98 protein-coding genes and 1 pseudogene (2 of these 99 running past the window's edge) are annotated in these 115,343 nt (G+C 70.8%); 38 read left to right on the top strand and 61 right to left on the bottom strand.

What is annotated here, in order from left to right:
* The 17 genes from dxs to PV734_RS18505 form a co-directional block, all read right to left on the bottom strand.
* Positions 1 to 1,714: the 5' portion of a 1-deoxy-D-xylulose-5-phosphate synthase gene (gene dxs / locus PV734_RS18580; protein WP_319290365.1), read on the bottom strand. Its footprint begins 209 nt before the window's first position; only the first 1,714 of its 1,923 coding nucleotides appear in the window; the start codon lies at positions 1,712 to 1,714; the stop codon falls past the left edge of the window.
* 42 nt (positions 1,715 to 1,756) lie between these two features.
* Positions 1,757 to 2,914: a flavodoxin-dependent (E)-4-hydroxy-3-methylbut-2-enyl-diphosphate synthase gene (ispG, locus tag PV734_RS18575; protein ID WP_319290363.1), complete on the bottom strand. Its 1,158-nt coding sequence runs from the start codon at positions 2,912 to 2,914 to the stop codon at positions 1,757 to 1,759.
* A 4-nt stretch (positions 2,915 to 2,918) separates the two neighbouring features.
* Complete coding sequence (gene hpnH, locus PV734_RS18570; protein WP_319290361.1) at positions 2,919 to 3,941, bottom strand: adenosyl-hopene transferase HpnH; 1,023 nt, start codon at positions 3,939 to 3,941, stop codon at positions 2,919 to 2,921.
* Between the two features lie 5 nt (positions 3,942 to 3,946).
* A complete protein-coding gene (locus PV734_RS18565; RefSeq protein ID WP_319290359.1) occupies positions 3,947 to 4,582 on the bottom strand; it encodes a 1-hydroxy-2-methyl-2-butenyl 4-diphosphate reductase in 636 nt (211 codons plus the stop codon).
* Positions 4,582 to 6,594 (bottom strand): squalene--hopene cyclase, encoded by a 2,013-nt coding sequence (shc, locus tag PV734_RS18560; RefSeq protein WP_319091199.1) that lies wholly within the window; start codon positions 6,592 to 6,594, stop codon positions 4,582 to 4,584. The genes PV734_RS18565 and shc overlap by 1 nt, the downstream gene beginning before the upstream one ends.
* 114 nt (positions 6,595 to 6,708) lie before the next feature.
* A complete protein-coding gene (locus PV734_RS18555; RefSeq protein WP_319091200.1) occupies positions 6,709 to 7,776 on the bottom strand; it encodes a polyprenyl synthetase family protein in 1,068 nt (355 codons plus the stop codon).
* 62 nt (positions 7,777 to 7,838) lie between these two features.
* Positions 7,839 to 9,257: a hydroxysqualene dehydroxylase HpnE gene (gene hpnE / locus PV734_RS18550; RefSeq protein WP_319290357.1), complete on the bottom strand. Its 1,419-nt coding sequence runs from the start codon at positions 9,255 to 9,257 to the stop codon at positions 7,839 to 7,841.
* Positions 9,254 to 9,394: a DUF6380 family protein gene (locus PV734_RS45825; RefSeq protein ID WP_415924224.1), complete on the bottom strand. Its 141-nt coding sequence runs from the start codon at positions 9,392 to 9,394 to the stop codon at positions 9,254 to 9,256. Before PV734_RS45825 ends, hpnE begins: the two co-directional genes overlap by 4 nt.
* On the bottom strand, positions 9,394 to 10,344 hold the full coding sequence (hpnD, locus tag PV734_RS18545) for a presqualene diphosphate synthase HpnD (RefSeq protein ID WP_319091202.1): 951 nt from the start codon (positions 10,342 to 10,344) through the stop codon (positions 9,394 to 9,396). The genes PV734_RS45825 and hpnD overlap by 1 nt, the downstream gene beginning before the upstream one ends.
* A complete protein-coding gene (gene hpnC, locus PV734_RS18540) occupies positions 10,341 to 11,243 on the bottom strand; it encodes a squalene synthase HpnC (RefSeq protein ID WP_319290355.1) in 903 nt (300 codons plus the stop codon). The genes hpnD and hpnC overlap by 4 nt, the downstream gene beginning before the upstream one ends.
* A 380-nt stretch (positions 11,244 to 11,623) precedes the next feature.
* Entirely contained in the window at positions 11,624 to 12,403 is a 780-nt protein-coding gene (locus tag PV734_RS18535) for an ABC transporter ATP-binding protein (protein WP_319091204.1), read from the bottom strand.
* The gene (locus tag PV734_RS18530) at positions 12,396 to 13,325 is read right to left on the bottom strand and encodes an ABC transporter permease (protein WP_319091205.1); all 930 of its coding nucleotides are present in this window, start codon (positions 13,323 to 13,325) and stop codon (positions 12,396 to 12,398) included. The genes PV734_RS18535 and PV734_RS18530 overlap by 8 nt, the downstream gene beginning before the upstream one ends.
* Before the next feature lie 100 nt (positions 13,326 to 13,425).
* Positions 13,426 to 14,298 (bottom strand): glycosyltransferase family 2 protein, encoded by an 873-nt coding sequence (locus PV734_RS18525; protein WP_415924228.1) that lies wholly within the window; start codon positions 14,296 to 14,298, stop codon positions 13,426 to 13,428.
* An 8-nt stretch (positions 14,299 to 14,306) separates the two neighbouring features.
* Complete coding sequence (locus PV734_RS18520; RefSeq protein ID WP_319290354.1) at positions 14,307 to 15,089, bottom strand: CDP-alcohol phosphatidyltransferase family protein; 783 nt, start codon at positions 15,087 to 15,089, stop codon at positions 14,307 to 14,309.
* Entirely contained in the window at positions 15,067 to 16,128 is a 1,062-nt protein-coding gene (locus tag PV734_RS18515; protein ID WP_319091209.1) for an iron-containing alcohol dehydrogenase family protein, read from the bottom strand. Before PV734_RS18515 ends, PV734_RS18520 begins: the two co-directional genes overlap by 23 nt.
* Positions 16,116 to 16,868: a phosphocholine cytidylyltransferase family protein gene (locus PV734_RS18510; protein ID WP_319290352.1), complete on the bottom strand. Its 753-nt coding sequence runs from the start codon at positions 16,866 to 16,868 to the stop codon at positions 16,116 to 16,118. The genes PV734_RS18515 and PV734_RS18510 overlap by 13 nt, the downstream gene beginning before the upstream one ends.
* Positions 16,865 to 18,706, bottom strand: coding sequence for a DUF5941 domain-containing protein (locus PV734_RS18505; protein ID WP_319091212.1), 1,842 nt, complete (start codon positions 18,704 to 18,706; stop codon positions 16,865 to 16,867). Before PV734_RS18505 ends, PV734_RS18510 begins: the two co-directional genes overlap by 4 nt.
* Before the next feature lie 433 nt (positions 18,707 to 19,139).
* On the opposite strand from PV734_RS18505, the gene PV734_RS18500 reads away from it, so the two are divergent.
* Both PV734_RS18500 and idi read left to right on the top strand, forming a co-directional pair.
* On the top strand, positions 19,140 to 20,078 hold the full coding sequence (locus PV734_RS18500) for a cation diffusion facilitator family transporter (RefSeq protein ID WP_319091213.1): 939 nt from the start codon (positions 19,140 to 19,142) through the stop codon (positions 20,076 to 20,078).
* A 234-nt stretch (positions 20,079 to 20,312) separates the two neighbouring features.
* A complete protein-coding gene (gene idi, locus PV734_RS18495) occupies positions 20,313 to 20,909 on the top strand; it encodes an isopentenyl-diphosphate Delta-isomerase (protein ID WP_319091214.1) in 597 nt (198 codons plus the stop codon).
* A gap of 196 nt (positions 20,910 to 21,105) precedes the next feature.
* On the opposite strand, the gene PV734_RS18490 is transcribed toward idi, so the two are convergent.
* On the bottom strand, positions 21,106 to 21,621 hold the full coding sequence (locus PV734_RS18490) for an ATP-binding protein (protein WP_319091337.1): 516 nt from the start codon (positions 21,619 to 21,621) through the stop codon (positions 21,106 to 21,108).
* 243 nt (positions 21,622 to 21,864) lie between these two features.
* Here PV734_RS18490 and PV734_RS18485 point away from each other — a divergent pair, with 243 nt between their 5' ends.
* A complete protein-coding gene (locus tag PV734_RS18485; RefSeq protein ID WP_319290351.1) occupies positions 21,865 to 22,635 on the top strand; it encodes an enoyl-CoA hydratase/isomerase family protein in 771 nt (256 codons plus the stop codon).
* On the opposite strand, the gene PV734_RS18480 is transcribed toward PV734_RS18485, so the two are convergent.
* Entirely contained in the window at positions 22,616 to 23,257 is a 642-nt protein-coding gene (locus PV734_RS18480; RefSeq protein ID WP_319091216.1) for a DJ-1/PfpI family protein, read from the bottom strand. The genes PV734_RS18485 and PV734_RS18480 overlap by 20 nt on opposite strands.
* A 10-nt stretch (positions 23,258 to 23,267) precedes the next feature.
* Entirely contained in the window at positions 23,268 to 24,248 is a 981-nt protein-coding gene (locus tag PV734_RS18475; protein WP_319290350.1) for a GlxA family transcriptional regulator, read from the bottom strand.
* A gap of 204 nt (positions 24,249 to 24,452) precedes the next feature.
* Between PV734_RS18475 and PV734_RS18470 the strand changes: the two genes are divergently transcribed.
* Positions 24,453 to 26,825, top strand: a complete 2,373-nt coding sequence (locus PV734_RS18470) for a Tex family protein (protein ID WP_319290348.1) — start codon at positions 24,453 to 24,455, stop codon at positions 26,823 to 26,825.
* 112 nt (positions 26,826 to 26,937) lie between these two features.
* Here PV734_RS18470 and PV734_RS18465 read toward each other — a convergent pair whose 3' ends face one another.
* Both PV734_RS18465 and PV734_RS18460 read right to left on the bottom strand, forming a co-directional pair.
* Positions 26,938 to 28,581 (bottom strand): ABC-F family ATP-binding cassette domain-containing protein, encoded by a 1,644-nt coding sequence (locus PV734_RS18465; RefSeq protein WP_319290347.1) that lies wholly within the window; start codon positions 28,579 to 28,581, stop codon positions 26,938 to 26,940.
* 48 nt (positions 28,582 to 28,629) lie between these two features.
* Entirely contained in the window at positions 28,630 to 29,682 is a 1,053-nt protein-coding gene (locus PV734_RS18460) for an oxidoreductase (protein ID WP_319091220.1), read from the bottom strand.
* A 90-nt stretch (positions 29,683 to 29,772) separates the two neighbouring features.
* Here PV734_RS18460 and PV734_RS18455 point away from each other — a divergent pair, with 90 nt between their 5' ends.
* The gene (locus PV734_RS18455; RefSeq protein WP_319290528.1) at positions 29,773 to 30,693 is read left to right on the top strand and encodes an FAD-dependent oxidoreductase; all 921 of its coding nucleotides are present in this window, start codon (positions 29,773 to 29,775) and stop codon (positions 30,691 to 30,693) included.
* Between the two features lie 137 nt (positions 30,694 to 30,830).
* Here the strand turns inward: PV734_RS18455 and PV734_RS18450 are convergent, their stop codons facing one another.
* Positions 30,831 to 32,792, bottom strand: a complete 1,962-nt coding sequence (locus PV734_RS18450) for a Xaa-Pro dipeptidyl-peptidase (RefSeq protein WP_319091221.1) — start codon at positions 32,790 to 32,792, stop codon at positions 30,831 to 30,833.
* Positions 32,793 to 33,032: 240 nt separating this feature from the next.
* Between PV734_RS18450 and PV734_RS18445 the strand changes: the two genes are divergently transcribed.
* Positions 33,033 to 34,505 (top strand): M1 family metallopeptidase, encoded by a 1,473-nt coding sequence (locus PV734_RS18445; RefSeq protein ID WP_319091222.1) that lies wholly within the window; start codon positions 33,033 to 33,035, stop codon positions 34,503 to 34,505.
* 171 nt (positions 34,506 to 34,676) lie between these two features.
* Here PV734_RS18445 and PV734_RS18440 read toward each other — a convergent pair whose 3' ends face one another.
* The 3 genes from PV734_RS18440 to PV734_RS18430 form a co-directional block, all read right to left on the bottom strand.
* Entirely contained in the window at positions 34,677 to 36,860 is a 2,184-nt protein-coding gene (locus tag PV734_RS18440) for a 3-hydroxyacyl-CoA dehydrogenase NAD-binding domain-containing protein (RefSeq protein WP_319091223.1), read from the bottom strand.
* Positions 36,861 to 36,963: 103 nt separating this feature from the next.
* The gene (locus PV734_RS18435; protein ID WP_319091224.1) at positions 36,964 to 38,178 is read right to left on the bottom strand and encodes an acetyl-CoA C-acetyltransferase; all 1,215 of its coding nucleotides are present in this window, start codon (positions 38,176 to 38,178) and stop codon (positions 36,964 to 36,966) included.
* 47 nt (positions 38,179 to 38,225) lie between these two features.
* Complete coding sequence (locus PV734_RS18430; protein ID WP_319290346.1) at positions 38,226 to 39,362, bottom strand: CaiB/BaiF CoA-transferase family protein; 1,137 nt, start codon at positions 39,360 to 39,362, stop codon at positions 38,226 to 38,228.
* A 378-nt stretch (positions 39,363 to 39,740) separates the two neighbouring features.
* On the opposite strand from PV734_RS18430, the gene PV734_RS18425 reads away from it, so the two are divergent.
* Entirely contained in the window at positions 39,741 to 40,928 is a 1,188-nt protein-coding gene (locus tag PV734_RS18425; RefSeq protein ID WP_319091226.1) for a saccharopine dehydrogenase family protein, read from the top strand.
* A gap of 28 nt (positions 40,929 to 40,956) precedes the next feature.
* Here PV734_RS18425 and mmpA read toward each other — a convergent pair whose 3' ends face one another.
* From mmpA to PV734_RS18405, 4 genes are all read right to left on the bottom strand, one after another.
* Positions 40,957 to 41,103 (bottom strand): morphogenic membrane protein MmpA, encoded by a 147-nt coding sequence (mmpA, locus tag PV734_RS18420; protein WP_319091227.1) that lies wholly within the window; start codon positions 41,101 to 41,103, stop codon positions 40,957 to 40,959.
* Positions 41,104 to 41,172: 69 nt separating this feature from the next.
* Positions 41,173 to 41,901 (bottom strand): endonuclease V, encoded by a 729-nt coding sequence (locus PV734_RS18415; protein WP_319091228.1) that lies wholly within the window; start codon positions 41,899 to 41,901, stop codon positions 41,173 to 41,175.
* A 57-nt stretch (positions 41,902 to 41,958) separates the two neighbouring features.
* On the bottom strand, positions 41,959 to 42,285 hold the full coding sequence (locus PV734_RS18410; RefSeq protein WP_319290345.1) for a plasmid stabilization protein: 327 nt from the start codon (positions 42,283 to 42,285) through the stop codon (positions 41,959 to 41,961).
* 65 nt (positions 42,286 to 42,350) lie between these two features.
* The gene (locus PV734_RS18405) at positions 42,351 to 43,430 is read right to left on the bottom strand and encodes an oxidoreductase (RefSeq protein WP_319290526.1); all 1,080 of its coding nucleotides are present in this window, start codon (positions 43,428 to 43,430) and stop codon (positions 42,351 to 42,353) included.
* A gap of 201 nt (positions 43,431 to 43,631) precedes the next feature.
* On the opposite strand from PV734_RS18405, the gene PV734_RS18400 reads away from it, so the two are divergent.
* From PV734_RS18400 to PV734_RS18385, 4 genes are all read left to right on the top strand, one after another.
* The gene (locus PV734_RS18400) at positions 43,632 to 44,048 is read left to right on the top strand and encodes an SsgA family sporulation/cell division regulator (protein WP_319091230.1); all 417 of its coding nucleotides are present in this window, start codon (positions 43,632 to 43,634) and stop codon (positions 44,046 to 44,048) included.
* Between the two features lie 305 nt (positions 44,049 to 44,353).
* Positions 44,354 to 45,970 carry an ABC-F family ATP-binding cassette domain-containing protein gene (locus PV734_RS18395; protein WP_319091231.1) on the top strand — a complete coding sequence of 539 codons (1,617 nt, stop codon included), beginning with the start codon at positions 44,354 to 44,356 and terminating at the stop codon, positions 45,968 to 45,970.
* A gap of 106 nt (positions 45,971 to 46,076) precedes the next feature.
* Positions 46,077 to 46,853 carry a dimethylargininase gene (gene ddaH / locus PV734_RS18390; RefSeq protein WP_319290344.1) on the top strand — a complete coding sequence of 259 codons (777 nt, stop codon included), beginning with the start codon at positions 46,077 to 46,079 and terminating at the stop codon, positions 46,851 to 46,853.
* Positions 46,854 to 47,063: 210 nt separating this feature from the next.
* On the top strand, positions 47,064 to 48,041 hold the full coding sequence (locus PV734_RS18385) for an acyl-ACP desaturase (RefSeq protein ID WP_319290343.1): 978 nt from the start codon (positions 47,064 to 47,066) through the stop codon (positions 48,039 to 48,041).
* A 124-nt stretch (positions 48,042 to 48,165) separates the two neighbouring features.
* On the opposite strand, the gene PV734_RS18380 is transcribed toward PV734_RS18385, so the two are convergent.
* Positions 48,166 to 48,420, bottom strand: a complete 255-nt coding sequence (locus PV734_RS18380; protein WP_319091234.1) for a WhiB family transcriptional regulator — start codon at positions 48,418 to 48,420, stop codon at positions 48,166 to 48,168.
* A 331-nt stretch (positions 48,421 to 48,751) separates the two neighbouring features.
* On the opposite strand from PV734_RS18380, the gene PV734_RS18375 reads away from it, so the two are divergent.
* On the top strand, positions 48,752 to 49,543 hold the full coding sequence (locus tag PV734_RS18375; RefSeq protein WP_319091340.1) for a VOC family protein: 792 nt from the start codon (positions 48,752 to 48,754) through the stop codon (positions 49,541 to 49,543).
* Positions 49,544 to 49,727: 184 nt separating this feature from the next.
* On the opposite strand, the gene PV734_RS18370 is transcribed toward PV734_RS18375, so the two are convergent.
* The 3 genes from PV734_RS18370 to PV734_RS18360 all read right to left on the bottom strand — a co-directional run bounded on the left by PV734_RS18370 (position 49,728) and on the right by PV734_RS18360 (position 52,214).
* Positions 49,728 to 50,762: a LacI family DNA-binding transcriptional regulator gene (locus PV734_RS18370; RefSeq protein ID WP_319290342.1), complete on the bottom strand. Its 1,035-nt coding sequence runs from the start codon at positions 50,760 to 50,762 to the stop codon at positions 49,728 to 49,730.
* 77 nt (positions 50,763 to 50,839) lie between these two features.
* Positions 50,840 to 51,823: a multicopper oxidase domain-containing protein gene (locus tag PV734_RS18365; RefSeq protein ID WP_319290341.1), complete on the bottom strand. Its 984-nt coding sequence runs from the start codon at positions 51,821 to 51,823 to the stop codon at positions 50,840 to 50,842.
* Positions 51,824 to 52,034: 211 nt separating this feature from the next.
* Positions 52,035 to 52,214 carry a hypothetical protein gene (locus PV734_RS18360; protein WP_319091237.1) on the bottom strand — a complete coding sequence of 60 codons (180 nt, stop codon included), beginning with the start codon at positions 52,212 to 52,214 and terminating at the stop codon, positions 52,035 to 52,037.
* On the opposite strand from PV734_RS18360, the gene PV734_RS18355 reads away from it, so the two are divergent.
* Both PV734_RS18355 and PV734_RS18350 read left to right on the top strand, forming a co-directional pair.
* The gene (locus tag PV734_RS18355) at positions 52,204 to 54,549 is read left to right on the top strand and encodes a ThuA domain-containing protein (RefSeq protein WP_319290339.1); all 2,346 of its coding nucleotides are present in this window, start codon (positions 52,204 to 52,206) and stop codon (positions 54,547 to 54,549) included. The genes PV734_RS18360 and PV734_RS18355 overlap by 11 nt on opposite strands.
* A 47-nt stretch (positions 54,550 to 54,596) precedes the next feature.
* Entirely contained in the window at positions 54,597 to 56,759 is a 2,163-nt protein-coding gene (locus PV734_RS18350) for an OmpL47-type beta-barrel domain-containing protein (protein ID WP_319290524.1), read from the top strand.
* A gap of 79 nt (positions 56,760 to 56,838) precedes the next feature.
* Here the strand turns inward: PV734_RS18350 and ligD are convergent, their stop codons facing one another.
* Positions 56,839 to 57,849 carry a non-homologous end-joining DNA ligase gene (ligD, locus tag PV734_RS18345; RefSeq protein WP_319091239.1) on the bottom strand — a complete coding sequence of 337 codons (1,011 nt, stop codon included), beginning with the start codon at positions 57,847 to 57,849 and terminating at the stop codon, positions 56,839 to 56,841.
* A 74-nt stretch (positions 57,850 to 57,923) separates the two neighbouring features.
* Between ligD and PV734_RS18340 the strand changes: the two genes are divergently transcribed.
* Together PV734_RS18340 and PV734_RS18335 are read left to right on the top strand one after the other, a co-directional pair.
* Positions 57,924 to 58,994: an ATP-dependent DNA ligase gene (locus PV734_RS18340; protein WP_319091240.1), complete on the top strand. Its 1,071-nt coding sequence runs from the start codon at positions 57,924 to 57,926 to the stop codon at positions 58,992 to 58,994.
* A gap of 142 nt (positions 58,995 to 59,136) precedes the next feature.
* Positions 59,137 to 60,135, top strand: a complete 999-nt coding sequence (locus PV734_RS18335; protein ID WP_319290337.1) for a DUF3048 domain-containing protein — start codon at positions 59,137 to 59,139, stop codon at positions 60,133 to 60,135.
* 191 nt (positions 60,136 to 60,326) lie between these two features.
* Here the strand turns inward: PV734_RS18335 and PV734_RS18330 are convergent, their stop codons facing one another.
* Positions 60,327 to 61,112, bottom strand: a complete 786-nt coding sequence (locus PV734_RS18330) for an IclR family transcriptional regulator (RefSeq protein WP_319091242.1) — start codon at positions 61,110 to 61,112, stop codon at positions 60,327 to 60,329.
* A gap of 111 nt (positions 61,113 to 61,223) precedes the next feature.
* Complete coding sequence (locus PV734_RS18325; protein WP_319091243.1) at positions 61,224 to 61,697, bottom strand: MarR family winged helix-turn-helix transcriptional regulator; 474 nt, start codon at positions 61,695 to 61,697, stop codon at positions 61,224 to 61,226.
* Positions 61,698 to 61,949: 252 nt separating this feature from the next.
* On the opposite strand from PV734_RS18325, the gene PV734_RS18320 reads away from it, so the two are divergent.
* From PV734_RS18320 to pcaD, 7 genes are read left to right on the top strand one after another with little or no spacing between them, the layout of a single operon-like run.
* Positions 61,950 to 62,705 carry a CoA transferase subunit A gene (locus PV734_RS18320; protein WP_319091244.1) on the top strand — a complete coding sequence of 252 codons (756 nt, stop codon included), beginning with the start codon at positions 61,950 to 61,952 and terminating at the stop codon, positions 62,703 to 62,705.
* Positions 62,705 to 63,352: a CoA transferase subunit B gene (locus PV734_RS18315; RefSeq protein ID WP_319091246.1), complete on the top strand. Its 648-nt coding sequence runs from the start codon at positions 62,705 to 62,707 to the stop codon at positions 63,350 to 63,352. Before PV734_RS18320 ends, PV734_RS18315 begins: the two co-directional genes overlap by 1 nt.
* Positions 63,353 to 63,357: 5 nt before the next feature.
* Positions 63,358 to 64,560 carry a thiolase family protein gene (locus PV734_RS18310; RefSeq protein ID WP_319290522.1) on the top strand — a complete coding sequence of 401 codons (1,203 nt, stop codon included), beginning with the start codon at positions 63,358 to 63,360 and terminating at the stop codon, positions 64,558 to 64,560.
* A gap of 9 nt (positions 64,561 to 64,569) precedes the next feature.
* Positions 64,570 to 65,343: a protocatechuate 3,4-dioxygenase subunit beta gene (pcaH, locus tag PV734_RS18305; protein ID WP_319091247.1), complete on the top strand. Its 774-nt coding sequence runs from the start codon at positions 64,570 to 64,572 to the stop codon at positions 65,341 to 65,343.
* Positions 65,343 to 65,924, top strand: coding sequence for a protocatechuate 3,4-dioxygenase subunit alpha (gene pcaG / locus PV734_RS18300; protein WP_319091248.1), 582 nt, complete (start codon positions 65,343 to 65,345; stop codon positions 65,922 to 65,924). The genes pcaH and pcaG overlap by 1 nt, the downstream gene beginning before the upstream one ends.
* Positions 65,921 to 67,276, top strand: coding sequence for a 3-carboxy-cis,cis-muconate cycloisomerase (gene pcaB, locus PV734_RS18295; protein WP_319290336.1), 1,356 nt, complete (start codon positions 65,921 to 65,923; stop codon positions 67,274 to 67,276). Before pcaG ends, pcaB begins: the two co-directional genes overlap by 4 nt.
* Entirely contained in the window at positions 67,273 to 68,400 is a 1,128-nt protein-coding gene (pcaD, locus tag PV734_RS18290) for a 3-oxoadipate enol-lactonase (RefSeq protein ID WP_319091250.1), read from the top strand. Before pcaB ends, pcaD begins: the two co-directional genes overlap by 4 nt.
* 40 nt (positions 68,401 to 68,440) lie before the next feature.
* On the opposite strand, the pseudogene PV734_RS18285 reads toward pcaD, so the two are convergent.
* Positions 68,441 to 71,122, bottom strand: a pseudogene (locus PV734_RS18285) (ATP-binding protein).
* 411 nt (positions 71,123 to 71,533) lie between these two features.
* Between PV734_RS18285 and PV734_RS18280 the strand changes: the two are divergent.
* Entirely contained in the window at positions 71,534 to 72,532 is a 999-nt protein-coding gene (locus PV734_RS18280) for a DUF2510 domain-containing protein (protein WP_319091252.1), read from the top strand.
* Between the two features lie 189 nt (positions 72,533 to 72,721).
* On the opposite strand, the gene PV734_RS18275 is transcribed toward PV734_RS18280, so the two are convergent.
* Entirely contained in the window at positions 72,722 to 73,333 is a 612-nt protein-coding gene (locus PV734_RS18275) for a TetR/AcrR family transcriptional regulator (RefSeq protein WP_319091253.1), read from the bottom strand.
* A gap of 262 nt (positions 73,334 to 73,595) precedes the next feature.
* Between PV734_RS18275 and PV734_RS18270 the strand changes: the two genes are divergently transcribed.
* Both PV734_RS18270 and PV734_RS18265 read left to right on the top strand, forming a co-directional pair.
* Entirely contained in the window at positions 73,596 to 74,393 is a 798-nt protein-coding gene (locus PV734_RS18270; protein ID WP_319290334.1) for a phosphatase PAP2 family protein, read from the top strand.
* Positions 74,390 to 75,433, top strand: coding sequence for a hypothetical protein (locus PV734_RS18265; protein ID WP_319290332.1), 1,044 nt, complete (start codon positions 74,390 to 74,392; stop codon positions 75,431 to 75,433). The genes PV734_RS18270 and PV734_RS18265 overlap by 4 nt, the downstream gene beginning before the upstream one ends.
* An 84-nt stretch (positions 75,434 to 75,517) precedes the next feature.
* On the opposite strand, the gene PV734_RS18260 is transcribed toward PV734_RS18265, so the two are convergent.
* From PV734_RS18260 to PV734_RS18235, 6 genes are all read right to left on the bottom strand, one after another.
* Positions 75,518 to 76,390, bottom strand: a complete 873-nt coding sequence (locus tag PV734_RS18260; RefSeq protein ID WP_319290330.1) for a phospholipid scramblase-related protein — start codon at positions 76,388 to 76,390, stop codon at positions 75,518 to 75,520.
* 74 nt (positions 76,391 to 76,464) lie between these two features.
* The gene (locus tag PV734_RS18255) at positions 76,465 to 78,519 is read right to left on the bottom strand and encodes a phosphocholine-specific phospholipase C (protein ID WP_319290328.1); all 2,055 of its coding nucleotides are present in this window, start codon (positions 78,517 to 78,519) and stop codon (positions 76,465 to 76,467) included.
* Between the two features lie 305 nt (positions 78,520 to 78,824).
* Positions 78,825 to 79,961 carry a C40 family peptidase gene (locus PV734_RS18250; protein ID WP_319091258.1) on the bottom strand — a complete coding sequence of 379 codons (1,137 nt, stop codon included), beginning with the start codon at positions 79,959 to 79,961 and terminating at the stop codon, positions 78,825 to 78,827.
* Positions 79,962 to 80,062: 101 nt separating this feature from the next.
* The gene (locus PV734_RS18245; RefSeq protein WP_319091259.1) at positions 80,063 to 80,599 is read right to left on the bottom strand and encodes an RNA polymerase sigma factor; all 537 of its coding nucleotides are present in this window, start codon (positions 80,597 to 80,599) and stop codon (positions 80,063 to 80,065) included.
* 72 nt (positions 80,600 to 80,671) lie between these two features.
* Positions 80,672 to 81,337 carry a M15 family metallopeptidase gene (locus PV734_RS18240; RefSeq protein ID WP_319091260.1) on the bottom strand — a complete coding sequence of 222 codons (666 nt, stop codon included), beginning with the start codon at positions 81,335 to 81,337 and terminating at the stop codon, positions 80,672 to 80,674.
* A 105-nt stretch (positions 81,338 to 81,442) separates the two neighbouring features.
* Positions 81,443 to 84,541: an AfsR/SARP family transcriptional regulator gene (locus tag PV734_RS18235; protein WP_319290326.1), complete on the bottom strand. Its 3,099-nt coding sequence runs from the start codon at positions 84,539 to 84,541 to the stop codon at positions 81,443 to 81,445.
* Positions 84,542 to 84,930: 389 nt separating this feature from the next.
* Between PV734_RS18235 and PV734_RS18230 the strand changes: the two genes are divergently transcribed.
* Both PV734_RS18230 and PV734_RS18225 read left to right on the top strand, forming a co-directional pair.
* Positions 84,931 to 85,851, top strand: coding sequence for a hypothetical protein (locus PV734_RS18230; protein WP_319290324.1), 921 nt, complete (start codon positions 84,931 to 84,933; stop codon positions 85,849 to 85,851).
* A 104-nt stretch (positions 85,852 to 85,955) separates the two neighbouring features.
* Positions 85,956 to 86,414, top strand: a complete 459-nt coding sequence (locus tag PV734_RS18225) for a hypothetical protein (RefSeq protein WP_319091263.1) — start codon at positions 85,956 to 85,958, stop codon at positions 86,412 to 86,414.
* 143 nt (positions 86,415 to 86,557) lie between these two features.
* On the opposite strand, the gene PV734_RS18220 is transcribed toward PV734_RS18225, so the two are convergent.
* Together PV734_RS18220 and PV734_RS18215 are read right to left on the bottom strand one after the other, a co-directional pair.
* Positions 86,558 to 86,950 (bottom strand): hypothetical protein, encoded by a 393-nt coding sequence (locus PV734_RS18220; protein WP_319091264.1) that lies wholly within the window; start codon positions 86,948 to 86,950, stop codon positions 86,558 to 86,560.
* 363 nt (positions 86,951 to 87,313) lie between these two features.
* Positions 87,314 to 87,571, bottom strand: coding sequence for a hypothetical protein (locus PV734_RS18215; protein ID WP_319290322.1), 258 nt, complete (start codon positions 87,569 to 87,571; stop codon positions 87,314 to 87,316).
* A gap of 308 nt (positions 87,572 to 87,879) precedes the next feature.
* On the opposite strand from PV734_RS18215, the gene PV734_RS18210 reads away from it, so the two are divergent.
* From PV734_RS18210 to PV734_RS18185, 6 genes are all read left to right on the top strand, one after another.
* Positions 87,880 to 88,221, top strand: a complete 342-nt coding sequence (locus PV734_RS18210; RefSeq protein WP_319290321.1) for a carboxymuconolactone decarboxylase family protein — start codon at positions 87,880 to 87,882, stop codon at positions 88,219 to 88,221.
* 190 nt (positions 88,222 to 88,411) lie between these two features.
* Positions 88,412 to 89,428 carry a zinc-dependent alcohol dehydrogenase family protein gene (locus PV734_RS18205; RefSeq protein ID WP_319091267.1) on the top strand — a complete coding sequence of 339 codons (1,017 nt, stop codon included), beginning with the start codon at positions 88,412 to 88,414 and terminating at the stop codon, positions 89,426 to 89,428.
* A 166-nt stretch (positions 89,429 to 89,594) separates the two neighbouring features.
* Entirely contained in the window at positions 89,595 to 91,181 is a 1,587-nt protein-coding gene (locus PV734_RS18200; RefSeq protein WP_319091268.1) for a Na+/H+ antiporter, read from the top strand.
* A 57-nt stretch (positions 91,182 to 91,238) separates the two neighbouring features.
* Positions 91,239 to 92,192 carry an amidohydrolase family protein gene (locus tag PV734_RS18195; protein WP_319290319.1) on the top strand — a complete coding sequence of 318 codons (954 nt, stop codon included), beginning with the start codon at positions 91,239 to 91,241 and terminating at the stop codon, positions 92,190 to 92,192.
* Between the two features lie 32 nt (positions 92,193 to 92,224).
* Positions 92,225 to 93,211 (top strand): aldo/keto reductase, encoded by a 987-nt coding sequence (locus PV734_RS18190; protein WP_319290317.1) that lies wholly within the window; start codon positions 92,225 to 92,227, stop codon positions 93,209 to 93,211.
* A gap of 83 nt (positions 93,212 to 93,294) precedes the next feature.
* Positions 93,295 to 94,239, top strand: a complete 945-nt coding sequence (locus PV734_RS18185; protein ID WP_319290315.1) for an amidohydrolase family protein — start codon at positions 93,295 to 93,297, stop codon at positions 94,237 to 94,239.
* Positions 94,240 to 94,272: 33 nt separating this feature from the next.
* On the opposite strand, the gene PV734_RS18180 is transcribed toward PV734_RS18185, so the two are convergent.
* From PV734_RS18180 to PV734_RS18165, 4 genes are all read right to left on the bottom strand, one after another.
* On the bottom strand, positions 94,273 to 95,403 hold the full coding sequence (locus tag PV734_RS18180; RefSeq protein WP_319290313.1) for a HAMP domain-containing sensor histidine kinase: 1,131 nt from the start codon (positions 95,401 to 95,403) through the stop codon (positions 94,273 to 94,275).
* Between the two features lie 26 nt (positions 95,404 to 95,429).
* The gene (locus tag PV734_RS18175) at positions 95,430 to 96,134 is read right to left on the bottom strand and encodes a response regulator transcription factor (protein WP_319091273.1); all 705 of its coding nucleotides are present in this window, start codon (positions 96,132 to 96,134) and stop codon (positions 95,430 to 95,432) included.
* Positions 96,135 to 96,513: 379 nt separating this feature from the next.
* Positions 96,514 to 97,698, bottom strand: coding sequence for an amidohydrolase family protein (locus PV734_RS18170; RefSeq protein WP_319290311.1), 1,185 nt, complete (start codon positions 97,696 to 97,698; stop codon positions 96,514 to 96,516).
* A 613-nt stretch (positions 97,699 to 98,311) separates the two neighbouring features.
* A complete protein-coding gene (locus PV734_RS18165) occupies positions 98,312 to 98,911 on the bottom strand; it encodes a TetR/AcrR family transcriptional regulator (RefSeq protein ID WP_319290309.1) in 600 nt (199 codons plus the stop codon).
* Between the two features lie 142 nt (positions 98,912 to 99,053).
* On the opposite strand from PV734_RS18165, the gene PV734_RS18160 reads away from it, so the two are divergent.
* Together PV734_RS18160 and PV734_RS18155 are read left to right on the top strand one after the other, a co-directional pair.
* Entirely contained in the window at positions 99,054 to 99,848 is a 795-nt protein-coding gene (locus tag PV734_RS18160) for an alpha/beta fold hydrolase (protein ID WP_319091276.1), read from the top strand.
* Positions 99,849 to 99,939: 91 nt separating this feature from the next.
* Positions 99,940 to 100,311, top strand: a complete 372-nt coding sequence (locus PV734_RS18155) for an antibiotic biosynthesis monooxygenase family protein (protein WP_319091277.1) — start codon at positions 99,940 to 99,942, stop codon at positions 100,309 to 100,311.
* Between the two features lie 279 nt (positions 100,312 to 100,590).
* Here the strand turns inward: PV734_RS18155 and PV734_RS18150 are convergent, their stop codons facing one another.
* The 6 genes from PV734_RS18150 to PV734_RS18125 are packed head-to-tail and all read right to left on the bottom strand — an operon-like array spanning position 100,591 to position 108,503.
* Positions 100,591 to 102,252: a (2,3-dihydroxybenzoyl)adenylate synthase gene (locus tag PV734_RS18150; RefSeq protein ID WP_319290307.1), complete on the bottom strand. Its 1,662-nt coding sequence runs from the start codon at positions 102,250 to 102,252 to the stop codon at positions 100,591 to 100,593.
* On the bottom strand, positions 102,242 to 104,299 hold the full coding sequence (locus tag PV734_RS18145; RefSeq protein WP_319091279.1) for an acetate--CoA ligase family protein: 2,058 nt from the start codon (positions 104,297 to 104,299) through the stop codon (positions 102,242 to 102,244). Before PV734_RS18145 ends, PV734_RS18150 begins: the two co-directional genes overlap by 11 nt.
* The gene (locus PV734_RS18140) at positions 104,296 to 105,849 is read right to left on the bottom strand and encodes an FAD-dependent monooxygenase (protein ID WP_319290305.1); all 1,554 of its coding nucleotides are present in this window, start codon (positions 105,847 to 105,849) and stop codon (positions 104,296 to 104,298) included. Before PV734_RS18140 ends, PV734_RS18145 begins: the two co-directional genes overlap by 4 nt.
* Positions 105,850 to 105,865: 16 nt before the next feature.
* A complete protein-coding gene (locus PV734_RS18135) occupies positions 105,866 to 106,591 on the bottom strand; it encodes a maleylpyruvate isomerase family mycothiol-dependent enzyme (RefSeq protein ID WP_319290303.1) in 726 nt (241 codons plus the stop codon).
* Positions 106,588 to 107,418: a fumarylacetoacetate hydrolase family protein gene (locus tag PV734_RS18130; protein ID WP_319290302.1), complete on the bottom strand. Its 831-nt coding sequence runs from the start codon at positions 107,416 to 107,418 to the stop codon at positions 106,588 to 106,590. The genes PV734_RS18135 and PV734_RS18130 overlap by 4 nt, the downstream gene beginning before the upstream one ends.
* Positions 107,415 to 108,503: a cupin domain-containing protein gene (locus PV734_RS18125; RefSeq protein ID WP_415924227.1), complete on the bottom strand. Its 1,089-nt coding sequence runs from the start codon at positions 108,501 to 108,503 to the stop codon at positions 107,415 to 107,417. Before PV734_RS18125 ends, PV734_RS18130 begins: the two co-directional genes overlap by 4 nt.
* Before the next feature lie 104 nt (positions 108,504 to 108,607).
* Between PV734_RS18125 and PV734_RS18120 the strand changes: the two genes are divergently transcribed.
* Positions 108,608 to 109,381, top strand: coding sequence for an IclR family transcriptional regulator (locus PV734_RS18120; RefSeq protein ID WP_319290300.1), 774 nt, complete (start codon positions 108,608 to 108,610; stop codon positions 109,379 to 109,381).
* 134 nt (positions 109,382 to 109,515) lie between these two features.
* Here the strand turns inward: PV734_RS18120 and PV734_RS18115 are convergent, their stop codons facing one another.
* Complete coding sequence (locus PV734_RS18115; protein ID WP_319290298.1) at positions 109,516 to 110,721, bottom strand: amidohydrolase family protein; 1,206 nt, start codon at positions 110,719 to 110,721, stop codon at positions 109,516 to 109,518.
* A gap of 505 nt (positions 110,722 to 111,226) precedes the next feature.
* Between PV734_RS18115 and PV734_RS18110 the strand changes: the two genes are divergently transcribed.
* Positions 111,227 to 112,291, top strand: coding sequence for a quinone oxidoreductase family protein (locus PV734_RS18110; RefSeq protein ID WP_319290295.1), 1,065 nt, complete (start codon positions 111,227 to 111,229; stop codon positions 112,289 to 112,291).
* Between the two features lie 436 nt (positions 112,292 to 112,727).
* Here the strand turns inward: PV734_RS18110 and PV734_RS18105 are convergent, their stop codons facing one another.
* From PV734_RS18105 to PV734_RS18095, 3 genes are all read right to left on the bottom strand, one after another.
* A complete protein-coding gene (locus PV734_RS18105; protein ID WP_319290293.1) occupies positions 112,728 to 113,831 on the bottom strand; it encodes an alcohol dehydrogenase catalytic domain-containing protein in 1,104 nt (367 codons plus the stop codon).
* The gene (locus PV734_RS18100; RefSeq protein ID WP_319091288.1) at positions 113,831 to 114,820 is read right to left on the bottom strand and encodes a hypothetical protein; all 990 of its coding nucleotides are present in this window, start codon (positions 114,818 to 114,820) and stop codon (positions 113,831 to 113,833) included. Before PV734_RS18100 ends, PV734_RS18105 begins: the two co-directional genes overlap by 1 nt.
* 92 nt (positions 114,821 to 114,912) lie before the next feature.
* Positions 114,913 to 115,343: the 3' portion of a hypothetical protein gene (locus PV734_RS18095; protein ID WP_319091289.1), read on the bottom strand. 313 nt of this gene lie beyond the right edge of the window; the window shows 431 of its 744 coding nt (coding positions 314–744); the start codon falls outside the window, past its right edge; its stop codon occupies positions 114,913 to 114,915.

Below are 115,343 nucleotides of genomic sequence, written 5' to 3'. Positions count from 1 at the left end.
GCGCCACGGCTGCCCCGACCCCCGACGCACGGCTGTTGTCCTCGACGACGGCCACCATGCGGTGCTCGGCGGCCAGGCCCGGCAGTGCGGGGTCGACGGGCTTGACCCAACGCGGGTCCACGACCGTGCAGTTGATGCCGCGCGCCGCCAGAAGGCCGGCGGTCTGCAAGCACACCGGGGCCATCACCCCGACGGCCACCAGCAGCACGTCGGCGGCCTTCTCGGACCGGTGCAGCACATGCATGCCGCCCACATGGCCGACAGCCTCCATCGCCGGGCCCACCGACTCCTTGGGGAAACGGATCAACGTGGGGGCGTCGTCGACTGCCACCGCCTCCCGCAGCTGGGCGCGGAGCTGGTCGGCGTCGCGCGGTGCGGCGATTCTCAGGCCGGGCACGACCTGGAGGATGGACAGATCCCACATACCGTTGTGCGACGCCCCGTCGACTCCCGTGACGCCGGCACGGTCGAGCACGAACGTCACCCCGCACCGATGCAGTGCGACGTCCATCAGCAACTGGTCGAAGGCCCGGTTGAGGAAAGTGGCGTACACGGCGACGACCGGATGCAGACCGCCCGTCGCCAGTCCCGCGGCCGAGACGGCCGCGTGCTGCTCGGCGATCCCGACGTCCCACACCCGGTCCGGGAACCGCTCGGCGAACCTGCCCAGGCCCACGGGATGCAGCATGGCCGCCGTGATCGCGACGACGTCGTCCCGTTCCTCCCCGATCTTCACCATCTCGTCGCCGAACACCGAGGTCCAGGAGGGGCCGTTGGCGGGCGCGAGCGGCTCGCAGGTGAGCGGGTCCATCACTCCCACGGTGTGGAAATGGTCCTCCTCGTGCTCGCGCGCGGGCTCGTAACCGCGCCCCTTCTCCGTCAGACAGTGCACGAGCACGGGCCCGTGGAACCGCTTCGCGCGCCGCAGCGCGGACTCCACAGCCCCGATGTCGTGGCCGTCGATCGGGCCGACGTACTTCAGCCCCAGGTCCTCGAACATGCCCTGCGGGTTGAACGCGTCCTTGAACCCCTTCTTCGCGCCGTGCAGCGACTCGTAGAGGGTGTTGCCGATGACCGGTGTACGCAGCAGTACGTCCTTGCCCCAGGCCAGCACCTGCTCGTAGCTGTCCGTCGTGCGCAGGGTCGCGAGATGGTTGGCGAGGCCGCCGATGGTGGGCGAGTAGGAGCGTTCGTTGTCGTTGACGACGATGATCAGGGGTCGGTCCTTGGCCGCCGCGATGTTGTTGAGCGCCTCCCAGGCCATGCCGCCGGTGAGCGCTCCGTCACCGATGACCGCGACGACATGTCCCTTCTCGCCCTGCACCTGGCGGGCCTTGGCGAGCCCGTCGGCCCAGCCCAGCGCGGTGGACGCGTGGCTGTTCTCGATGACGTCGTGCTCGGACTCCGCACGCGAGGGATAGCCGGACAGTCCGCCCTTGCCGCGCAGCTTCGAGAAGTCCTGACGCCCTGTCAGGAGTTTGTGGACGTAGCTCTGATGCCCGGTGTCCCACAGGATGCGGTCGACCGGTGACTCGAAGACCCGATGGAGCGCGACGGTGAGTTCGACCACTCCCAGGTTGGGCCCGAGATGGCCGCCCGTCCTGGCCACCGCGTGCACCAGGAACTCCCGTATCTCGTCGGACAGTTCACCGAGTTCCGCCTCGGACAGCGCCTTCAGGTCGCGTGGTCCCCGGATGTTCTCCAGAATCGTCACGCTCGGGCCCCCTCTTCTTCCGTACTCGTCGACCCGTACTGTTCAGCTCACGGTGACCGCCGGTTCCCCCGACGCGACGCCGTCCTGCTCCATCTGTTCGGCGATCTTCATCGCCTCTTCGATCAGGGTCTCCACGATCTTCGACTCGGGCACGGTCTTGATGACCTCGCCCTTCACGAAGATCTGCCCCTTGCCGTTGCCGGAGGCGACCCCGAGGTCGGCCTCCCTCGCCTCACCCGGACCGTTGACGACGCAGCCCATGACCGCGACGCGCAACGGCACCTCCATGCCCTCCAACCCGGCCGTGACCTGGTCGGCGAGCTTGTAGACGTCGACCTGGGCCCGCCCGCAGGACGGACAGGACACGATCTCCAGCCGCCGTTGCCGCAGGTTCAGCGACTCCAGGATCTGGATGCCGACCTTGACCTCCTCGGCGGGCGGCGCGGACAGCGAGACCCGGATGGTGTCCCCGATGCCCTCGCTGAGCAACGCCCCGAAGGCGACAGCGGACTTGATGGTCCCCTGGAAGGCGGGGCCGGCCTCGGTGACGCCCAGGTGCAGCGGGTAGTCGCACCGTTCGGCGAGCAGCCGGTAGGCGTTGACCATGATCACCGGGTCGTTGTGCTTGACGGAGATCTTGATGTCCCGGAAGTCGTGCTCCTCGAAGAGCGACGCCTCCCACAACGCCGACTCCACGAGCGCCTCGGGCGTCGCCTTCCCGTACTTCTGGAGCAGCCTCCGGTCCAGCGAACCGGCGTTGACCCCGATCCGGATCGGCGTGCCGTGATCCCTGGCCGCCCGCGCGATCTCCCTCACCTTGTCGTCGAACTGCTTGATGTTGCCGGGATTGACGCGAACGGCCGCGCAGCCGGCCTCGATCGCGGCGAACACGTACTTCGGCTGGAAGTGGATGTCGGCGATCACCGGGATCTGCGACTTGCGCGCGATGGTCGCCAACGCGTCCGCGTCGTCCTGCGTGGGGCAGGCGACGCGGACGATCTGGCAGCCGGACGCGGTGAGTTCGGCGATCTGCTGAAGGGTGGCGCCGATGTCCGACGTACGCGTCGTCGTCATCGACTGCACCGACACCGGGGCTCCGCCCCCGACCGCCACCGGACCGACCTCGATGCGCCGGGAGACCCGGCGCTCGGCGATCGGACGGACCGGTACCTCGGGAACGCCCAAGGAGACGGCGGTCATGGCGTCACTCCCTGTTTCCGGCGACGGTCTCGCGCATGGCGCGCAGGGACTCCTTGAGGGACCCCATGGTGGCCATGACGGCCGTCGGCTCGTAGCCGCAGTGCGCCATGCAGTTGGCACACCGGTCGTCCTTGCCGCGGCCGTAGGAGTCCCAGTCGGTCTTCTCGATGAGGTCCTTGTACGTCGTCACGTACCCGTCGCTCATCAGATAGCAGGGTTTCTGCCAGCCGAACAGCGAGTAGTTCGGGATCGCCCACGCCGTGCACGGGAAGTCGACCTTGCCCTCCAGGAAGTCCAGGAAGAGCGGGGAGTGGTTGAGCCTCCAGCGCCGCCGGTTGCCCCCGCCGAAAGCTTTCTTGAACAGCTCGCGGGTCTGCTCGACACCGAGGAAGTGCTCCTGGTCGGGCGCCTTCTCGTAGGCGTAGGCGGGCGAGATCATCATCTCGTCGACCTGGAGGTCGTCGTTGAGGAAGTTGAGCACCTCGATGATGGTCTGGGGGGTGTCGGTGTTGAAGAAGGTCGAGTTGGTGGTGACCCGGAAACCGCGCCTCTTGGCCTCCTTGATGGCGGCCACGGCCTCGTCGAACACACCCTCCTTCGCCACGGACTCGTCGTGCCGCTCACGCAGGCCGTCGATGTGCACGGCGAACGCGAAGTACGGCGAGGGCGTGAACTTGTCCATCTTCTTGCGCAGCAGCATGGCGTTGGTGCAGAGGAAGACGTACTTCTTCTTCGCCACCAACTGCCGCACGATCTCGTCGATATGAGGGTGCATCAGGGGCTCGCCACCCGCGATGGACACCATCGGGGCCCCTGATTCGAGCACCGCCCCGACGGCCTGGGCGACCGGCATGCGCTGCTTGAGCACTCCGGCCGGGTGCTGGATCTTGCCGCAGCCCTCGCACTTGAGGTTGCAGGCGTAGAGCGGCTCGAGTTCGACGATCAGCGGGAACTTGTCCCGCTTGCGGACTTTCTGTTCAGCCAGATACGTAGCGATCTTGATGGTCTGGCGGAGCGGCATGGCCATCTGACTCACCTCCTGGGGAGCAGCAAGGAACGGTGCCATTCGACAAAAGCGGGAAGGACCGAACGAAGGACGCGGAAGGCCGATATTCCACCGCGAAGTGTGCCGATCCGGACGAGTTCATGTTCTGGAGCGTCCACGACCACCCGTACGGCCGCAACGGGGCGCACGCCCATGCGTACGGCGCTGTGGAGCGTGGCCGCCGACTCCATGTCGACCGCGATCGCGCCGGTCGCGAGCAGCTGTGACCGTTCGTGACCGCGCACGACGTGATCGGAGCCGGTGAGCGGGCCGGTGTGCACCGTCCGCCCGGGTACGGCGCGCACCAGTTCCTTGACGAGCAGTTCGGTGCCGACACAGGGCGTGGCGCCGCCCGGACCCCGGGTCTCCTCGGCGACCACCAGGTCACCGGGGTGCATACCGGGGGCGAGTCCCGCGCAGAATCCGGTGGCCAGCACGACGGCGTCGCGCAGCGCCGGGTCGGCGAGGGCGCGGGTGACGGCCGCGGAGGCCGCCTCGGGACCCATTCCCGTACGCAGCACGGTGACGGCCGCGTCGCCGCGCCCGCCCCGGCGCAGGGCGAACCGTTCGATGCCGAGCGCGCAGGCGATCAGCAGCGGGGTCGGCTCGGACTGACTGTCCATCAGCCCCCCTTGGTGTCGGCGAACCTGGCGTCGGCGAAGGGTTCTCCGTGGACGTATCGGCCGAGTGCGGTGAGCGGGAAGACCAGGCGGTAGAGGTGGTAGTTGATGGAGAAGTCCCAGGGGAAGCCGGTGCCGGTGAAGTACGGCTCGTCCCAGGAGCCGTCCGGCAGCTGGGTCGCGGCCAGCCACTCGACACCTCGCTCGACGGCCTTCGAGTCGTGCTCCCCCGCTGCCAGCAGGGCTAGCAGGGCCCAGGCCGTCTGGGACGGGGTCGAGGCGCCCCGGCCGCTCCAGCCCGCACTGTCCTGGTAGGAGCGCAGGTCCTCGCCCCAGCCGCCGTCGTCGTTCTGGACCTTCTCCAGCCAGCCCACCGCGCGCCGGATCGCCGGGTGCGCGGCCGACAGACCTGCGGCGGTCAGCGCGGGCACCACCGAGCCGGTGCCGTAGACGTAGTTGACGCCCCAGCGCCCGAACCACGCGCCGCCCGGCTCCTGTTCGGCGAGCAGCCACTCGATGCCGCGCCGGGTGCGCGGGTCGTGGGACATGCCCTCGACGGCGAGCATCTCCACGACATGCGCGGTGACGTCGGCGGACGGCGGGTCGATGACCTCACCGAAGTCGCAGAACGGCAGCTTGTTGGGGAGCGTGCTGGTGTTGTCGACGTCGAAGGCGCCCCAGGCGCCGTTCTTCGACTGCATACCGAGGTTCCAGCGCACCCCGCGTCCGATGGCCTTCTCGACCCGCTCCGGATCGTGGTGCCGGACCCGGCGCAGGGCCAGGACGACCTCGGCGGTGTCGTCGATGTCGGGGTAGTTGTCGTTGTGGAACTCGAACGCCCAGCCGCCCGGCGGCAGTTCGGGCCTGCGCACGGACCAGTCTCCGGGCCGCACCACCTGCTCGCCCAGCATCCAGTCGGCCGCCTTGACCAGTTGGGGGTGGTCGGCGGGCAGGCCCGCGTCGGCGAGGGCGATGACGGCGAGGCAGGTGTCCCACACCGGCGACTGGCAGGCCTCGATCATCCGGGCGCCGTCCTCACGCCATACCGTGAAGCGGTCCAGGGACTCCAACCCCGCCCGCATGACCGGGTGTTCGAGGTCGTAGCCGAGCAGGTGCAGGGCGATCACCGAGTAGACGGCGGGCGGCTGGATGCCTCCCCAGCAGCCGTCGTTCTCCTGGCGCTCGATGATCCAGCGGGCCGCGGCGTTCATGGCCGCCTTGCGCAGTCGGCGCACCGCGACCTTGCGGTAGCCGTGCAGAACCTTGTCGAGCCGCTGGAACGCGCCGTCCCAACTGGCCAGCGGGGCAAGGGACCTGCCCGGGTTCGGCAGGTCGGGGTCGGTGTGCAGTTCGTCCAGCGGGAAGGGCGCCGGGCGGACCGGGCGCTTCGCGCTGACGATGGTGAGCGGCACGATGGTCTGCCGGGCCCAGCAACCGAAGTCGTAGATGTTGAGCGGCATCCACTTCGGGAAGTAGATGAGTTCCGGCGGGAGTTCGGGGAGGTCGTCCCACTTCCACCAGCCGAACAGGGCCAGCCAGATCCGGGTGAAGACCCGGGCGGCGGCGATGCCACCCCGGTCGCGGATCCAGGCGGACGCTCTCGCCATGTGCGGCGCCTCGGGTGCGTCCCCGGCCAGCCGCAGGGCGACGTACGCCTCGACGGTGGCGGAGAGGTCGGCGGGTCCGCCGTGGAAGGTGGCCCAGGTGCCGTCTTCGCGCTGCTCGCCGCGGATGAACAACGCGGCCGCCTGGGTGGTCTGTTCGTCGCGGATGCCCAGGAACTGACGGAGCAGCAGGTCCTCGGCGTCCATCGAGACGTTGGTCTCCAGGTCGCCCTTCCACCAGCCCTGGGCGTCCTGCCGCGCGAGCAGGGAATCCGTGGCGCGCCTCATGGCACGCTCGGCGGCATCCTGAACCCCTGCCGCCACTGGGGTGTCGGTGTCGGTGTCGGTGTCGCTGGCCGAGGCAGCGCGAGGCGGGAGTGCCCCGGTGCTTCCGTCGGTCGTCGCTGTCATGGCTTCCCCTTCGTGCAGTGGCATGTCTCTGCTGATTGGGTCCGCCGTCGGCCGGTGCGCCACTGAACGCGACGCCGGCCGGCGACTACGCGAGGCTTATTCGACCGATAGTGATCATCTCTTTCGTACGACGACGAAGTCGGCGAGCGCCGTGAACTGCGCGCGCACCCGGTCGGGCATGTCGATGGTGCTCAGTGCGTCGACGGCGATGGTGTGCTGTCGGCGCGCCTCCTCGGCGGTCCACTCCCGGCCGCCCGCCTGCTCGATCAGGGCGGCGCGGGCGGCGAACTCCTCCTCGGAGAAGGTCTCGAAGTCGCTGCTCTTCGCGTCGGCGGCGAGGAGTTCACCGAGCCGCTCGGCGGCCGGGCCGCTCGCCGCGAGGGCGGCGACGACGGGCAGGGACTTCTTGCGCTGACGCAGATCGCTCCACGTCTGCTTGCCGGTGGCCTCCGGGTCGCCCCAGATGCCGAGAAGGTCGTCGACGGCCTGGAAGGCAAGGCCGAGGTGGTAGCCGTACTTCTCCAGGGTGTCCGCGGTGCGCTCGTCCGCGCCGCCGAGGACCGCGCCGATGGAGCTGGCGCAGGCGAGCAGGGCACCGGTCTTGTTGCCCTCCATCTCCAGGCACTCCTCGACGCTCACGCGGTCGCGGTGTTCGTAGGAGATGTCCTGCGCCTGGCCGTCGATGAGAGCGCGGGTCGCGGTGGTCAGCCGGCGGGTGGCGCGGCCGGCCTCGGCGGTGCCGAGTTCCAGGAGGATCTCGTTGGCGAGCGCGAACAGGGCGTCGCCGACCAGGATGGCCTGGGCGGGACCGTGCACCTTCCAGACGGTGTCGCGGTGGCGGCGCTGTTCGTCGCCGTCCATCAGGTCGTCGTGCAGCAGCGAGAAGTTGTGCACGAGTTCGACGGCGACCGCGCCGGGGATGCCGACCTCGGGTCCGGCGCCGGTGACCTCGGCGGACAGCACGGCGAGCGCGGGACGTACTGCCTTGCCGCCGTCGCCGTCGGCGGGCCTGCCCTGGGCGTCGATCCAGCCGAAGTGGTAGGCGGAGACGGTGTCCATGGGTGCCGCGAGACGGTTGATCGCCGCCCGCAGTACCGGGGTGGCCAGGGTCCGGCCGCGCTCCAGAAGCACGGTCACATCCACGGCGTCGGCGGCTTTCGGGGCCGGGGGCACAGTGGGCACAGTCTCTCCTCTTGTTGCGGTGCTGGTCGTGCGGGGACCTGCCGTGTGCCGATGGTCGAGCATCAGGCCGCCTCCTCGACGTCGAAGAGATGGTGGCGGGGCCGGCCCAGGGCACTCAGCGCGGCACCTGCCGCACCGACTCCGCTGCGGACCGCACTCTCCATGGTCGCGGGCCACCCGGTGGCGGTCCACGAGCCGGCCAGGTAGAGGCCGGGGGCGTTGGTGCGGGCGCCGGGCCGCAGCCGACCGACGCCTGGGGTGGGGGCGAACGTCGCTGTCCGCTCCCGGGTGACGAAGAAGTCCCGTACTCCGGCGCCTCGCGCGCGGGGCAACAGCCGCTCCAGCTCCGGCAGATACCGCTCGCGCAGTGCCGCCACGGGCTCGTCGATCTCGTCGTGCACGGCCGACTGCGACAGCGCCAGATACTGGCCCTCGCCACCGAGCCCGGACGCCTCGGTCCGGTCGAAGACCCACTGCACCGGGCTGCCGAGCGCCGCGACGAACGGCGTGTTCAGCACTTTCCGGTCGTACACCACATGCACGTTGAGGATGGGCGCGGTGCCGATCTCCAGCAGCCGTTCGGGGGCGTCCAGCGCGCCCTCAGGCAGCAGATCGTGGGCCTCGCGCTGGGCCACGGCGAGCACGACGGCGTCCACGTCGAGGGTCTCGCCGGGAACCGATACGGTCCAGCGGCCGTTCTCGTTGTGTCGGACGGAGGTGACGCGTGTACGGACTTCGGTACGCACGCCCGCGGAGTCGAGCGCCTTGCGGGCCAGAGTGTCGTGCAGTTCGCCCAGCGGGACACGCGCCCAGCCGATGTCGGCCGCGCCCGGGTCGGACAGCAGACCGGTCTTGAACACCATCGCGGCGAGCCCCAGGGACGAGTCCCCGGCCACCGCGTTGAGGGTGGCGACCCCCACCAGGTCCCACAGTGCCTCGACGGCACGCTCGGACTGACCGTGCGCGGCCAGCCAGCTGCCGAAGTTCTGCGCGTCCAGCGCGGGGTCGGCGAGGTCCAGCGCCTTGAGCGCGAGCGCGGCGCGTCCCACTGAGGCGCGCTCGGCGAGCGAGAGATGCGGATAGGTGGCCAGGCTGCGCCCGAGATGCAGGGGCACGGGCAGCGCGTCGCGCCGGAGTCTGCCCAGGCGCCGTCCGGCCGGCTTCGCCACGTCGACGACGGGTACGTCGAGACGGGCCTGCACCGGAGCGAGCTCCGCGCCGTCGATGCGGTCGAGGAACCAGCGGTAGGCGGTGCAGCAACGCAGGTACACGTGCTGGCCGTTGTCGACGGTCAGTCCGTCGCGCTGGAAGGAGAAGGCGAGGCCGCCGAGGCGAGGCCGGCCTTCGAGCAGCGTGACTCGGACACCGGCGTCGGCGAGCGAGAGCGCCGCGGTGATGCCGGCCAGCCCGCCGCCGACCACCACGGCGCTCTTCTCACCGCGGTGTCCCGGACGTTCTCCGGGCTGCGTACCCTCGCTCATCGCGTGCTCCCCCCTGCGCACCCGTCGCGCCGGACGAACGCCGCGCGGCAGGCCGTTGAAGTCAGGGACGCCGTCCTTGACCGGAGGGTTGCGCGCCGTTTCGTCGCGGGCGCGTCGCCTTGCACCGAAGCGTCCATCAGGCCCGCCTCCTGACGGTCCGCCGGGAGACGTGCCGGGCGTCCAGGCCGGACAGGCCGCGCACCGCGACGTACGCCTTCTCGCGTCCGGGCAGGGAGACCCGGCCGCGCAGCACGGCCTCCGGCTCGCGCTCGATGCGGTCGAGGAGCCGTCGGTAGATACCGGCCATGGCGGCGACGCAGGCGCCGCTGCGCCGGTCGAGCATGGGCAGCAGGCGGTAGCCCTCGGCGAACAGGGTGCGGGCGCGCCGTACCTCGAAGTGGACGAGGCCCGCGAAGTCGGAGCCCTCCGGCGGGTTCGGACCGTTGAACCCGGCCGAGCAGCCGAACTTGGCGAGGTCGTCGGCGGGCAGATAGGTGCGCCCGCTGTCGGCGTCCTCGCGGATGTCCCGCAGGATGTTGGTGAGCTGGAGGGCGAGCCCCAGCGTGTCGGCGTACTCGAAGGCGCGTTCCGAACCGCGCGCGCCCCGTTCCGTGCCGAACACACCCAGGGACAGCCGCCCGATGGCCCCGGCCACACAGCGGCAGTAGACCTTCAGGTCGTCCCAGGTCTCGTACGTCTCGCCGTGGACGTCCATCACGACGCCGTCGATGAGTTCGTCGAGGCCGCCCAGCGGGATCGGGAACTGTGTCCCCGCGTGGCTGAGGGCGACCGCGACCGGGTCTGTGTCGTCCTCGTCGACCCCGCCCTCGCGCACCCGGGCGAGCAGTGCTCTGGTGTCCTCCAGCCGGGCGGCCTTGACCTCGGGGGCCAGCGGGCCGTCACCGATGTCGTCGACGCGGCGCGAGAACGCGTACAGGGCCGACATCGCGCGCCGCTTCGACGTCGGCAACAGTCTGATGCCGTACGCGAAGTTGCGGGCCTGCTGCCCGGTGATGGACTCGCAGTAGCTGTAGGCGGCGAGTACCGGTGCGGACACGTGTGGTTCCGACTCCACGCTCCGGATCACCCCTCTCCTCGCAGGGTTGTGCCCACCTCGCGCAGCAGCTGGATCCTGCCGGGCTTGGGCGGGCCGGGAAGTACGTCGTATTCGGCGGCGGCGATCGCCTGGATCGCCGCCTTTCCCCCCGCCACGAAACCCGCGAGCAGCAACTTCAGCCTGCCGTGGACGCTACCCACGAGGGGGGTGCCTTCATTCAGCAGGCGGCGCGCGCGTTCCGCTTCGTATGCGATCAGCGCGCGCACCGATGCTCCCGCGGTGGGGGCTGCGAGGTCCGTCTCCTGGACATGGAAGCGCTTCATGTCCTGGGCGGGCAGATAGATCCGGTCGCGGCCGAGGTCCTCGGCGACGTCCTGGAGATGCTCGACGATCTGGAGGGCGGTGCACACGGCGTCGGAGTGACGGATCCGCTCGGGCGTCGCGGTGCCGGTGACGGCGAGGACGAGGCGGCCGACGGGATTGGCGGACAGCTCGCAGTACGAGAGGAGGTCCTCGTACGTCTCGTACCGCTTGACCAGCTGGTCCTGGCGGTTGGCGGCGATCAGGCCGAGGAACGGCTCGGGGGTGAGCGAACGGGATCGGACGGTCGGCCGCAGCCGGCGCAGCAGGGGGTGGCGCGGGGTCCCGTCGAAGACCCTGCGCAGGTCGGCCTCGAACGCGTCGAGGAGGACGAGCCGGTCATCGGCCTCCGCGGGGGCGACGCCCAGCAGGCGGGCGTCGGCGCCGCCCGGAGCCAGGTCGCCGTCACCGATGTCGTCGACCAGGCGGGCGAAGCCGTAGACGGCCATGAGGTCGGTGCGCCAGGCCCGGGGCAGGAAGAACGGTGCCACGGGGAAGTTCTCGTGCGCGGCCTTGTCGAGTGTGCCGCGCGCCGGATCGTCGGTCCGCGTGGGGCCGGTTGCCGTCACCGTTCGCTGCCCGGGGCGGGGACGGCGCACGCTGTGGGGAGCTGGGGAGTTTCCGTAGCCATCGCCGTCACATCTCCCGTTCTACACTGCGGACCCAATGGGCACTATTTCGGACACGCCGCCCAGCCGTCCACGCGGCGGTCGATGTCGGGTGTCGCGTGTTATCGCCCCACTTGCCGCGATTCAGCACTGGTACAGCTTACGTTGTACAACGCGCCATGGTCCGTCGGGGTGTCCCGCGCATCACAAGAACGCACCGATTGGCGTCAAGATTCCTAGGACGCCCCGGAGTTGACGTTTCCTTTGCAGACGCGGGGCCCCGCCGGAACAGTTCCGGCGGGGCCCCGACTCGCCCGGCGACACGCCGGTGTACCGCCCGGCTACTTGCCGGTGAACTTCTCGTACTCCTTGAGGACCTCGTCCGTGGGCCCGTCCATACGCAGTTCGCCGCGTTCCAGCCACAGGACTCGGTCGCAGGTGTCACGGATGGACTTGTTGTTGTGACTGACGAGGAACACCGTGCCGGCGTGCTTGCGCAGCTCGCGGATCCGGTCCTCTGAGCGTTTCTGGAAGGACCGGTCGCCGGTGGCCAGGGCCTCGTCGATCATCAGTACGTCATGGTCCTTGGCGGCGGCGATGGAGAACCGCAGCCGCGCCGCCATACCGGAGGAGTAGGTGCGCATCGGCAGGGTGATGAAGTCGCCCTTCTCGTTGATGCCGGAGAAGTCGACGATCTGCTGGTAGCGCTCCTTGATCTCCTCGCGGGACATACCCATCGCGAGGCCGCCCAATATGACGTTCCGTTCGCCCGTGAGGTCGTTCATCAGGGCGGCGTTGACGCCGAGGAGGGAGGGCTGCCCGTCCGTGTACACATGGCCGCTCTCGGCGGGGAGCAGACCGGCGATGGCGCGCAGCAGGGTCGACTTGCCGGAGCCGTTGGAGCCGATCAGACCGACGGCCTCACCCCGGTAGGAGACGAACGAGACGCCCCGTACGGCGTGCACCTTGCGCACGCCCGGCGAGTCGCCTCGCTTGATGATGCGGCTGAGGGCCGAGGTGGCGCTGCCCTTGCCCGTCTTGGCGCCGTTGACGCGGTAGACGATGTGGAGCTCGTCCGCGATGACAGTGGGGATCTTGTCCCCGGGAATCGGGTCAGCCACGGCCGTACCTCTCCTCCGACTGCCAGAAGTACACGAATCCGCCGGCGGCGAAGAGCGCGGCCCAGGCGCCGGCGACCGCCCAGACGTGCGGCGGGAGGTTCTCCGGGCCGTAGCCGTCGATGAGCGCGAAGCGCATCAGGTCCATGTAGATGGCGGCCGGGTTCCACTGGAGGGCGTCGGCGACCCACTTGGGTTTGTCGGCGAGCATGACCGGGATGGAGAACATCACGCCGGACGCGTACATCCACGTCCGCATCACGAACGGCATCAGCTGGGCGAGGTCGGGAGTCGCCGAGCCCCACCGGGCCATGATCAGCGCGAGGCCGGTGTTGAACAGGAACTGGAGTGCCAGCGCCGGGACGATCAGCAGCCAGGACGCCTTGGGGTAGCTGCCGAAGCCGATCGACACCACGAACAGGACGAGCATCGAGAAGAGCAGCTGCTGGAGCTGCTGCAGCGCGAAGGAGACCGGCAGGGCGGCGCGCGGGAAGTGCAGGGCGCGCACCAGACCGAGGTTCCCGGAGATCGCGCGGACGCCCGCCATCACCGAGCTCTGCGTGAAGGTGAACACGAAGACGCCCGTGACGAGGAAGGGGATGTACACCTCGCGGGGCATGCCTCGGTCGGCTTTGAGGATCACGCCGAAGATGAAGAAGTACACGGCCGCGTTCAGCAGCGGTGTGGCCACCTGCCACAGCTGGCCGAGTTTCGCCTGGCTGTACTGGGCGGTCAGTTTCGCCTGCGAGAAGGCCAGGATGAAGTGACGCCGTCCCCAGAGCTGGCGGACGTACTCGACGAGTCGGGGGCGGGCGCCGCTCACGGCGAGCCCGTACTTCGCGGCGAGTTCGGCCGCGGAGAGGCCGTCGTCGGGTGACGGTCGGTCGCTCACCGCGACACCGCCGTCATGCGTTGTCTCACTCACAAATGGAAACTTTCGTCTTCAATATGCGCAGCTGAACGGGGCAGAGCGCGGGCCGGGTCCATGGATCCGGCCGGCCCGCGGGGCTCTCATGGAGAGCTTGTCAGATCACTGGGGGGCGGCCCAGTCGGGTCAGCCGCCACACCGTACGCCACCGGATGGGCCGGCGGGGTCCGCACGGGGTGGTCAGCCCCTCCTTGAACCCGCCCCACCAGGCTCTGAGCGCCGGGCGGGAGGGTCGGCGGAGAAGTGTGAGGAGCAGCCAGTCCCCCAGGTAGACCGGCACCAGGGGGGCGGGGAGGTTACGGCGGGCCAGCCAGACGCGGTTGCGGGCGACCATGCGGTGGTAGACCGCGTGCCGCGAGGGCGCGGTCGCCGGGTGGTAGAGCAGCATGTCGGCCCGGTAGTCGATCATCCAGCCCGCGTCGAGGGCCCGCCAGGCGAGGTCGGTCTCCTCGTGGGCGTAGAAGAACTCCTCGGGGAGGATGCCCACTTGGGCGAAGACCTTCGTACGGACGGCGTTGGCGCCGCCGAGGAAGCTGGTGACGCGGGAGCTGCGCATCGGGTCCGTGGTTCCCGGGCGGGGCACGTGGCGGCGCTGGGTGAGGCCGGTGTCGGGGTCGGCGATGCGGAAGCTGATGATGCCCAGGCGGGGGTCGGCGGTGAAGGCGAGGCGGCACAGTTCGGCGGTGTCCTGGTGGCCGAGGAGGCCGTCGTCGTCCAGGAACATCAGGATGTCGACGTCGCGGCCGGCCGGTCCGAACGCCTCGATGCCGACGTTGCGTCCGCCGGGGATGCCGAGGTTCTCGGGCAGCTCGATGCTCCGTACGCCCTCGGGGAGGTTCGGGACGGGCGAGCCGTTGCCGACCACGACGATCTGGACCGGGTCGCCCTCCTGTTTGGCGATCGAGTCGACGAGGGCGCGCAGTTCGTCGGGGCGGTTGCCCATGGTGATGATCACCGCGCCGACTCTCATCCCGGTACTCACCGCAACCTGCTCGACGCGAGGATGGACACGAGGTGCAGCAGGGTCTGCAGGATGGCGATCCCGGCCAGTACGGCGATACCGAGCCGGGTCCAGAACAGGTCGCCGCCGATGAGGTCGAGGACCGCCACGAAGAGGATGAACAGGCTCGCCTCGATGCCACCGATCAGCCGGTGGAACCTGAGCGCGGCGGCGGCCTTGCGGGCCAGGGCGAGCCCCTCGGAGCGCGGCACCGCCAGCTCGTCCTTGGCGGCGGACAGGCCGCTGCGGGACCGTGCCACGTCCACCAGGTCGGTCTCCGCCTTGATCAGGATCGCGCCGAGGGCCGCCAGGGTGCCCAGGAACGCCCACAGCCACTCGGGGCTCCCGGAGCCGTCCCACAGGTCGGCGCCGCGCAGCCCGAAGCCGATCAGCAGGGCCGCCTCGGACAGGTAGTGGCCGATGCGGTCGAGGTACACGCCGGTGATCGAGGTCTGGTTCCGCCAGCGGGCGATCTCCCCGTCGACGCAGTCGAGGAGCAGGTACAGCTGCATCAGCAGGGCTGCCAGGAGCGCCCCGGTGAGGCCGGGCACCAGGAGCGCCACGCCCGCCAGGGCGCCCGCGACGACCATCAGGTACGTGAGCTGGTTGGGCGTGATCCTGGTGTCGACCACGTAACGGTCGACCCGCAGGGACACCTCGCGCATGTAGAGGCGTCCCGCCCAGTGCTCGCCGCTGCGCCGGTCCTTCACCCCTTCGGGGTGGACGACGGGGCGTAGTTCAGCTACCGATGGCCTTGACATAGTCCGCGTACGTGTCCTTGATCTGGTCGTTCGTGAGGTCGAGGTGTTCCAGGATCGTGTAGCGACCGGGTCTGGTCTGCGGGGCGTACTCGACGACCCGTACGAACTCGTCCGTGGTGAAGCCGATCTCCTCCGGCAGCACCGGCAGCCCGTGCCGGCGCAGCACCTCGGCCATGTACGCGGCCTCCTCGTGCGCGCCCCGCAGATACATGGCGAAGGCGGCGCCGAGGCCGCACTGTTCGCCGTGGCTGGCGGCGCGTCTGGGGTACAGCAGGTCGAAGGCGTGGTTGATCTCGTGACAGGCGCCGGAGGACGGGCGGGAGTCGCCCGACACCGACATGGCGATACCGGTGAGGACGAGGGCCTCGGCCAGCACCTGGAGGAACGCGTTGTCGCCGACCCCGCCGGGATGGCGCAGGACCGCTTCCCCGGCCTGGCGGGCCATCGCGGCGGCGAGCCCGTCGATCTTCTCGCCGTTGACCTGGCAGGCCAGTTCCCAGTCGGCGACGGCGGAGATGTTCGACATGGCGTCGCCGATGCCGGAGCGCACGAACCGTGCCGGGGCCTCGCGGATCACATCGAGGTCGATGACGACGGCGATCGGGTTGGGTACGCCGTACGAGCCGCGTCCCGCGTCGTTGTCGAGGGTGGCGACCGGGGAGCAGAGGCCGTCGTGCGCGAGGTTGGTGGCGACCGCGACGAGGGGCAGCCCGACGCGGGCGGCGGCGAACTTGGCGCAGTCGATGATCCGGCCGCCGCCGAGGCCGACCACGGCGTCGTAGTGGCCGGACTTGATGGCGTCGCCGAGTTTGACCGCGTCGTCGATGGTGCCGCCGGCGACCTCGTACCAGCTCGCGCCGGGCAGCGCCGGGGCCAGCCGCTCGCGCAGCCTCGCGCCGGAACCGGAGCTGATCGCGACGGCGATCTTCCCGGAGTGCGAGATCCGCTGGTCGAACAGTACGTCCGCCAGGTGGTCCAGGGCCCCTCGGCGGATGTCGACGACGACCGGCGAGGGGATCAGCCTCGTCAGTACCGGCACGCGATCTCCCGTCCTCGGGCGAGATCGTCGTGGTTGTCTATCTCGACCCACGGGACCTCGCCGATGGGTGCCACGTCGATGCGGAAACCACGGTCGACCAGTTCCTGGTAGCCGTGCTCGTAGAACTGCTGGGGGTCGGTCTCCCACACGGTCTTCAGGGCGTCGGCCAGGTCGGCCGCGGCGGCGCCCTCGATGAGGGTGACACCGATGTACTCGCCGGTGGCCTCGGCCGGGTCCATCAGCTTGGTGATCTTCCGCACGCCGCTCTCCGGGTCCACGATCACCTTCATCTCCTCGTCGGCGAGATCCTTCACCGTGTCGAGGGCCAGGATGATGCGCTTCCCGTCGCCGCGCGCGGCGAGCAGCGTCCGCTCGACGGAGACGGGGTGCACGGTGTCGCCGTTGGCGAGGATGACCCCGTCGGCGAGGGCGTCCCGGCCGCACCAGAGGGAGTAGGCGTTGTTCCACTCCTCGGCGCGGTCGTTGTCGATGAGTGTGAGCTTCACCCCGTACTTCTTCTCCAGGGCCGTCTGCCGCTCGTACACGGCTTCCTTGCGGTAGCCGACGATGATCGCGGCCTCGGTGAGGCCGATCTCGGCGAAGTTGGCGAGGGTGAGGTCGAGGACGGTGGGGCCGTCCTCGTCGCCCGTGGGGCCGACCGGCACGAGAGCCTTGGGCAGGCTGTCGGTGTAGGGGCGCAGACGCCGTCCGGCGCCGGCCGCCAGCACGAGGCCGATCATGCGGGTACTCCTTCGTCGTGTACGGCGGGGGCGCCGTCCTGGTGGGCGGTCACCCAGTAGCGGATGCTCTCGACGAGCACCAGCAGGGCCACGGCCACGGCCAGGACCGTGAGCGCGACCACGAACTGCGAGGCGGTGAGCAGCGCGGCCAGTACGACGACCACCAGTGTCCGGCCCTCGTGCCCTCCGCTCGCCCGTACCAGCCAGTGCGGGGGCGCTCCGGCGTCGCCACGGATGCGGTACACCGTGTCGTAGTGATGGTAGGCGACGGCGGCCACGAGGCCGAAAGCTGCGGGAAGTGCTCCGTTTACCTCCGCTTTGCCCGCGAGAAGGAGGACTGTGCCGTATTCGGCGGCCCGGAAGAGCGGGGGGACGAGCCAGTCGAGGGCGCCCTTGAGAGGCCCCAGGACGGCGACGCCCGACGCGACGACGTAACCGAGGCAGAAGGCCACGGTCTGCCATCCGGCGCCCCACAGGGTGGCCGAGCACAGCACGAGGCCCGCTCCGGCCAGGGCCAGCACGGCCGGGGCGGACGCCGGGGTGCCGCGTGCGGTACGGGCCAGCAGCTCGGCGAGCGGCCCGCTGTCGGCCAGGGCCGCCAGTGCTCGCGTCGCCCGTTCGGTCCGCTGGGCCTTTCGGGTGAGTGAGCGCAGTACGCGGCCCACCGTCGTGTAGGTCGCCGCGAACCCGGAGCCGACGAGCAGCACGGTGAACGTGGTCCGGGGGGTGGTCAGGGCCGTGAGGACGGCGATCAGGGCCCAGCGCTCGCCGATCGGCAGGACGATCATCCGTCGCGCCCAGACCGTCCAGCCGACGCCGTCGAGGCGGTCGGAGAGGGCGGCCGTCGGGCTGGTGTTCGCTGTCGCGGCCGTGTCTCCCGCGGTGGCCTCGTTGAAGGCGAAGTCGACGACATGGCGACAGGTCTGCAGGACCATCGCGCCCAGGGCCGGCGCCCATACGTCGTCGCCGCCGCGTGCCGCCCCGAGTGCGAGGCCCGCGTAGAAGGCGTACTCCTTGGCGCGGTCGAAGGTGGCGTCCAGCCAGGCACCGAGCGTCGAGTACTGGAGGGAGTAGCGGGCGAGCTGGCCGTCCACGCAGTCCAGGACGAAGGAGAACAGGAGGAGCACGCCCGCCGTGACATAGCCGCCGCGGGTGCCGGTGGCCGCGCAGCCGGCCGCGATCAGCGCGGTGAGCAGCGATGCGGTGGTGACCTGGTTCGGGGTGAGGTTCCGGCGGGCGCACCAGCGTGCCAGATAGCGGGAGTACGGGCTGACGCAGAAGGTGGTGAAGAAGCCGTCCCGGGACTTCACGGCCGACTTCAGGCGTACGTCCTCGTCGTCGACGGCGGCGACGGCCCGCTGTGCCTCGTCGCGGGCCTCGGCGCCGACGGGGACGGTGGCGGTCAGGCTGCCCAGACCGGGGCGGTGGACTCCGGGGCCGTCCGCGTCCAGAGCGAGGGCGATGCGGTCGGCGAGGCCGTCCGCGGCGACGGCGGAGCCGGCCGTGCCGGGGTTCGTCGGGGCGTCGCCGCTCGCGGAGATCTCCCGGGCCAGTTCCCGGGTCAGTGCGGCGCGGCCGGCGCCGGGCTGTGCCGTCAGGGCGCCCGGTACGGCGGCGAGCGGGAAGCGCGGGTCGGTGAGGCCGAGGCGCAGCGCGTGGAGGTGGCCGACGAAGCGGGCGTCCACCAGGGCCACCCGTTCGTCACAGGATGACTCGGCGAGGAGGGTCTCGGTGTCGGCGACGTCGGTCGCGCTCCGCACGTCGAAGCCCAGGGACCGCAGATCGTCCTCGATCGACGATCCGGGAACCGGCTGACCCGTGAGGATGGCGGTCGGCAACCGAACTCACTCCCTGGACACCGACGCGTGCACGCCGGTCCTGTACATGATGGTGGGGGAACCCTGACCCACGGTGGCCGGGCAGCATGTCGGCAGAGGCTATCGGATGGGGCCACGCCTGTGCTCACCGGCTGTTCGAGGTCCGATTCCGTCGGCCCGGCGGCCACCGCGACCCGGTCATCATGGGCGACCCCACCCGCCTCGCACAAACCGTCGCCCCGGCCGGGGCCCCGCACGGGCCCCGGTCCGCCCGTCGGGGCGACGGGCGTCACCCGGTGAGCGACCACCTTGTCCGCGCCTCTTGACCTGCTTTTCGTTTCCGCAGGTCAGGGCACATGACAACGGTGTTCAGTGCCGCGTTGCCACATACCCCCCACCCGTAGTTCACTGATCCCGGGACGGGGCTCGGCACGAACACCAGGAGGCGGCTTCCATGGGGGCTGGGCACGATCACGGACACGCGCACGGCGCGCCGAGCACGGGTACGGCGGCAGCGGCGTACCGCGGGCGGCTGCGCTTCGCGCTGGCCATCACGCTCACCGTCATGGTCGTCGAGATCGTCGGCGGGCTCGTCGCCGACTCGCTCGCGCTCATCGCGGACGCGGCCCACATGGCGACGGACGCGCTGGGCCTCGGCATGGCGCTCCTCGCGATCCACTTCGCGAACCGTCCGCCGAGCGGCAACCGCACCTTCGGGTACGCCCGTGCCGAGATCCTCGCCGCGCTCGCCAACTGTCTGCTGCTGCTCGGCGTCGGTGGATACGTCCTGTACGAGGCGATCCAGCGGTTCGTCACACCCGCGGAGACCGAGGGCGGGGTGACCGTCGTCTTCGGTCTGATCGGCCTGGTGGCGAACATGATCTCGCTGGCGATGCTGATGCGTGGCCAGAAGGAGAGCCTGAACGTGCGGGGCGCCTTCCTGGAGGTCGCCGCGGACGCGCTGGGCTCGGTGGCGGTGCTGATCTCGGCGGCGGTCATCATGGCGACGGGCTGGCAGCGGGCCGACCCCATCGCCTCGGTCGTCATCGGTGTGATGATCGTCCCGCGCACCTGGAAACTGCTGCGCGAGACCCTGAACGTGCTCCTGGAGGCGGCTCCCAGGGACGTCGACATGGCGGACGTACGGGCCCACATACTGGCGCTTCCGGGGGTGGAGGACGTACACGATCTGCACGCCTGGACGATCACCTCGGGGATGCCGGTGCTGTCGGCGCACGTGGTCGTCAGTTCGGAGGTACTGAGCGGGATCGGGCACGAGAAGATGCTGCACGAGCTCCAGGGCTGTCTGGGCGACCACTTCGACGTGGAGCACTGCACCTTCCAGCTGGAGCCGGGCGGGCACGCCGAGCACGAGTCGAAACTCTGCCTCTGAGCCCGTTGGGCGTGCGCCGTCGACGGAACGCAGCCGTCCGGCGCGCGCCCGCGTCTCCTTCTTCAAGCCCCCTCGCGGGCGGTTCCCGGACCGGGCGACAGGGCACGATGGACTATCACGTCACCGTCGGGCCACTTTCGCGCCGGACATGCGGGGGGGGGGCGCCGCGAAGTGCCGGGAGTGCCGGATCAGTACGGCAGACTTGGGGCTCGAAGACCGAGGCGAAGGATGGGTATGCCGATCACACCTGCCACCGCGACGCACAACAGTTCGTCGAACGGCACAGCAGAAGCGATCTTGCTCGAACTGGTCGACGAGAACGGCACGACGATCGGCACCGCCGAGAAGCTCTCCGCCCACCAGCCACCAGGCCGACTGCACCGGGCGTTCTCCGTCTTCCTCTTCGACGAGCAGGGTCGACTGCTCCTCCAGCAGCGCGCGCTGGGCAAGTACCACTCCCCCGGCGTCTGGTCCAACACCTGCTGCGGCCACCCCTACCCGGGTGAGGCGCCCTTCGCGGCGGCGGCCCGGCGGACGTACGAGGAGCTGGGCGTCTCTCCGTCGCTGCTCGCCGAGGCGGGCACGGTCCGCTACAACCACCCCGACCCGGAGTCGGGCCTGGTGGAGCAGGAGTACAACCATCTCTTCGTCGGGATGGCGCAGTCGGCCCTCGCGCCGGACCCGGAGGAGGTCGGGGACACGGCCTACGTCACTCCGGCCGAGCTGGCGGAGCGGCATGAGAAGGACCCGTTCTCGGCCTGGTTCATGACCGTGCTGGACGCGGCGCGCCCGGCGGTCCGGGAGCTGACGGGTCCGTCGGCCGGCTGGTGAGGGCCGCGGCTAGGCCCTGTCCGGCCGATCAAGTCGCAGGAAGGCAGCAGCTCCAGTCTGATCTCGGTGAGCGGGGTGTGGTGCGTGCGGCTGCAAGGCGGAGGAGGGCGTCGACGCGGAGCGTCGGCAACCGACGACAACGCGGCAGACGTGCGTGCCACACCCCGCGTCTGCGACATGATCGGCCGGACAGGGCCTAAGGCCGCACCTGTACGGGGGTGAGCGGCAGGGCCGCCCAGACGACCTTGCCGCCGCTCGCCGTGTGCTCGATGTCGCAGACCCCGCCCGCCTCCCTGGTGATCTCACGGACCAGAAGCAGTCCGCGACCGCCGGTCCGGCCGTGGTCGGCCTCCAGGGCGCTGGGGCGGTAGGGGTGGTTGTCCTCCACCGACACCCGGACCCACTCGGCGCCGACGGCGACCTCGACGGCGAGGGTCGGGGAGAGGAGCGCCGCGTGCCGGACGGCGTTCGTCGCCAGTTCGGAGACGATCAGCAGCAGCCCCTGCACCACGTCCGGTGCGGCCGGCACTCCCTGCCGGTACAGCAGGTCCCGGACGGCGTGCCGCGCCTGCGGGACGGAGGCGTCGACGGCTGGTGCGGTGAACCTCCAGACCCCTTCGTAGGGAAGCGGGTCCGGGGGTCTCCGCTCCGCCTCCGTCGGCCCACCGTCGTCCGCTGGGCGTGAGCCGGACTCGCGCCCATGGTCATCCATCGTTCGGTCGCCGCCCTCGCGCTCGATTGTCACCACGGGACGAGTGTTGGTAACGAAGGGTCGCCACCGGAGAACTGAACAGAAGTCAGCACGTATCGAACGCTTCCGCCCGATCCAGTACGCCATGAGCCCACATGCGACCGGACCTGCTCACCCCCTGTCGGCTTCGTGAACTATTCGGGTTGTACGGGTTTACTCCCGACACCGTCGGGGCGCCCTGATCCGGCGGATACCATCCGGCCCATGGAGCCGCAGCTGACCCACAGTGCCGCCGATGGGATCGCCACCGTCGTCATCCGACACCCGGCCAAGCGCAACGCCATGACGGCCGGCATGTGGAGCGCGCTGCCGCCGCTGCTCGCCGGTCTGGCCGCCGACCCGGACGTCCGCGTCCTGGTGCTCACGGGAGCGGACGGGACGTTCTGCGCGGGCGCCGACATCTCGACACTCCAGGGTTCGCCGGAGGAGGCGCAGCGGCTGGCCGTACGGGCGGAGGACGCCCTCGCGGCCTTCCCGAAGCCGGTCCTCGCGGCGATCCGAGGGCACTGTGTGGGCGGCGGCGCGCAGCTCGCGGCGGCCTGCGATCTGCGGTTCGCGGAGGAGGGCGCGCTGTTCGGGGTGACGCCGGCGAAGCTGGGGCTCGTCTACCCGGCGTCGTCCACCCGGCGGTTGGTGGCCCTGGTGGGTCCGGCGACCGCCAAGTACCTGCTGTTCTCGGGCGAGTTGATCAACTCGGAGCGCGCGTTGCGCACCGGGTTCGTCGACGAGGTGCTGCCCACGGGTGAACTCGACAAGCGGGTCACGGAGTTCGCCCGCGTCCTCACCTCGCGCTCGTGGCTCACCCAGGCTTCGGCGAAGGAGTTCACGGACGGACGCACCGACCGGGACGCGTACTGGGCCGAGCAGGCGCGGGAGAGCGGCGAGGCCGCGGAGGGGGTCGCCGCGTTCCTGGAGCGCCGCCCCCCGGACTTCTCCTGGACGGGGCCGAAGTCGCCTACTCCCACGCCACGGTGAACCGACTGCGGGACCGGAGCAGTTCGACCACGTGTGCGGGTGCCTTGTGCGGGGCGCCGGAGTCGTAGGGCGGCCGCGGGTCGTACTCCGTCCACAGCTGTACAGCCTGCGCCTGCTCGTCGCCCGCGATCCGGCCGGTCAGGGTGAGCGCCATGTCGATGCCGGAGGAGACCCCGGCGGAGGTGACGTACTTGCCGTCCGTCACGACCCGCTCGCCCGTGGGTTCGGCGCCGTACTTCGGGAGCTCGCCCAGGGCCAGCCAGTGCGAGGTCGCGCGGCGGCCGGTGAGCAGCCCGGCGCCGGCCAGGAGCAGTGAGCCGGTGCACACGGAGGTCGTCCAGGCGGTGGTGGCGTCGGCCGTGCGCAGCCAGCCGAGCAGGGCCTCGTTCTCCATCTGCGCGGACTGGCCCGGCCCACCGGGGACGACCACGATGTCGGGGTGCGGCACGTCGGCCAGGGTGCGGTCGGCGGTGAGCGCGAGGGTGCCGCTGTCGTTGCGGACGGGGCCGGTCTCCTCGGCGACGAAGACGGTCTCCGCGCCCGGGAGCCGACTGAGGATCTCGTACGGGCCGACGGCGTCCAGGGCGGTGAAGCGGTCGAAGAGCAGCAGGGCGATCTGCATGGACTGCCTTTCAGCGGGTGGTGGGTTCGGTTCGGTGAGTGGGTGCGGGGTCGAAACGGCGGCGGTACTCCGCCGGGGCCGTGCCGAGGCTTCTGACGAAGGCGCGGCGCATGGCCTCCGGGGTGCCGTAGCCGCTGGCGCGCGAGATTCCCTCGATGCCGTCTGAGGTGTCCTCCAGGAGGCGGCGGGCGTGTTCGAGGCGGACCCGGTCGACGTACCGGCCCGGGGTCGTGCCGGTCTCCGTGCGGAAGGCGCGGGCGAAGTGGCGGGGTGAGAGACGGGCGCGGGCGGCGAGGGACTCGACGCTCAGATCGTCGTCCGGGTGTTCGGTGATCCAGTGCTGGACCTCGCGCAGTGGCTCACGCCGGGCGGTCTGCGCGGAGAGCTGGGCGCTGAACTGTGCCTGGTTTCCCGGTCGGCGCAGGAAGACGACCAGATGGCGGGCCACGGCGAGCGCGGTGTCACGGCCGAGGTCCTCCTCCACCAGTGCGAGGGTGAGGTCGATCCCCGCGGTGATTCCGGCGGACGTCACCACCCGGCCGTCGCGTACGTAGATGGGCTCCGGGTCGACCTCGACGGCCGGGTGGTCGCGGGCGAGCCGGTCGCAGTACGCCCAGTGGGTGGTCGCGCGAAGGCCGTCCAGGAGACCGGCGGTGGCGAGCAGGATCGCTCCCGTGCAGACGGACACCAGCCGTTCGGGGCGCGGCCCGTGCGCCCGCAGCCAGTCCACCAGGCGCGGATCGGCGGCGCGGGCGCCCGGGCCGCCCGGGACCAGGAGGGTGTGCGGTGCGGGTACGTCGGCGAGCACGCCGTCCGGTACGAGGGTGAGACCGCTGGAGGTGCGTACCGGCTCACCGGTCAACGACGCCGTACGGATCCGGTAGCTGCCGGGGTGCCGGGTGGAGGCCTGTGCCAGCACCTCGACGGGGCCGGTGACGTCAAGGCTCTGGACGCCGTCGAAGAGGACGACAAGGACGGTTCGCTGCGCCATGCCCCGATTCTGGGCGGGCGCCTCGATGGCCGCAATGACGATTTTCCCACCTTTCCTGCCATCAGCGGTGCGCGGCGACCCCATGACCGGCGTCTCGTGGTCCGCCGCGGTCTCCTGCGTGCCGGATGGCGCCCTGGGCCCCGGTTGTCGGTGCCACCTGCCACAATTGCCGCGCAACCTCAGTGGAGAAGGCGGTACGGGATCGTGACGACACCCGGGTCCATCGAAGTAGGGTCCATCGAAGGCAGGATCGCCGAGGAACTCGGCGTACGGGAGCGGCAGGTGAGGGCCGCCGTCGAGTTGCTCGACGGGGGTTCGACCGTGCCCTTCATCGCCCGCTACCGCAAGGAAGCGACAGAGATGCTCGACGATGCGCAGCTGCGCACGTTGGAGGAGCGGCTGCGCTATCTGCGGGAGTTGGAGGAGCGGCGGGCCGCGATCCTCGAATCGGTGCGCGAGCAGGACAAGCTGACGCCCGAGGTCGAGGCGCAGATCCGCGGGGCCGAGACGAAGGCGCGCCTGGAGGACATCTACCTGCCGTTCAAGCCGAAGCGGCGGACGAAGGCACAGATCGCACGCGAGGCCGGACTGGAACCGCTGGCCGAGGGGCTGCTCGGAGACCCGTCCGTCGACCCGCTCGCCGCGGCGGCGGCCTTCGTCGACGCCGACAAGGGCGTCGCCGATCCGCAGGCCGCGCTGGACGGCGCGCGCTCGATCCTCACCGAGCGGTTCTCCGAGGACGCCGACCTGATCGGCGAGGTGCGTGAACGCATGTGGGTGCGCGGGCGGCTGGCCGCCAAGGTGAAGGAGGGCAAGGAGGAGGCGGGCGCCAAGTTCGCCGACTACTTCGACTTCGCCGAGCCCTTCACCGCCCTGCCCTCGCACCGCATCCTCGCGATGCTGCGCGGCGAGAAGGAGGACGTCCTCGACCTCGTCCTGGAGCCGGAGGAGCCGACGGAGGGCCCTTCCTCCTACGAGGGGATCATCGCCCACCGTTTCGGGATCGCCGAGCGCGGCCGTCCCGGCGACAAGTGGCTCAAGGACACGGTGCGTTGGGCCTGGCGGACGCGGATCCTCGTACACCTCGGCATCGATGTGCGCCTTCGGCTGCGTACGGTCGCCGAGGACGAGGCGGTCAACGTGTTCGCGGCGAACCTTCGCGACCTGCTGCTCGCCGCCCCGGCCGGCACCCGCGCGACGCTGGGCCTGGACCCCGGTTTCCGCACGGGCGTCAAGGTGGCCGTGGTGGACGCGACGGGCAAGGCCGTCGCCACGGACGTGATCTATCCGCACGTACCGGCGAACAAGTGGGACGAGGCACTGGCCAAACTGGCCCGGCTCGCCAAGGAGCACTCGGTCGACCTGATCGCCATCGGCAACGGTACGGCGTCCCGCGAGACGGACAAACTCGCGGGTGAACTCATCGCCAAGCACCCGGAGTTGAAACTCACCAAAGTGATGGTGTCCGAGGCGGGCGCGTCGGTGTACTCGGCGTCGGCGTTCGCCTCGCAGGAGCTGCCCGGCATGGATGTGTCGCTGCGCGGGGCGGTGTCGATCGCCCGGCGGCTGCAGGACCCGCTGGCCGAGCTGGTGAAGATCGACCCGAAGTCGATCGGGGTCGGCCAGTACCAGCACGACCTGTCCGAGGTGAAGCTGTCACGGTCGCTGGACGCGGTGGTCGAGGACTGTGTGAACGGTGTCGGTGTCGACGTCAACACCGCTTCCACGCCGCTGCTCTCGCGGGTCTCCGGCATCTCCTCCGGGCTCGCGGAGAACATCGTGGCGCACCGTGACGCGAACGGGCCGTTCACCTCGCGGTCCCAGCTGAAGAGTGTCGCGCGGCTCGGGCCGAAGGCGTACGAGCAGTGTGCGGGATTCCTGCGGATCCGGGGCGGGGACGATCCGCTGGACGCGTCCAGTGTGCACCCGGAGGCGTATCCGGTGGTGCGGCGGATGGTGAAGTCCGCGGGGAACCAGGTGGCGTCGCTGGTCGGGAACACGGCGGTGCTGCGGTCGCTGCGGCCCGACGACTTCGTCGACGAGAAGTTCGGTCTGCCGACGGTGACGGACATTCTGCGCGAGCTGGAGAAGCCCGGGCGCGACCCGCGGCCCGCGTTCGCGACGGCCACGTTCAAGGAGGGCGTCGAGAAGATCGGCGACCTGGTCTCCGGGATGGTGCTGGAGGGTGTGGTCACGAACGTGGCGGCGTTCGGGGCGTTCGTGGATGTCGGCGTCCACCAGGACGGGCTGGTGCATGTGTCCGCGATGTCGAAGACGTTCGTCAAGGACCCGCACGACGTGGTGAAGTCCGGTGACATCGTCAAGGTGAAGGTGCTCGACGTCGACATTCCCCGGAAGCGGATCTCACTGACACTGCGCCTGGACGACGAGGCGGTGCCCTCCGGGGAGGCGCAGCAGGGGCGGCCTTCGCGCGGAGGGCGGCCGCCTCAGCCTCGGCAGCAGCGGCAGGGGCAAGCTGGTGGAGGGGCCCGGCCGCAGCAGACGCCCGCGCCGGGGAACAGTGCGATGGCTGACGCGTTGCGGAAGGCTGGGTTGGTCGATCCCAAGCGGCGGTGAGTACTGGCGCCGGGGGCCGGTGGGGGCTGGGCGGGTTGGACGGGCGCGCAGCGCCCTCCAGGAGCGCGGGGAACTGCGCGACCAGCCCCCACCGGGCCCGCGGCCAGGCTCCCTACGCGAGTTCCGTCACCTTGCCCGCCGCCACCTCGAAGCGGCGGGTCACCTGTACCGCGTTCAGCATCCTGCGGTCGTGGGTCACCAGGAGCAGCGTGCCCTCGTACGAATCGAGGGCCTGTTCCAGTTGTTCGATGGCCGGGAGGTCGAGGTGGTTGGTCGGTTCGTCCAGGACCAGGAGGTTCACACCCCGGCCCTGGAGCAGCGCCAGGGCTGACCGGGTGCGTTCGCCCGGGGACAGCGTCGCCGCCGGGCGCAGGACGTGCTCCGCCTTCAGGCCGAACTTGGCCAGCAGCGTGCGCACGTCCGCCGGTTCCGTGTCGGGGACCGCCTCGCAGAACGCGTCCAGCAGCGACTCGGAGCCGAGGAAGAGCCTGCGGGCCTGGTCCACCTCGCCGACCACCACCCCCGAGCCGAGCGTGGCGTGGCCCGCGTCCAGCGGGACCCGGCCCAGCAGCGCGGCCAGGAACGTCGACTTCCCGGCGCCGTTCGCGCCCGTGACCGCGATGCGGTCCGCCCAGTCGATCTGTACGGTCACCGGGCCGAGCGTGAAGCCCGCGCGGCGCACCTCCGCGTCCCGGAGGGTCGCGACCACCGAGCCGGATCGCGGCGCCGCCGCGATCTCCATCCGGAGTTCCCACTCCTTGCGGGGCTCCTCGACCACATCGAGGCGTTCGATCATGCGCTGCGTCTGGCGGGCCTTCGCCGCCTGCTTCTCACTGGCCTCGCTGCGGAACTTGCGGCCGATCTTGTCGTTGTCGTTGTTCGCCTTGCGCCGGGCGTTCTTGACGCCCTTGTCCATCCAGCCGCGCTGCATCTGAGCCCGGTCCTGGAGCGCGGAGCGTTTGTCGGCGTACTCCTCGAAGTCGTCGCGGGCGTGCCTGCGGGCGACGTCACGCTCCTCCAGGTAGGCCTCGTAGCCACCGCCGTACAGCTTGATCTGCTGCTGGACGAGGTCGAGCTCGAGGACCTTGGTGACCGTGCGGGTGAGGAACTCGCGGTCGTGGCTGACGACGAGCGTGCCGGCGCGCAGGCCCTTGACGAAGCGCTCCAGACGTTCGAGGCCGTCGAGGTCCAGGTCGTTCGTCGGCTCGTCGAGGAGGAAGACGTCGTAGCGGGAGAGGAGGAGGGAGGCGAGGCCCGCCCTCGCCGCCTGGCCGCCCGACAGGGACGTCATGGGCTGGTCCAGGTCCACGGTCAGGGCCAGTGAACCGGCGACCTCCTCAGCCCGCTCGTCCAGGTCGGCGCCGCCGAGGTCGAGCCAGCGTTCCAGGCTCACCGAGTACGCGTCGTCCGCACCCGGCGCTCCGTCCACCAGCGCCTGGGTCGCCTCGTCCATCACCCGCTGGGCCTCGGCCACGCCCGTGCGGCGGGCGAGGAAGTCGCGGACGGTCTCGCCGTCCCGGCGCTCCGGCTCCTGTGGCAGATGGCCGACGCTCGCGGTCGGCGGGGAGAGGCGCAGTTCGCCCTGCTCGGGCGGCAGCAACCCGGCCAGCATCCTGAGGAGGGTGGACTTGCCCGCTCCGTTGGCACCGACGAGCCCGATCACGTCTCCGGGCGCGACGACGAGGTCGAGCCCGGCGAAGAGCGAGCGGTCGCCGTGGCCGGCGGCGAGGTTCTTGGCGACGAGGGTGGCAGTCATCAGAACGCCGATCCTAGCTGCCGCCCGCGGTGCCCCGCGTCCGGGATTTCACCGGGCCATCGGCTCCACCAGCACGGTTCCCGACGTGCGCGCCACGATGAACGACTCCCCCTTCACCGCCCTCGCCTCCAGCGGGATGCGGTGCCGGCCGGGTTCGAGGATGCCGTCGAAGACCTCCAGTGTGTGGGTGCGGTACAGACGGTCCAGCCGGTACGCGGTGAGGTGGACGCGGCAGGTGGAGGTGACCTCTATGCCCGCCTCGCCGTCGGCGGCGACCAGGCGGGTGAGACGGCGCCGCACCGGCGGGCTGCGGTCCAGGGCGTGTTCGATCTGGGCGACGAGGAGCGGGACGATCGGGGCGAGACCGTCGACGTACGCCACTTCGACGCCTGCGCGTTCGAAGGAACGGCGTACGGCGGCGCGTTCCTCCTCGTCGATCGCGCGGCCGAAGGCGACGGCGCCGTAGCCGCGCAGTTCGTCGGCGGGGACGTCCGTGGCGTCCCGGGTGATGTCCGCGCCGATACCGATGGTGCGCAGCGCGGCGGCGAGCTTGGCGAGGACGGCGACCCTGGCACCGATCAGCAGGACCCGCCGGCGGGCCGGTCCTGAGTCGACGGAGCCCACCGCCTCGGCTGCCTCCGCGGTGTCGAGGAGAGCACGGAGCGTGTCCCGGTATCCGGCGCCCGGGAAGCGGAAGGGCCCGATGCCGTGGTAGCCGTTGAGCTCCAGGTCGGCGTGGGTGTCCGTCTGCCAGGCGAAGTCGCGCCACACGTAGTCGTCGCCGTCCCTCTCGATGGCCGCCGTCACGGCGCCGCACGCCAGGTCGGCGCACTCGGGACAGCCGTAGATGACGTACCGGCCGCCCGCCAGGGGTGCGTCGGACTCCAGGAGCAGGCCGCGGACCTGCGCGGTGAAGATCGCGGGCGGGACGTCGGAGGCGAGCGGGGAGACCGCGTCGAGGTCGGAGAGGTGGTGGAGGAGGGGGCGCCCGTCGACGATGAAGTCGAGGAAGTCCCGGTGGACCTGGTAGTCACCGTTGGCCAGGACTCCACCGGCACGTATCGCCGGTGCCAGGCCGAAGGTCGCGTACTCGGCAGACATGCTGTGAGTATCCCCAGACTGGGACCGATCTGAGCACGGCATGACATATTCCGCTACGGTCCCCGCGTGGAGACGCGACTGAGTGGTGAAGTGATCGTGGTCGGCGGCGGGGTCATCGGCCTCACGACGGCGGTGGTGCTGGCCGAGCGCGGCAGGCGGGTCCGGGTCTGGACGCGGGAGTCCGCCGAGCTGACGACCTCGGCGGTTGCGGGCGCGCTGTGGTGGCCGTACCGGATCGAGCCGGAGGCGTCGGCCGGGGAATGGGCGCTCGCGTCGCTGTCCGTGTACGAGGAGTTGGCGAAGCGGCCCGGTGCGACGGGCGTACGCATGGTCGAGGGTGTACAGACCGGGCTGCGGTTGGACGAGCTGGGGCCGTGGGCGGCCCGGGTACCGGAGTTGCGGGAGACGGATGAAGGACTTCGGGCGCGGCTGCCGTTGATCGACATGCCGGTCCATCTGGGGTGGCTGCGGGAGCGGTTCCTCGCGGCGGGCGGCGTGGTGGAGGAACGGTCCGTCACGGATCTCGCCGAGGTCGCGGCGGCCGACGGGGTGGACGTCGTCGTGAACTGCACCGGGCTCGGTGCGCGCGATCTCGTACCCGATCCGGCGGTGCGTCCCGTGCGGGGGCAGTTGGTCGTCGTGGAGAACCCCGGGATCACCACGTGGTTCACGGCGGCGGGGCACGCCGACGCGAAGACCACGTACTTCTTTCCGCAGCCGGGTGGCCTGATCCTGGGCGGCACGGCCGAGGAGGACGAGTGGTCGCTCGTGCCCGATCCGGCGGTGGCGGAGGAGATCGTGCGGCGGTGTGCGGAGGTCCGGCCGGAGATCGCCGGAGCACGGGTCATCGGCCACCGCGTCGGGCTGCGGCCGACCCGTGACGCGGTGCGTCTGGAGCGTGAACCTCTGGCTGACGGGCGGGTGTTGGTGCACAACTACGGGCACGGTGGGGCAGGGGTCACGGTGGCGTGGGGGTGCGCGTCGGAGGTTGCGAGGCTTGTCCAGGAGTGAGGGGGTGATGGGCGTGCGTGGTTCGGTGCGCGCCCGATGGGGGCTGGTCGCGCAGTTCCCCGCGCCCCGGTCGGGGGGCGCTGCGCGCCGCCCCGACCTCACTGTCGGCTCAGGTCTGCCCTGCGGTCAGGGCGCTTTCATTCGGCTCCCGGGATGCGGTGGGCGGTCCGTGGGGCTTTGACGCCGTTGCGGAGGGAAGGGAGCGGGGTGGCCGCGACGGCGCCCGCCGTGGCCCGCGCGAACGCGCCCGCGCCGCCGACGAGGGGGACTCCGGCTGTCGTACGGGACAGGTCGAGGGTCAGGGTGGGGTGGTCGAGCGGCGGGTCGATGAGGCCCTGGTCCGTGCCCGCGACGATCAGGGCGAGGCGGTGGCCCGCCGGGATCACGTGGTCGGTCGCGTGCAGGTCGAGGGTGATCGTGTAGGGCCTGCCCGGGACGAGCGGGGCGCTGTGGGTGGCCGAGGCGTGATTGCCCAGGTCGGCCCAGCCCCGGCTGAAGATCGTGTAGTCGACAGGTGTCGTCTTCGCCTGCGTCGAGCGGAAGCAGGAGCTGTCGCCGGTGGTGCTCGGGCCCCAGCAGGTGCGGTCGGTGAGCGTGGTGATGCCCTCCGCGCCGTCGGCGTAGTCCCGGATGGTGTCGGGGCCGAGGTCGACGAGGACGGCGGTCAGATGCGCCGTCTCGGCGGTCGAGGTCGCCCTCACGGTCACCGTGGAGGAGCCGGACACGCGCAGGTCCTTGGTCAGCGGCCTGGTGACGAAGCCGGCCTTCCCGGACGTCGGGCTGTCGATCTGCGCGGCCCACTCGGTCTCGCTCAGGTACGGGTCGTCGGCGAACGTCGCGGTGCCGGACTGCTTACGAAGGCCCAGGGTGCCGACGCCGGGCTGTGCGCCGGTGCCGGGGCGCAGGCTCACGGTGCGCGTGGAGCGGGGCGGCCAGGTGGCCGAGGTGACCCACTGGTCGGGGTGGCGTTCGATGTCGGCCACGGGCTCGTCGTCGATGCCGTTGTCGTAGCCGAGGAGTTCGTGGTCGAACCAGCGGTGCAGGGCGTCGACCCAGGTGGCGCGGCGGAAGTCGAAGGGGTCGACATGGCCGGTCTGGGAAAGCCAGATCTTGCGCTCGACGCCGTGCTTCGCGAGCGCGTCCCACCACTGGCCGAAGTGCTTCGGGCGGACGTTGAGGTCCTGCTGCCCGTGGACGACGAAGACGCTGGCCCTGACCTTCCGGGCGTCCTTCGCGTAGTCGCGCTCGGTCCAGAAGGAGGTCCAGTCGCCGGTGCGAGGGGCTCCGTCGACGATCTTCCGCTGTACGGCGGCGCACTTGGCGCGGGCGGCGGGGCTCTCGACGTAGTCGGACAGCCATTCGGGGCCGGAGTCGTAGAGAGGGGCGCCCTTCGCGAAGTAGTAGTCGTACCAGGAGGAGATGGCGCTGATCGGGACGATCGTCTTCAGGCCCTTGACCCCGGTGGCGGCGACACCGTTGGCGATCGTGCCGTCGTAGCTCTTGCCGATCATGCCGGTCCGGCCGTTGGTCCAGGTCGCCTTGGCACGGTCGGTGCCGGTGCGGCTCGTGAAGCCCTTGGCGCGGCCGTTCAGCCAGTCGACGACGGCCTTCGCGGACTGGACGTCGGAGCGTCCGCCGACATCCACGCAGCCGTCGGAACGGTTGGTTCCGGCCAGGTCGACACCGACGAAGGCGTAGCCGCGGGGCACGAAGTAGTTGTCGTAGAACAGCGGCATCTGGACAACGTTGCCGCCCGCGTCGTACGTCTTGCGCTGGCTCTCGTTGCCGCGTCCGCAGCAGGAGTAGTAGGGGCTGGCGTCCATGATCACGGGTACTTTGCGGCCCTGCGCGGCGGGCTCGCGGGGCCGGACGATGTCGACGGCCACGCGGTCGCTCTTCCCGTCGCTGTCGCCGTCGAGTCCCGTGTCCACCCAGACGGCCTCGCGGATCGCGTTGTCGTAGGAGTAGACGGGTCTGCTCTCCCGTGGCTCCTGTGGGGCGCTGTGGGCGACGGCCGGGGTGAGCAGGGCGGCCGTGAGGGCGACGGTGGCCGCCGTGGCGAGGGTTCTCCAGGCCGTGAGGCGCGTGCGTATCGGCATGCGCCGGACGCTACCTCGGTCAACTCCCGCACAGAAGAGGGCAGCTGAGGGGCGGGAGGGTGTGAAGGGGCCATGGGGTGGCTGTAAATCGCCTGTGCGGAGAGTGGTACGTGGCGGCCGAATGGCGATCGTGTGACACCGGTGACCATGGACACGCGTGGTGGCACAGCGAATGAATAGGCTCCGGACAGCTTCGCCTTCCCCCCACGACTACGACTGTCTCTACGACTTGGAGCTCTCGTGCACCGCAGACTCATCGCACCCGGCGCGCTCACGGCCTCCCTGCTGCTGGCGATTCCGGCATCGGCCGCGAGCCACGCCCCTGGGGCGCCGGGCATCGGCGACCCCTACTACCCGGCGTACGGCAACGGCGGCTACGACGTCTCGCACTACGACCTGCGGCTCAAGTACCAGCCCGCGACGGATGAGTTGGAGGGCACGGCGACCCTCCTCGCAACCACCACCCAGGATCTCTCCCGCTTCGATCTGGACTTTCTGCTGGACGTCGACGAGGTCCGGGTCAACGGCGCCAAGGCGGCCTTCGCCACCTCCGGCGAGCACGAACTGGAGATCACCCCGCGCACTCCCCTGGCCAAGGGCACGGCGGTCACCGTCGTGGTGCGGTACCGCGGTGTGCCCTCGTCGAAGCAGGCGTACGGCTTCACCAGCTGGCACCGCACACCGGACGGCGGCGTCGGTGCCAATGAGCCCGAGTCGGCCTGGTGGTGGTTCCCGAGCAACGACCACCCGCTCGACAAGGCCACGTACGACGTCTCGGTGCTCGTCCCGGACGGCTCGCAGGCGATCTCCAACGGCACGCTCCAGTCGACGAGTTCACGCCTCGGCTGGACGCGCTACAACTGGCGTTCCAACAAGCCGCAGGCCACGTATCTCGCCACGCTCGCGGTCGGGCGGTTCGACGTCACGACCGGTACGACCGAGAGCGGCATCCCGGTGGTCAACGCCTACAGCAAGGACCTGGGCGACAACTACGGGGCCGCGCGGGCGAGTGTCGAGCGGACCGGGGAGGTCGCCGACTGGCTGGCGGGGTACTTCGGCCCCTACCCCTTCAACGCGCTCGGCGGGTACGTGCCGAACACGAACACCGGGTACGCGCTGGAGACGCAGACGCGCCCCTTCTACAGCCCCCGCCAGTTCGCGAACGGCACGAACGTCTCCGTCGTCGTCCACGAGCTGGCCCATCAGTGGTACGGCGACGACGTGTCCGTCGCCGGCTGGAAGGACATCTGGGTCAACGAGGGGTTCGCGCGGTACGCCCAGTGGCTGTGGTCCGAGCACGAGGACGAGGGCACTGCACAGGAACTCGCCGACTACGTGTACGCCCTCCACCCGGCCGACGACCCGTTCTGGACCGTGAAGCCCGGCGACCCCGGACCCGAGAACCAGTTCGACCTGGCCGTCTACGACCGGGGCGCGCTGGCCCTTCAGGCGTTGCGCGACGAGATCGGCGACGCCGACTTCTTCGCGGTCCTGAAGGGGTGGCCCACACGGTTCGCGTACGGCAACGCGTCCGTCGCCGACTTCCGGGCCTACGCCGAACAGGTGTCCGGGGAGTCGCTGGGCGCGCTGTTCGACACCTGGCTGTTCCAGCCGTCGAAGCCGGGTGCGCCGGCGGCGCGGGCATCGTCGGTTCCGGTAGCGCCGAAGTCCTGGAGGGAGATCGCGGCGACCAATTCCGTGCACGCCGGGTGAGAGTGGGCGTCGCCGCAGCCCGGGCCGTGTTTCCCACGCACCCACCCGTTCGCCGCATGTATCCGGCCCAGGTCCACCATTTCAGCCCGTCCGGCGTTTGAGGACGAGGCCCGTTCAGGGCCGATGCGGGGGCCTGGGGGCGGCAGCCCCCAGACACCGGGGCCGGGAACCCTACCCGTCCCCGAACCCCTCCCCCTTCGCCGCCTTCTCCACCAGCAGCGCCGGCGGGGCGAACCGCTCCCCGTACCGGTCGGCCAGCTCACGCGCCCGTGCCACGAAGCCCGGCAGGCCGCCCTCGTAGCCGTTGACGTACTGCAGGACACCCCCCGTCCACCCCGGGAAGCCGATCCCGAAGATCGAGCCGATGTTGGCGTCGGCGACCGACGTCAGCACGCCTTCCTCCAGCAGCCTCACCGTGTCCAGCGCCTCCGAGAACAGCATGCGTTCCTGCATGTCCTCGAAGGGGATCCGCGTGCCCTCCGCACCCGCACGCGAGAAGTGCTCCCGCAGGCCCGGCCACAGCCCGGTGCGCCTGCCGTCCTCCCCGTACTCGTAGAACCCTCCGCCGCCGCTCCGCCCGGTGCGGCCGAACTCGTCCACCATGCGGTCGATCACCGCCTCCGCGGGGTGCGTCGTCCACGTACCGCCGGCCTCTTCGACCGCCCGCCTGGACTCCGCCCGGATCCTGCGCGGCAGCGTCAGCGTCAGCTCGTCCATCAGGGACAGCACCTTCGCGGGGTAACCGGCCTGCGCCGCCGCCTGTTCGATCGACGCGGGCTCGATGCCCTCGCCGACCATCGCCACGCCCTCGTTGATGAAGTGCCCGATCACCCGTGAGGTGAAGAAGCCACGCGAGTCGTTGACGACGATCGGGGTCTTCCTGATCTGTCGGACCAGGTCGAAGGCCCGCGCCAGTGCCTCGTCCCCGGTCCGCTCGCCCTTGATGATCTCGACGAGCGGCATCTTGTCGACCGGCGAGAAGAAGTGCAGTCCGACGAAGTCGGCCTGGCGTTCGACGCCTTCGGCGAGGGCGGAGATGGGCAGCGTCGAGGTGTTGGAGCACAGCAGGGCGTCAGGTTCGACGAGGTGCTGGATCTCCTGGAACACCTTGTGCTTCAGGGCCGGGTCCTCGAAGACCGCCTCGATGACCGCGTCGCAGCCGGCCACGTCCTGCGGATCCGCGGTCGGTGTGATGCGGGCGAGCAGCTCGTCCGCCTTCTCCTGGGTCGTACGTCCCCTGGAGACAGCCTTCGCGCACAGCTTCTCGGAGTAGTTCTTCCCTCGGGCCGCCGCTTCGGCCGACACGTCCTTGAGGACGACGTCGATGCCCGCGCGGGCGCACGAGTAGGCGATACCCGCGCCCATCATCCCCGCGCCGAGGACCGCCACCCGGCGGACCTGGCGCGGCTCGACTCCCTTGGGGCGGTTGGCACCCGAGTTGACGGCCTGGAGGTCGAAGAAGAACGCCTGGATCATGTTCTTGGACGTCTGCCCGGCGGCCAGTTCCACGAAGTAGCGGGCCTCGATGACCTGCGCGGTCTCGAAGTCGACCTGGGCGCCCTCGACGGCCGCCGCGAGGATCGCGCGCGGAGCGGGGTAGGGCGCGCCGTTCGTCTGCTTGCGCAGGTTGGCGGGGAAGGCGGGCAGGTTCGCCGCGAACCTGGGGCTGGCCGGGGTGCCGCCCGGGATGCGGTGGCCGGGCTTGTCCCAGGGCTGTCGTGACTCGGGGTTGGCGTCGATGAAGGCGACGGCCTTGGCCATCAACTCGTCCTGGGTGGTGGCCACTTCGTCGATCAGGCCGTTCTTCAACGCGCGCTGGGGACTGTACTGGGTGCCCTGGAGGAGCACCTTCAGCAGCGCGTCGGCGATGCCCAGCATGCGTACCGTACGGACGACTCCGCCGCCTCCGGGGAGCAGGCCGAGGGTGACCTCGGGGCAGCCGATCTTCGTACCCGGCGCGTCGAGCGCGACCCGGTGGTGGCAGGCCAGCGCGAGCTCGTAACCGCCGCCCAGGGCCGCGCCGTTCATCGCCGCGACCACCGGCTTGCCCAGGGTCTCGATGCGGCGCAGGTCGCGCTTGATGGCGAGGCCGCCCTCGAACAGGTCCTGGGCCGTTTCGGGGGTGACCCGGATCAGGTCGCGCAGGTCGCCGCCCGCGAAGAACGTCTTCTTGGCGGAGGTGAGGATGATGCCGCGGATGGTGTCCTTCTCCGCCTCCAGGCGGTCGGTGACCACCGCGAGGGAGTCGCGGAACGCCTGGTTCATGGTGTTCGCGGACTGGTTCGGGTCGTCGAGGACGAGGGTGACGAGACCGGTGCGGTCCTGTTCCCAGCGGATGGTGGTGCTCTGTGTCATGACGGGGATCTCCGTAGAAGCTCAGAAGTCTCTTGGTGCCGTCGACGCCGGGGCTGTGAACGACTCGCCCGGTTCGGCCGACTCGGCTGATTCCGCCGGGAGGTCAGAGCCGCTCGACGATCGTCGCGATGCCCATCCCGCCGCCCACGCACAGCGTGGCGAGGCCGTACCGCTTGTCCTGGCGCTCCAGTTCGTCCACGAGTGTGCCGAGGATCATCGCGCCGGTGGCACCCAGCGGGTGGCCCAGCGCGATGGCGCCGCCATTGACGTTGATCTTGTCGAGGGACAGGCCCATGTCGCGTGCGAAGCGCAGGACGACGGCTGCGAACGCCTCGTTGATCTCGACGAGGTCGATCTCGTCGATGGTCAGCCCGGCCTTCGCGAGTGCCTTGCGGGTGGCGGGGGCCGGGCCGGTGAGCATGATGGTGGGCTCGGAGCCGGACACCGCGGCGGAGACGATCCGAGCGCGCGGACGCAGCCCGTAGCGCTCGCCGACCTCCTTGGAGCCGATGGCGACCAGCGAGGCGCCGTCGACGATGCCGGAGGAGTTGCCCGCGTGGTGGACGTGGTCGATCTTCTCGACCCAGTGGTACTTCTGGAGTGCCACCGCGTCGAAGCCGCCCAGGTCGCCGATGTCCGCGAACGACGGCTTGAGCCGGGCCAGCGAGTCGGCGGTGGTGCCGGGGCGCAGGTGTTCGTCGTGGTCGAGGACGACGAGGCCGTTGCGGTCCTTCACCGGGACGAGGGACCGCTCGAAGCGGCCGGCCTTCCACGCCGTCGCGGCCCGTTCCTGGGAAAGGGCCGCGTACTCGTCGACGTCACGCCGTGAGAAGCCCTCGATGGTGGCGATGAGGTCGGCGCCGATGCCCTGCGGCACGAAGTTGACGGCGAGGTTGGTCATCGGGTCGTTGAACCAGGCGCCGCCGTCCGAGCCCATCGGCACCCGTGACATCGATTCGACGCCGCCCGCGAGGACGAGGTCCTCCCAGCCCGAACGGACCTTGGCGGCGGCCATGTTGACGGCCTCCAGGCCCGACGCACAGAAGCGGTTCTCCTGGACGCCGGCCACGGTGTCGGGCAGCCCGGCGACGACCGCGGCGACCCGCGCGATGTCGGACCCCTGGTCGCCGACGGGTCCGACGACGCCGAGCACGATGTCGTCGATCGCGGCCGGGTCGAGGTCCGGGAAGCGGTTCCCGATCTCGTGGATGAGGCCGACGACGAGGTCGACGGGCTTGGTGCCGTGCAGGGATCCGTTCGCCTTGCCGCGTCCGCGCGGGGTGCGGATCGCGTCGTACACGTACGCTTCGGTGCTCACTGGTGGGCCTTTCGGGGAGGGTGGGCGAGCGGGCGGCTCGACCGAGGTCAGCCGCCGTCCTGCAGGAGTCGGGGCACGTCCCAGTCGCGCGCGACGGCCGCCGTGTCGGCGCCCGGCAGGGCAGGGCCGCTGTGGATCGACGTGTGGCTCACGGAGAAACGCGGCGCGGGGGCGGGCTGGGTTATGCCGCCGTGGTCGGTGAAGGTGCCGCGGGCGGCCAGGTGCGGGTGGTGCGGGGCCTCGCGCAGCGTGAGGACGGGCGCCACACAGGCGTCGGAACCCTCGAAGACGGACGTCCACTCGTCCCTCGTACGGGAGGCGAAGCGAGCGGTGACGGCCTCGCGCAGGTCGTTCCAGCGGGAGACGTCCTTGCGGGCGGCGGCGTACTCCGGGAGGCCGAGCAGATCGAGGAACTCCTCGTAGAACTGCGGTTCCAGCGCGCCGACCGCCATGTGGCGGCCGTCGGCGGTCTCGTACGTCCCGTAGTACGGGCAGCCCCCGTCGAGGAGGTTGGCGCCGCGCCGGTCCTGCCAGCCGCCCGCCGCGAGCATGCCGTGGATCATCGTGGCGAGGTGGGCGGCACCGTCGACGATCGCGGCGTCCACGACCTGGCCGGTGCCCGTAGCGCGCGCGTGGTGGAGGGCGGCGAGCACGCCCACGACGAGGTAGAGGGAGCCGCCCGCGAAGTCACCGAGGAGGTTGGCCGGGACGGGCGGCGGCTGTTGGGGGCTGCCGATCATGCCGAGGACGCCGGTCGGGGCGAGGTAGGCGATGTCGTGTCCGGCACGGCGGGCGAGCGGTCCCTCCTGGCCCCAGCCCGTCATCCGGCCGTAGACGAGCCGCGGGTTGCGGGCGTGACAGCTCTCGGGGCCGATACCGAGGCGCTCGGCGACGCCGGGGCGGTAGCCCTCGACCAGGATGTCGGCGCGGGCGGCCAGGTCGAGGACGCGGGAGGGGCCGTCGGCCGCCTTGAGGTCGACGATCACCGACCGTTTGTTGCGGTTGGTCACGTCGTACTCGGGGTCGACGGCGAGTCCGGTGCCGCCCGGCCGGTCCACCCGGACCACGTCGGCGCCCAGGTCGGCGAGGAGCATCGCGGCGAACGGTCCGGGCCCGATGCCGGCCAGCTCGACCACGCGCACTCCGCTGAGCGGACCGCTTCCCGCCGTCCCCGCCACTGACATCGCGCCCCCGCTCCCGTGACCCAACCGATGCGACACTCGCGATGCTAGGCCTGTCTGACAATTCCCGTCTGCCCCGCGACGCCATGCACGCACTCTCGCCGCACCGGGCGCAGACCCAAGTACATCCAGTACGAGGGTCTACGCCCGGCACACCGAGAGCACGCACCTGACGCCGCGAGGCCGCCCTCCGGGCGACGACGGGAATTGTCAGACAGGCCTAGGAACGCGTTCCACTCCGCACAAGGCTTTGCCGGGCACATATTAAGCAAGCGCTTGGCCAAGTAGCTCGTTCCGGACACCGCCCGGCCGCGAGACTCCACTCGCCTCACGCTAGCCTCGACCACCGACAACGGCGCGGGACGCGCGATGAGGGGTGTCATGAGCAGGTCGAGCAGGGTGGAACGTCCGTACGACATCGTGCTGTTCGGAGCCACGGGCTTCGTCGGCACACTCACCGCCGAATACCTCGCCGCGCACGCGCCCGAGGGCCTGCGCTGGGCGGTCGCCGGCCGCAGCGCGGACAAGCTGGAGCGGCTGCGCGAGCGCCTCTCGGGCATGGGCGCGGCGGCCGAGATCGGGGTGCTGCGGGCGGATGTGTCCGATCCGGACTCGCTGCGCGCCCTCGCGGGCCACGCGCGCGTGCTGGCCACGACGGTGGGCCCCTATCTGACGTACGGCGAGGAACTCGTCGCCGCCTGCGCGGACTCCGGCACCGACTACCTCGACCTCAGCGGTGAGCCCGAGTTCGTCGACCTGATGTACGTGCGGCACGACACCCGCGCGCGGGAGACCGGCGCGCGGCTGGTGCACGCCTGCGGTTTCGACTCGGTCCCGCACGACCTGGGCGCGTATTTCACCGTGGCCCAGCTGCCCGAGGGGGTGCCGTTGACCGTGGACGGGTTCGTGCGCACCGACGCGATGTTCTCGGGCGGCACCTTCGCCTCGGCACTCAACCAGTTCTCCCGGGGACCGCGGATGCTGGCCGCCGCACGCGACCGCCGGCGCCATGAGCCGCGGCTGCTGGGCCGCCGGGCGACCGCCCCGGCGGGCCCGCCCCGGTTCGCCGGGGAGGTCGACGCCTGGGCGCTGCCGCTGCCCACCATCGACCCGCAGGTCGTGGTGCGTTCGGCACGCGCGCTGGAGCGCTACGGCCCCGATTTCCGGTACCGCCATTACGCGGCGGTACGACGGCTGCCCTTCGTGGTGGGCGGGGTCGCCGCCGCCGGTGCGGTGTTCGCGGCGGCCCAGGTGCCGCCCGCGCGGCGCTGGCTGTCCGGGCGGCTGCAGCCCGGTGACGGGCCGAGCGAAGAGCGGCGGGCGAAGAGCTGGTTCTCGGTGCGGTTCGTGGGCGAGGGCGGCGGACAGCGGGTGTTCACGGAGGTCGCGGGCGGCGACCCCGGCTACGACGAGACGGCGAAGATGTTCGCCGAGTCGGCACTCTCCCTGGCCTTCGACGACCTCCCGGCGACGGCCGGGCAGGTCACCACCGCCGTGGCGATGGGCGACGCGCTGATCGAACGTCTGCGCAAGGCGGGGATCACGTTCCGGGTCGCGGCCGCCAGGTGACTCCGGGCCTCCGGCGCGCTCCCGCGGCTTACTGGGCCCAGCCCGTGACCGTGTAGATCATGCCGGCGATCCAGGCGAGTCCCGCCAGTACGGCGACGACCAGCGCGGCCGTGACGGCGCGCTCGACGGGCTGGGCGGGGCTGGTGAGGGGCTTCGGGGCCCGGTGCGTGGTCATGGGCACAGCCTGCCGACAGCTCGGGCCCGCCGACATCCGCGCAAGTACTCAGATCGCATACTCAGATGATCATCTGATCCCATCGGGCGAGTCCTGCTTCCAGGCAGTCGCTTCCTTCAATGCGCGTCTGCACAGGGCGTCCGCCCGGCGGGTCGTCTCCGGGAGTCGGTAGTCCGGGGTGAGCGCGAGGGTATGGGCGCATGCCGTGTCGAGGGAGGTGCGGTGACCGACCGAGACGAACACCGGTTTGACCGCGTCCCGGGTGCGCAGGGCGCGGCCCACCTCCTCCGTGCCCGCCAGGAGCGGTGACGCCGATCCGCGCCGGGTTCCCGGCTCCTCGTACGTGAAGGTGAAGGGGTTCTTCGCGACGCCGATCGTGGGAAGCCCGGTGAGGACGCCCAAGTGGGCGGCGAGGCCGAAGCGGCGGGGGTGGGCCAGGCCGTAGCCGTCGCAGACGACGAGGCCGGGCGGGACGGGCAGCGCCTCCAGGGCGGCCAGGACGGCCGGGATCTCACGGAACGCGAGGAGGCCGGGCACGTACGGGAACGGAACGCGTCCGGCGGCCGTCGCCTCGGCGACGACGTCCAGGGTCGCCGCGTCGAGGACGACCGCGGCGGCCACGACGAGGTCGCGCTCATCGTCGTAGGCGACGTCGACGCCTGTGACATGCCCGGTTCCGGGCGGCGGGCCCGGCTCGTCGAGGACGACCCTCGGCCGCAGCTCGTCCTGGACCGCGCGGGCCCGCTCCTCGGTGGTGGGCCAGCCCGCCGGAATGGGTACGGTCGTCGTCATCGCCATGGTGACGACGAGCGTACGGGCCCACCGACCGGCCCCCCACCACAGGCCCGCTGTCCCTCAGTTGTCGCCGAGGGCCTTTTCCAACTGCGCCTTGTTCATGTCCGAGCGGCCCTGGACGTTCCGCTTCCTGGCCTCCTGGTAGAGCTGGTCGTACGTCGGCCCCTGGGCGCCCTTGTGCGAGCGCTGCCCGCCGCGCTTGCCGGACGACATGTCCTGGGTGGACGTACGACTGGCCGTCTTGGACTCGCCGGAGCGGGCGCGTTCCTTGTTGACGGTCCGCGCGGCGATCTCCTCGGCACGCTTCTCGCTCTCACCCCGGTCCAGCGCGCTGTCCTTGATGTGCTCGTACTGACGTTCCCGCTTGGGGCTCGCGCCGCGTGGCATGGCCGTTCACTTCCCCTCGCTCGTGGTGTCCTCTCGTTCCGTGCGGGTGAACGGGTACCCGCGCCTCACAATTCGAGCCGTGCCACCCGCCCCTTCTCACCGGCGGCCCAGCAGCCGAGGTCGGGAGCGCAGTCCACGGTGTCGTACGAACCCGTGTCGACGGTCTTCCAGGTGCGCCCCGCGTCCGTGGTGAGGTCGGTGCCCGTGGGGCCGACCGCGAGCGCCGCTGTGCGGCTGTACGGGAGCCAGGCGACGCCGGAGCGGTAGGCGGGCGGGGAGGTGGCGGCCGTCGTCCAGGTGCGGCCTCCGTCCACGGTGACCGCTCCCGCGCGCGGGGAGGTCTGGTCGGCGCGGTAGTCGCCGCCGACCGCGAGTCCGTGCGTCCGGTCGCGGAAGGCGAGCGCGAAGACACCGCGGGCCGGGTCGCCCGCAGGTATCGGCGTGTCGGAGGCCGTCCAGGTGAGCCCGCGGTCGGCGGAGTGCAGCACGCGCGCGCGTGCACCCCCGCCGGTGGCCAGCCACACGTCACGCGGACCCGAACTCACCAGGCACTGCCCGCTCGCCGCGAAGCCCGCCTCGCCCTCCAGGGCGGCCGGCATGCCGGCGCTGGGCAGCACGGTCCAGGAGCGTCCGCCGTCGCCGGTGGAGAGGATGCGGAACCTGCCGTCCACCGGGTCGCTCATCGCCAGGCCGTGGCGGCTGTCGAAGAAGGTGAGGCAGTCGTAGAAGGCCCTGGCGTCGGTGTTGCGGAAGGACTCGGTCCAGGTCCTGCCGCCGTCGTCGGTGCGGTAGACGCGGGAGTCCTCGCCCTCTCCGATGGCCAGGACCACGGCGCGCCGCGCGTCGAACGCCTCGATGTCCCGGAACTGGAGTTCGGCCGCGCCCGGCGGAGAGACGTTTCGCCAGCTCGCGCCGCCGTCGGTGGTGCGCAGGACGGTGCCCTGAGTGCCGGCGAGCCAGGCGGTGCCCCGGCTCACTGCGGACAGTCCGCGGAAGCGGACGTCGGTGGTGCCGCTGTCCTTCGGCGCCCAGTGCGGCGCCCGGTGTCCGGCGCCCGACCCCTCGTGGGCCTGCGAGGCCTGCGCCGGGGCCGCCAGTCCGGCGGCGACGGCGGCGAGTGCGGCCCCGTAGGCCCCGGCCACCATCGCCCGCCGCATCCGACTCGTACGCCTGTTCTGTCGCTGCATCCCCAAGATCCTCATGGCGGGCGAACGTAGCAGGGAATGAACTCGGTGACAGAGGTCACTAGAAATTCAGGTGCACTGATTGGCTCATTCCAGCGTCTCTCTCAGTGTGCGGACCGTTCCATCCAGGAGTCCGGCCAACCGTCACAAGGGAGCAAGTCGTTGTTCACCGTCATCGAGCAGCTCGTAGATGCCCGTCTCGTCGCCGCCGCACCGCGGGTGACGAGCATTCCGGCGACACTCACCTACGACCGGAGCGACCCGTTCGCGGTCCGGATGACCTTCCCCGCGCCGGCCACGCTGGAGGGCGTGGAGGTCTGCTGGACCTTCGCCCGCGAACTCCTCGCCGACGGACTGCGGGAGCCGCAGGGCCACGGTGACGTGAGGGTGCGGCCCTACGGCTACGACCGCACGGTCCTGGAGTTCCACGCCCCCGAGGGCACCGCGGTCGTACATGTCCGCTCGGGCGAACTGCGGCGCTTCCTGGCGGCCACCACCACGCTGGTGCCCGTCGGCCTGGAGCATCTCCAGACCGACCTGGACCGCGACCTCGCGGAGCTGATGCGCGACGCCCTGTGAGAGGTGTTCCCGCCCCCACCGCGGTGGCCCCGCTCTAAATGCTTTGACAGCCCGAAACGCCTCTTCCTACGCTTGCAGCGGTCCTGTTGCCGTCGAATGGAGAAGGACGTTGCTCTACTGAGGTCTTGAGACACCGCGCCGCACACCCTCCAGTGGTGTGTCCGCGCAGCGTGCGACCTCGGTGTTCGAGCCGTCCGTTCCTCCCTCCGGAACAGGGCCTTTCTCGTGCCTCCAGGATTCCCCCGTCTGCCGTCGGTGTCTCGACACGCGTTTGCCCCCACCGAATCAAGCAACCGCGAGGCCACATGTCAGCCACCACTTCCGTCGCCGTCACCTCCCTGTCCTTCGCCTGGCCCGACGGCACCGCCGTCTTCGACGGTCTCGACGTCGCCGTGGGCCCCGGCCGCACCGGGCTCGTCGGTGTCAACGGATCAGGAAAGTCAACCCTGTTGAAGCTGATCGCCGGACAGCTCCGGCCCGCCGACGGCACCGTCCGCGTCGCGGGCGACGTCGGCCACCTCCCGCAGTCCGTCACCCTCGACACCGCGCTGCGCGTCGAGGAGGTCCTCGGCATCTCCGCCCAACGGGCCGCGCTGCACGCCATCGAGACGGGCGACGCGGCCGAGGAGCACTTCGAGACGATCGGCGACGACTGGGACGTGGAGGAACGCGCCCTGGTCACACTCGGCGAACTCGGGCTCGGCCACATCGACCTGGACCGCACGGTCGGCGAGGTCTCGGGCGGCGAGGCGGTCCTCCTGCGGCTGGCCGCGCTGCTCCTCGACCGACCGGACGTGCTCCTGCTCGACGAACCGACCAACAACCTGGACCTGTACGCGCGTCGACGCCTGTACACGGCCGTCTCCTCCTGGCCCGGCGTGATGATCGTGGTCAGCCATGACCGCGAACTCCTGGACCTGGTCGACCAGATCGCCGATCTGCGCTCCGGAGAGGTCACCTGGTACGGCGGCAACTTCTCTGCGTACGAGGAGGCGCTCGCCACCGAACAGGAGGCCGCCGAGCGCATGGTGCGCGTGGCCGAGGCCGACCTGAAGAAACAGAAGCGCGAACTGGTCGACGCCCAGGTCAAGTTGGCCCGCCGCAAGAAGTACGGGCAGAAGATGTTCGAGCAGAAGCGTGAGCCGAAGATCGTCATGGGGGCGCGCAAGCGGTCCGCCCAGGAGTCGGCGGGCAAGCACCGCATCATGCACGAGGAACGGCTCGCCGACGCCAAGGAGCGGCTCGACGAGGCCGTGGACGCCGTACGGGACGACGACGAGATCCGCGTCGACCTGCCGTACACGGCCGTACCGCCCGGGCGCACCGTACTCACGCTCCTGGACCTGGAGTTGACGTACGGAGCGAGCGCCGGTTCCTTCGACCTGCGCGGGCCCGAGCGGATCGCGGTGATCGGGCGCAACGGGGCGGGCAAGACGACCCTGTTGCGGACGATCGCCGGGGAGCTGGCGCCGGTCACCGGGGAGGCACGGGCTCACGTACCGCTGCGCTTCCTGCCGCAGCGGCTCGATGTGCTCGACGACGAGCTGACCGTCGCGGAGAACGTGGCCCGGTTCGCCCCGGGCGCCACCAACAACCGGGTCCGCGCCCGGCTGGCCCGCTTCCTGTTCCGGGGTGCCCGTGCCGACCAGCGGGCGGCGACCCTGTCGGGCGGCGAGCGTTTCCGCGCCGCCCTGGCCGCTCTGATGCTGGCGGAGCCCGCGCCCCAGCTCCTGATGCTGGACGAGCCGACGAACAACCTCGACATGGCGAGCGCGCGACAGCTCACGACGGCTCTGGACTCGTACGAGGGCGCGCTGATCGTGGCCAGCCACGACCTGCCGTTCCTGGAGTCGATCGGGATCACCCGGTGGCTGCTGCTGGACGGGGAGCTGAGGGAGATCGATCCGGAGGAGGTGGGGTGATCCACGCGGGGGTGCGGCCACCGGTCCGACCCCCGGGGCTTTTGTCCGCACAGGCCCGCCCTGCATGATGTGCGCGGACGCCCCCTTCCGATACGGAGTTCGCCTCGTGCCCAGCAAGAAGGCCCTGATACGTCGCCCCAGCCCTCGCCTGGCCGAGGGCCTCGTCACGCACATCGAGCGCGAGGCGATCGACGCCGACCTCGCCGGCCGGCAGTGGGAGGCGTACGCGGAGGCGCTGCGCACGCACGGCTGGGAGACCGTCGAGGTGGATCCGGAGGACGACTGCCCGGACTCGGTGTTCGTCGAGGACGCGGTGGTCGTCTACCGGAACGTCGCCCTGATAGCGCGGCCCGGAGCCGAGTCCCGGCGCGGTGAGACCGGCGGTGTCGAGGAGGCGGTGGCCCGCCTCGGCTGTTCGGTGAACTGGGTCTGGGAGCCGGGCACCCTGGAGGGCGGTGACGTCCTCAAGGTCGGCGACACCCTCTACGTCGGCCGGGGCGGGCGGACCAACGCCGCCGGCGTGCAGCAGCTCCGGGCCGTGTTCGAACCGCTCGGCGCCCGGGTCGTCGCCGTGCCGGTGAGCAAGGTGCTGCACCTGAAGTCGGCGGTCACCGCGCTGCCGGACGGGACCGTCATCGGATACGCGCCCCTGGTGGACATCCCGTCCCTCTTCCCGCGCTTCCTGCCGGTGCCCGAGGAGTCCGGAGCCCACGTCGTCCTGCTGGACGGCGGGAAGGTGCTGATGGCGGCGAGCGCGCCGAAGACGGCCGAGCTGCTCACCGACCTCGGGCTCGAACCGGTGCTCGTCGACATCAGCGAGTTCGAGAAGCTCGAAGGCTGTGTGACATGTCTCTCGGTGCGGCTCAGGGAGCTGTACGCCTGAAAGGTGACGGTGGCACTCGTTCAGCCCTTGACCTGCGGGTCCGGAGACAGGTCCGGAGACCCCCCTCACTCTGGCATGAACCCGTTGATCAGGGATATTTACCATGCCCTTAACCTACGGTGGCGTAACCTACGGGAACGTAGCCTACGATGCCGTAGGTCCAGTCCCCCGCGGTCCGCGCACCCGCTCGCACGTCATTCTGGAGCATTCATGACGATCACTTCTCCGCACCTCGGCAGCCCGTCCAGCGAATGGACCGACGCTCGGCTGCTGTACGCCCTGGAAGAAGTGGTCGAGACGGAACTCAACCGTCATCTGAAGGTCGCCAAGGACTGGATGCCGCACGAGTACGTGCCGTGGAGCGACGCCCGCAACTTCCCCGGCATCTTCGAGGACGGTGAGGCCTGGGACAAGGAGCAGTCCAAGGTCACCGAGCTCGGCCGGATCGCCCTGGTCGTCAACCTCCTCACCGAGGACAACCTCCCCAGCTACCACCACGAGATCGCCAGCCTGTTCGGCCGCGACGGCGCCTGGGGCACCTGGGTGCACCGCTGGACGGCCGAGGAGGGCCGCCACGGCATCGTGATGCGCGACTACCTGCTCGCCTCCCGCGCGGTCGACCCCGACAAGCTCGAAGCGTTCCGTATGCAGCACATGGCCGAGGGCTTCGAGTCGGACAACCGGCACTCCATGCTGCACTCGGTGGCGTACGTCGCCTTCCAGGAGCTGGCCACCCGCGTCTCGCACCGCAACACCGGCCACCAGTCCGGCGACCCGGTCTGCGACCGCATGCTGGCCCGCATCGCGACCGACGAGAACCTGCACATGGTGTTCTACCGGAACCTGTTGAAGGCCGCCTTCGAACTCGCACCCGACCTGACCATGCAGGCCGTACGGGACGTGATCGTCAACTTCCGGATGCCCGGCCACGGCATGCCCGGCTTCGAGCGGGCCGCCGCGCAGATGGCGATCGGCGAGGTCTACAACATGCGCATCCACCACGACGACGTGCTCCAGCCCGTGCTGCGCCATCTGAAGGTCATGGACATGGGCGATCTCGGTCCCGAGGGCCTGAAGGCCCAGGAGGAACTGGGCATGTTCATGGGCGGCCTGGACTCGGAGGCCTCCAAGTTCGACGTGAAGCTCGCGGCCCGCAAGGCCCGCATGGCGGCCCGCGCCGCCGGCTGACCCGCCCCGCCCCCGGAACACCACTCACCCGTATCACCCGTACGCCGTCACCTCGGCCCGCACCGCGTCCCGTACGCCGGCCCCGGGGTGGCGGCGCGGTGCTGTCGGCCCGACGCCCCTGGCGTCAGTGGGTGGTGTGCGAGGTGCGTCGGAGCTGGAGCCGCTCCTTCTCGGAGAGGCCGCCCCAGACGCCGAACCGTTCGTCGTTGCTGAGCGCGTACTCCAGGCAGGCGGGGCGCATCTCACACATCCCGCAGATGCGCTTCGCCTCACGGACCGAGCTGCCCGGCTCGGGGAAGAAGAAGTCGGCCCCGGTCTGCGCGCACAGGGCCTGCGCCTGCCAGGCGCTGTCCATCGGGCTGATCGTCTCGTAGTACATGCACGAGAGCGTGCCGGACGGTGAAAAACGTTCGCTCAACGTCCGATCAACGGCGGCCACCGGAGACACCGGAGACACCGGAGACACCTGGCGAACGGCCCGAGGTCTCTCGCCGGTTCGCCCGATGATGCTCCCGCCGCAGGCACGAGCGCACGGCGGCGCGCGGAGCGCCCTGGAACCGGGCGCGGCTGCTCCCTCACCCACGGTCACCGTGGTCGGCGCCCCGGCCCTCGGCAGCGCCACGGCGGCGATTGTCAGTGGGCGGTGCGAGACTCGGCAGAGCAGGCAACGGGTCCCTCGCAGCGGGCGGGGCCCACGAAGGAGGGCAATGATGCTCACCACTCGTTTCGTGACCGGTGCTCCGAACTGGATCGATCTCGGCACCCCCGACATCGAGGGCGCCACCACCTTCTACCGGGCGCTCTTCGGCTGGGACTTCCGGTCGGCCGGCCCCGAGGCCGGCGGGTACGGCTTCTTCCAGCTGGACGGGCGGACCGCCGGGGGCGGCATGCAGATGACCGAGGACCAGGGTCCGCCGTCCTGGACGGTGTCCTTCCAGACCCCGGACGCCGACGCCACCGTCAAGGCCGCCGAGCAGGCCGGCGGCGGCACACCGGCGCCACCCATGGACGTCATGGACGCGGGCCGGATGGCCATCCTCACCGACACCACCGGCGCCGTCTTCGGCCTCTGGCAGCCCGGCCGGATCAAGGGTCTTGAGGTGGCCGGCGACCTCGGTTCCCTGTACTGGGTGGAGCTCTACACGACGGACGTGCCCAAGGTCGCCGCGTTCTACGCCACCGCGCTGGGTCTGGAGACCTCGGCGGTGCCGTTCCCCGGCGGCTCGTACACGTGCGTGAATCCGGCGGGTACGGGGGACGAAGGGATGTTCGGCGGCCTGGTCGACGTGGACGAGGACCCGACGGGCATCGAGACCACGCCGTACTGGCTGCCGTACTTCAAGGTCGCCGACACCGACGCGACGGTGGCGACGGCCCAGGAACACGGCGGGCAGGTCCGGCTGCCGCCCACGGACATCGAGGGCGTCGGCCGCGTCGCCAGACTGACGGACCCGTACGGGGCGCGGTTCGCGGTGATCAGGAGCGCGTCGGCACAGAGCTGAGAGGACGCGCGCCCTCAGGGACACGGGGGCCGGGCGACCAGCCCCCTCGGACCGCGCGACCAGGCCTGTTCAGCTCGCGTGACCAGGCTGCTTCAGACCGCGTGACCACGCTGCTTCGGCGCGCGACACTCGCGACAACCGAGCGTGAACCGCCGACCCCGCGAACCGCCCGCCCCGCGGAGCGCTACGCCGAGGCGCGACGGACCAGGGTCGTCGGCAGGACCAGCCCGGGCGGCTCGCCCGCCGGGGCGGCCCTGCCCGAGGGGCCGAGGTCACGCAGCAGCAGGCGGGCCATCAGGCGGCCCATCTCCTCGATGTCCTGGCGGACCGTGGTGAGCGGCGGGTCGGTCTGCTCGGCGATCGGCAGCATGTCGTCGAAGCCGACGACGGCGACGTCCTCGGGCACGCGCCGTCCGTGTCCGCGCAGTACACGCAGGGCGCCCGAGGCGGTGAGGTCGTTGGCGGCGAACACGGCGTCAAGGTCCGGGCACCGGTCCAGGAGTTCACGCATCGCCCGTTCCCCGCCCGCCGGCGTGAAGTCGCCTTCGACGATCCGTCGCGGGTCGGCGTCGGGCACGACGTCCCGGAACCCGTCGAGCCGGTCCGCCGCCGAGGTCTGGTCGAGGGCGCCCGTGATGTGCGCGATCCGGGTCCGCCCCAGGCCGACGAGATGCCGTACGGCCGTCCGGGCGCCGCCCCGGTTGTCGCTGTCGACGTACACGGCGTCTCGGGTGCCGTCGCTCCAGCCGGGCCTGCCGCCGAACACCGTGGGCAGGCCCGCACCCCGGACCAGCTCGGGCAGTGGGTCGTCGAGGTGCAGGGAGAAGACGAGGGCTCCGTCGACATGTCCACCGGCGAGATACCGGCCGACGCGGGTGTGGTCGTCGCGGCCCTCGGTGAGCAGCAGTACCAGTTGGGAGTCGTGAGCGGTCAGTTCCTTGCTGATGCCCCGGAGTTGGAGGGCGAAGAAGGGGTCGGCGAAGACCCGGGTCTCCGGCTCGGCGATGACGACGGCGATGGCGTCGTGCCGTTTCGTCACCAGGGAGCGGGCGGCCTGGTTGGGCACGTACCCGAGTTCCTCGACGGCCCGCCTGACCCGTTCGACGAGCGGTTCGCGCACACCGTCCCCGCCGTTCACGACACGTGACGCGGTGGCCCGGGAGACTCCGGCCCTCGCGGCCACGGCCTCCAGGGTGGGACGCGACGCGGTCTCGGTCACTTCGGGGCTCCTCATCCGGCGGTTGCCGATCAGGATAGTCCCGGCCCGGCACCTGATGAGAGCGCTCTCCGATCCCGTCAGTGCCCGTGCGACGACCGAACCTCTCCCGTCCCGCCCGCACCGTGGGGCTCGTAGCCCGGAATCGTCCCGTCCGCCCTGCGCACCAGGAAGAGACCCGCCATCCCCATGTCCGAGTGGCTCTGTACGTGGCAGTGGTACATCCACGCGCCCGCGCCGACCCCCTCCCCCGCGATCACCTGGAAACCGAAGGAGTCCGCCGGCCCCACGATCTTGTTGTCGAGCACCTGGCTCGGGTCGTCGGGGCCGGTGAGCAGGCCGGTGCGGTTGTCCGCCCAGCGGTGACCGTGCATATGGAAGGTGTGGTAGTACTCGCCGTGCGTGATCATCACGAACTCGACGCGATCACCCACCGTGGCCTCGAAGTCCGGGCTCCGGTGGCCGGGCCGGTTGTTGATCGTCATGTCGTTGAAGACGATCGTGTACGTGGTGTCCGGGAGGATGTCCCCCTTGCGCCGGACGATCACCGGCCCGTAGAGGCCCTTGCGGATGCCCCCGGTGCCGTGTTCGGTGCCGACGACATGGTCGTGGTAGTGCCAGTAGCCGGCGCTCCCCGCCCGCCAGGTACCGTCCGCGCGGCGGCCCGGGGCGTGGGTGCGCCAGGTGTAGGTACGGGTGCCGCCGGGTTCGACATCGCTGCGGCTCAGTTTCGTGCCGTCGCTGGAGATCTCGTAGTCCAGGCCGTGGACGTGCAGGCTCACGGCCACGTCCGTCGTGTTCTCCAGGGTGATGTGGGCCGTGTCGCCCTCGTTCAGCTCGATCAGCGGGCCGGGAACCGATGCCGTGCCCCTCGCGAAGCCGTAGCCCAGCTGCCCGTCGGGGAGGCGCTCGGCGTACAGCTGGAGGTGCCGCACCTCACCCCCGGCCGGGGCGGTCCTCGCGGGCGCGGCGGTCGCACTGCCGGCCTCCGGAGCCACGGACAACGATGTCGCGACGGCCGCACCACCCAGCAGCACCCGCCGGTTGAAGTCACGCCTGTCCATGCCGAACTCCCCAGTCTGGTACGGAAGATGCGCAGCGGGAACGAGAGGAACCGGTGAGACGGTAGCGGCATGGAGGCCGTTTATCCACACCCAGGACAAAGTTCGTACCATCCCGGTCATACCTCTTGGCGGACCGCCCAAAGGGGTCTAACTTCCTTTGCGTTTGCTGTGACCGAGGAGGGGTGGGTGGCCACGTGCGGTTCACATCGCATCAGGAGTCCAGGCTTTTACGGGAGTTGAGCGCGAGGAGCGGAGGAAGGAACGGGAGCGGACGGAGACGGGCCTGGGCGGCCACGGTCGCCGCGTCGGTCGTCACCGCCGGGCTGCTGTCGGGGCCCGCCGCGAGCGCCCGGACGGCACCGGAACCGTCCGCGACAACGATGTCTGTCACCTCTCCGCCCGGTGGCAGCGGGGTGCGCGTCCTGGTCTTCCACGGTTCGGCGGCGGCCGGGGACGAGTCGCCGGTCGTCAACGCCGGGATCGAGGCGATCGAGCGGATCGGGCTGTCCGGTCCGGTGGAACAGCGCTTCGACGTCGAGGCGACGGACGACGCCGCCGTGTTCACGGACGGGCCCCGGCTCGGGACCTTCAACGCGATCGTCTTCCTGACGGGGGGCGGTGACGTCCTCGATCCGGAGCAGGAGGCCGGGCTGGAGACGTACATGGAGGCCGGCGGCGGTTTCGTCGGCATCCATGACGCGGCCCGGGCGGAACCGTACTCCGACTGGTTCACCGGTCTGGTGGGCGCCCGGCCCGCGGCGACCAGCCCTACGGCCGTACAGCGCGCCACCGTCGAGGTCGGTGACCGGCGGCATCCGGCCACCAGGGAGCTGCCCGTCCAGTGGAAGCGGCCGGACCAGTGGCTGAACTGGGTGAAGAACCCCTCCGGCGATGTGCACACCGTGGCCCGGGTGCGCGAGTCGACGTACAAACCCGGTGCGAGCGCCAACGGCTGGGACCACCCGGTGAGTTGGTGCCGCGACTACGACGGCGGACGTTCGTTCTACACCGGCATGGGCGGCACGGTGTCGTCGTACGACGAGGCGGACTTCCGCGGTCATCTGCGCGGGGCCCTGCTGTGGACGACCCGGCTGGCGCAGGCCGACTGCAAGGCCACCATCAACGCCAGTTACAAGGCGGAGCGGCTGACCCTGCCCAACCAGCCGGGGCGCGGCGACCAGATCGGTGAGCCGCACGGACTGGTGACCGCGCCCGACGGGCGGGTGTTCTACATCGGGCGAGGCGGCGCCGACTCGTCCCAGCCGGTGGTCACGGACTGGAACAACCCGGCCGTCGGCCGGGGCACGGGGCAGATCCATGTCTACGACCCGAGGACCAGGAAGGTCACCCTGGCGGGCGAGTTGACGGTCTTCGGCAACAAGGGCGGCGGGGACGAGCTGACCAAGGTCGAGGAGGGACTGCTCGGCATCGAGCTGGATCCGTCCTTCGAGCGCAACGGCTGGGTGTATCTCCACTACACGCCCCACTCACGGATCAACCGCGACACGAGAACGGCCGAGCGGTACGTCTCGCGCTTCACACTCGACCCGTCCACCAACCGACTCGACCTGAACAGCGAGAAGGTGCTGCTCAAGTGGCCTGTGCAGATCCACAGTTGCTGCCATGCGGGCGGCGGGATGGCCTGGGACTCCAAGGGCAACCTGTACATCGCGACCGGTGACAACAACTCCAGCCAGTTCAGCGACGGTTACTCCGGCAACAACCCCCAACCCGCCTACAAGGGCGTGTCGTTCGCGGACGCGCGGCGCACCGCGGGCAACACGAACAACCTCAACGGCAAGATCCTGCGCATCCATCCGGAGTCCGACGGAACGTACACGCTTCCCGAGGGCAACCTCTTCACGGGCCGGGAGACCGACGAGGGCGGCGGCAAGACCCGCGGCGAGATCTATGTGATGGGGGTCAGGAACCCGGCCCGCATCTCCGTCGACAAGGCGACGGACACCTTGTACGCGGGCTGGGTCGGCCCGGACGCGAGCGCGCCCTCGACGACCTGGGGTCCGGCGAAGTACGACACGTTCGCCGCCATCACCCGGGCGGGCAACCGGGGTTGGCCGTACTGCATGGGCAACAAGCAGCCCTACCGGGACCGCAACCTGCCCGATCCCACGAAGCCGCTGGGCTGGTACGACTGCGACCACCCGAAGAACGAGTCGCCGAACAACGACGGTCTGGTCAACCTGCCGCCCGTCACCGGCAACAACATCTGGTACTCGCCCCAGGGCGGCGCCCCGGACTTTCCGCGCGACGCGAACGGTGTCCCGTCCTACAAGCAGGCCGAGAGCACCTATCTGCTGCCGTGGCTGAAGGGCGGCGGTCAGGCCGCGATGAACGGGCCGGTGTACCGCTACGACGCGGCGAGCGCGAGCACCACCAAGTGGCCGGCCTACTGGGACGGCAAGTGGTTCGTCGGCGACTTCTACGACGCCGACCAGCCGCGCAACGCGGTGCTCACCGATCCGAAGACCCAGGGTGACGGCGGACTGCCGGTCCACTCCGAGTCGTTGAAGAAGATCGTGCCGATCGGCAACGACGGCATCAAGAACCTCATGGACTGGAAGTTCGGCCCCGACGGCGCGCTCTACGTCCTCGACTACGGCCGGGGCTTCTTCACCTCGGACGCCAAGTCGGCACTGTGGCGGATCACCTACACCGGCGGCGGCCTCACTCCCGCGGCCGGCGACCTCGCGAGGGGAGCGAAGTAGTGCGCAGACGCAGGCAGCTCTGGACGGCCCTGTTGGCGTCCCTGTTCATGGTCCTCGGGCTGACGTCGACGGCAGGGGCGCGCACCGCCGCGGAGCCCGCCGCCACGCCGGCCGCCGCTCAGGTGCTCACCTGGACGGCGGGTGACGACATCACCAAGTACGCCTCCGTACCGGCCACGGCGGTGGCGGGCGCGACGACGATCGTCTTCGAGAACAGTGCGGCGACCGGCAACACCATGGGAATGCCGCACACGTTGACGTTCGACGTCTCCGACCCGGAGTACAACAACGACGTTCCGCTCAACATCCTCGCCAACCCGAACGACGACCAGGGCGGCCGGCACACCGTCGAGGTCACGCTCGCTCCCGGCCGCTACCGCTACCACTGCACGATTCCGGGCCACGGCCAGATGCAGGGCATCCTCGTGGTGACCGAGGGCGGCGGCGCGGACACCACGGCCCCGCAGACCTCTGCGACCGTCACCGGTGCGCAGAACTCGCAGGGTGCGTACGTCGGTTCGGCGAGCGTGACGATCGGCGCGATTGACGAGGGTTCCGGCGTCGACCGGGTCGAGTACGCGATCGGCCCGGACGGTGCCTGGCAGCCGTACACCGCACCGGTGGTGATCGACCGGGTCGGCAGTCATTCGGTGCGTTACCGGGCGTTCGACAAGGCGGGCAACGCGGCTGCCGAGAGGAGTGTCGCGTTCACGGTGGTCGCACCGCCGACGGACGACACCGCGCCGCCGGAGACCTCGGCTACGGTGAGCGGCGAGCAGAATCCGGCCGGGGCGTATCTCGACATGGCGACGGTCACCGTCTCGGCGTCGGACACCGGGTCCGGGGTCAACACGGTCGAGTACGCGGTGAACAGCGGGAGTTGGCAGCCGTACGGCGGGCCGGTGATGGTGCACCAGGTCGGCAGCCACAGTGTCCGGTACCGTGCCACCGACAAGGCGGGCAACGTCTCGCCGGAGAAGAGTGTGGCGTTCACGGTGGTGGCCCAGCCCGCCGAGGACACCGTTCCACCCGTGACCGGGGTGACCGTCGAGGGGACCCGGAACGCGAACGGGGCCTACGTCAACAGTGCGAAGGTGACCGTCAGCGCGACGGACGCCCACGGCGGTTCGGGGGTCGCCACGGTCGAGTACTCGCTCGACGGCGGGCCCTATCTGGCGTACACCGCACCGGTGGTCGTCGACCGTGCGGGCGCCCACACCGTGACGTACCGGGCGAGTGACAAGGCCGGCAACACGTCCGACGCGCGCTCGGTGAGCCTTACGGTCGTGGCGGGCGGCGGGGTTCCGGCGCCTAACTGCCCGGAGTACGACGAGCGGTTGACGGTGATCGTCGGCACGGTCGACTCGGGCGTCCCCAACCGGGTCACCAACAACCGTTGCCGGATAGGCGAGTTGATCGAGGACGAGCGGGAGTGGACGTCCCACGCCCTGTTCCTCAAGCATGTCAGGACCGTCCTCGACCGGCTCCTCAAGGACGGTGCCGTCGACGAACGGGAGGACGCGGCGATCGACGAGGCGGCCCGTGCGTCCGGTATCGGCAGGCCGGGCCAGACCGAGGGCTACCGCACGATCCTCGACGGTACGGCCGCGTCCTTCGCCAAGTGGCAGCAGGTGGGCGGCGGTTCGTTCACACCGAACGGCGACGGGTCGATCACCAGCAGCACGACGGTCGCGGGGATGGGCATGCTGTGGTTCCCGGAGCGGAAGTACGGCGACTTCTCGCTGAAGCTCCAGTGGCGTGACGACGCGCCGGGCACGGGCAACGCCAACGCCGGTGTGTTCGTGCGGTTCCCCTGGGTCCACGGCCACCCGGAGGAGACGCGGCCGGAGTGGGTCGCCATCAAGTACGGGCACGAGGTGCAGGTGCTCGACCGGCCCGACGGCGACATGTACAAGACGGGCTCGGTCTACGGCTTCGACCGGGTGGGACTCGCCGGGGCAGGCGTCACCCAGAAGGGCACCTGGAACGACTACGAGATCCGCGTGGTCGACCAGCACTACTCGGTGTTCCGGGGCGGCGTGCTGATCAACGAGTTCGACAACACCCGCGGCCAGGACTTCACCCCGCCGCGCTCGGACGACCCGGGCACGGACGGGCGGCGGTTCGCGTCCGGCTACCTCGGCCTCCAGGTGCACGGCACGACCGATGTGGTCTCGTACCGGGACGTCCGGATCAAGGAACTGTCCTGAACCGGGGGTCACCTCCCGTCCGGTGGATCGAGCGGATCGACCGCGCCGAACGGGAGGTGACCCCGCCGGGTCGGTCGAGTCACTCCTTGCGGGCCCGACTTGGCTGAACGCGCTTGGGCTCGCCGGGCATCTTCGGGTACTCGGGGGGATACGGCAGGTCACCGAGTCCGTGCTCGTGTTCGTCACGGCGGGCGAGTTCGAGCAGCGCGTCGAGGGAGAAGGCGTGGTCGTCCATGTCCGCGTGGACGTCGCCGAGTCGGGCGAAACGTCCGGGCATGGTCGCGAGGTCGAAGTCGAGTGGCCGCGCGTCCGGGACCTCCTCCCACGTCAGCGGCGCCGAGACGGGGGCGTGCGGCCGGGGCCGGACGGAGTAGGCGGAGGCGATGGTGCGGTCACGGGCGGTCTGGTTGTAGTCGACGAAGATCCGCTCCCCGCGCTCCTCCTTCCACCACCTGGTCGTCACCTGTTCCGGCATCCGCCGCTCCAGCTCCCGCCCGACGGCGATCGCCGCCCGCCGGACCTCGGTGAACGTCCATCGCGGTTCGATCGGCACGAAGACATGCAGTCCCCGCCCGCCGGAGGTCTTGGGCCAGCCGCGCAGACCCCCGAACTCGTCGAGCACGGCGCGCAGTTCGTGGGCGGCACGCACCGCGTCCGCGTAGTCCGTACCGGGCTGGGGGTCGAGGTCGACGCGCAGTTCGTCGGGGTGATCGACGTCGGCGCGGCGCACCGGCCAGGGATGGAAGGTGAGGGTGCCGAACTGGGCGGCCCAGAGCACGGCGGCGACCTCGGTCGGGCACATCTCGTCGGCGCTGCGACCGCTGGGAAAGGTGATGTGGGCGGTCGGGATCCAGTCGGGCATGTTCTTGGGCGCCCGCTTCTGGAAGAAGTTCTCGCCGCTCACCCCGTCCGGATAGCGCTCCAGGGTGGTGGGCCGGTCGCGCAGCGCGCGCAGGATGCCGGGGCCGACAGCGAGGTAGTACTGGGCGAGGTCGAGCTTGGTGAAGCCGCGCTCCGGAAAGAAGACCTTGTCCGGGCTGGACAGCCGTACCGTCCGGCCGAACGCTTCCAGCTCCACCGCTTCGCCCATGCGAGCCACGGTAGGCGTATCGCGCGAAGCTCGCACACCGGGCGATCACGGTCATGGGCGCGCAGAATCGAACCATGGATCTGCCGGTCATGCCCCCCGTGAAGCCCATGCTCGCCAAATCCGTGGCGCGGATCCCCCCGGACATGCAGTACGAGGCGAAGTGGGACGGTTTTCGGGCGATCGTGTTCCGTGACGGGGCCGAGGTCGAGGTCGGCAGCCGTACCGGTAAGTCGTTGACCAGGTACTTTCCCGAGCTGGTGGCGGCGCTCAGGGAGCGGTTGCCCGAGCGGTGTGTGGTGGACGGCGAGATCGTGATCGCGCTCGGCGGACGCCTCGACTTCGACGCGCTGACGGAGCGCATCCACCCCGCCGAGTCCCGGGTGCGGACGCTGGCCGAGCGGAACCCGGCCTCGTTCGTCACGTTCGACGTACTGGCGCTGGCCGACGAGTCGCTCGTCGACGTCCCGCTGGCCGACCGGCGCGCGCTGCTCACCATGGCTCTGTCCGGCGTGACCCCGCCGGTTCATGTGGCGCCGGCGACCACCGACATCGAGGTGGCGCGGCGATGGTTCGAGCAGTACGAGGGGGCGGGCCTCGACGGCGTCATCGCCAAGCCGCTCACCCTGCGTTACCGGCAGGACGAACGGGTGATGTTCAAGGTCAAGCACGAGCGGACGGCGGATGTCGTGGTCGCCGGGTACCGCCTGCACAAGAGCGGACCGATCGTGGGCTCACTGCTGCTCGGGCTGTACGACGCGCGGGGCACACTCCAGCATGTCGGGGTCAGCGCCGCGTTTCCGATGCGGCGGCGGGCCGAACTCGTCGAGGAACTGGAGCCGCTGCGGCTGGCGGACGTCGGCGAGCATCCGTGGGCCGCCTGGACGGACGAGACGGCGCACGAGTCGGCGCGACTGCCGGGGGCGCCCAGCCGCTGGTCCACGAAGAAGGACTTCTCATGGATCCCGCTGCGGCCCGAACTGGTGGCCGAGGTGGCGTACGACCACATGGAGAACGGGGCGCGCTTCCGGCACACGGCCCGTTTCCGCCGCTGGCGCCCGGACCGGACGGCCGACAGCTGTACGTACGACCAGCTGGAGGAGCCGGTGGGGTACGACCTCGCGGAGATTCTCGGGCCGCGGAACTGAGGTCACCCCTGGACCACCTCCTCCGTGGGCCGTTCGGCCCCTGGGAGGTGCACGATCAGAACCGATCGGGTATGGCCACCAATGAACCGATAAACGCACAATCGTAGACACGGACCTGGTGGCGACGGTGGGTATGCGACGGATGACGCGAACGACACGGACGTGGCGGCACGGAACGGTCGCCGCCGCACTGGTGACCGCCACCGTGACGGCCTCCCTGATGGCCGGCTGCACCAGCGGTGACCGCCCCTCCGACGACGGACGCGGACAGACCCACAGCCGGAGCCAGGAACCCGACCACCCCGAATCACCCGAGCCGACGAGCGCGGGCCCGGTCCTCGCCGTGAAGATCGACAACGTGTCGGCGGCACGCCCCCAGAGCGGCCTGGAGGCGGCGGACCTGGTGTACGCCGAGCAGGTCGAGGGAGGTCTGAGCCGGCTGATGGCGATCTACGCGACCCGGCTGCCGGAGGCCGTCGGGCCGGTGCGCAGCGCACGCGAGTCCGATCTGGAGCTGCTGGGGCAGTTCGACGAGCCTACGCTCGCCTTCTCCGGGGCCCAGCGCAAGCTGCTGCCGCTGATCGACCGGGCACCGCTGACGGCCGAGCCCCCGGAGTCCGCGGTTTCCGGCGCCTACTACCGGGTGACGGACAGGGCGGCGCCGCACAACCTGTACCTGCGGCCGCGGAAACTGGTCGGCACCGCCCCTGGAGCGGACGCGCTGACCACCGGCTTCCGCTACGGCGCCGCACCCGAGGGCGGGGCTCCGGAGAAGTCGCGCACCGTCCGCTTCCCGTCGGCGCGCTTCACCTTCACCTGGTCCGCGGACCGGCACGGCTGGCTGGTGTCGATGGACGGCACCCCGACCGTCGCGGGCGACGGCGAGCGGATCGCCGCCTCCACGGTCGTCGTGCAGTACGTGAAGGTGCGCGAGTCGCGCTTCCACGACGTGCTCGGCAACAACTCGCCGTACACCCAGTCCGTGGGCTCGGGCCGGGCCCAGGTACTGCGCGACGGGCGCGCGTTCGACGTCAGGTGGAGTCGCGCGGCGGCCACTGACGGGACGGACTTCACGACGGCGGACGGTACGCCCGTGAACTTCGCGAAGGGGCAGGTGTGGGTGCTGTTCGCGAAGGCCTGACGAGGCAGCCTGTCACCCTGTGAGTGAGGCGGCGCCCGAATCGGCCGACCCACCGGAGTCCCGCACCTCGCCCGGCGGCACCGAGTACGACACCCGAATCCTCACGACGGGCAGCGGCATACGGCCATGCCCCGCGGCGCGACCGCCTCCGGTGGCCCCCCGGCCGAAAGGTGCGGCCGTCAGAGCCCTCCTCAGGCCTCGAAGGGCAGCCCCGCGCGTGCCAGTTCCCCCGCTGCCTCGCGCAGCGCCGCCGCGAACCGTGTCACCCGCTCCGGGGTGAACCGCGTACTCGGCCCGCCGAAGGACAGCGCGGCCCGCACGGACCCGCTTGTGCCCCGCACCGGCACGGCCACCGCCGACAGCCCCTCCTCGCGTTCGCCGTGACTCACCGCGTACCCGTGGTCCCGGGCCTCCTCGATCCAGGTCCGGAGGGTCGCCAGATGCCCGGCCCCGTACGGTGACGCCCCCGCGACCCGCAGCAGCAGCCCGTCCGGGGCGTCCAGCAGCAGCGCCTTGGCCACGCCGCCCGCCCACAGCGGGAGTTCGTCGCCCACCCGCACGACCTGGCGCAGCGCCTGCGGGCCCTCCTCCTGCGCGATACAGACACGGTGGATGTCCCGGCGCACATACAGGTGCACGGTCTCCTTGTGCTCGGCGGCGAGGTCGCGCAGCAGCGCCCGGGCCGCGGCCGGCAGCCGCCAGGCCTGCTCGGCGAGCCGGGACCAGCGCAGCAGGGCGGGGCCCGCGAGGTAGCGGCCGTGCTCGTCGACCCAGAGGAGTCCGTTGAGCCGCAGGGTCTGGAGCAGCCGCAGCACCGTGGTCTTGGGCAGCCCGGAGGCGCTGACGATCTCACGGAGGGACAGTGCGGGCCGGATCTCGTCGAAGAGCCCCAGGATGTCGATGGCCCGCTGGACGGTACGCATCCCCGCGGGCTCGGACTCGGCCGGGCCCCCTGCCCCGGATCCTCCGGCTGCCATCCCTGTTCCTCCTCGGGCTCCGGACCGCCCCACGGTCCGGGCCACGGTCTCGCTCCCGACGGTATCCGCTCCAGGTCCGCTGGGCGGACCCGGTCTGCCGCGGAAGCGCGGTCAGCGCGGGGAGCTGGGGGAGGCGAGGGGGTCCACCGGGTTGCGCAGCCTCTCCGCCGCGTCGGCCACCCGCTGGATGAGGTCGAGGAAAACGGTCTGTTCGTCGGCGGAGAGCGGGGCCAGGAAGTACTGGTTCATCCGGGCCGTCCGTACGGTCAACCTGCGGTGTGTGCGCATCCCGTCGTCGGTGGGGCGCAGCAGGGAGCGGCGGCCGTCCTCCGGGTCGCGCACCTTGTCGATGAGGTCGCGGCGGCCGAGCCTGCTGACGACCTCGGCGACCGTGGACCGGTCGAGGCCGACCCGTTCCCCGACCGTGCGCTGGTCGAGACCCGGTTCGGCGACCAGCGCGTTCAGCACCGCGAACTGCGGTGAGGTGATCTCCTCGGAGACCATCGTGTTCCACAGCAGGTAGTGCGCCTGCTGCAGCCTCCGGGCGAGGTGCCCGGGGTGGGTGGAGAGGTCCACCGCGGCCATGTCCGCTCCCGGTGTCGTCTGTTGCGGATCGAATGTCTTGTGTACGCGTTCATTGATCTGTTTTCGTCTGTGTACTGAGGATACTGGCCCTACGCTCCCCTGTCTTCCGTCCGGACACATCGCCTCCACCTTGGATTTTCCGGCGACTATTGACGACTTGACCGACGAGTGGCAGCGTGAGGGAAACCTTGCAGAAATACTCAGTGCCCTGAGTAATCGCGCATCGGCATCGGTAGAGATGGGGCTACACGGATGGACAAGGTGGTCGCCACGGCCTTGGAGGCGGTGGCCGATGTGCCGGACGGTGCGTCGCTCGCGGTGGGTGGTTTCGGGCTCAGTGGAGTTCCGAACGTGCTGATCGAGGCGCTGTACGAGCGTGCGGTCTCGGGGCTGTCCGTGGTGTCCAACAACTGCGGGGCCATGGAGTCGGGCCTCGCGGTGCTGCTGGCTGCGGGCCGGATCGCCCGCGTCACCGGCTCGTACATCGGAGGGAACAAGGAGTTCGCCCGCCAGTACCTGGCCGGTGAGCTGGAGGTCGAGATGATCCCGCAGGGCACGCTCGCCGAACGGCTGCGCGCCGGCGGGTCCGGTGTTCCCGCCTTCTACACACCGGCCGGGGTCGGCACCCAGGTCGCGGAGGGCGGTCTGCCCTGGCGGTACGACGGCTCGGGCGGTGTGGCTCTGGCGTCGCCGCCGAAGGAGGTGCGGGAGTTCGACGGCACCCAGTACGTGCTGGAGCGGGCCATCCGTACCGACTTCGCGCTGGTGCGGGCGGCCAGGGGCGACCGGCACGGCAACCTCGTCTTCAACAAGTCCACCCGGAACTTCAACCCCCTCGCGGCCATGGCCGGCCGGATCACGGTCGCCGAGGTCGAGGAGCTGGTCGAGCCCGGCGAGATCGACCCCGACGCGGTGCATCTGCCGGGCATCTTCGTACAGCGGGTGATCGCGCTGACGCCCGAACAGGTGGCCGACAAGCGGATCGAGCAGCGGACGGTGAGCAGCTGATGGCCTGGACCAGGGAAGAGATGGCCGCCCGGGCCGCGCGGGAGCTGCGCGACGGGCAGTACGTGAACCTGGGCATCGGTCTGCCGACGCTGATCCCCAACTACCTCCCCGACGATGTCGAGGTGATCCTGGAGTCGGAGAACGGCATCCTGGGCACCGGCCCCTATCCGACCGAGGACCAGGTCGACCCCGATCTGATCAACGCGGGCAAGGAGACGGTGACCGTCCTGCCGGGCGCCTCCTTCTTCGACTCGGCGCTGTCCTTCGGGATGATCCGGGGCGGGCACATCGACGTCGCCGTGCTGGGCGCGATGCAGGTGTCCGCCGGGGGTGACCTGGCGAACTGGGCGATCCCGGGCAAGCTGATCACCGGGATCGGTGGTGCCATGGACCTGGTGCACGGCGCCCGCACGGTCATCGTGGTCATGACGCACACCGCGAAGGACGGCTCCCCGAAGATCCTGGAGCAGTGTGAACTTCCGCTCACCGGCAAGGCATGTGTGAACCGGGTCATCACCGACCTGGGCGTTCTCGATGTCAACGAGGACGGCCTGGTCCTGGTGGAGACCGCGCCGGGCGTCACCGTCGAGGAGATCGTGGCGAAGACCGCCGCGAAGGTCCGCACCCCCGAGGAGATCCAGCCGTGAGCCGTCTGAAGGACGTCTACATCGTCGACGCGGTACGCACCCCGATCGGCCGCTACAACGGAGCCCTGGCCGGTGTCCGCCCGGACGACCTCGCCGCCCACGCCATCCGCGAGCTCCTCGCCCGTACCCCCGGCCTGGACCCCTCCCGCGTCGAGGACGTCTACTTCGGCAACGCCAACGGGGCCGGTGAGGACAACCGCGACGTCGCCCGCATGGCCGGACTGCTCGCCGGACTGCCCACCTCCGTCCCCGGCGTCACCGTCAACCGGCTGTGCGCCTCGGGGCTGGAGGCGGTGATCCAGGCCGCCCGTGCCATCGCCGTCGGCGACGCCTCCATCGCGCTGGCGGGCGGTGTGGAGTCCATGACCCGCGCCCCCTACGTCCTGCCCAAGAACGACCGGCCCTTCCCCGCCGGGCACACCGAGCTGTACTCGACGACGCTCGGCTGGCGTATGACCAACCCGAGGATGGACCCGCGGTGGACCATTCCGCTGGGCGAGTCCGCCGAACTCATCGCCGACAAACACAAGATCACCCGCGAGCAGCAGGACGAGTTCGCCCTCACCAGCCACCGCAGGGCAGCCGCCGCCCAGCAGACGGGCCTGTTCGACGCCGAACTCGCCCCCGTCCCCGTCCCGCAGCGCAAGGGCGAGCCGATCGCCTTCGGCGCCGACGAATCCGTACGCGCCGACGCCTCCCTGGCCGCCATGGCCAGGCTCAAGCCGTCCTTCCGCACGGACGGGGGCACCGTGACGGCCGGCAACGCCTCCCCCCTCAACGACGGCGCGGCCGCTCTCCTCCTGGTCGACGAGGAGGGCCTGAGGGCGACCGGCCGCGAGCCCCTCGCCCGGGTGTCCGCCACCGGTGTCTCCGCGATCGACCCCGACTACTTCGGTCTCGCCCCCGTCGAAGCCGTCAACCGGGCGCTCACCAAGGCGGGCAGGACGTTTGACGACCTGTCAACCCTCGAACTGAACGAGGCGTTCGCCGCCCAGGTCCTCGGCTGTATCGCCGAATGGCCCGAGTTCGACCCGGCCGTCCTCAACCCGCAGGGCGGCGCGATCGCCCTCGGCCACCCGCTAGGCGCCTCCGGAGCCCGGCTCGCCGGAACCGTCGCCCACCAACTCGCCCGCAAGGGCACGGGAGTCGGCGTCGCCACCCTCTGCATCGGCGTGGGCCAGGGCCTCGCCCTCGTCCTCGAACGCTAGGAACTCCCCGTGCCTCTCTCCCAGTCGGACATAGACATCGAGGTCAGCGACCTCCAGGACGCCTACGACAAGGCGGTGGCCGAAGGCGCACCCGTACAGAACCATCCGCCGCGCGACTACGCCCCCTACCGCAGCTCGGTGCTTCGGTATCCGAAGCAGCCGCTGGTCGCGGTGAGCGGTGGGGACCCGGAGACGGTCGAGCTGTCGGGACCGGTGTTCGGGGTCACCGACATCACCGACATCGACAGCGATCTCACGATCCAGCACCGGGGCGAGCCGCTCGGCGAGCGCATCACCGTCTCCGGCCGGCTCCTCGACCGGAACGGGCGCCCCGTGCGCGGTCAGCTGATCGAGCTGTGGCAGGCCAACGCCTCCGGCCGGTACGCGCATCTGCGGGACCAGCACCCGGCGCCGCTCGACCCCAACTTCACCGGTGTGGGACGGCTCCTGACGGATGATCAGGGACGGTACCGGTTCACCACGATCAAGCCGGGTGCGTACCCGTGGCGCAACCACACCAACGCCTGGCGCCCCGCGCACATCCATTTCTCCGTCTTCGGCACGGCCTTCACCCAGCGCCTCGTGACCCAGATGTACTTCCCGAACGACCCGCTGTTCCGCTACGACCCGATCCTGCGCTCGGTGACCGACGAGGCCGCCCGTGACCGGCTGGTCGCGCGGTACAACCACGACCTGTCCCAGCCAGAGTTCTCGCTCGGCTACGAGTGGGACATCGTCCTCGACGGTCCCTCCGCCACCTGGATCGAAGAAGGCCGCGCCTGATGAGCGTCTCCCCCGCCTCTCCGGAGAACGTCCTGCCCACCCCGTCCCACACCGTGGGCCCCTTCTACGGCTACGCCCTCCCCTTTCCCGAGGGCGAGCAGGTGGCGCCCAAGGGCCACCCGGACACGATCACCCTCCACGGCCACGTCCTGGACGGCGAGGGGAACCCGATCCCCGACGCCCTGCTGGAGTTCTGGCAGGCCGCCCCCGACGGATCCCTGGCCGGTGCGCCCGGATCCCTGCGCCGCGACCCGGTGACGGGCGGCTTCCTGGGGCGCAACGGCACCGACTTCACGGGCTTCGGGCGGGTCGCCACCGACGCCGACGGGCACTACGCGCTGTACACGCTGCCGCCCGGCAACTCCGGACTGCCGTACATCAGTGTGTGCGTGTTCGCGCGCGGTCTGCTGACCCACCTGTACACGCGCGCGTATCTCGCGGACGGCGCCGACGCGCTGCTCGACTCCCTGCCCGCCGAGCGGCGCGCCACGCTGGTCGCCGCCGAGGGCGAGCGGCGCACGTACCGTTTCGACATCCGCCTTCAGGGCGAGGGCGAGACGGTCTTCCTGGAGTTCGAGTGACACCACCTGCCGAGTCCGACGCCGACACCGGCCTGCTCTCCCCCGGGTGGGCAGGCTCCCCGGCCGCCGACGCGACGAGCGACACCGCCTATCTGCGGGCGCTGCTCGACGCGGAGGCCGCGCTGACCCGTGCGCAGGCGGGGCTGGGGCTGGTGCCGGAGGAAGCGGCCACGGCGGTCGGCTCGGCAGCCGGTGACACCGCCGGCTTCGACGTCCGGTCGATCGCGCTGCGCGCCCGGTCCGGCGGCAACCCGGTGATTCCGCTGGTCGCGGACCTGACAGCGGCGGTGGGCGCACCGTACGGGTCGTGCGTCCACCGGGGTGCCACCAGTCAGGACATCCTGGACACGGCGACGATGCTGGTCGCCTCCCGCACCCTGGACCTGATCCGCACGGACCTCGACCGCACCGCGCGGGCGCTCTCCCGCGCGGCGGCCGTCCACCGCGACACCCCGATGCCGGGCCGCACGCTCACCCAGCACGCCGTGCCGACGACCTTCGGGCTGAAGGCGGCCGGCTGGCGCTCTCTGGTCCTGGACGCCCGGGACCGGGTGACAGCCGTACGCCACAGTCTCCCCGCCCAACTCGGGGGCGCCGCCGGGACCTTGGCCGCGTTCACGGTGTTCGGCGCGGGTGACGCTCCGGTCGGCACCCAGGCCCTGGTCGCCGCCTACTCCCGTGAACTCGGCCTCGCCGAGCCCGTGTTGCCCTGGCACACCCTGCGCACCCCGGTCGCGGACCTCGCCGGGGCGCTCGCCTTCACGGTCGGCGCCCTCGGAAAGCTCGCCGCCGATGTGCTGACGTTGGCCCGGACGGAGATCGCCGAGCTCTCCGAGGGCAGCGGCGGGGGTTCGTCGGCGATGCCCCACAAGGCCAACCCCGTACGGTCGACGCTGATCGCCGCCGCGGCCCGGCGGGCACCGCAGCTCGCGGCCACCCTGTACGGCGCGCTCGTCGCCGAGGACGAGCGTCCGGCGGGTGCCTGGCACGCCGAGTGGGAGACACTCAGGGAGCTGCTCCGGATCGCCGGGGGCGCGGCCCGGGACGCCGTGGAGCTCACGGAGGGGCTGCACGTGCAACCGGAGGTCATGCGCCGACACCTGGACCTCACCCACGGGTTGATCGTCTCCGAGCGGCTGGCCGCCGAACTCTCGCCCGTGCTGGGCCGCGCCCGTGCGAAGGAGCTGCTCACCCAGGTGGCCGCCCGAACCCGCACCGAGGGCCGGACACTCGCCGAACTCCTGGCCGAGGAGCCCGAGTTGCGGGACCTGCCCCTCGACGACCTGACCGACCCCGCCCGTTACACCGGCTCCGCCGGAGCCCTCACCGACCGCGCTCTGGAGCGACCGTGACCGACAAACTGCCGCATCACCGTGTCGAGGGCTCCGCCACCGCTCCCCCGCTGCTGCTCGGGCCCTCGCTCGGGACGTCGTACGCCCTGTGGGACAGGGTGGCACCCGAGCTGTCCGTCACCCACCGGGTGGTCCGCTGGGACCTGCCCGGGCACGGGGGTTCGGCGCCCGGGCTGATCGGGCCGGGGGCCACCGTCGGTGATCTGGCGGCGCTCGTGCTGGCGCTCGCCGACTCGCTCGGCATCGACCGATTCGCCTACGCGGGCGTGTCGTTGGGCGGTGCGGTCGGTCTGCATCTCGCCGTCCACCACCCGGAGCGGGTGTCGTCGCTCGCCGTCCTGTGCTCCTCGGCCCACTTCAACGGCAGCAAGCCGTGGGAGGAGCGGGCCGCGCTGGTGCGCAGTGAGGGTCTGGCCGGGCTCGCGGAGAGTGCCGACGCCCGTTGGTTCACGCCCGGGTTCACCGTGCCGGAGCTGGTCGCGGATCACCGGAACGCCGACCCGGACGCGTACGCCGCCTGCTGCGACGCGCTCGGCGCCTTCGACCTGCGTGACCGGCTGGCCGAGATCGGCGTGCCCACACTGCTCGTCGCCGGGCGGCAGGACCCGGCCACACCCCCGGCCCATCTGCGGGAGATCGCGGACGCCGTGCCCGGTGCCACGCTCGTCGAGCTGCCGGGCGCCTCGCACCTGGCCGTCGCGCAGTGCCCGGAGGCCGTACTGGCCGCGCTGCGCCCGCACTTCGGAGCGGCTCCCCGGCGGGGCATGGAGGTGCGTCGGCAGGTGCTCGGCGACACCCACGTGGACCGGGCGCAGGCACGGCAGACGCCCTTCACCGCCCGCTTCCAGGACTTCATCTCGCGCTACGCGTGGGGCGAGATCTGGACCGACCCGACGCTCACCCGGCGTGAGCGCAGCATGATCACACTCACCGCGCTGGTCGCCCACGGCCACTACGACGAGCTGGCGATGCACGTCCGCGCGGCCCGCCGCAACGGACTGACCCCCGAGGAGATCGGCGCGGTCCTGCTCCAGACGGCCGTCTACTGCGGAGTTCCGGCGGCCAACTCGGCGTTCGCCGCGGCGCAGCGCGTCCTCGCGGAGGAGGACGGCCCGGCGGAGTGACCCCGGTGGTCGTGGGTACGACGCCCGGGCGCCCCGCCGGTCAGCGCAGTCCCCGTCCGCCCTCCAGGACATCCCGCGCCTGGGCGACCAGGCCGTCCGCGCCGCACGACTTGGCGAGCGTCAGGCCGCGTTGGATCTCGGCGATCGAGCGGGCCGCGATGCCGTACTCGACGCGGGCCGCGGCGTGTTCGTACTGGCAGGGCGAGGCCTCCAGGTAGGCGACCGCCTGGGCGGCCAGGCGTACCGCCCGCTGGCCGGTCTCCAGGGCCGCCGCGCAGCGCAGGGCCTCGCCGATGGCGGTGTCCGTGCCGAAGCGTTCGGCGTACCGGCGGGCGTCGGCCGCCAGCACGGCGGCCCGGAGCGGGTCCTCGGTGGCCAGTGCCCGGGCGAGGTCGACAGCCCAGGTGGCGAGCACCGGGTTGTGGAACCCGCGCCCGGTGGCCGCCTTCTCCGCGGCCTCCAGTTCGTTGATGCCCTCTTTCTTGCGGCCGACGGCGATGAGCAGCCTGCCGCGTACGGCACGGGGCTCGGGCAGCACGATGGTGGAGGGGTAGGGCGGGGCGAACCCGTACTGCTCGGCGATCGCCCAGGCCTCCTGGACATGGCCGCGGGCGAGCAGCGTGTCGACGAGGTTGCAGGTCGCCGACCAGTACAGGGGCAGGCCGCGCCCGACGCGTTCGGCCAGCCGCAGGGACTCGCGCAGTGATGTCTCCGCCTCTCTGAGCCGGCCCCGCCTGCGGTGTCCCAGACCGACGTACGCGTGGGCGAGGGAGAGGTGGCCGCCGCTCCAGCCCGCCGTCTCGTAGGCGCGCAGGGCGTCCGTGTAGAGCGCCTCGGCGCGGTCGAGACGGTCGGTGTAGGCGTAAGCGCAGGCCAGCATCATCGGCAGCTCGATGCCCCACTCGGGGTCGGTCCAGCCGAGTCCGGGAGCGAGCCGGCCGTTGACGAGGGCGCGGTCGCAGACCTCCGCGACCTCCTCCGCGTTCTCGCCGCGCGACATGGCGTCGAAGCCGCGCAGCATGAGGAGCGCGCGCTCGGAGTTGTCCCGGCCGGTGCAGGGGCGGGCGAGGTCGGCGAGGCGCTCGGAGCGGCCCGGCACCCCCACATCGCCTCCGTGGAGGCCCTCCAGCATGAAGTGCACGCCCTGCAGACGCATCCGGGCCGGGCCAGGCTGATGCCGTGCGGCCTCCGCCTCGACCGTACGGACGGCTTCCTCCGACTGGCCGTTGTGCAGCAGGGCCTGCGAGAGCCGGACGATCGCGTCGACGCGCAGATCACCCTCCAGGCCGGGCATCGCGAGCGCGGTCTGGAGATGCTGGATGGTGGTGGCGGGCGCGGTGAGGAGGGTCGCGCAGCCCAGTTCGAAGAGGACGTGCGCGTGGCTCTCGGGGCGGGGCGGTTCCAGCAGGGCCCGCTCCAGACAGCGGCGGGCCGCGTCCGGGGCGCCGACCGCCTGGTGCTCGCGGGCCGCCTCGCGCAGCTGGTCGACGAGTTCCTCGTCGTCGTCCGGATACACGTGGAGGAGATGGTGGGAGGCCGCGGCGGCGCCGAGCCCTGACTCGGTGACGACCTGGGCGGCGATGCCGTGCATGGCGGTGCGCATGCCGTCCGGGATGGAGTCGTAGACGGCGGTGGCGATCAGCGGGTGCACGAACTCCAGCTCGCTGTCCGCGACTTGACCGGCCATCAGATGGGGCTCGGTGAGGATGCGGGCGCCGCACAGGAGATTGGCGCAGCGGTAGGCCTCGTCGGAACTGAGGGTGGCTAGCCGGGCCACGAGGTCCACGGAGATGCCCGTGCCGAGAATGGCCGCCGCCCAGGCGAAGCGGGTGGCTTCGACGCCGAGGTCCTCCAGGCGGGCGACGAGCCCGCCGCCGCGTGCCGCGTTGTTGAGTTCGCGCAGTCGGCCGCAGGACGACTCGACCGGGGCGAGCCGGGCGTCCTAGACCTTGGCGAGGAGTTCGACGGTCTCGTACGGGTTGCCGCCGGTGACCGCCCACACCTCGCGGCAGAACGGGGCGTCCGCGTGCGGGCCGAGGGTTGTGCGGGTGAGTCCGGCGGCGGCCGCCGGGGTGAGCGCGTCGAGCGTGGCGACGGGGCCGGCCGCCCGGGCGATCGCCTCCAGGTGGTCGGCGCGGGCGCCGGTGGCCTCGCCGGGCCTGCGGGCGACCACGACGAGGACGGACAGGTCGTCGAGCCGCTCGGCGAACGCGGACAGCCAGCGCAGGGTCTCCTGGTCGGCCCAGTGCGCGTCGTCGATGAGCAGGACGAGCGGCCAGTCCCGCTTGGCGAGCCGCCGTACGGCCGCGACCAGGCCGTCGCACACACCCTGCGGGTCGGCCTGCCGGTCGCCGGGCTCCGTGATGCCCAGGGCGGGGCCCGCGATGTCGTACCAGTCGCCGAGGTACTCGCGTGCCTCCTCCGGCATCAGTGACACCAGCGCGGGCTGGAGCAGCTGCCGTACGACGTTGAAGGGGACGGCCTTGAGCGTCTCGCCGCCGCGTGCCGACCACACCGTGCAGTTGCGCCGCTCGGCGATGCGCCGGGTCTCGGCCATCAGCGCGGTCTTGCCGAGGCCCGCCTCGGCGGTGAAGAGCAGCAGATTGCCCGAGGAGGCGCTGTCGGCGCGCAGGGCGTCGATCGCCCGGTCGACGGCGGCGACTTGTGTGTCGCGCTCCCACAGGGCGGCAGAGCCGGCCGTCCCGGGCAGTTCCTCCGTCATCCCGCTACCTCCCCAAGTCGCCTGAACGACGTACAGAACCCGAGAGTAGCCGTCCCGCTGCCGCGGTGGAGGCGGGTCCGCCCAGGTAGTGCCGGGACGAGTGACAAGGGGGGCGGCAGGGCGACGCGGTGGGCCCTCCACCAGCCGTCCTTGAGGTGATGGACCGTCAACATCCTTTGAGGCGTGCCCGGTTTGCCGTCGGCGGGCGGGTGCGGAGGTGACGGTACGGACGTCAGGTCACGTCACCGTCATTCACACCGGCACCGCCCTTCGGTCCGTGCGGCGGAGGCGGAGGGCGCTGACCTCTCGTATCCCGCTATCTCGGCATCTCGGCCCGCCATTCCGCGCCTTTCCCGGCGGAAAGGCCACTCCTCTCATCCGCCTTTCACTCTGGCCTCATACGGTGGGGGCATGACGCAGGAGACACCCCCCGGCTGGTACCCCGACCCCGGGCAGACAAGTGACAGCCCCGCCACCGAGCGCTGGTGGGACGGCAGGACATGGACGGAACAGACCCGTCCCGAGGGATCGGCCGCCGCCTGGGGTCCACCGGTGCTGGCCACCGGCGGGGCCGCCTATCCGGCGTATCCGGAGCACCCGCCGACGGGCGCCCGGCGCGGGTTGCGCACCGGCATAGCCGTCGCGGTGGCGATCGCCGTCCTCGCCGGCATAGGCGGCGGCGTGTACGCCCTGACCAAGGACGACGGCGGCGGCAGCGATGTGAGCGCACAGGTGCCGGGCGGCCCGGGCGGAACCGGCGGACAGAACGGCGGAGGCCAGAACGGCGGCGGTCAGGGCGGTCCCGGTGGAGGCACCGGCGGCGGCCCGGGCGGGCAGACGCCGGATCCGCAGCAGTCCGAGCCCTCGGAGAGCCCGAAGATCGACAGCGGCTCCGTGCCAGACGCGACCAACGGGATCAGCATCCCGATCCCCGACGGCTGGTACGGCCAGCAGATCGCCGTGGGCGGCCAGGTCACCTCGGACAGCTCGTACAAGTGCCCGGGCGACACGACGAAGTCGTGCACCAAGGGCGGGGCGTACTCGGCGCCCGCACTGGCGCTGGGCACCTCGGGCAGCACGGCCGAGGCGGTCGCCAAGGCGGACATCTCGGCGAACGCCGAGGAGTCCTACGGCGGCACCACCTACGGGAAGATCACCTCGCACGACGTCCTGGCCTCCAAGGCGGTGACCGTGGCCGGGCAGAAGGGCTATCTGGTCCGCTGGAAGGCGGTCACCAGCAAGGGCGCCGACGGCATCGTCGAGTCGCTGGCCTTCCCCGCGCCGTCGAACCCCCGGCAGATCGTCATCGTGCGCTTCGGCGTCGACGCCGACCAGAAGGAGGCGGTGATCGACCAGATCACCGCCGGCATCAAGGTCTCGACGGCCGGCGGCAGCGGGACGAACGTCTGATCCGCCGGCCCACGCTCCGGACGGACATCCAGACGGACACGAGGTGCGGGTGGAGGTGGATCGGCCGGGTGGGGCGCCTCTCCGCTCAAGAGGAACCCCACCCGGCCGGGGGGTGCGCGCCGCCCCCGTCCCCACGGGTCGGCGCGGACAGGTCACCGTCCGGGCGTGGCACGGACGGCGGCCTGCGTCTCAGGTGACGCCGAGTGCGGGAAGCACCACGGCCTCCACGAATCCGACGAGGTACTCCGGGTCCGCGTACCGCCCCTCCAGCACCGGGCGGACCCGCAGGACGCCGATCATCTGCGCCGGCACGTACTCCAGCGCCGGATGGTCGGCGGCGACCTCGCCCCGCTCGACCGCGCGGCGGATCATCTCGCGGTACGCGGCCAGCTCCGGTTCGACGATCGCCTCGCGCAACGCCTCCTGGAGCTCGGGGTCCTGCATGGCGGCGTGACCGAGCGCCTGCATCAGCTGGGTGTCGCGGCCCGAGGACTCGCCGGTCGCCCGCGCCACCGCCCGCAGGTCCCCACCTAGAGACCCGGTGTCGACGGCGAAGCGGGCACGCCGGTTGGCGCGCAGCGCCGCGGCCACGAACTGCGGCTTCGTCTTCCACTGCCGGTAGAGCGTCGACTTGCTGCATCGCGCGCTGGCAGCGACGCCCTCCATGGTCAGCGCGTCGTATCCGCACTCCCGGATCTGGACGAGCACGGCGTCGAAGTACTCCTGCTCACGCTCGGGCGTGATCCTGGAGCGGCGGGGGGCGACGACCGGTTCCGGTCCCTCCGCGGCCTGCGACGTCATGACTGCGCTCCCTTTCCTGGCGGTGCTGTCGTTGTTGTCGGGGTTATCGGGGTTATCGGGCCTGTCGGGCGGCTCTGTGGCTTATTCCCGATTCCAGTGTGTCGTAAGTCCATCGATACGCCAGTGTACCGGTACGACTTCGTTTCGGTACACTCTCGTATCGGTACACCAACGTATCGATGAGACGAGCGCCCGTACAGACGAGTTCCCGCCCATCACGCAGCTCGTGCGCACACGCGCCACTCAGGGAAAGGGCCGGGGGATGAAAGCCAGCACCGAGCCTGCCGAGGCGGAACCCGCCGGTATACGACGGCCGCCGCTCGTCCGTGAACTCCTGCTGGTCGCAGGGCTGTTCCTCGTCTACAAACTCGGCCGGCTACTGGCGACGGGACACACCGCCGAGGCCTTCCGGAACGCGCACCGCGTCTGGGACTGGGAGCGGGCCCTGCGTCTCCCCGGCGAGGGCACCGTGCAGTCGGCGCTGCTGCACAGCGACACCGCCGTCCACGTCGCGAACACCTACTACGCGACCGTGCACTTCCCGGCCACCGTCGCCTTCCTGGTCTGGCTCTATCTACGGCGCCCCGCGCACTACGTCTGGGCCCGCCGGGTACTCGCCGCGGTCACCGGGGCCGCCCTGGTGATCCATCTCACCTTCCCGCTGGCCCCGCCGCGGATGCTCGGCGAGACGGGCCTCGTCGACACCGGCCAGATCTTCGGACCGACGGTCTACGGCGCCTCGCCCGAGGCCGACACCCTGTCCAACCAGTTCGCGGCCATGCCGTCGCTGCACTTCGGCTGGGCCCTGCTGGTGGCGATCGGCCTGATCGTCACGACCCGATCGCGCTGGCGCTGGCTGTGGCTGCTGCATCCGCTGGTGACCCTGCTGGTGATCGTCGGTACGGCGAACCACTACTGGCTCGACGCGATCGTGGCCTCGGCCCTGCTGGGCATCGCCCTCGCGGTCGTCCACCTGCCCCACCGCACCCGGTCGACCGCGGGCCACAGCGGCCTGCTCGCCCCGGCCGACGAGCCCGTCCTCGTGGGAGCGGGACGATGAACGCCGCCACGCTCGCCGCCGTCGTCCTCTCCCTCTTCTCCGCCGTCGCCTACGCAGCCGCGGCCGTCGCCCAGGAACGGCTCGCCTCCCGCAACGCCGACGCGGGTATAGGGCGACTGCTGGCCACCGGCGCGTGGTGGGGCTCGGTGCTGCTCAACGCGGGGGGCGCGCTGCTGCACGTGGTCGCCCTCAAGTACGGGCCGCTCACGGTGGTCCAGCCGCTGGGCGCACTCACGCTGGTCGCCGCCGTGCCGCTGGGCGCCCGGGTCGCCGGCCGGCGGGTCTCCGCGGTGGAGTGGCGCGGTACGGCGCTGACGCTGCTCGGCCTCGCGGCCATCCTGGTCACCGCGTCCGGTCCGGCGCCGGAGCACATCCTGAACCTCCCGGAGGCCCTCGCGGTCGCCGGTACGACGATGGTCCTGATCGGGGTGCTGGCCCGCCCCGGCGCCCGGCCCGGCCTGCGGCACGCGAGCGCGTCCGGAATCGCGTCCGGAGTGGCCTCGGCACTCACCCAGACCGTCACGGTCGCGGCGACGGACAGTTCGGGTCCGCTGCTCGGCTGGCAGGTGATCGGGGTGGCACTGCTGGTCGCGGCGTTCGCGGCGGGTGGCCTGATCCTGTCGCAGACCGCCTACCGGGGCGGCCTCGGCGGTCCGCTGGCCCTGGTGACGCTGGCCAACCCGGTCGCGGCGGCGGTGATCGGCCTGACGCTGCTCGGCGAGCGGCTCCAGGGCGGCGCGGCCGGTCTGCTCCTGGCGCTGGTGGGCGCGGGGCTCGCGGGGTGGGGTGTGGTGACCCTGTCGCGGGCGACGCCGGCCCTGGTCACGGAGCCGGTTCCGGACACGGTCACGGTCGCGGTGTCTCCGGAGCGCATCGTGATTCCGTCATCGGCGGCGGCATCGGCATCGGCGGCTTCGGTCCCGGACGACGAGGAGCATCCGGTGGCGTCGGTCCTGGCGCTGGAGGCCCACCCCGCGCCCGTCGAACCGTCGTTGATGCCCCGGCAGCCTTCGCAGCCGGGACACCTCACGTCACTGTGAACCGCCCGGCCCCTGTGAACACACCTGTGAACAGGGGCTTCGGTCGGCCTCTGTGAACCGACCCGTCCGATGTGAACCGGCCGGTCAGCCCAGGCCTCGTGAATCCTGCTTCAGCGCCGTGTCGACGGTCAGCGCCGTCGCCACGACAAGGCTCAGCAGGGGCTCGGGCAGTTGGTAGTGGATCTGCAGGACGTAGTTGTCCGCGGTCGTGAACATCGTCTTCGCCAGACCTTCCCAGGTCTTGGTGATGCGGGCGACCTCGTTCTCCGCGTGGTCGACGATACTGAAGTTCCAGGCCCGCCAGTTCTCCGCCTTGATGGCGCCGACCTGCTGCCCACCCGCGTTGATCGCGAAGTTGATCTTCCCGATCATGTTCTGCTGGACGATCTCACCGACCGGCGAACCGTCCGGACGCTGCACGATCACCCGCGACTTCAGGAACTTCCGGGGGCGCGTCAGCAGCAGGACCGGCTGCCCGTGGGCGTCCCTGATCTCCAGCTTGTGCGTCATGTACTGGTCGAGGCTGGACACGAGGCGCAGGATCTTCTTCAGCGCGCTCTGGCCGACCTGGACGACCGAGCCGAGCTCTCGGCCCTGCTGGTCCATGACCTTGTACTCGTTGGTCAGCTCGATCAGCTTGGCCTTCTGGTTCACCACCAGCACCGGCTCGGTGAACAGCGTGCCGCCGCCCGCCCCGCCCCCCGCGACCCCGGCCTGCTGCTGCACCTGCCGCTGCACCCGCGAATCGGCACCGGGAGCGGGAGCGGGAGCCGTCGGCTGCACCGCGCCGAAGCCCTTCTGCGGCTGGCCCTGCGAATGCCCCTGGGGCTGCTGCGCCTGCTGCTGGTCGGTGCTGGTGTCGTCGGTCCACCGGGAACCGTCCCAGTACCGGAGCGTCTGGGCAGCTCCGTGCGGATCCGCGTACCAACCTGCAGGTATGTTCGATTGCGTGGTCACCGGGGCACACTACCGTGACGTGGCTGGAGGACAACCATGTCCCGGTCAAAGTGCCCCGGGCCCCGTACCGCTCCTCAGCAGGTCACGATCGCCGGATCGCTCACACCCGCCCGGCCGTTCTCCACGTGCCCGGCGAACCGGCGCAGGAACGACGCGTCGCTCTCGGAGGTGACCGTCAGGTCGTACCACCGCTTGCTGGCGCCCAGGTCGACCCGGTGCCGGACGACCGCGCCGGCCCGCACCCTGATCGTGCGCGGGTGTCCCCCGTACCCGCTGCTCAGCTTCAACTCCACTGTCTTGGCACCCTTGTTGGTGAGGGTCAGCTCAAGGTCGTCGCCGACATGCCGTGCGGTCACCTCGGGTCCGGCGGCGCCCTTGCCGCGTCCCTTGAAGACGCGCAGGAAGCCGTTCGGGCCGTGCACCGTCAGGTCGTGGGCGTCCTTCGAGTACGCCGAGTTCCAGGTGTCGGAGAGGGTCTTGCCGGCTCCGGTGGTGTACGCCCACGGACCGTCGGTGCGGTTGCCGGAGGTCACCAGGAAGGAGGCGCCGGCGTGGGTGCCGGAGGCGAAGGCCAGCGTGAACTTTCCGGCCGTCAGGTCTGCCGAACCGTCCACGTACGGGGCGTACTTGAGCGGGCGGGCCGGGCGCAGACCCCGCTCCTGCCGGGGCAGGACCGGGTGGGCGGGGGGTGTCGGGACGTAGTCCGGGTGGCGGTTCCTGTCCGGCGGCAGGTAGCCGTCGGTGCCGGGCAGGGCGACGGGCTTGACGTCCCTGCGGGAGAAGTCGAAGGCGGCCGTCAGATCGCCGCAGACCGCGCGACGCCACGGCGAGATGTTGGGCTCGTGCACCCCGAAGCGGCTCTCCATGAACCGGATGATCGACGTGTGGTCGAGCGTCTCCGAGCAGACGAACCCGCCCTTGCTCCAGGGCGAGACGACCAGCATCGGCACCCGCTGCCCGAGCCCGTAGGCACCGGCCGCGTGCTTGCCGTCGCCCTTGAAGAGGTCCGGGCCGACGTCGACCGTCGACCTGCCCTGCGCGGCGGACCCGGGCGGGAACGGCGGCACGAGGTGGTCGAAGAAGCCGTCGTTCTCGTCGTACGTGATGAACAGGGCGGTCTTCGCCCACACCTCGGGGTCGGAGGTGAGCGCGTCCAGGACCTGGGCGATGTACCAGGCGCCGTAGTTCGCGGGCCAGTTGGGGTGCTCGGTGAAGGCCTCGGGGGCGACGATCCAGGAGACCTGCGGCAGCTTGCCCCCGGACACGTCGGCCTTGAGCTGGTCGAAGAAGCCCTCGCCCTTGCGCGCGTCGGTGCCGGTGCGGGCCTTGTCGTAGAGGGGGTCGCCGGGCTTGGCGTCGCGGTACTGGTTGAAGTAGAGGAGCGAGTTGTCGCCGTAGTTGCCCCGGTAGGCGTCCTGGATCCAGCCCCAGGAACCGGCCGCGTCGAGCCCGTCACCGACGTCCTGGTAGATCTTCCAGGACACGCCCGCCTTTTCGAGGCGCTCCGGGTACGTCGTCCAGCCGTATCCCACCTCGTCGTTGCCGAGCACGGGGCCGCCGCCCTTGCCGTCGTTGCCCGTGTAGCCCGTCCACATGTAGTAGCGGTTCGGGTCGGTGGAGCCGATGAACGAGCAGTGGTAGGCGTCGCAGATGGTGAACGAGTCGGCCAGCGCGTAGTGGAACGGGATGTCCTCGCGGTTCAGATAGGCCATCGTCGTCGACGACTTGGCCTCGATCCACTTGTCGTACTTGCCGTTGTTGAACGCGACGTGCCCGTCGCTCCAGCTGTGCGGGAGGTCCTGGATGAAGGCCAGTCCGAGGTTGTCGGCGTCGGGGTGGAAGGGGAGCACGTCCTTGGTGCCGTCCGACTGGTACCAGACCGACTTGCCGTTCGCCTGCGTCACCGGATGCGGGTCACCGAAGCCACGGACGCCGCGCAGCGAACCGAAGTAGTGGTCGAAGGACCGATTCTCCTGCATGAGGACGACGATGTGCTCGACGTCCTCGATCGTCCCGGTGCGGTGGTGCGCGGGGAGGGCGGCGGCACGCTCGATGCTGTTGGAGAGCGCGGTGAACGCCGTGGTCGCGCCCGCGAGTTGGAGGAAGCGGCGCCGGTTGACTTCGGGCATGGGGGAAAAGCCTCTCGTCCTGATGACGGCATTGGGTGGAACGTGACGGAATGCGCGCCTGGAGTTTCCCAGGGGTACCGAACGGCACGGAAGGGTCCGGTGGCATCAGTGTGAAGGTCGTCGGTACGTGAGATGAGGGTTGGGCCAAGGCCGGCCCAAGAGAACCCCACGGCCTCCCCCGCACTCCCCACCGCTCCCCACCGCGCCCCGGCCGTCGGCGTCGCCCTCCACAGCCAACTTCCCGACACGGCGTCCCGGGTCGCCGGAGGACAGCCTCCGGCGACCCGGGACGGGACGTCCGTGCGTCAGCAGGTCGGTACGCCGGCCAGCCAGGCCCCGCCCTTGATGTAGATGTTCGTCATCCAGGAGCCGTTCGTCAGCTTGGCCCAGGCGTCATTGGTGTAGCCCTCGGCCGTCACTTCCTGGGCGTGCGCCTGGCAGACCACGTTGACCGTGGTGGGCTGCGCGAAGTAGTCGACCACCCCGGCGTTGACGTTCGGCTCGCTGTGCGTACGCACCCCGGTGCCCCAGGTCTGGAACGGCTTGCTGCCGCTCGACGGCGGCGGGGTGCTGCTGCCGCCGCAGTCCGGGATGCCGGGCAGCGACGCCGGGCCCTTGATGTAGATGTTCGTCAGCCAGGAACCGTCGGCCAGCTTGGACCAGATGTCGTTGGTGTAGCCCTCGGCGGTCACGCTCTCCGCGTGCTGCTGGCACTGGACCGACACCTGGGTCGGTCCCGCGAAGGTGTCCACCACCGCGCCGCCCACGCTCGGCGTGCGGTGGGTGCGTACCCCCGTGCCCCAGGTCTCGAAGGTCGTGCCGCCGTTCGCGGGCGGCGGGGTGGGCGTGCCCGACCCGTTGATCCGGATCGCGCCCGCGTAGTCGCCGCCGGTGCGCACGGGAGCGACTCTGATGTGGGTGCCCGACTCGTACGCCTCGACCATCTGCCCGGCCCCCAGGTACATGGCGACGTGATGGACATGCCCGCTGCCCCAGAACATAAGGTCGCCCGGCAGCAGGGGGGCGCTGCCCTGCGAGGCGGAGAAGCGGGCCGAGGCCTGCGAGCTGTTGAACTGGTCGTTCGCCGTGCCGTTGAGCAGGTCCCTGCCGGTGGCCTGCGCGTACGCGTAGCGCATCAGGCCGGAGCAGTCGAAGCCCTTGCGCTCGTTGTCGTGGAGGCTGTCGGGGTCCGAGCCGTCGTAGTAGCCGTAGCTGGCGCCCGGCGACGCTCCGTGCCCGCCGCCCCAGCTGTACCAGACGCCGATCTGCGAACAGGCGGCGTTGACGGCTGCCTGCGCGGTGGCCGAGGCACCCGGCGCGAGGACTCCGCAGGTGGCGTCCTGCGCGGCGTGGGCCGGAGCGGAGAAGAACGCGGACAGGGCGAGGACCGAGGCCCCCAGGAGCGCGCCGCTGGTCCGGCGGCGCGTGCTGCTGATCATCAAGGAACTCTTCCTTCGTCGAAGTGACGTCACCGGCCGGGCCGGAGAGGTCGGTGGTGTGGGGACGTGCCGCTCCCCCACCCCCGTGGAGGGAGCGGCACGAGTCAGTTGCCGAGCGCGTCGCGCATCTTGGCCAGGCCCCGCATGCGGTTGCGCTGGACCGTTCCGCGGTGCGCGCCGAGCCGTTCTCCGGCCGTGTCGTGAGTGAGTCCCTCCAGGTCCACGAGGATCACCGCCGCGGCCTCCTTCTCGGAGAGCACGCCCAGCAGGGCCAGCGTGGTCTCGGAAGCCTCGTAGGAGGCCAGCCCGCCGTCCCAGCCGGTCTCGGGCAGCCGGTCGGTGGACTGTTCACGGCGCGAGGGACGCTGCCAGGAGTCACGGAGCAGGTTCAGGGCGACGGCGCAGGTGTAGGCGTACGGGTGCTGCTGGTGCGTCAGGTTCTGGGCGCGGGCCCGTCTGAAGAGCCGCAGATAGGTCTCCTGCACCAGGTCGTCGGCATCGTGCGGGTTGCCCGTCAGGGCCAGCAGCCGCCGCCGCAGCCGGGGCATGTCCGCGGCGAAGGAGGCGTCGAAGTCCTTCGGGCTCATCCGGTCGCCGTCCTCGCGAGGTGGTGGCGGACAGGCGTAGGTGCTGGTGTTCACAACTGTTCCCCTCGTTCGTACGCGCGGTCGTACGGTCGTGTCGTGTCGTGTTGTGTCACGGCAGGCGGCTGGTCAGGCCGCCGCGCCGGGCGGGGCGGCGGGGCCGTAGCGGGCGGCCGGTGCCTGACGCAGCAGCGCCCAGTACCGGTCTCCGTACGACCAGTGCCACCATTCGGTCGGGTAGTTGACGAAGCCGGTCGCGCCGAGGGCCCAGCCCATCAGGGCGCGGTTGGCGCGCGCCTCGGCGCTGATGCCGGGCGCCTCGGTGCGGCAGGCGCCCTCGCTCTCCTCCGGGGTCGCGTTGACCTCCGTACCCATTGCCAGCTCACGGCCGTCCTGGTCGCACAGCGTCAGGTCGACGGCCCCGCCGCTGACGTGCGGTGCCACCTCGGGCGGGGAGATGTACGCGCTCGCCAGTTCACGGATCCGTTCCGGCGACGCGTCCGGGTGGGCCAGGCGCATGGTTCGCGCGTACTGCTCGAAGTAGCGGCGCTGCAGGTCGGGCGGCCGGTACCCCTCCACCACCAGGAACCCGACCCCGGCCGGCAGCAGGCGCTGGGCCCGCACCAGCCGGCGCAGCGCACCGGACCGGAGGTGGGCGTAGTGGCCGTCGTCGTCGGCCTGCCGGTGGTCCAGCCGCAGGTGGCCCGTCCCGCGCAGGTCGACCAGCGACTCACCGCAGTCGTTCTGAGCGACCGCGGCGACCCGGGCGTCCGAGAGCGTGATGATCTCTGTCACGCTCAAAGAGTCTCGGACGGCCCTGCAGATCCTCTGCAAGTTGTCTGCAAGCCGCCCACCAGGGCCTTCGCGGACGCCCACCGGGACGCCCGCGGACGGTACGGACTACTCGGCGTCCGCCGCCGGTTCCGTCGTCCCGCAGCCCAACTCCCGGAAGACCGCGTGTGCTTCGGCCCGGGCCGAGCGCGCCGCCGCCGCGTCCCCCTGTGCCTCCCACACCTCGGCCAGGTCCCGGACGGTACGTGCCCGCCACAGCGGCAGCCGCAGGGTCTGCCAGGCCGACAGCGCCCGCTCCAGCGGCTCCCGGGCGCCGTCCGGATCACCGGCCGCCAGATGCCACTCGCCCAGGGTGCGCAGGACGAGCGCCTCGCCGAACCGGTCCTGGCGTTCGCGGGCGATCTCCAGGCACCGCCCGAGCCGCTCGCGTGCCTCGTCGAGACGCCCCAGCCGCAACTCCGTCTTGGCCAGCGACTGTTCGGTGTACATCACCCCGAACGTGTCCCGCAGACCGGCGAAGATCCGCAGCGCCTCGTGCAACAGCCGCTCGGCGTCCGGGAGTCGGCCCTCGGCCCGGTGGCACAGGGCCAGCGATCGCAGGGTCAGCGCCTCCCCGTTGCGGTCGCCATCCGCGCGGTACAGCTCCAGCGCCCCCGCCAGCACCTGCCTGGCCTGCGCGCCCCGTCCCTGCTCCCGGTGCACATAGCCGATGCCGTACAGCACCCGGGCCCGGGCGCCCCGGTCACCCGACTCCCCGTACAGGCCGAGTGCAGCGTTCAGCAGCTCCAACGCCTCGGCGTACCCGGCCTGTTCACGCCGGGCCGTCCCCATCCCGGCGAGCGCGAGCGCCGCGCCCTCCGGTACGTCGCCGTGTGCCTCGAACAGGTGCAGGGCCTTGCCGAAGAAGGTGTACGACTCCTCGAACTCGTCTTGTTCGTAGCGCAGTTGGCCCAGTCCCGCGAGCAGCCACGCCTCGCCCTCGCCGTCCCCGCTGCGGTGTACGGCGGCCATGGCCGCGGCGTGCGAGCGGGTCCAGGCGTCGAACTGGTTGTACAGCGCGGCCGAGCTCGCGATCAACGCGCCGGCCAGGTCGCGGGCGGCGCGGTCCATACCGTTGTCCGCGCAGTACTCCACCGCCGCGAGCAGACAGGCCTGTTCGGCGGCGAACCAGGACGCGGGGCGTCCGAGCAGCTCCTCCTCCGTCTCCGCGTCGAGGGCTCGTACGGCGGCCGGCTCGGGGAAGTAGCGGCCGGCCGCGCCCGGGCCTTGGGCCGCCGCTTTCCTGGCCAGCCCCAGCCAGGAGGCCACGAGCCGCAGCACGGCCGCCCTGCGCTCCTCGGCGCTCTCCTCGGACAGACAGTGTTCCCGCGCGTGTTCCCGGGCCAGGTCATGGATGCGATACCGGCTGCGTCCCGTGTCGTCGACGCCGATCACATCGATGAAGTGGCAGTCGACCAGCCGCTCCACCGCCTCCTCGGCCTCCAGTGTGCCGATGTCCAGCAGTGGGGCGGCGATCCAGGCCGCGAAGTCCGGCAGGTCGAACAGGGCCAGTCGGCGCAGAGCCTGCCGCTCCGACAGGTCGAGGTCGGCGTATCCGAGCTCAAGGCTGGTGCGCAACTCCAGGTCTCCGGCGCGCAGTTCGTTGAGCCGGCTGCGCTGGTCGCGCAGTCGTCGGGCGAGCCGGCCGGGCGCCCAGTGCGGGCGGGCTGCCAGCCGGGCGCCGGCGATGCGCACGGCCAGCGGCAGCCGCCCGCACAGCGAGACGATCTCGGCCGCCCGCTCCGGTTCGGCGTCCGTACGGTCCCGCCCGGCCACCCTGCGCAGCAGTTCGAGCGCCTCCGCCTGGTCGGGCACGGCCAGGTCGAGGTGGGCGGCGCCCTCCAGCGCCACCAGCCGGCGCCGGCTGGTGACGAGCACCGCGCAGCCGGGGCCCGGGGGCAGCAGGGGCCGTACATGCGCCTCGCCGGCCGCGTTGTCCAGGATCAGCAGGACGCGCCGGTGACCGATGAGCGTGCGGTACAGCCCCGTCAGCTCCTCGACCGAGGTCGGCAGGTTCTCGGGGTCGGCTCCCATGGCGCGCAGCAGCCTGGCCAGGGCGTCGGCGGGCTGCAGCGGGGCGGTGTCCCCCGCGCGCAGGTCCACGAACAGGCGGCCGTCCGGGAAGAGCGCGGACATACGGTGGCCGACGTGTACGGCGAGCGCGGTCTTGCCTGTTCCGGAACGGCCGGAGAGCACGCCGATCGGTGAGGCGGTGCGGCCGGTCTCGTCGACCTTGCTCAGCAGCGCGGAGGCCCAGTCGATCTGCTCGGAGCGGCCCACGAAGTCGGCTATGTCCGGCGGGAGATGAGACGGCGCGGGTCTCGGCGGGGCACTGGACGCGCCGCGCGTCGCGCCCGGCGACGGCTTCGGCGGCCTCGGCTGCTCCCGCCCCGTGCGCTGCGGCCCCGCGTCGCCCGAGAGCTTCGCGTCGTTGGTCAGTACCGCCTGGTGCAGGGCCTGCAGTTGCGGTCCGGGATCGATGCCGAGTTCCTCGCGGAGGATCGCGCGGCCCTCCTGGTAGGTGCGCAGGGCGTCGGAGACCCGGCCGGTGCGGACCAGCGCGGTCATCAGCTGGCCGCGTGGCCGCTCCCGCAGGGGGTTGGCGGCGACGTGCGCGAGCAGGGGGGCGATGGTCCGGTCCGCGCCGCCCAGGTCCAGGCGCAGGGCGAAGGACTCCTCCTGGGCGATGAGCCGCAGTTCCGCAAGCCGGGCGGCCTCGATCCGGGCGAACGACTGGGCCAGCCCTTCCAGTGCCTCCGGGCCCCGCCACAGGCCCAGCGCCTCGGACAGCAGGTCGGCGGCCTCCTCGGGACGGCCGTCCGCGGCCGAGGCCCGGCCGGAGGCGAGGAGATCCTCGAAACGGCGGGCGTCGATCTGTGACGGTTCCAGGTCGGCGACATAGCCGGGCGGTCGAGTCCGGACGACCGCGGCCGGGGTGACCTGGGCCAGTGCGCGACGCACGGCGGAGACATGGGTGGCCACCAGGGCGCCCGCGGTGGCCGGTGCCCGCTCGTCCCAGACGCAGTCCACGAGCCGCTCGGTGGAGAGCACCTCACCGAGGTGGACGACCAGCGCCGACAGGACCGCGAGGGGTCTGACACCGCCGAGCGGAGCCCGCCGGTCGCCCTCCCACACCTCCACCGGACCGAGCAGCCGCACTTCGAACATCGCTCCCCGATCGCCGTACCGTCCGCCCCGCGGAACAGGGTAAAAGATATCGGCGATCACGTGTTCGGCACGGCGGCGGCCGGGCAGCCGTGACCGGATCCGGTCGATGCGGCCAACCGGTTCCGTTCCCCCGCGACCACGCGGCGGACAGAGCCTGTCGGCCTGCCGCCGACAAGGATCGGCGCCCCTCCCTCCTCCCATTGGTTGGCTGGATTCCGACGCTCGGCGAGTGGCGTGGTGTGCAGGTAGGACGGCTCTCCCGACGTCGCCGTATGACCGTCGGTGAAACAAAAGAAACCCGAGATCCGAGCGCATACGGATGGGGCCCGTGAGGCGTCAACGGGTCGAGAAGAACACGTCCGTTCGACAGCAGCCCCGGGAGGCGCCCCATGCACCGCTGGACCTTGGCCCTGCTGACCGCCGGTCTGCTGGCCGCGACGGCCACTGGCTGCGCGGATGACACCGCGGCGGTCCCCGGTGCCGCCCTTCCCGGTACCGCCGTTCCCGGTGCCGCCGACGCCGGCCCACGCCGGGCCACGGGCGACTCCCGGGAGACGCTGGCGCTCGCCGAGCAGCTCCTCATCAAGGAGTGCATGGAGAAGCAGGGGCACGAATACTGGGTCGAGCCGTCCAGGCCCGACGACGTCTCGACCCGGTTCCCCTACGCCGTGGACGACCCCGCATGGGCCGAGGCCCACGGCTACGGCACCGACCTGCGGCGCGACCGGGAGGCCGAGGTCCGGCGCAATCCCAACCAGCGCTACTTCCACTCCATGTCGGCGAAGGACCGGGCCGTCCTGGTGAGCGCCCTCAACGGGGCGCGGCCACAAGGGCTTTCGGCCCGGCTGCCGGGCGGCATGCAGGTCTCCCACAGTGACCAGGGCTGCCAGGCCACCGCCGACCGAAAGCTGTACACCGACCTCCAGGCCTGGTTCCGGGCCACCAGGGTCACCGACAGCCTCGCCGCCATGCGCGTCGGTCTCGTGACGGACGACAAGCGCTACAAGGCCGCCGTCGAACCGTGGGCCCGTTGCATGCGCGACCAGGGATACGGATACCCGGGCCCCGCGGAGGCCCGCGCCGCGGCCACCCAGCCTGCGGATCCGTGGCCGCACGCCAAGGAGGTACGGCTGGCCTCGGCCGAGGCGGCCTGCGCCGCCTCCAGCGGCCTGTCGACCGTGGCGAAGTCCCTGGACACCGAGTACCGGGACAAGCTGCGGCGGCGCTACCCCCAGGAGACGGCCGATCTCGCGCGTCTCAAGCGCGAGGCACTGCCCCGGGCCCGCGCGATCGTCGCCCGCGGCGACTGAGCCGGCCCGCTCCCCCAAAAGACCCCCACGGCCGCCGAGCCGTGGGCGAACCATCCCCGCTCAGCACGAACAACGAACAGCCGACCAACGAAATGAGGAACACCATGTCCGTCAAGCGCCTCTTCACCGTCGCGGCCTCCGCCGCCGCCGTCGCCGCCCTCTTCTCCCCGCTCTCCAGCGCCAGCGCACTGGACGCGGGATCGCAGGGCACCAAGTCCGCCCAGCTCGCCTCCGCGGACGGCTACCTGCACGTCTACACCCAGCCCTACGGCGGCGGCCGGGAGTGCAAGTGGGCCGGCAACTCCGACAACTGGGGCAGCTGCCGCAACCTGACCTCCGACATCTGGAACAACGGCTACGCGGGCGGCCTGGACGCGGTCGACCTTTACACGGCCCCCAATGCCGGCGGCGCGCACGCCTGCATCAGCCAGGGTGACCGCTGGTGGGACACCACCACCAACAACTACCACTTCACCTACGGCGCGGGCCTTTCCCAGTTCGGTGCCAGCGTCAACAACAACATCTCCTCGCACCGCTGGGTCGACTACTGCAGCCAGGGCTGAGGCTCAGCGAGCGCGCCCCGGTACTCCCGTTGACGGGCGTACCGGGGCGCTCGGCGATCACCACTGACCAGCCGCCCGGCCACCGAGGCGATTCCGCCTGCCAGAAGCCGCCTTGGGCTCTTTCCCAAGTCAGCGGGGCCTGATCAGACCGTCGGGCCGGTCGACCGATCATCGGCTGTGGGCCCGCCGAGCCGACCTGACGCCCGTGCGGCGAGGGCGCGTAGCCCGTCGTACGAGGGCGTGCCGGGCTCCGCCGTCCAGACGACGAGTTCCTGATCGGAAGCGCTGCCGCAGGTGAAGGTGTCCCTGTCGAGGACGAGTTCGCCGACGAGGGTGTGGTGGAACCGCTTCGTTCCCTGGCCGCGCGACGCCACGCGACTGTTTCCCCACCAGCGCCCGAAGTCCTTGTCCCGCACGGAGAGTTCACCGACCAGGCTGGTCAGCCGCGGGTCGTCCGGGTATGCGGCGGCGGTCGTACGCAGATGCGACACGCAGCCACGGCCAGCAGCCCGCCAGTCCTCGTGGAGCGTCCGCATGGAGGGGTTGGAGCTGCTCGACGACTTCGTCCCTGCACAGGCCGGGAACCCGCCGGCCACCGGTGTCGGGCAGGCCGACTGTGCACGGGCTCACCTCGTTCCTCAGCAGCTTGAGGAACTGTCCCAGCTCGTTCAGATGCGCGTCGCCGGTCATGTCGGCCAGTGTCGCACCGCTCGGTCCGGACAAGGGGGGTATGAATCCGTCCCCTGGATAAGCGATACCCGGCGTGGAATTCTCCCCTTTGCGGCTCCCCTCGAAGGCTGCAGGGTCAATGGCGTGTTCGGTGATCAGGGGCGGCCCACGGAGAGCTTCCACCCGAGCGAGCGGGACGGCCCGCCCCGGGTCAGGATTGCTTTTGCACGTCACCGATATCGCGTATGTCCATGCCGCAGGCGGAGGAGGCGAGTGAGCACAGTGCGAACGGACGTCGCCTTCGTCGGCCATGGCCTGACGCCGACCGGCCACCTGCCCACGGTCAGGGCCCGGTGGTTTTCCGCGATCCCGTCGCCCGCGCAGGCCTGCTCCGCGCGGCCGAGGCCCTTGGCGAGCTCGGCCTGCTCGAACGCGTCATGCCCGAGGAAGTCGACGAAGACGCACCGGACCGTCTCCGGCAGGGGCACGAGTGCCACCTCACCGCACCCGGTCCGCACCTGCGCCGTGAGAACGCGTGGGTGCCGCGCGGAGTCGACCGGATCGCCCGGTCCGGCTCCTTCGCCGCAGTCGAGATCCTCGCACCGAGCCCGCTGCTGATGATCGCGGGCAGCGAGGCCACCACGGCCCGTGCCGGCCGAACGGCCGTCGAAAGCGCCGGGATACCGGCGGGGCTCCCGCCGAGCGCACCTCGTTCTTCGGCGAGCCCCCGTCCCGGCACCCGGGCCGAGACCGAGCGGCCCGAATCCCCCCGCACACACGCTAGGAGCACCACCTCATGTCCGAACGGAAGAAGTTCGCGCCGCCGGCGATCCAGGAGTTCGCCCCCAAGCTCGCGGAGGTGACCGACACCGTCCTGTTCGGCGACATCTGGGAGCGGCCGGGTCTGTCCCCGCGCGACCGCAGCCTCGTCACCGTCACCGCTCTCGCCGCCCTGTACCGAACCGACCAGCTCGGCTTCCACCTCGGCAAGGCACTGGAGAACGGCGTGACCAAGGACGAACTGGTCGAGGCCATCACCCATCTGGCCTTCTACGCCGGATGGCCCAACGCAATGACCGCGATGACCCAGCTCAAGGAGATCGTGGAGAAGTCCGACCAGTCCGACCAGTCCGACTGATACTCCTCCGACCGAACACACCCCCACATTCCGGGCTCTCCCTACATCGTCGCCGCGTGGCCCGGCGGCAGCATCACACCGGACACCACCTGGCTCGAACACGTCCCGGACGACGACTACAACGGCCCGCGCGTCAGCACCCGTACCCGCCCCTGACGCCACGAGGGGCCTGAAGGAACTGGAAGCCATCATGCGAGCAACCATCATTCACGCGCCCGGGGACATCCGGGTGGAGAACGCCCCGGAGCCGAAGATCGTGGCGCCCACGGACGCGGTCATCCGCACGGTTGCCACCTGTGTGTGCGGATCCGACCTGTGGAGCTACCGCGGCGTCAACCCGGTCGACAAGCCGCAGCCGATCGGCCACGAATACGTCGGCGTCGTCGAAGAGGTCGGCAGCGACGTCTCGACCGTGAAGCCCGGCCAGTTCGTCATCGGCTCCTTCATCGCCTCCGACAACACCTGCCCGATCTGCCGGGCCGGCTACCACACCTCCTGTCTGCACCGGGACTTCCCCAACGGCTGCCAGGCCGAGTACGTCCGCGTCCCCCTCGCCGACGGCACCCTGGTCGCCACCCCGGAGCAGCCGGCGGAGGAGCTGATCCCCAGCCTGCTGACGCTCTCCGACGTCATGGGCACCGGCTGGTACGCCGCCAAAGCGGCCGAGGTCAGGCCCGGTTCGACGGCCGTGGTCGTCGGTGACGGCGCGGTGGGCCTGTGCGGGGTCATCGCCGCCAGGGAACTGGGCGCCGAGCGCATCATCGCCATGAGCCGGCACGAGTCCCGGCAGAAGCTGGCCCTGGAGTTCGGCGCGACCGACATCGTCGCCGAACGCGGCGAGGAAGGCGTGGCCCGCGTCAAGGAACTGACCAACGGCATCGGCGCCGAGTCCGTCCTCGAATGCGTGGGCACCCAGCAGTCCATGCACCAGGCCCTGCAGTCCACCCGCCCCGGCGGCAACGTCGGCTTCGTCGGCATGCCGCACGACGTGCGGATCGACGGCCAGGAGCTCTTCTTCTCCCACGTCGGTCTGCGCGGTGGTCCCGCCCCCGTGCGCGCCTACCTTCCCGACCTGATCGAGCGCGTCGTCGGCGGCCGTATCAACCCGGGCAGGGTCTTCGACCTCACCCTGCCCCTGGACGAGGTCGCGGAGGGTTACAAGGCCATGGACGAGCGCCGTGCCATCAAGGCATTGCTACGCCCGTGACCTGAGGCCCATGCGGGTGGTGGGTGCTGGTCGACGGCGCCCAGCACCGCCGGCTGGTGGCACATGGCCACGCCGGCCATGAGGGGCAGATGACCGAGCCGATCCCGGTGGAAGCCGCCGCCGTCGAGCCACCACCGACCGCCAGTCACGCACAGGAGTAAGCACCATGCTCGGTCTCGAACTCGTGGTCGTCCTGGGTGCGGCTGTCCTGGTGGGCAACGTTCTCGGACGGCGCTTCCACGTCGCGCCGCCCGTCGTGCTGCTCGTCGTGGGTGCGCTCATCGGCCTCGTCCCGGCCGTCCGCCAGACCCAACTCCCTCCCGAAGTAGTGCTGTTGCTCTTCCTTCCGGTGTTGCTGTACTGGGAGAGTCTGACCACGTCGATGCGGGAGATTCGTACGAACCTGCGCGGCATCGTCCTGCTGAGCACGGTCCTCGTGATCCTCACCGCGGGGGCTGTGGCGGTCGCCGGGCACGCGCTGGGACTGCCGTGGGGACCGGCGTGGGCCCTGGGCGCGGCCGTCGCTCCCACCGACGCCACGGCGGTCGGCGCTCTGGCCGGATCACTCCCTCGACGTCAGATCACCGTGCTGCGCGCGGAGAGTCTCGTCAACGACGGCACCGCACTGGTCATCTACGGCCTGGCGGTCGGTATCACCGTCGGCGAGGAACATCTGACACTGCCGCACGTCGGAGCGCTGTTCCTCCTGGCCTACGGCGGAGGGGCCGCGGTCGGAGTGGCGGTCGCCTGGGTCAACATGAACCTGCGACGCCGACTGGACGATCCCCTGCTGGGCAACCTCGTCATGATCCTGGCGCCGTTCACGGCGTATCTGCTGGCCGAACAGATTCACGCCTCCGGTGTCCTCGCGGTCGTCGTGAGCGGTCTGATCATGGCCCAGGTGGCTCCGAGTCTCATTCGCGCCGATCACCGCCGTCAGGCACTGGCCTTCTGGCCGCTGGCCACCTTCATCATCAACGGCGCCCTGTTCGTCCTGGTCGGAGTGGAACTGCAGTACGCGCTGCGCCATCTGAGCCGATCCGACCTCCGACATGCCCTGGTCGCGGTCGGAGCGATCAGCGTGGTCCTGGTCGCGGTCCGGTTCGTCTTCCTGTTCTCCTCCGCCTACCTGATCCGCGTGATCGACCGGCGTCCCGAGCAGCGGCTGCGGAGAATGAGCGACCGCGCACGAGTGGTCAGCGGCCTGGCGGGATTCCGGGGCGCGGTGTCGCTGGCCGTGGCGCTCTCCGTACCGGAGAACCTCGACTCGGGCGAGCCGTTCCCCGGACGGGCGTTCATCGTCTTCGTCACCTCGGGCGTCATCGTCGTGACCCTCGTGGTGCAGGGGCTGCTGCTACCGGGCGTGGTGCGCTGGGCCCGGCTGCCGCACGACACGTCCGTCGACGAGGAGCAGGTCCTCGCCGAGACGACGGCGACCGAGGAAGCCATCAAGGCGCTGCCCCGGCTCGCCGCCGAGCAGGGGACCACTCCGAAAGTCGTGGAGTGGCTGCGCCAGGAGTACGAGGCCAACCTGGCGACCGCACGAGCGAGGGGTGCGGGCGCCCACGACGATCCGGCCCTGCTCCACAACCGCCACTACACCGAGCTCCGCCTCGCTCTCATCGCCACAAAGCGCGCGACCGTCGTCCGCCTGCGCGACGAGTCGCGGATCGACGACACCGTGCTACGCCGGCTCCAGGCGGCCCTGGACAACGAAGAGGTCCGGTTGGCCGGAGGCGAGCAGGTGGAGTAGGCCGCTCGCGGTATCCGCCCTGCCGACGCGAGCCCCACGAGAAGGAATCCCGCTGCCATGTCCTCCAGCCTCATCGATGTCCACGCCCACCTGCTTCCCGACTTCTACGTCCAGCAGGCGACCTCGGCCGGCCATGCCCACCCCGACGGCATGGGCGGCTGGCCGTCATGGTCCGTACAAGCCCACCTCGACCTGATGGACCGCAACGGCATCGAGACCGCGATGCTGTCCATGTCCTCCCCCGGCGTGCACTTCGGCGACGACAGGGCGGCACGCCTCCTGGCCCGGCGCGTCAACGAGTACACCGCCGAACTGACCCGGGACCACCCGGGCCGCTTCGGCAACCTCGTGTCACTTCCGCTGCCGGACGTCGACGGTGCGTTGGAGGAGATCGCCTTCTCCTTCGACGAACTCGGCGCCGACGGCGTGGCGTTGATGACCCACACGCACGGGGTGTACCTGGGCGACCAGCGCCTCGACCCGGTCTTCGCGGAGCTCGACCGGCGGCGGGCGGTGGTCTTCCTGCACCCCACCTCGCCCGTGTGCTGGGAACAGTCGGCGCTCGGCAGACCGCGTCCGATGGTCGAGTACATCTTCGACACCGCCCGAACCGTCACGGACCTGGTGATGGCGGGCGTCCTGACGCGTCACCCGAACATGCGGGTGATCGTCCCGCACTGCGGCGGCGCGATTCCCGTCCTGGCCGACCGCGTCAACGAGTTCATGAGGCTGTTCGTGCCCGCGGAGAAGTCGCCCACCCAGGACGCGGTGCAACAACTCCGCGGCCTGTACTACGACATGGCGGGCACGGCCTTCCCACGCCAGGTCCCCGCACTGCTGAAGCTCGTCGACACTGACCGCGTGCTCTTCGGCAGCGACTACTGCTGGACGCCCGCGCCGCTGGCCGACGCCCACATCGCGGCGATCGACGCGGCCGAACCACCGGCGCGGGACACGACATGGCGCTCGCTCACGACGGCGAACGCCAAGCGCCTGTTTCCGCGGCACTGACAGCAACGAGTCGGCAGCAACGAGGAGGAAGAATGCACACCCGAACGCTCGGACGCGACCTGCGTGTCTCCGCCATCGGTCTCGGCGTCATGGGAATGTCCCAGAGCTACGGCCCCAATCCCGGCGATCGCACCGACATGATCGCCGTACTGCGTGGCGCCGTGGACCGCGGAGTCACCTTCTTCGACACCGCGGAGGTGTACGGCCCCTACGTCAACGAAGAGCTCCTGGGAGAAGCGCTCGCCCCGGTGCGAGACCAGGCAGTGATCGCCACCAAGTTCGGATTCCGTATCGAGAACGGCGCCTCCGTCGGACTCGACAGTCGGCCCGAGCAGATCCGAGCCGTCGCCACGGCCTCCCTCAAACGGCTCAGGGTCGAAACGCTCGACCTCTTCTACCAGCACCGCGTCGATCCGGACGTGCCGATCGAAGACGTCGCCGGAGCCGTGGGCGAGCTCGTGCAGGAAGGCAAGGTGCGCTGCTTCGGGCTTTCCGAGGCCAGTGCGCGGACCATCCGCCGCGCCCACGCGGTCCACCCGGTGACGGCGGTCCAGAGCGAGTACTCGCTGTGGACCCGGGACCCCGAACACGAGGTTCTGCCGACCTGCTCGGAACTCGGCATCGGATTCGTACCCTTCAGCCCGCTCGGCAAGGGGTTCCTGACCGGGACGGTGGACGCCACCACGCCGTTCACCGCCGACGACGTCCGCACGAACATCCCACGGTTCACAGCCGAGAACCGGGCAGCGAACCAAGCACTCGTCGACCACGTCACCCTGCTCGCGCGGGCCAAGGACGCCACACCGGGCCAGGTCGCGCTCGCCTGGCTGCTCGCACGGCACCCGTCGGTCGTTCCGATCCCCGGAACCCGGCGCACCGCACGCATCGAGGAGAACATCGGCGCCACCCGACTGCCCCTCTCCGCCGACGAACTCGCCGACCTCAACGGACTCGCCGACCGCATCGGAGTACAGGGAAACCGCTACAACGAGCACCACATGTCCCTGGTCGACAAGTAGCCCCAGCCCATCCGTCTCACCTCCTCCCGTTCCTCTCCCGTGCCCCTCCTTCTCCCTTCCCTCGACGACTGAGGAACCCCTTCATGCGCATCGACACACACGCACACGTCTACCCCAGCGACTACCTGGACTTCCTGGCGGATTCCGGCGTCGCCACCACCGGCGGCCAGCGCGGGCTCGGTGCCGACGACACCGACAAGGACCTTGAGGTCCGTTTCTCCCTGATGGAACGGGCCGGTGTGGACCGGCAGGTGATCTCGGCCTCGCCCCTGACGGGCGCACTGCCGGATCCGGAGCGGGCCGCCACAGCCGCACGCATGATCAACGACCGGTACGTCACCCTGGTGGACCGCCACCCCGACCACTTCCTGGCCTTCGTCGTGCTTCCGCTGCCGCACGTCGACGCGGCCTTGGCCGAACTGGACCGCGTCCTCGACGCGCCGGGGGTGATGGGCGTGGCCCTGACCACCTCGGCCGCGGGCCGTGCGCTGACCGACCCGGCCTTCGCACCGGTGTGGCAGGAACTCGACCGCCGCGGCACCGTGATGTACCTCCACCCCGCCGGGGACGGCGTCGCCTCCCCGCAGATCACCGACCACCACCTCACCTGGATGGTCGGCGCGCCCGTGGAGGACACCGTCGTAGCGGCCCAGCTCATCACCCGTGGGTTCGTCACGCGCTACCCCCATGTGCGCATCCTCAACTCCCACTTCGGCGGCGCCTTGCCCATGCTGCTGGAGCGGTGGGACAACCTTGCCCACTTCGAGGCACCCGAGGCTCCCCTCCCGCCGAGCCAGGCGGCACGCCGGATGTGGTACGACACCGTCGCCCACAGCTCCCAGACGGCACTGCGAGCCGCGGTCCAGGCGGTCGGCGCGGACCGACTCGTCCTCGGCAGCGACTTCCCGTACCAGAGTGGCGAGCACTACCTCGACACCGTCGCCTACATCGAACGGGCCGGCCTCGACGCAGAGGACACCCAGGCCGTCCTGGCCGGCAACGCCGAAGCACTTCTCGGACTGGCCTGACCCTCGGGACTGTCGAGACCTGGGTCGATGGAGTCAGCGGGAGTCCGGAGGCATGTCGGCCCCGGGGACGTGTTCCTGCGGTAGGCGCAAGGTGAACGTCGCGCCCCTGCCCAGGCCGGCGGATTCCGCCGTGATGTCTCCGCCGTGGGCCCGGGCGATCCCCCGGGCGATGGTCAGACCGATGCCACTGCCACCGGCAGCAGCGGGTCGGCCGGGACGCCCAAGGCGTTCGAAGCGATGGAAGATGCGTTCGAGGTCGGGCGCGGCGATGCCGATGCCGTCGTCCATGACGCGGACGATCACGTGGCGTACGGGAGCAGCTTCGGTGTGCACGGACAGCACTACCCGTCCGTCCGGATCGACTGCGGCCAGTGCGTTGCCCAGCAGGTTCACCAGGATCTGCGTGATCCGGTCCGGGTCGCAGAACGTGCCGACGGGTGTGTCCGCGTCCACGGCCAGGGCTACCGTCTGGTCGTCGTACTGGGGGCGCAGTCGCTCGGCTGTCCTCCGGGCCAGCATGGCAACGTCGGCGGGCTCGCGGTGGAGGTCGAAGGCGCCCTCCTCCGACCGGGACAGGCTGGAGAGGTCACCGGCCAGGCGCTGCAGCCGGTCGAGGTCGTCGGCGAGGGAGGCGAACATCGCCTCGTCGGGGGTGAAGATGCCGTCGGCGATGCCCTCGATCTGGCCGCGGAGGATGGTGATGGGGGTGCGCATCTCGTGGGCGACCTCGGAGATCAGCCGGGCGCGGCGGCGTTGGGTGTCGGCGAGGGCTGCCGCCAGCGTGTTGACGTCCTGGACCAGCGCTGCCAGGCCCGGCTCGCTGGGGAGTTCGAGGACGTCGTCGTAGTGTCCCTCGGCGAGCCGACGCGTGGCGGCGCGCACCCTGTCGAGGGGGCGCAGCAGAAACCGGGACAGGGCGAGGGAGGCCGGGAAAGCCGCGGCCCCTCCGAACAAGAGGCCGATCCGCAGGACCACGTCGCCCTCGATGTCGTCAAAACCGAGCCACACCTCGATCAGCGCACTGATCGCCGCCATGGCCACCAGAGCCAGGAGAAGGACCATGACGTGCGAGAGCACCAGCCGGTCACGCAGCGACATCCGCTGCTCGATTCGGCGCAGCCGCACACGAGATCGGCGGTAGGCCGGGAAGCGGGAGAACGGCATCGACAGGTGTCCTTCCTGGCCGTTGGCTAGGCGGGGCGTCCGACGAACCGGTAGCCGATGGTGCGGACGGTGCCTACGAACCGAGGTGCGCTCGCCTCGTCGCCCAGCGCGCGCCGCAGAGTACGGATGTGTACGTCCACGACGCGCTCGTCGCCGAAGAAGTCCTCGCCCCACACCTGGGCCAGCAGGCCGCGCCGAGTGAAGACCCGCCCGGGGACACGGGCCATCGCGAACAACAGGTCGAAGTCGAGGGCGGACAGCTCCACCGTCCGGTCGGCATCGACCCGCACGGTCCGTGTCTCGGGATCGACAGTCAGTCCGTCGAAGCGCAGCACGCCGTCCTCGTGGTCCGCCTCGGACCGGCTGTCGGTGCGCCGCAGGATGGCGCGTACGCGCAGGGCCAGTTCGCGGGGGCTGAACGGCTTGGTGACGTAGTCGTCGCTGCCGGTGGTGAAGCCGATCAGCCGGTCGACCTCCTCGTCACGGGCGGTGAGCATGATCACCGGGATCTGGCTCGCCTCCCGGATGCGGCGCAGGACCTGGAAACCGTCCAGGCCCGGAAGCATCACGTCGAGTACCACGAGGTCAGGTCGGTCACGGGTGACCGACCGCAGGGCGGACGGTCCGTCCGCGGCCTCGACGACGCGGAACCCGTCCGCCTCCAGGTAGCCGCGCACGGTCATGCGGATCTTGGGCTCGTCGTCGACGACCAGAACGCGCTGCGTACTCATCGTGCTCGCTTTCCATCGCCGAGGTGGGATGAGGGAGAGGAAGGAGGCAGCCATGGCCGCGGTTCACCGGCGGCGTGGAGGCAGCGGGCCTCGAATGCAGCCAGCGTACGGTGTCCGTCGTGAGCGGCGACGCATTGCGGGCCGGCCTCACCAGCGAGCGCCACGCCGCCGGGTCACCGGGTCACCGAGCGACTCGATGACGGGCAGATCACGCACCGGCTTCCCGGTCCTCCGTGTCGCGTTCGCCCGACCGGGCGAACGCCATCTCCGTCGATGGCCTCCCCCGTCGGCCGGCGCCGGCCTTCGCGCAGAGCCCGTCCGCGCCCGCGCCCCTTGGCGGGGCAGCGGGCGGCGGGCCGGGCCGGCGTACGGTCGCGGTTCAGCGAGAGCCGGAGCGGCGTATGCGCGCCTTCAGCTTCGGGAACTGCTCAAGGGCGTTGTCCCGCTCCAGAGCGATCCGCCCGCGCCGGCTGTAGATCTCGCCGACGGTCGGCTCGGGGTCGCCCGTCCTGAGATTCGGCAGGCTGCCCTTCAGGAAGGGCATCGTCTCGACGTTGTCGGCCGCGTAGAGGTGGCGGGTCGCCGGCCAGTCGCTGCCGAACATGATGTGGCTGTCGGGCACCAGCGACGACAGCGGCTGCAACTGCGCGGCGGTGAACGCCTGTGCGTTGTCGAAGTACATTCGCTTCATGTACGTGAGGGGGCCTTCGGGCAGCACCTCGTTGAAGGGCGGGAAGGCCGAGTGCCGGGTCGCGAGCCGGAAGGCCAGGAACGGCAGTGCCCCGCCGCTGTGGGTGAAGTGCCAGCGGATGTTCGGGTAGTCCCGCAGGACACCGTTGTAGATCAGGCTCGTCATGGCACGGGTCGCGTCGAAGTTGTACTCGAAGACGTTGTTCCCGGCCGGGATGTCGGGACCGAAGCACAGCTTGGGAGCCGGGTTGTTCTCCGGACCCGTCGGGTGGACGTAGACGTAGGCATGGCGGTCATTGAGGATCTCGTACAGAGGCGCGAACGAAGGGTCCCCGAGGTAGGTGCCCTTGTAGTTGGTGAGCAGGCAGATGCCGTCGAGGTCCAGCTCCCCGAGCGCGCGGTCCACCTCGGCCACCGAGCCCTCGATGTCGGGCATCGGGGTGACCGCGAAGATCCCGAACCGGTCACCTCGGGTCCGCACGAGGTCGCGGGCGTAGTCGTTGACCGCGCGGGCGGTCGCGCGCCGGTCGTCGACGGGGCCGACAGTGACCTGGAGGTCGCCGAACGACAGGACGCTGGCCTGGATCCGGTACTGGTCCATGAAGGCCACGTGCCGCTCGACCGACCAGGGACCGTACGCCCCGGTGATGGCGCCGAGGAGGCCGTAGCGCTTGAGGTAGTCGTTGTACACGTCGGGCGAGTAGTGCGCGTGGGTGTCGATACGCCAGTTGCCCTTCGGCAGTCCGTGGCCGGACGATGCCACCTCCGGACTGGCCATGGCAGCAGGCATCGTGGTCGCGGCAGCCGTGACGAGTGCCGCGACCGATGCTCCTTCGATCATCCTTCGACGCGAGATGTTCCGTCGCAGATTCATTTCGGTTCTCCTCTTCATTCCGTTGTGCGAGTCGGTTCGTCTGTGTGTGTGCTGCGTGCGTGTGGCTGCGTGCGTGTGTGCGTGCGTCACGACGCCGTCGCCAGGCCGGTAGGGGCCCGCGCGGAAGGGCGATGGTCCTCGCCGATGCGGAGACCGCTCTCTCCCGGGTCCGGCGCTCAGGCGTGGGAACCCGCGGCACCGCCGTAGCCGCGTAGGCCGGCGGTTCCTTCACACACCGGGTCATCGCCGAGCTCGTGTCCAGCCGGCTCCATGTGCCTGGTCGGCCTCACACCAGGGGACACGCCGGTCACGACGGACCCGGACAGCGCGGTGCCGACCGCCGAAGTCAGGTGCCGCACAGCGGGGTGGTCGGCGTTGTCCACCGGCGGGACGGGGAGTACGTGCATGACCGCCAGACAACAGCCGCCCCATAAAGCACGTACCACTCGGCGCATGAAGCCTCTGTGAAGCCGATCGCCGCACCGGCGACCGTACCTTCGAGAGCGGACGGCGAGGCTCACTCGACAGGGGCGGCGATGACGGGTCGTCAGGAGCCCGGTCCAGCTGCCCGGACGCGGTTGTTCCCCTCCGTCAGGAGCTTTCGGTGGGACTGCTACCGGGAGTCCTGCGGTGCGTCGGCAGGCCGCAGCGTGGTGAGCCATTGGGTGACGACGGCGTCGATGAAGGCGTCGGTGACCAGGCCGCGGTCGAGGAAGAGCCGGGCGAGGACGGGCCCGTAGAGCAGGGTGAACTCGTCGTCGCTGATCTGGATGCCCGAAGGCTCCAGCAGCTTGTTGAAGCCGACGTAGCGGTCCTCGCCGATGCGGACGAGCGCCCGCGCGCTGTCGGGGTCGTGGTCGGCCTGGGCGGTGACGGCCAGAGCCGCGGCTCGCACGGACGGCACGGTGACGCCGGCGCGCAGGCTCTTCAGCCAGGCGGTGGCCACCTCGCGCACGTCGCTGCCCGGTTCGGGGTAGGTGCCGAGGTCGGGGCCTTCGAGGACGAGGTCGAAGAGCAGCGCGGCTCGGGTGGGCCAGTGCCGGTAGAGGGTCTGGCGGGTGACGTCCGACCGCTCGGCCAGCAGGGCGTAGGTCAGTCCGGCCGGTCCGACCTCGGGCAGCAGTTCTCGCGCGACGGCCAGCACGCGATTGCGGGTGCGCTGTACACGCGGGTTGCCCGGAGTCGGCTGACGGCGGTGGAGGGGCTGCTTCATGCCGCCACCCTACCCACACATCATACGACGCGTGTGATTGACGTCACAGGCGGCAATCATACGCACTGTGTGATAGACCTGAGGGAGTAATCACACGCACTGGATGATTCTCGCGTGTAGACGATTCGAGAGGCAGACACCCATGTCACCCCGCAACCTCACCGCACCCACGTTCGCCCGCACTCGCCTCGGCTCCGGCCCCGGCCTGCTCCTCGCCCACGGCGCCGGCAGCAGCCTGGCCGGCACCTACGGCCCCGTCCTGGAAGCCCTCGCCGCCCGCCACACCGTCGTCGGCATCGACTACCCCGGCAGCGGCGACACCCCCCGCTCCACCACCCCGCTGTCCGTCGACGACCTCGCCGACCAGCTCGTCGCCGCCGCCGACGCTGAGGGCCTCGACCGCTTCGCCGTGTCCGGCTACTCCCTCGGCGGCCCGGTCGCCATCCGCGCCGCCACCCGCCACCCCGAGCGCGTCACCTCATTGGTCCTGACCGCCGCCTTCCCGCACCGCGACAACCGGCTCGCTCTCGCCTCCTCGATCCAGAGCAGGATCGCCGCGTCCGGCGACCGCGAACTGCTCGCCGAGTTCCAGCTCATGGTGGCCCTCGGCACCCAGGCGCTGGAGTCGATGCCGGCCGAGCAACTGCGGCAGACCCTCGGCTACGTCGCCGCCAGTACGGTCGACGGCAGCTCCGAGCAGACCGACCTCGTCGGCCAGGTCGACGTCCGGGACGACCTCGCCGGGATCACGGTCCCCACTCTGGTCGTCTCGACCACCGACGACCGCCTCGTCTCCAGCGCCCTGCACCGCCGGCTCGCCGAGACCATCCCCGGCGCCCAGCTCGCCGAGATCGCCACCGGCCACCTGCCGATGCTGGAGCGGACCGAGGAGTGGCTGAAGCTCATCACCGACTTCCTCGACAAGCACCACGCCTGAACACACACCACGGGCGGCACCACAGGGCCCGGCCCCTCACCCGGACCGCCTCCTGACCACAACTCACCACACGCGAGTACGCGGAGGAACCATGCTCAAGTTCGGCCGACTCGACGAGTCCGTCCACTTCCACGACCAGCAGAAGGAGGAGGCCGGCCCGGTCACCATCATCAACACCTTTGTCGCCCCGGAGGGCAAGGAGGACGAGGTGGTGGCCGCCTGGAAGGACGACGCGGAGTACATGCAGAGGTCGGGGAGCCTCCTCTCGGTGCAGCTGTACCGGGGTACAGCCGGCAGCCGGCTCTTCACCAACGTCGCCGTCTGGAAAACCACCGAGCACCTCCGTACGGCGCTCGGCACACCGGAGTTCGCCTCGCATCTGGCGGGCTACCCTGCCGGAACCGTGGCCTACCCGCACCTCTACCAGAAGTTCGCCGTAGAGGGCGTCTGCGACGGGGAATGACGACCGTCGGCCGGTGCTCGAAGTACCCGGCCCGGTCCGCACGGAGAAGGACTCGGCGGCAGGACGTACGAGGCGTACGAGAGGACGCGGGTCGCTGGTCACCGGCACGGGTTCGTCCCGCTGCCGGTCCGACGGCCGGGACACGGGTCGACGGCGACGGCGGTACCTGGAGCCGTTTCCCAGGTACCGCCGGACGGCCGGCGAAGCCGATCGGCTCCCTCCGGGGAAGCGAAGGTCACCGTGACGCCGCCGGCCCGTCCGCCGGCGCGGCGAGCGCCGTCACACCGCCTCGACGGAGTCCGCCTCGCCACGGACGACCTCCCGCAGACGCTTCTTGTCGATCTTGCCGACCTTTGTCAGCGGCAATTCCTCCACGACCAGCAGGTCTTCCGGGAGCTTGTATCGCGCCACCTGCATCGCGGTGAGGGCGGCACGGACCGATTCGAGGCTCAAGCGGGTCCCCGGCTCGACGACCACGACCGCGCACACCCGCTCCCCCAGGTCGGGGTCGGCCTTCGCGACAGCCGCGACGCGGGCGACACCGGGCAGACGGTAGATCAGGTTCTCGACCTCCTCGGCGGAGATCTTCTCGCCGCCCCGGTTGATGAGGTCCTTGTCCCGTCCCTCGACGACGAGATTGCCCGACGGACGCAGCCGGACGATGTCACCGGTGCGGTACCAGCCGTCGGGGGTGAACGCTCGGGCGTTGTGCTCGGCGGCCCGGTAGTAGCCGCGTGGGGTGTACGGGCCGCGGGTGAGCAGCGCGCCCATCTCGCCGGGCCGGACCGGCTCGTCGGAGGAGTCGACGACGAGGATCTCGTCGTCCGGGCACATGGGGCGCCCCTGTGTCTCGATCTTGAGCTCGTCGGGGTCGTCGGGGCGCGTGTAGTTCAACAGCCCCTCCGCCATGCCGAACACCTGCTGGAGCGTGCCACCGAGCACGGGTTCGGCGCGGCGGGCGACCTCCGGGGCGAGACGGGCGCCTCCCACCTGCAACAGCCGTAGTGCGGGCGGGGCGGGGTGGCGGCCGGAGGCCACCGCGTCGATCCAGCGCTGGACGACGGCCGGTACGGCGGCGGTGGCCGTCACGCCCTCGGCCGCCATGAGGGGCAGCACCTTGGCGGGATCCGGGGTGCGGGCCAGGACGACCCGGCCGCCGTTCATGAGGGTGCCCAGGATGCCGGGGCAGGCCAGGGGGAAGTTGTGTCCGGCGGGCAGGGCCACCAGGTAGACGGAGTCGGCGTCGAGGCCACAGACCTCGGCGCTGCGCCGCGCGTTGTACTCGTAGTCGTCATGGGTACGGGTGATGAGCTTCGGCAGTCCGGTCGTACCGCCGGAGAGCAGGAAGACGGCGATGTCGCCGCTGTCCGGGGCGATGCCGTCGAGCCGGGCCCGTGCGCCGGCCGGGTCGGCGGCCGGTTCGGCCAGGGTGCGCAGGTCCGTGGCGTCGGTACCGGCCGTGTCACCCGCGACGAGCAACAGCCGTACGCTCGGGGTGTCTTCGGCGATCTCCCGTCCCAGGGCCTGGTGGTCGAAGTCGCCGAGTCGGTCCGGTACGGCGATCGAGGTGACCTCGGCATGAGCGGCCAGGTAGCGCAGTTCGTGACCCCGGTGCGCGGGCATCGCCATCACGGGAGCGATGCCCGCCCGCAGACAGGCGAGGGTGAGTGTGACGAACTCCCAGCCGTTGGGCAGCTGGACGAGCATCGCGTCCCCGGACCTGAGACCGCTGTCCAGCAGACGGCAGGCCAATCCGTCTGCCCTGTCGACGAGTTGACGGTATGTCAGACGCGTGTCGCCGTCCACCACGGCCACCTTGTCCCCGTAGGTGTCCGCCCATTCGTGAAGGTACGAGCCGAGCGGCCTGCCACGCCAGTACCCGGCCGCGCGGTAGCGGTCGGCCGCCTCCTCGGGCCAGGGTACGAATCCCTCACGCGTCATCGGATCCTCCTTGATCCCGGGGGTCACGCAGCAGCAGTACGGCGTCGAGCGCGACGAGGTCGCCGTCGGGCAGGACGCGCAAAGGGTTGATCTCGCACTCGGCCACGGCGTCGTCGGCGGCGAGGGAGGCCAGGGCGAGCAGCACGTGGGTGAGTCGCGCGCGGTCGACCGGGGCGGCGCCTCGCGCGCCGAGGAACAGCCTGCGGATGGCGAGCTCGTCGAGCATCGCGTGGGCCTCGTTCTCGGACAGGGGCGCGAGGCGCAGGGAGACGTCGCCGAGGATCTCGGCGGCCGTTCCCCCGGCGCCCAGAGCCAGCACGGGGCCGAAGACCGGGTCCCTGCGTACGCCGACGATGAGTTCGGGACCCGCGGGGGCCATCTGTTCCACCAGCAGCGCGGGGCTCGCGGGCATACGGGCGAGGGCTTCGTCGAGTTCCGCGTGCGTGCGGATGCCGACCTGGACCCCGCCGACCTCCGTCTTGTGCAGGATCTCCGCGTCGAGGATCTTCACGACGACCGAGCCGCCGAGCTCGTCGAGAGCGGCGTGCGCCGCGGCGGGGCCGGCGCACACGCGCCGTACGGGCGTGTTGATGCCCAGGTCGGCGAGGACGCCCTTGGCCGTGTGCTCGTCGACCGGTCCCGGCGGGGGCAGGGCGGGTGCGTCGGAGGCGGTGCGGACCGCCTCCGGTCGAGTGCGCGCGGCCGCGTCCTCGACGAGCGCGCGCACCATCGTCGATCCGGCGGCCGGTGTGGCCGCGCAGGGAATGCCGGCTTCGCCGAGTTCACGGCGGGTCCGCCGCACCTGCTCCACGGGTCCTCCGACGACGGCGACGAGCGGGGTGGCCGTACGGGCGGCGGTCAGGGCGGCCGGGAGGTCCACGGTGGTGGGTTCCAGCAGCCCGTAGACGGCGGTGACATCGATACGGGGGTCCTCCGAGACCCGCTCCACGATCCGCGTGATCGTGGGTGAGGGCCTACCGGTGTCGACGGGGTTGTTCAGATAGGTGAGGGCCGGGAGCAGCTCGCGCAGCTCCTTCACCGTCCGTTCGACCAGCGGGGGAACCTGGATGTCGTGGGAGCGCAGGTCGTCCGTGAGCAGCAGACCGGGTCCGGCCTGGGCGGTGACCAGGCCGACGCCCGCACGGGGATGCGCGGGGAGTCGTACGCGGCTGAGCGCGGTGACGGCGTCGACGAGGTCGCGCTCGTCGTCGACGAGAACGGCTCCGGCCTGGCGCAGGGCCGTCCTGGTCACGCGCCAGGAGGTGGCCAGGGCGCCGGTGTGGGAGCGGGCGAAGTCTCCGATGTCGCTGCGGCCCACGACCAGGGCCACGACGGGGACCCGATCGGTCAGACGCCGTACCGCCTCGGTGAGTCGGCGGCCTTCCGCTGCGGTCTCCACGTGCAGGGCGACGGCCCGTACGCCGTCGTCCTCCGCGAGGTGGTCGAGGACGTCGCCCTGGGTGACGTCCAGGCTGTTGCCGAGGCCGACCCCGAGGCGCAGGCCGACGCCGGCCTCGGCCAGGGCGAACGCCAGCGCGTGGTTCACGCCGCCGCTCGCGGCCACGACCGCCACCGGCCCCGGCTCCAGGTCGGGCGCCCCCGGGACGAAACTGGCCGTGAGCCGTCGGTGGGGGACGAGGAAGCCCGAGGTGTTCGGTCCGAGGACCCGGATGCCGGTGTCCCGTACGACCTCGGTCAACGCCTTCTGGTGCAGCGGACCGTCTCCCCCGGCTTCCGCGAAACCGCCGGCGCACACCAGTGCGGCGCGGGCGCCGACGGCTGCCGCCTCGCGCAGGGCGTCGGCGGTCACGGCCGCCGGAATGCAGGAGACGACCAGGTCGGGTGTGGTGCCGTGGGCCGCTGCGGCCTCGCCGACGGTGGGGAAGAAGCCCCGATCGGGGTCCGGGCGGCCGGAGTTGACCTTCATCACCGGCCCCGGGAAGGAGGCCAGGGAGTCGGCCATCGCCGCGCCGAGCTTCCCGGGCGTGGCCGATGCGCCGAGCACGGCGATGGCTCGGGGGGCGAACAGCGCTTCCAGGGCGGTCAATTGGTGCCTCCGACGAGGTCGGCCCGGCCGGAGAGGACGAGCGTGGTCGCGGTGTCGTCGTCGTACGCGCCGACGACCGCGGCGGGCAGGCCGTGCCCGAGCCGGGCCTCCTCCGCGACCAGTACGCGGGTCAGCGCCGTACCGCCGCGTACACCGACGAGCAGCGCGCCCGCCTCCGCCGTCTCACGCACCTGGTCAAGAGCGAGCGGCAGGCCCTCCTCGGTGTCCGGGGCGTCGATCCACACGCCCGCTCCCGACGGCTGCCCGCTGAACGGGACCATCGGGATGCCGGTGCCGTCGGTCCCGGTCAGGAGGTCGTCGTCGACCGTCACCCGCCGCGAGGGAAGGCGGTACGGCCCGGCGCCGAAAGGCGTCCGCAGGGGCTCCGCATCGTGGCGGCCCCGCCACCACCCGTCGACGCGGTCCACGTACGACGCGTCGCGCACGGCGAGTTTGCCCCGGGGGATGCTGCGGGTGAGGAAGTGGAGGGCGAACTGCGTCGGATCGTCGAGCGTATGGACGTAGCGGCCGAAGTGCTCCCACCAGGACAGGCTGGGCCGCGCCGAGTTCTGGATCCTCTCGACCTTGGGGCGGCGGCGCTCCTCGTAGATCTCCAGTGCCTCCGGCACGCTGTGCGACGTCTCCCCCAGGGCCTCGGCCAGCGCGACGGCGTCCTCCATGGCCATCTTGGTGCCGGACCCGACGGAGAAGTGCGCGGTGTGCGCGGCGTCGCCCAGCAGCACCCACTTGCCCCGTCGCCACGAACGGGCCCTGCGGGTGGCGAAGTTGGCCCAGCGGGAGTTGTTGCCGACCAGCGGGTGCCCGTCGATCTGCTCGCGGAACAGGTTCTCCAGGTAGCTCTTGGTCTTCTCGTCACTCGGGCCCGGCGGGGTCGACGGATCGAAGGCGTCGAGCCCTGCCCTGGCCCAGGAGTCCGCGTCGGTCTCGACGATGAAGGTGCTCAGCGAGTCACCGATCGGGTAGGCGTGGGCGGCGAAGACACCGTGGGGGCCGTCCTGGTGGACGAACGTGAGCCCGTCGAACGCGCAGGTGGTGCCGAACCAGATGAACTTCGCGCTCGCCACCTCGGCGGTCGGTCCGAAGTCGTCGGCGAACAGGGTGCGGAAGCGGCTGTTGGCGCCGTCGCACACCACGACGAGGTCGAACTCGTCCAGCTCGGCGGGATCGCGGACCTCGTGCTGGAAGCGCATCCGCACGCCCTCCGCGCGGGCCCGTTCCTGCAGCAGGCTCAGCAGCGTCCTGCGGACCACGGCCGCCATCCCCATGCCGCCGACACGCTCCCGTGCGCCGTGCACGCGGACCTCGATGTCGTCCCAGTGCCGGCCGTGCTTCTCCAGCGCCTCGCTGAGGACGGGGTCGGCGGCGTCGATGGCGTCGAGTGTGGCGTCCGAGAAGACCACTCCGAAGCCGAACGTGTCGTCGGGACGGTTGCGTTCGAAGACCACGACCTCGGCGCCGGGCCGGCTCCGCTTCAGCAGCGTGGCGAAGAACAATCCGCCGGGACCCGCGCCGATGCAGGCAACTTTCATCGTCTTTCCTTCGTGCTCACAGCCACGCGGGCAGCTTCGGCAGGGATCTCCCGCCGGTCGGGTGCAGGGGGCCGGGCAAGGGCCGCCCGGTCACGTAGGCGGCCAGGCTGGGCAGGTCACCGCTGACCACGGCCGGCTCAACGCCGTCCGAGTCGCCCAGAAGCCAGGTGTGGGCGCCGTCCTCGGACCGCAGCCGGACGGAGGGACAGTCAGGTCGCCCCCGGAAGGAGGCGGCCACGTCGTCGACGAGGGCCGCGCACATGTCGTGCGGTACGTCGTCAAAGCTGGTGTCGATGTCCATGTCGACGGCGTGGATCCATACCTCGCGCGCCCGCATCCAGGGCACCTGAGAGGCAGCCACCTCACGGCCTCGCGCGGTGCGGACGGTCACCGCCCAGCACTCGTCGGGCAGCGCGGCGAACTCCTCGGCGAGACGGTCGTCGGCCACGAGCAGTTCGGCACGCAGCTTTTCCGCCGGCTGCCGGGCGCCCTCCTCTATCTCCCGTGCACGCTGGTCGCCACTTGCGTACATGGGCGTCTCGACACCGGTACGCGCCCAGGTCAGCAGGTTGACGAGTGCGTCGGCGTTACGGGCGACATGGGCGACGACGTGGGCGCGGCTCCAGCCCGGCAGATACGAGGGCCTGGTGAATCCCGGGTCGGTCAGCCGGTGCACGGCGGCTTCGAAGGCCGCCGTGCCCTTGGCCGCCTGCTCCAGCACCACGGCCGGGCCTGCGCTCACCGCGTCTCCCGGCGGCAGGTGTTGCGGGTCTCGCCGATTCCCTCGATCCGGGTGACGAGGAGTGAACCGTCCTGCAGATAGCGGGCGGGCTTGCGGGCGTGGCCGACCCCGCCCGGGGTCCCGGTGGCGATCACGTCGCCGGGCACCAGGGTGACGATCTCGGACAGGTACGCGACCAGCGTTGCCGGGTCGAAGACAAGGTCACCGGTGTCGGCCTTCTGGACCGTGTCGCCGTCGACCTCACAGGTCAGGTTCAGGCCCTGGGCGGAGACCGCGGGCTCGTCGGCGGTCACCAGCCACGGTCCGATGGGGGTGGTGGCCTCGAAGGTCTTGCCCTGGTCCCACTGGGTGGTGCGGTACTGCCAGTCGCGCGCGGTGACGTCGTTGAGCACGGTGTACCCGGCGATCGCGGCCCGCGCCCGCTCCGTGTCGGCGTGCCGGACCTCGGCCCCGATGACGACGCCGAGTTCGGCCTCCCAGTCCATCTGCGCGGACCCGGCGGGCAGGGTCACGTCGTCGTAGGCACCGACCAGCGCTCGCGCGAACTTGGAGAACAGCGTGGGGTGCGAGGGGAGTTCGCGGCCCATCTCCAGTATGTGGGTACGGTAGTTGAGACCTACGCACACGACCTTCTCCGGCGCGACGACCACGGGGGCGTAGTCCAGGGCACCTTCGTACGTGTCACCGTCGGCGTCCGCGGCACGCGTCGCCCAGTCGCTGTGGCGCAGGAAGGCCACCAGGTCGCTCTCGCCGAGGTCGACGGCCTTGTCCTCGTCGACACGGACGGCGCGCGTGGTGCCGTTGACCCGGATGGTGGCGAGCTTCACTTGTGTTCTCCTCGGGAGGTACGGGCGAGACCGAGGGCCTCGTAGACGGGCTCGTCGCTGAAGCGGAAGAGGTCGACCTGGGTGCGGGCGGACAGCGAGACCTCGCACCAGGACGGGACGACGAACAGGTCGCCCCTGGCTATCTCGAAGGTCTTGTCGCCGACCTGCGCGACCGCCTCACCGTCGAACACCTGCCAGACCGCGGAGCCGACCGTGCGCACCGGGGCGGTCCGGGTGCCGGCCCGCAGTCGGCGCATCTCGGTGCGCATCGTGACCAGGGCGTCCCTGCCGGTGGTGGGGTTCGAGAAGCGGACTCCGGCGTGCCCGGGCTCGAGCACGCCGGGGACGCCCTCGTCCTCCAGTTCCAGCTGGGCGGTCAGGGCCGCGTCGGTGTGTTCCCAGCGGTACGCGTTCAGCGGGGAGTTGGGCTGGTCGGGCCGGCTGATCGGGCGCAGCCCGGGGTGGCCCCACAGTCGCTGGCCGCGTGAGCGCTCGGGGGTTTCGCGGGTGGAGAGCTCGTCGGGGCCGAACTCGAAGAAGCCGGCGTCCAGCTTGGAGACGAGCGGGATGTCGAGGCCGTCCAGCCAGGCCATCGGCTCATCGGTGACGTTCTGGTGCTCGTGGAAGGCCCAGCTCGGCGTGAGCAGCAGGTCACCCCGCCGCATCGCCACCGCGTCCCCGTCGACGTTGGTCCAGACGCCCTCGCCTTCGACCACGAACCGGAAGGCCCCCTGGCTGTGCCGGTGCGAGGGAGCGACCTCGCGCGGCCCCAGGTACTGGATCGCGGTCCACAGGGTCGGGGTGACGTAGGGAAGGCCCGGAAGGCCGGGGTTGGAGAGGGCCATGGCGCGGCGCTCGCCGCCCCGGCCCACCGGCACGAGCTCACCGGAGCGCTGCGCGATGGGCAGCAGCTCCGACCACCGCCAAAGGTGCGGAACAGCTGCGGGCTGCGGCGACATCGGCATCAGGCCGTCCACCTGCGTCCACAGCGGGATCAGGCCCGCGTCCTCGAAATCCGCGTACAGCTCGTCGAGCAGCTTGCGCTCGGTCTGTTCGCTGGTGGTGTCGGTCACGAAAACCTCCAGGTCGTGTGTTCGGCGACCGCAGGAAGAAGCGCGGTTCGTCGAGCTGTCCCTGACGCTACGTGCAGTTTCCCCTGACAGGAATCTCCGATGGTTATGATTCCTCTATGGAGAATTCAGCGGATCATCCGCCCGGCCCCTCGTATCCCGTGAGCGCCGCCGGCAACGCCCTGCGCGTCGTCCGGCTGCTCCACGAGCTCGACGAGCTGCGGGTGATGGACGTCGCCGACCGGCTCGGTGTCGCGCGCTCGACCGCTCACCGGGTCCTCGCGATGCTCGTCTTCGAGGGATTCGCCGTGCAGGACCGCCACAAGGTGTACCGGCCCGGGCCGGCTCTGCAGGCGATCAGGGGAAGCCAGTCGGCCCCTCCCCCGGATCTGATCACCATCGCCCACCCCCATCTGCAACGGCTGGCGGACGCCGTCCGGGAGACGACCCACCTGATGGTGCTCGAGGGCAACGGCAGCCGCTTCCTGGACGGAGTGGAGGGCCCACAGGCGCTGCGCGTCAGCTACCGCACCGGCACGCTCCTGCCCGCGCATGTGACCTCGGGCGGCAAGGCCATGCTCGCGGCACTGCCGGCGGACCGGCTCCGGGCCCTCTACCCCAACGGGCTTCCCGAGGACCGGGCCAAAGCTCCCAAGGACTTCGAGAGCCTGGTGAACGAGCTGGTCTCCGTGCGCCGCCACGGCTACGCCCTCAACTTCCAGGAGAGCGAGCGCGGAGTGCACGCCGTCGGCGCGTGTGTGCGTGACCGCACCGGCGCCGCGGTGGCCGCCGTGGTCGTGGCGGCTCCGTCCGTCCGCTGCAACCGCGCACGGCTCGCCGAATTGTCCCAGCCTCTCCTCACGACCGCGCGGGACATCGGTCAGGGACTGTGAAACGGCAGCGGCGCACGCCACCTCGACCCACAGGGTGGCGCGCGCCGTCGCAGTCGTCGAGGAATGCCGCACGACCTCCGCGAAAAGGCCCCGGTGAACGCGCGGTTGCGGTCAGAGTCCCGAACGATCTCCGGTCACAGCCTCAGAACGCGTTCGGCGTTGCCGTGCGCGATGCTCGCGAGGTCGGCCGGCGCGTACGGTGCCGAACGCAGGAACGCCACCGCCTCGGCGCTGGACTCGAACGGGTAGTCGATGGAGAACAGCACCCGGTCGACACCGACGGCATGGACGGCTCCCAGCAGCGCGGCATGGGACATGACTCCACTGGTGGTGGCGTACACGTTGTTCCGCAGGTAGTACGAAGGCTGGTGCCGCACCCTCTTCTCAACCGGAACCTGGACGGGGTAGCGACTGTCGAGCCGAGCCATCTGGAACGGCAGCAGCTCACCCATGTGACCCAACATCACTGACGCGCCCGGGAACTCGTCGAACACGCCGCCGTAGATCAGCCGGAGCGCATGGGCGCCCACCGTCGCGGTCCAGCCCCAGGACGGCCCGACCAGCAGGGGATACCCGTCGAAGACCCGCCAGTTGTCGGCCGGAATGACAGCCGGATGCAGATACAGCGTCACGCCGAGGCGCTCCAGCTCGGCCCATACGGGCCTGAACTGCGGCTCGTCCAGGTAGTGCCCCCGCACATGGTCGTTGTACAGCACACCCTTGAGCCCGAGCTCCTTCACCGCCCGACGCAGCTCCACGACCGCGGCCTTCGGGTCCTGCAGCGGAAGCACCGCGAAGCCCGCGAACCGGTTCGGATGACTGGCGACCACCTTGGCCAGACAGTCGTTCACCCGCCGCGCGACGGCCACCGCCTCCGCCGGATCCTCGATCACTTCCAGGCCCGGCGTGGAGTACGAGAGGACCTGCATGGCGACGCCGTTGGCGTCCATGTCCGCCAGCCGCAGCTCGGTCACGTCGTCCAGGCGCCGGAACCACTCCCGCTTGGTCTCCTCCGTCGCCTCCAAACGCTGACGGATCGCTGCCTCCTGCCGGATGACTCCGGGAATGGAGAACGCTTCCTCCACGGCCACGATGCGCATCTTCTTCTCCTTTTTGGCGTTCCGATGGTCTTTCGAGCCGCCGACCGTCATGGAGTCACGGCTGCCAGGGACCACCTCCGCGGCGAGCGCGGGTTGCCCCGCGACCAGACCGCCGGACACGGCGGCCCCTCCGGCAGCGGCAGTGGCGGCGATGAATCTTCGCCGGGTGGACTCGGCTGGAGGCTCGGCGCGGGGCTCACCGGGCGGATTCACGGCTCGGAAGGGACGGTCGTCGGGCATGTCCACTCTCCCTCTGGGACGCGCGGGTGATTGCCAGGGGCCTGCCGATGGGGGTCGCGCTCCGCGAGGGTGCGCGTCGTTCGCGATCAGGCCGACGGCCCTTCGAGCCGCAGCCGTCGAAGGCATGGCGACAGGCAGGGGGTGGGCGGTGCGATCGGCTCGCAGAGTCGACGGGCCGCGCCCTGCGACCGGGTCGCACTCCAGAGCGCTCCTGGGTGACGTGGGGCGGCTCCCCACTCCCTCTCTTGAACTGGAGCCAAGCTAGTTCTAGGATATTTTCCAGTCAAGACCAGTAAGGTAGCCATATTGGCTCGACCTTGTCTCATGACTCGCAGTCAAGAAGCCGAGCGGTCTGTCCATCTGTAACGACCGCCACGCCAGGCCTCACAAGCGGGCCAACCCGGATCGTCAGACTGGTCGGTTTCCTGGTCCGCCCCCGATGAACCGCGTCGGCGGCTGTGCCGGGCCTGCGATGAACCGCGTAACGATCCGAAGGAACGTGAGAGTGGAACAGACCATGATGGCGGTCCGCCTGTTCGAACACGGCGGGCCCGAGGTGCTCAAGTACGTAGAGGCACCGATCCCCGGCATCGGCCCCGACGACGTCTTGATGCGCGTGCACGCCACGGCCGTCAACAGCTGGGACCTGCGCTACCGCGCGGGCAACCTGCCGCAGCCGCTGCCGGGACGGCCGGCCTGGCCCCTGCCGTTCCAGCTCGGCCGTGACGCGGCCGGTGAGATCGTCGCCACCGGCGAGAACGTCACCCGCTGGCGCCCCGGCGACAGGGCGGTCCAGCTTCCGCACCCGCCGTGCCGCAACTGCGCCCTGTGCGTACGCGGACTCGAGAACCTGTGTGTCGACACCGCCTATCCCGGACACCAGGTCTTCGGCGGATACGCCCAGTACGTCGCGCGCCGCCAGGACGCCGTCCTGCCCATCCCCGACGGCGTCGACTACGAGACGGCGGCGGCCACCATGTGGACCTACACCACGCCGCTCAACTGCGCCCGGCAAGCGCCCGTCGGCCCCGGCGACACGGTGGTCATCACCGGCGCCAGCGGCGGAATGGCGATCGCCTGCGCACAACTGGCCAGGCTGAGCGGAGCCACCGTCATCGGCACCACAACCAAGCCGGACCGCGACGAGGCACTCCGCAGGCTCGGCTACGACCACATCGTGCACTCCACCGATCCCCGGATGCCGGCACAGGTACGGGAGCTGACCCACGGCCTGGGCGCCGACGCCGTCTGGGACTGCGTCGGCGGCAACGAATTCTTCCAGCTCTCCCTTGCCTGCACACGCCTCGGCGGCACGGTCATCGTCCTCGGCACACCGACCGGCCAGGGATCCCGTCTCGAACTGGACGCACTCGCTGTCATCGGCCAGCAGGTCAAGATCGCCGGCGTGCGCGGCGCCACTCTGCGCGACCAACAACTGTGCCTGGAACTGCTGGCGGACAAGAAGATCACCCCGATCATCGACCGCGCCTACCCCCTCGAAGAGGCAGCCGAAGCCCACACCTACCTCGAAAGCCAACGCCAGACCGGCAAGGTGATCCTCCTGCCCTGACACCCAGCCGACTACCGAAGCTGCGCGGGGTGTCTCCCCTCCTTCGGGGAGGCACCCCGACCGCGTCGAGAACGCTCGGTCTCGCGCGGCGGACACGCCGACCGCTTCCTCAGGAGACGCGGGATCACGGTCGGGCAGCATCCGCAGGACGTCACCGAGGCCGCGCAAGTCGACAACGGCGGCTTCGGCGACCCGTTCCCGCCCCGCCCCGCCGGTCCGTGCAGCACGGCCCGAACCCGGAACGGAGTTCGCGGCGCGGCCCCCAGCGCGTACACACCGCGGAGCCCGGCCGCCCCGGTCACCGCGATCAGGGGCGGTTCCCGGGTGCGTTCGGGCTGCGTACGGCTTCCGATTCGGGCATTTTCCCGGCCTCCTCCCTGCCTCCTCCCGCGTTGCGAGGCGGATCCGCGGAGCCGTGACGTGCTCGTGCGTCGGGTCAGGGGTTGATCACGGTCATCCACATCGGGTCGTCGGCACGTCGCTCTGTGGCGTCCACGGCCTTGAGCGCTTCGGCGAGCGGGAACCGATGGGTGATGAGCTCGTCGGCGGTGAGGGTGCCTGTCTCGAGCAGCCGCAGGACATCTGTCGTGTCCTGGCGGGTGCACGCGCGAGTGGTGACGAAACGCCAGCAGTGCATCATCAGGGCGATAGGGGGCAGCGACAGCGGGGTGGAGTTGGCGCCCATGTGCACGACTGTCCCGCCGGTGGCCATGCCGGCCATGGTCTGGCTGAGGGCGGGACCCTCCGGGATGAAGTCGATGACGGCGTGGGCTCCCGCGGGTGCCAGCCGGCGCAGCCTGCGGGTGAGAGTGCCGTCGGTCGACCAGCCCTCAGGGAGTTCGTCGAGTGCGACGATGTCGGCCGGAATGCCGCCGGCGAGCCCCGCGACGCGCTGGAGACGCTGTGTGTCGCGGCCTACGAGGATGAGACGGGCGACTCCGAAGTGCTCCGCGAGTTTGACCGTCGCGGTTCCCATGGTGCCGGTCGCGGCGGTCACCACGAGGGTGGCCCGTTCCGGAAGGTCGGCGCACTTGAGTGCGCGCACGGCGTTGGCCAGATCCTGGACCTTGGCCGCGACGTCGAAGCTGACGGAGTCCGGCAGGGAGTCGATCAGCCAGTGCGGGACACGGACGTACTCCGCGAGTCCGCCGTCGTGGTACTGCTCGTACAGGGGCATCGGAGCATCGCCGAAGGCGGCGTGGCCCAGCATGGCCTGCTGGTCACACATCATGTCCCGGTCGGTACGGCAGTAGTCGCACTCACGGCAGTTCAACAGGGGGTGGACCCGCACCCGGTCGCCGACCGCGTGGCTGGTGACGTCGCGGCCGACGGCGGAGATGACGCCTGCGGCCTCGTGGCCGAGGGTGGTGGGCAGGTGCTTGATCGCCCCCATCTGGAGCAGGCGCACGATGCCCGGCGCCAGGCCGGCGGAGGCGACCTTCACGACCACATCGAGCGGACCTGGCTCGGGGACGGGTATCTCGTCCAGGACGAGCGCTTCGGCGCCTTGGTGCGCTCGCAGGGCAAGCATCGTGGCCATCAGCGGACCTCCACGGTGAGGCTCGGAAGTTGTTCGGGGGTGTAGGCGTTCGCCGTCCGCGCGGTCTCGGCGACCTGTCGCAGTTCCTGGTGCGAGAGGAGACTGACGTAGTCGCCGGGCTCGGTCACGACGCTGGTGTGGGAGATCCCGAGCGGGATGCGGACGAAGTCACCCGGCTCCAGGTCGACGATGCCCCGCTGGGTGATCAGCGTGCGGTGGCCATGGGCCTGGTACTGGATTTCGTCGGCGTCGAGGGTGCGCCGGTAGCGGCGCGGTCCGCCAGGGGTGGTGGCGACCATGCCGAGGCGGATGCGATCGGTCGTGTACAGCCAGGTGACGTCCTGACCGGGATCGGCCCGGAGCACCGTCATCCGCTGGTCCTCCTGGTGCACCTGCTCGAGCAGGAGCTGTTCGTCGACCCCGAAGACGGTGACGTCGTGGCCGGCCGCGGCCATGCACTGGGTAATCGCCTCGTTGGCCTCGCCGGGCTGCCAGCCGGGAAAGGGCGGGAACACGGCCCCCGACTCCCGCTGGGCCGGCGCAAGCTCGGTGACCGGTGCGGGGATGTAGAACAGCAGGTGGCTGTCCTCGCGGCCGTAGTTGTCGTGGGCGACCCCGCGCGGGATACGGGAGAACTCGCCCGACTGGAACTCGATCACGCCGAGTTCCGACATCAGTGTCCGCTCGCCGCCGATCTGGTAGGAGATCTCGTCGACGTCGCAGTTGCGGTGGTAGAACGGCTGCCGGCCGTCCATTTTCTGCCACTCGACACGGATCTCGTCGTTCTCGTAGACATCGCGCGGCCGGGCGAATGCCTCCGGCTCGTACTGCTGCGGGTAGTGCACCACGGTCAGCGGCGGGTGCTCCGCCCACAGCTTGACGGGCACCTTCGGGGGATGCGGCGGCGAGAGAAGCAGGTGCTCGTCGCGGGCGACGCTGCGCAACGGATGGTCGGAGCCCAGGACCATGACATCTTCAACGACACTCACGGGGACCTCCTTGTCCTTGGGTGAATGAGTGGATCGACCCGGCTGAGGGGGAATGTGTGCCGCGGTCTGTTGCCCGAAGCGCACGGCGGTGCTCACCTCTTTCGGCCCCAGTACATCTCGATGCCCTTCCATTCCATGACCTGAGGGCTGTCGACCTTGTCCCCGAACGCCTCGCGGATCTGCTCTCCGGAGTAGTAGGGGATGTCGTCCACCGGGACGTGCCCGAAGAGTTTGTCGAACCACTGCCGAAGGTGGACGTCGGAGTCGACACGGGAGTAGAACGTCGCTCCCTTCAGGACCGCTTCGGCCAGCACGATGCGTCGGCCGGGCTTCATCACCCGCAGCAGGTCCGCGGCCGTCTCGGCCCAGTCGTCACAGTGCTGTGTCGCCTGCAACACAGCGACGCAGTCGTATGCCTCGTCGTCCACCGAGTCCGTGTACGACCAGCGCCAGCAGCCGACCTGGCCGTTCCGGCCGGGAATCTTGCCCAGGACGGCGTTTCGTCCGTCCCTGATGATCTCCA

Origin of the sequence: Streptomyces sp. AK08-02 (assembly GCF_033795085.1) — a bacterium.
GTDB lineage: Bacteria > Actinomycetota > Actinomycetes > Streptomycetales > Streptomycetaceae > Streptomyces > Streptomyces echiniscabiei.
Note: the sequence above shows the minus strand (reverse complement) of the source record. Positions and strands in the feature narration are given on the sequence as shown.

Coding starts and splice junctions, on each gene's coding strand:
- ispG (WP_319290363.1), bottom strand. CDS start 2,914: ATGACCGCCGTCTCCTTGGGCGTTCCCGAGGTACCGGTCCGTCCGATC.
- hpnH (WP_319290361.1), bottom strand. CDS start 3,941: ATGGCCATGCCGCTCCGCCAGACCATCAAGATCGCTACGTATCTGGCT.
- PV734_RS18565 (WP_319290359.1), bottom strand. CDS start 4,582: ATGGACAGTCAGTCCGAGCCGACCCCGCTGCTGATCGCCTGCGCGCTC.
- shc (WP_319091199.1), bottom strand. CDS start 6,594: ATGACAGCGACGACCGACGGAAGCACCGGGGCACTCCCGCCTCGCGCT.
- hpnE (WP_319290357.1), bottom strand. CDS start 9,257: ATGAGCGAGGGTACGCAGCCCGGAGAACGTCCGGGACACCGCGGTGAG.
- PV734_RS45825 (WP_415924224.1), bottom strand. CDS start 9,394: ATGGACGCTTCGGTGCAAGGCGACGCGCCCGCGACGAAACGGCGCGCA.
- PV734_RS18525 (WP_415924228.1), bottom strand. CDS start 14,298: ATGAGAGTCGGCGCGGTGATCATCACCATGGGCAACCGCCCCGACGAA.
- PV734_RS18520 (WP_319290354.1), bottom strand. CDS start 15,089: ATGTCAAGGCCATCGGTAGCTGAACTACGCCCCGTCGTCCACCCCGAA.
- PV734_RS18510 (WP_319290352.1), bottom strand. CDS start 16,868: ATGATCGGCCTCGTGCTGGCGGCCGGCGCCGGACGGCGTCTGCGCCCC.
- PV734_RS18500 (WP_319091213.1), top strand. CDS start 19,140: ATGGGGGCTGGGCACGATCACGGACACGCGCACGGCGCGCCGAGCACG.
- idi (WP_319091214.1), top strand. CDS start 20,313: ATGCCGATCACACCTGCCACCGCGACGCACAACAGTTCGTCGAACGGC.
- PV734_RS18490 (WP_319091337.1), bottom strand. CDS start 21,621: ATGGATGACCATGGGCGCGAGTCCGGCTCACGCCCAGCGGACGACGGT.
- PV734_RS18485 (WP_319290351.1), top strand. CDS start 21,865: ATGGAGCCGCAGCTGACCCACAGTGCCGCCGATGGGATCGCCACCGTC.
- PV734_RS18480 (WP_319091216.1), bottom strand. CDS start 23,257: ATGCAGATCGCCCTGCTGCTCTTCGACCGCTTCACCGCCCTGGACGCC.
- PV734_RS18475 (WP_319290350.1), bottom strand. CDS start 24,248: ATGGCGCAGCGAACCGTCCTTGTCGTCCTCTTCGACGGCGTCCAGAGC.
- PV734_RS18465 (WP_319290347.1), bottom strand. CDS start 28,581: ATGACTGCCACCCTCGTCGCCAAGAACCTCGCCGCCGGCCACGGCGAC.
- PV734_RS18460 (WP_319091220.1), bottom strand. CDS start 29,682: ATGTCTGCCGAGTACGCGACCTTCGGCCTGGCACCGGCGATACGTGCC.
- PV734_RS18450 (WP_319091221.1), bottom strand. CDS start 32,792: ATGCCGATACGCACGCGCCTCACGGCCTGGAGAACCCTCGCCACGGCG.
- PV734_RS18440 (WP_319091223.1), bottom strand. CDS start 36,860: ATGACACAGAGCACCACCATCCGCTGGGAACAGGACCGCACCGGTCTC.
- PV734_RS18430 (WP_319290346.1), bottom strand. CDS start 39,362: ATGTCAGTGGCGGGGACGGCGGGAAGCGGTCCGCTCAGCGGAGTGCGC.
- PV734_RS18425 (WP_319091226.1), top strand. CDS start 39,741: ATGAGCAGGTCGAGCAGGGTGGAACGTCCGTACGACATCGTGCTGTTC.
- mmpA (WP_319091227.1), bottom strand. CDS start 41,103: ATGACCACGCACCGGGCCCCGAAGCCCCTCACCAGCCCCGCCCAGCCC.
- PV734_RS18415 (WP_319091228.1), bottom strand. CDS start 41,901: ATGGCGATGACGACGACCGTACCCATTCCGGCGGGCTGGCCCACCACC.
- PV734_RS18410 (WP_319290345.1), bottom strand. CDS start 42,285: ATGCCACGCGGCGCGAGCCCCAAGCGGGAACGTCAGTACGAGCACATC.
- PV734_RS18405 (WP_319290526.1), bottom strand. CDS start 43,430: ATGGTGGCCGGGGCCTACGGGGCCGCACTCGCCGCCGTCGCCGCCGGA.
- PV734_RS18395 (WP_319091231.1), top strand. CDS start 44,354: ATGTCAGCCACCACTTCCGTCGCCGTCACCTCCCTGTCCTTCGCCTGG.
- PV734_RS18385 (WP_319290343.1), top strand. CDS start 47,064: ATGACGATCACTTCTCCGCACCTCGGCAGCCCGTCCAGCGAATGGACC.
- PV734_RS18380 (WP_319091234.1), bottom strand. CDS start 48,420: ATGTACTACGAGACGATCAGCCCGATGGACAGCGCCTGGCAGGCGCAG.
- PV734_RS18375 (WP_319091340.1), top strand. CDS start 48,752: ATGCTCACCACTCGTTTCGTGACCGGTGCTCCGAACTGGATCGATCTC.
- PV734_RS18365 (WP_319290341.1), bottom strand. CDS start 51,823: ATGGACAGGCGTGACTTCAACCGGCGGGTGCTGCTGGGTGGTGCGGCC.
- PV734_RS18355 (WP_319290339.1), top strand. CDS start 52,204: ATGTCTGTCACCTCTCCGCCCGGTGGCAGCGGGGTGCGCGTCCTGGTC.
- PV734_RS18350 (WP_319290524.1), top strand. CDS start 54,597: ATGGTCCTCGGGCTGACGTCGACGGCAGGGGCGCGCACCGCCGCGGAG.
- ligD (WP_319091239.1), bottom strand. CDS start 57,849: ATGGGCGAAGCGGTGGAGCTGGAAGCGTTCGGCCGGACGGTACGGCTG.
- PV734_RS18340 (WP_319091240.1), top strand. CDS start 57,924: ATGGATCTGCCGGTCATGCCCCCCGTGAAGCCCATGCTCGCCAAATCC.
- PV734_RS18335 (WP_319290337.1), top strand. CDS start 59,137: ATGACGCGAACGACACGGACGTGGCGGCACGGAACGGTCGCCGCCGCA.
- PV734_RS18330 (WP_319091242.1), bottom strand. CDS start 61,112: ATGGCAGCCGGAGGATCCGGGGCAGGGGGCCCGGCCGAGTCCGAGCCC.
- PV734_RS18325 (WP_319091243.1), bottom strand. CDS start 61,697: ATGGCCGCGGTGGACCTCTCCACCCACCCCGGGCACCTCGCCCGGAGG.
- PV734_RS18320 (WP_319091244.1), top strand. CDS start 61,950: ATGGACAAGGTGGTCGCCACGGCCTTGGAGGCGGTGGCCGATGTGCCG.
- PV734_RS18315 (WP_319091246.1), top strand. CDS start 62,705: ATGGCCTGGACCAGGGAAGAGATGGCCGCCCGGGCCGCGCGGGAGCTG.
- pcaG (WP_319091248.1), top strand. CDS start 65,343: ATGAGCGTCTCCCCCGCCTCTCCGGAGAACGTCCTGCCCACCCCGTCC.
- PV734_RS18280 (WP_319091252.1), top strand. CDS start 71,534: ATGACGCAGGAGACACCCCCCGGCTGGTACCCCGACCCCGGGCAGACA.
- PV734_RS18275 (WP_319091253.1), bottom strand. CDS start 73,333: ATGACGTCGCAGGCCGCGGAGGGACCGGAACCGGTCGTCGCCCCCCGC.
- PV734_RS18270 (WP_319290334.1), top strand. CDS start 73,596: ATGAAAGCCAGCACCGAGCCTGCCGAGGCGGAACCCGCCGGTATACGA.
- PV734_RS18265 (WP_319290332.1), top strand. CDS start 74,390: ATGAACGCCGCCACGCTCGCCGCCGTCGTCCTCTCCCTCTTCTCCGCC.
- PV734_RS18255 (WP_319290328.1), bottom strand. CDS start 78,519: ATGCCCGAAGTCAACCGGCGCCGCTTCCTCCAACTCGCGGGCGCGACC.
- PV734_RS18235 (WP_319290326.1), bottom strand. CDS start 84,541: ATGTTCGAAGTGCGGCTGCTCGGTCCGGTGGAGGTGTGGGAGGGCGAC.
- PV734_RS18230 (WP_319290324.1), top strand. CDS start 84,931: ATGCACCGCTGGACCTTGGCCCTGCTGACCGCCGGTCTGCTGGCCGCG.
- PV734_RS18225 (WP_319091263.1), top strand. CDS start 85,956: ATGTCCGTCAAGCGCCTCTTCACCGTCGCGGCCTCCGCCGCCGCCGTC.
- PV734_RS18220 (WP_319091264.1), bottom strand. CDS start 86,950: ATGCGGACGCTCCACGAGGACTGGCGGGCTGCTGGCCGTGGCTGCGTG.
- PV734_RS18210 (WP_319290321.1), top strand. CDS start 87,880: ATGTCCGAACGGAAGAAGTTCGCGCCGCCGGCGATCCAGGAGTTCGCC.
- PV734_RS18205 (WP_319091267.1), top strand. CDS start 88,412: ATGCGAGCAACCATCATTCACGCGCCCGGGGACATCCGGGTGGAGAAC.
- PV734_RS18200 (WP_319091268.1), top strand. CDS start 89,595: ATGCTCGGTCTCGAACTCGTGGTCGTCCTGGGTGCGGCTGTCCTGGTG.
- PV734_RS18195 (WP_319290319.1), top strand. CDS start 91,239: ATGTCCTCCAGCCTCATCGATGTCCACGCCCACCTGCTTCCCGACTTC.
- PV734_RS18190 (WP_319290317.1), top strand. CDS start 92,225: ATGCACACCCGAACGCTCGGACGCGACCTGCGTGTCTCCGCCATCGGT.
- PV734_RS18185 (WP_319290315.1), top strand. CDS start 93,295: ATGCGCATCGACACACACGCACACGTCTACCCCAGCGACTACCTGGAC.
- PV734_RS18180 (WP_319290313.1), bottom strand. CDS start 95,403: ATGCCGTTCTCCCGCTTCCCGGCCTACCGCCGATCTCGTGTGCGGCTG.
- PV734_RS18175 (WP_319091273.1), bottom strand. CDS start 96,134: ATGAGTACGCAGCGCGTTCTGGTCGTCGACGACGAGCCCAAGATCCGC.
- PV734_RS18170 (WP_319290311.1), bottom strand. CDS start 97,698: ATGAATCTGCGACGGAACATCTCGCGTCGAAGGATGATCGAAGGAGCA.
- PV734_RS18165 (WP_319290309.1), bottom strand. CDS start 98,911: ATGAAGCAGCCCCTCCACCGCCGTCAGCCGACTCCGGGCAACCCGCGT.
- PV734_RS18160 (WP_319091276.1), top strand. CDS start 99,054: ATGTCACCCCGCAACCTCACCGCACCCACGTTCGCCCGCACTCGCCTC.
- PV734_RS18155 (WP_319091277.1), top strand. CDS start 99,940: ATGCTCAAGTTCGGCCGACTCGACGAGTCCGTCCACTTCCACGACCAG.
- PV734_RS18150 (WP_319290307.1), bottom strand. CDS start 102,252: ATGACGCGTGAGGGATTCGTACCCTGGCCCGAGGAGGCGGCCGACCGC.
- PV734_RS18140 (WP_319290305.1), bottom strand. CDS start 105,849: ATGAAAGTTGCCTGCATCGGCGCGGGTCCCGGCGGATTGTTCTTCGCC.
- PV734_RS18120 (WP_319290300.1), top strand. CDS start 108,608: ATGGAGAATTCAGCGGATCATCCGCCCGGCCCCTCGTATCCCGTGAGC.
- PV734_RS18115 (WP_319290298.1), bottom strand. CDS start 110,721: ATGCCCGACGACCGTCCCTTCCGAGCCGTGAATCCGCCCGGTGAGCCC.
- PV734_RS18105 (WP_319290293.1), bottom strand. CDS start 113,831: ATGGCCACGATGCTTGCCCTGCGAGCGCACCAAGGCGCCGAAGCGCTC.